The following is a 113,392-nucleotide window of genomic DNA, read 5'->3' on the forward strand; positions in this document are numbered from 1 at the left end:
GGCAATGGAGTTGCTGGCACCGCCCTTCCCCCGCTGCCCGCGCTGCCGTAACGGGTGAGGGGCTTCTATCTCCTTTTCCCGGCCGTACCAAATCCCGGAATCCGCAGACTCTTCTCCCCGCAGCCGCACCGACCCGAGGGGGCTGTCATGCCTGCGCATGCCCCGGTCCGGCGCGCCCGCGCGCCGCCGGCCGTACGACCGAAGGACCTTCTCCTTGAGCACCACCACCGCCTGCGGCCCTGCCCAGGACAGCGGATACCGCGCTGTCCTGGGCTCCCCGCACGTCGCCCGCCTGCTGGGCGGCACCCTGATCGGCCGCCTGCCCACCGGCATGGCACCGATCGCGATCCTGCTGCTGGTGCGCGCCGAGCACGGCCCGCTCGCCCTGGCCGGAGCCCTCGGCGCCCTCTACGGTCTCGCCTCCGCTCTCGGGCAGCCGCTGCTCGGGCGCCTGGTCGACCGCCACGGCCAGACCCAGGTCCTCGTCGCCGCCACGGCCACGGCGAGCACGGCGTTCCTGCTGCTGCCGTGCACCGGCCCGGTGCGCCACCCGGTGCTCGCCGCGCTCACCGTGCTGGTGGCGGGGCTGGCGACGCCGCCGCTGGAGGCAGGTCTTCGGGCGCTGTGGCCGGTGCTGCTGCCCGACGCCGAACGCCAGCGCACCGCGCTCTCGCTGGACAGCAGCACCCAGGGCCTGGTGTTCGTCGCGGGTCCGCTGCTGGCCACCGGCTTCGCGGCCGGTGCCGGAGCGACCACCGCGCTGGTGGCGACCGCGGCGCTCGGCCTGCTCGGCACCGGCCTGGTCGTCACCGCCCGCCCCTCCCGCGCCTGGACGCCGGCGGAGTTCACCGAGGCGGTGCACTGGACGGGGCCGCTGCGGGTGCCGGGTCTTCGGGTGCTGTTCGCCGCGCTGATCGGCACCGGTGTCGCGCTCGGCGCGGTCAACGTCCTGGCGCTGTCCGCCGCCGAGCGCCACCACGCCGGGTGGCTGGCCGGGGTGATGCCAGCCGCGCTGTCCATCGGCAGCATGCTCGGCGGCCTCGCCTACGGCCGCCACGCCTGGCCCGGCGCCCCCGCCAAGCACCTGGTCGCAGCCTCGATCGGCTTCGCGGCTGGCTGGCTGCCGCTGCTGCCCGACCCCGCGCCCGCCGTCGCCGTCTTGGGCGCCGTGCTGCCCGGCACCTTCCTCGCGCCGCTGCTGACCGCCGCGTTCCTCACCGTCGACCGGCTCGCCCCCGAGGGGGAAGCGACCGAGGCGTTCGCCTGGCTGATCGCCTGCATCGGCGTCGGCCAGGCCGCCGGCACCGCCCTGGCCTCCCTCGCGGACACGGCCGGCCCGCTGCTCGTCGCCGCCGTCCCGCTCGCCGGGGCCGCCTTCGCGCTGTGGCTGCTGCGCCGCTTCAACGACCGCTTCTCCTCCTGACCTCCGCGCTCACCCCGAAGGACACTGCCGTGAACACCACCCTCTTCGCTGTCGCAACTCCCGCCACCCGCATGCACGTGGTCTGGGACTGGAACGGAACGGTCAAGGACGACCTCGATGACCACGTCTTCGCGTTGAACGAGACCCTGCCCGCCCTCGGCGGCGCCCCGGTCGACCGGGAGACCTACCGGGCCAAGCACACCGTGCCGATCCCCCGCTTCTACGCCCGCCTGCTCGGCCGCGAGATCACCGAGCAGGAGTGGGTCTCCAGCGACAGCGCCTTCCTGGAGCACCTGCGCGCCCAGCCGGTGCGCGTGCGCGAGGGTGCCGCCGAGCTGATGGCTGCCCTGAGTGAGGCCGGCCACACCCAGTCGCTCCTGTCGCTGTGCCCGCACGACACCCTCGTGCGCGAGGTCGAACAGGCCGACATCGGCCACTTCTTCATCCGGACCGACGGCCGCACCGGGCCCTCCGGCGGCACCAAGGCCGCCCCGCTCACCGCCCACCTCGAAGCCCTCGGCCTCGCCGAGCAGGCGCACCGGGTGCTGCTGGTCGGTGACGCCGTCGACGATGCCGACGCTGCCCACGCCAACGGCGCCCACGCGGTGCTGCACACCGGCGGGCTGCACCACCCCGCCAAGCTCGCCGCCACCGGCCACCCGCTCACCGACACCCTTGCCGACGCCGCCGTCCTCGGCCTGCGCCTCGTACAGGGCCGTGGCATGCAACTGGCCTGCGCCTAGCACCGATCGGCGGCCGGACCAAGCCGCCGTTCCTGCGGACCATCTCCCTCAACGACCGCATCACCGGAGCCCTGCCGTGACCCGAAGAAGACCTTCCGACCCCGACCTCCCCGTCCGTCCGAACCTCCTGGATGTGCCATGTCCGAGTCCGATCCGCTGCCGGGCGCCTCCGAGCCCGAGCCGATCCGCATCCCCGACGAGGACCTCGACGACCTCGTCAGCGCCCTGAACCGCACCATGGCCGAGGTCCGCCAGCACGGCGTGATCCTTGACCGTCTCGGCTCCGAACCCGACGACGAGCCGGGGTCCGGCTCCATCGAGCCGGACCCCGGCAGCAAGGACGCGCCCGAGGCCGCTCCGCCGCTGTTCATCCTCGCGATGGGCGGCGCCCAGTACGCCGCCGAGCTGGCCGAGCTCTCGTTCTGGGTCACCCACATCCTGCTGCCCGTCTACGGCCGGGAGATCGGCTCCACCCGCCCGTGGTGCGCGAGGTGGCCCGAGCACCCCGAAGCCGTCGCCCGCCTCCACGCGCTGTGGCTGGCCTGGCAGCAGCTCACCGCCGCCGAGGCCGGCCAGGGCGGCCCTTCGACGTGGCATCGCGACCACCTCGACCACGCCATCGCTCAACTCCGCTCCCCGGACGGCCCGTTCGCCGCGTGCACCACGAGCCCCTCCCGGCCGGCCCACCGCGTCCTGTCGACCCCCGACCAGCTGGGACTCGCCGCATGAAGGACACCGACTTCCGGCTCGACGACCTCGAACCCGCCGACGAGCACACCGCCGAACTGTACGACTCCACTTGGGTCAGCGACTTCAAGACGATCTCCCAGCACGATGTGGGCGACCGCAGTTTCATCGTCGCCTTCGATGCCTCGGCCACCTGGGGCTACCCCAACATGCCCAACATCGCCTCCTTCGATCTCGTGCGCGACAGCAGCCAGGCGACCTTCAGCATGCACAGGTCCAAGCACGCCACCTTCGCGTTCGCGCAGAACTGGCTCGTCAACCGCGGCTGCCCTCCGGACGCGCTCACGCCGACCATCGACGTCCCGAAGCCCGCCGACGAGCTGACCGTCCAGGTCGAGGACCGCATCCGGCGCTCGGGCGAGGGCCTTGCGGTCGTCGACTACCAGGTCATCGACGGGTCCGACGTCGAGGGCTGGAGCATCGCCGTCGACCGCCAGGACAAGGAGCTGCCCGTCCGGCTGTTCCTGGAAACGCTCCAGCCCGACCAGTACACCTACACGGTGCGCGAGGGGGCGTTCGCCGACCTCGCCGCCGCCGAGAGCTGGCTGGAGCAGCGCTCCACTCCGCTGCCCGACGCGCCGGAGTACCGCCTCGATGCGGCGGCCCTGCGTACCCGCGCCGCCCTCGCCCGCAGCACCACCTCCCCGGCCGCCGTCACCGCCGCCGACGTTCTGGCCGCCGCCCCCGCAGCCGCAGCCGTCGCCCGGCCCGATCGGGGGCGGTCGCTGTGAGCCGCGCCAAGTTCGCCTTCTCCGCCCATCCCGATGCCATCGCCGACCTTCGTCAACTCCCTGACGCCGTCCGCGACCAGGCCCTGCTGCACCTGCAGGACCTCGTCCGCGGCGAGCGCGTCGCCACGCGACTGGAGGGGCGGCTGGAGGGCTGCCACAAGATCTACCTCGGCGTCGGCAACGAATGGGCAAGCCACCGCCTGGTCGTGCAGTTCCGTGACGCCCCCACCGGCTCTGAGCACCGGCGCGAGGTTCACCTCGTCGCTGCGGGCCCCCGTGCCGACTACGCGGTCTACCGCACCGCCCAGAACCGCCTGGGCCGCACCGGCCTCAACCTCCCACAAGGCCTCAGCCCGGCCGAGGAAGCCCGCGTGCGAGCCGCCCGCGCCCGATCCATGCGCCCGGCACCGGTAGCCGCCGGGCCCGCCTACACCACCGCGTCCCCCGGCTTCACCACCGGCACGGCCGCCCGAAAGGCCCGATGATGACCGCCCCCACCCCCACCCACGCTGATCTCGCCGTGTGGCTCGCCGAGGCCGCCGAGGCCGTCTCCGGCATCGTCACCGCCCGGCACGCCACCCCGCCGTCGCACTCCCACCTCCACCCCGTCCTGGGGCCGCTCACCACCGGGCCCAAGGTGATCACCAGGCTCGCCGCCCGGCTGGAGGACCTGCTGGACGCGCGGCTGCCGACCACCCCCGCCGCCCTATTCACCCTGGCCTCCTACGCCTCCGCCCTGGGCTGGCTGACCGAGTCGCTCGCCGACCTCACCCAGGCCGTCGACCTCCTGATCGTCGAGGCCGGCCTGCCAGCCGCCACGGCCATCGCCCCCGGCGAGGCTACCGACTTGGACCTGTCGGCCTACGCCCCCCAGAACCGGCAAGCCCTCGCCTCCCTCGCCGCCGAGGCTGCCCTCCCACCCGGCCTCTACCTGCAGATCCTGGGCCAGGCCATGCTCGCCTCCACGGAGTTCACGGAGGCGTGCACGGAGATCATCGGTGCCCTGACCGAGGACGCCCACCGTCTCCTGGACGAGTCGGTCAGCTTCGTACGCCTCGGCGGCGAGGGCCCCGACAGCCTGCCCACCCTGGTCCGCTCCCTCCTCGCCCGGATGGAAAAGGCCCGGTGAACCCGCACAACCGGCTCACCCACCCAGGCGCCCACCTCGTCTACGAGCACCTCGGCGCCAGTGCTACGAACGCCTGGGAACTGAGCGCGGGCTACCCCGACTCCGACCCCCTCAGGCACCTTGCCGTCATGGTCGCTTCCTCCGCCCGCGAGGTCGACCAGCTCCACCAGGCTCTCACCGCCCACGCTCAGACGGTGATCGAGCGACTGGAGCCAATCGCCCGCGGCGACCACGCGAACATGCGCGGCATCAACGGCATCATCCAGTCCGCAGGACCCCAGGTTGAACTGCTCACCGCCCGCAGGGGAGCGGCCTACGCGCAGCTCACCAACGTCCTCAGCGCCTACGAGCGCTGCACCGGAACCGACCGGCCCACCACCGCGCCACGCCGCCGGCACGACTCCGCGCACACCAGCGTCACAGCGGCCCCAAGCTACGGGCAGACCCCTCAGTCCACGGCCGCCTGGGACGACGAACAGGGCTTCGCCCGCACGGCGTTGCAGGCTATGGAGCACGGGGACCTGTGGCTGCGCGAGAACGTGCACAGCGACAAGTACGTGATCTGGGGTTCCGGGCTCGACGCCCCCGTCGAGGCCGAGACCGTCGAGCGGCTGATCGACGCCGGCCTCGTGTCCGCCGACACCAGCACCTCCGCCTCCCGGATGGGCCACATGCTCTCCCTCACCCCGGAGGGCGCAGCGGCCAACGCCGCCGCCCGCACCGAGCGGCTTCGCCGGGTCGCCGCCCTCTACCGCGGCATCACCCCCACCACGGAGGGCCCCGCCCCGGCAGCGCCCTCGGCAGCAGCGGCCCGGCCCTCCCTCTCGTCCCGCACCCGTTGAACAAGGAACTGCCCGCCGTGTCCTCCCAGCTGACCACCCCGATGAGCGCCGCCGACGCGCAGCGCGCCGAGAGCGGGCTGCGCCGGCTCGCCCCGAAGTGGACCACCCACGTCGTCCACGCGATTGCCAAGTACGGCCCGGAGATGCGGGTTGCCGATGTCGCCCAGCAGCTCCCGGCGCTGTCCCAGCAGTACGTCGGCAAGCGTCTTGCCGCGATGTCCACCGCCGGCCTGGTGATGCGCGACGGCGAGTTCGACCGGACGGCGCCCTACCGGCTCTCCGCCTCCGCCCGCACGCTCGGCCCCCTCTACCGCACGCTCGCCCAGTGGTCCGGCGACCACATCGACCGCACCCCACAGGGGAGGTACGACCGGATCGAGGACGCCCTGCACCGCCTGCAGCTGGCAGACACCACCGAGACGATCCGCCTGCTCTCGGAGCACGGGAGCCTGCGCCTGACCCACCTGGCCGAACGCCTCGACGCCCCCGCGCAGTTCGCCGCAACCCGGCTCAATCGCATGCAGGCGGACGGCCTCGTCGCCCGCACCGGCAACCAGCACGGCGCCCCCTACATCCTCACCGACGCCGGACGGGCCTTGGGCCCCGTCTACGCCGCCCTCCAGCAGTGGGACCACCGGCACACCACCGCCGCGCCCCCGGCCCTGCGGGCCGCCGACCAGGCTCTGGGCGCCCGCGTGCCGTCCGCGCGCACCGCTGCTGCGCTGCGCCGAAGCGCCGCCCCGTCCGCCCTGTTCAGCCACGCCCCGGTGCCGCAGCCGCGGGTGCCCGCCGCCGCCACAGCGGCCTCCCGCCCCTTCATCGGGCGGTGACCACCGTGAACACCCGGCGCAGAACGGCTCCCTGCCCTCAGCATTCCGGGGCCGCGCACCGCCTCGCCGCCCGTGGCGGTGTGCGGGCCCGCTCCCCGCCACGTTCAGGAGCCCCGTGTCCTCCGCCGCCCCTCGGCTCGTTCAGCCGCTGCGTCTCGCCGGCCCCGGTGACCAGCGGCTCATCACCGGCCTGCTGGCCGAATCGCCCGGCTGGAGCCGCGCCCGTACGCCGGACGGCGGCGTGCGCTTCACCAGTTCCTGCCGAACCGCCGTCATCACCGGCTCCGGCCCGCCCGGCAGCCCGGTGACCTGGAGCATCCACGGCTACACCTCCGCCGGCGCGGAGCCGCTGTGGCGTGCGGTGTTCAGCTCCGGCACGCCCGCCGAGATCACCGCCGCCTTCACCACCGTCCTCGTCGACGGCCTGCGCAGCGGACACCGCGACTACCTGCACGGCGGGCCGCACCACCTGCCCTGCACGCCTGCGTCCGTCCTCGCCGACCGCGGCTGGCAACCCGCCCAAGGCCCGAAGGGCTTCCACGACCAGGTCGCGCCGGACGGTAGCGCCGTCTACCGGCACCGCGTCGGCCACCAGCCGGCCGACGCCGAGGTCGCCGGCCTGTCCCCGCCGGCCTGGAGCATGCTCGCGGGAACCCCTCAACACCCTTTCTGGCGTGCGAACTTCACCATCGGCGTGCCGTTCTACCCGCTCGTGCGAGCCGCCCTCGCCTTCAGCTCCCCCGAGCCCGTGGAACGCCTGCCCGCCAGTCCCGCCCGCCTTCCCCCGGCCCCGGTTCGCCGGCCACACGCCTGCCCACCGCCGGGCCCCGCCGTCCCGGCCGCCGCGATGCCGACGACCGGTGGGGCCCGCCGGCGCTGACCCCCGAGGAGGATCCCCATGCCGTACACCCCCGAAAAGGCCCGGGAGTACCGCGTCTGGCCGCGCTACCTCGCGGGGACGAAGGCCGACGTCACCGAGGCCATCACCCCGTTGATCGAGGCCGGGTGGGCCGCCACCAACGACGACCTGGGCAACGCCTACGTCACCGCGCCGGACCTGACGGCCCGCCTGGCGTTCCTGCCCGAGGGCCGGGACTCGACGCTCTGGAAGATCAGCGCCGGTCCGGAGGCGACCGCGATGCCCAGGTGGCTGGTCACCTTCGACGACCGCGTGCCCACCGAGGTCGTCCAGGACTTCACCACCGCCCTCGCCGACGCCTACACGCGAGGCCCCGACGCCTACCTCGGCGCCGGCCAGCCCGCGCCACGCCGGGCGGCCGGACGGTGGGTGGACCCCATCGTCCTCCAGAGCCCCGATCAGCTCGTCACCCGCTCGACGCGCCCCGGCCTCCTGTCACACGCCGAGGAGATGGACGAAACCGCGGAACGGTGGCTCTTCGAATCGGGACCGCCGCAGCGCCGCTGGTACGCCAGCGCCTCCTCGCACGTGCCCGCGCCGTTGCTGGAGACGCTCACCGCCGCCGCCTTCGACCCGTCCCCGGTGCACCGGCATCTGCGGCGCGACGAGCTTGCGCGTCTGCCCGCGAGCGCCGTCGCGACGCCCACCGCGCCGAGCCCGCTGGAGGTCGCGCGCGTCCGCGCCGCGACCGCCCGCTCCGCCGCCGCGCCCCGCGCCCCCGCCGCGCTCGCCTACACCACCTCGACCCCGCCTCCGGCGCCCCCGCGGGTCGCCCTCGCCGGCCCCGCCCGCTGACACCCACAAGACCTTGGAGAACGCCGTGTCCGACGCCACCGCCCTCGACCACGCGGACGCGATGATCGAGAAAGCCTGGGGACGACCGATCGCCGAGCTGGAGGAGGCCGCGCCCCGTCTGCCCGTCGAGGACCCGATGCTGCGCTCGGCCATGCACCATCAGGCGCACCTCGTCGTCGTCTCCAACTCCACTGCCGTGCACCAGGATCGGCTGCACGCGCTCACCCGATCCGGCCACGTCCCCGCCTTCTACGACCTCGACCGGATCACCGCCTCGGCGAGCGCCCTGCGCACGGCCTACGCGGAGAGCAACACCGCCCTCCAGATGATCCGCCACGTCGTCGACGCCCGCGAACTCGCGCTCACGGCCGAAGGCGGCCCCAACGCCGAGCGCGTGCGGGCCGCCACCACCCGGACCTCGCAGGCAGCCCGCCCCCTCGGGCTTTCGAGCGACCAGCCAGCCCCGCCGGCCGCCGCCACTTCGGCCCACAACGTGGTGAACCGGCGCTAGCCGCCCGTCAGTTCACCTCGGAGTCGTGGTGGGCGCCGGGGTCGGTGGCGCCCACCACCCGGGCCAGCTCCTCCACGGTCAGCTCCATCCGCCGCCCGTCCGCCAGCCGCGTCTCCACCGCCTTGTCCTGCTCCCGCTCGGTCCGGCTCACGGTGTGCACGGCCCACTGGCCCTCGTCGATCACCACGACGTCGCCCATCGTCCACGCCCGACCCGCGCTGCGGACCTTGCGCTCCAGCGCCGCCATGTCCCGGCCTCTGCTCGCCGCCATCGCCTTCATCCCCCTTCGACCCGTACGGCCCGCCGCCGTAACCCTGCTTCAGCACCCCGGGGTCCTGATCCATTCCCTTCCAGTTCGCCCACGGCAGACCGTTGCACCCGGGGAAATGACTACGAACTTCGGGACGCTGCATGTTCAAGTACTCATGTCGCCGAAACCGCAGGTCAACGAAGGGACCCGGCCCCGTGAACACCCCCAGCAGCCTCCTGCCCGCCCCCGTCTGCCCCATCGCCGAAGACCGCTCCTGGCTCTCGTCCGACCACAGCGCGGAGCCGGTCCTCGCCCTGCTCGGCGATCTCGGCTGGCCGATGGTCGACACCCCCGAGGGCAACGTGCACTGCACCAGTCCGGACGGGCGCGTCTACATCGGCTGGCTGCCCGAAGACCCCGGCGCCTGGAAGCGCGGCATCGTCTGGCGCATCCAGGTCCAGCCCACCGGCGCCGCCGCGTGGACCCAGGAGTTCGGCGTCCACACCCCCGCCGAGGCCGTCGCCGGATTCCTCGCCGTCCTCATCGCCGACCCCACCTGCTGACCGAACCAACTCCCCTGATCGGAGCACTTGTTGTCCACATCCCGACTCGACCACGTCATCGCTCACGGCACACCACGCACCCCGCTCGGCCTCGCCGTGCAGGACAGCCACTTCGTCTGTGGTGACGGCTTCTGTCTCTCGGTGCTGGCCCCCGACCCCGCCGACGCCTTCCTGCTGCCCGCCCTGACCCTGGAGGTCGACTTCCCTACCCTCCGTCCAGAACCGTGGGCCCGCTGGCGCGAACACCTCGAACCCGGCACGGAGGAGGACGACCCCACCGAGTCCGTGCACCTGCACGTCCCCGTCGCCCTGGTGCGGGACCTGATCGAGGCCCATGGCGGCGAAGCCCCCTTCCTGCCGCGCCAGCGCACCTGACCGGGCACCGCCGTCACCGGCTTCAAGGAACAGACTTGACGACCACCGCTTTCCTCACCCGCGCCCCCGGCCCCGTCATCGCCGCGCTCGGCCTCACCAACGCCTGCTTCGTCCCGCCTGCCTCCACCACGTTCGTCCTCAGCCTCGCCCTCAGCGTGAGCGGCCTGCTGCTCGTCCTCGACGACGTCCACGAGAGCGACCTGCGCCGGGACACCCGCGTCCTCGCCGTGCTCGCCAGAACCCCCGGCGGCGCCCGGGTCCGCCGGATCGGCTGCGCCCTCGGCCTGCGCGACCGCACCGTCGCCCGGTCCCTCGGCCGCCTGACCGACGACGGCCTGGTCATCCCCGACGCCGGGAACCAGCCGCTGCCCCTGCGCACCTACCGCCTCGCCGACTGAAACCCCCCGGACCCGACACAAGCCCACCACCACGGGGGACAGCGCCACGAACACCCACCGCGTCACCTTCCACCCGGTCGTCGTCACCGCCGCCACCGGACACCGCGCCTCCCGCCGCGTCCTCGCCAGCCCGGCCCTTCGGATCGTCCGCGCCGACGAGGTCCGCACCGGGGACCTGATCGTCTCCGCCTTCCAACCCGCCGGCCCGGGGCGTTGCCTCCGCGCCGACTACTTCACCTCCGGCCCGTACCCGGCCGACCCCGGACTGTACGACCCGACCTGCGGATGCGGCGTCTGCGGCCTGCCCGAGGTCGAGGGCCCGCACGGCACCGTCGTCCTCGCCCGGGACTACCCGTGGGAGAGCTGCGACCCGTGGCCCGCCGACGAGCCCGTCCTCGTTCTCCCCCTGCGCCGGACACCACGCTCACCTGCATGAGGTTTCCGGCTCGACCCACAAAACCCCTCCGCCCCGCCCCCGAACGGCCACCACGCCGAGGAGACAACCGTGCCCCAGTACCTGACCGTCGCCCACCTGATCACCCAGCTCCAGGCCGTCGACCCGAACCTGCGCATCCGCATCGCCGTCAACCCGGACTGGGCCTTCGCCCACTACGTCGGCACGGACGTCGTCGTCCACGACGGCATCGCCTACCTCGCCGAGGACGGCCAGGACAGCTACCTGCCCGCCGCCGTCCGCGACGAACTCGCCTGGGCCTGACTGAACCACCGCCCGCCCCGAGGAGGCCCGCATCCCCACCACCCACCGCCCCGCCCACCCACAGCCGCTCGACCGCTTCGCACTGCACCCCATGCCGCCGTGGGCCAGCGGAGCGCTCGTCCACCGCGTCCCCACCGACCCCGGCCAGCCGATCGAGGTCCTCTGGATCCCGGCCACCGCGCCCAGACTCCCCTTCGGCCGCATCCTGCTGCGGTGGGAGAAGGCCCCAGAGGCCGGCTGGGACGTCACCGCCCGCCTCGGCCTCGCCGCCACCGACGTCCACCTCGCCACCTGGCCCGCCGCCCCCGACGACTGGCCCCGCCTGGTGCGCCCCACCCTGTACGAGGTCACCGGCCTGTGCTCAGCCCTCACCATCGCCACCGCCGCCCTCGAACTCGCCAACCGCCTCGCCGGCTCCTGAAGACCACCGCACAAGGCCGCCCCGCGCCGAAAAGGCCGGGGCGGCCTCGCCGTACGCCCACCCCCGCGACGGCGCGTACGCTCATCACCGAAGCACCGAGGAAGGACATGCACATGGCCGACGACCAGCAGCTATGGGGCTACGCCGAGGTCGCCGCGCACCTGGGCATCAGCGTCGGCGCCGCCCGCAACCGCCGAAACCGCGGCACCCTGCCCGCTCCCGACGACACCAGCATCGCGGACCGCCCCCGCTGGAAGCCCGCCACCTTCCAGAGCTGGAAGCCCCTCGGCCAGGGCCACCGCAGCGACCTGCACGGCAACCAGACCGAATGACCGGCTGGAGCCCGTCCCAGTACGGGCGCAGAGAGGACCACCTGCCGATGCCCAACCATCCAGTACGCCGTCCTGTCGCGCTGATCGCCTGGTGCTCCACCGCCGCGATCGGCGCCGCCACCGCGACCGGCGCCGCTGCGACCAGCACCTACGCGGTGTGCGCCGTAGGTCTGTTCGCCCTCGGCGGCGGAGCGCTGGCCGCCTATCGCACCGTCCGCGCCAGCGAAGACCAGACCGACCGCGCTGTCCTCGAACGCCTGCGGCGCGACCCCGGCCTCACCTCCGCGGGACTCGCCGCCGACCTCGGCCTGCGCCCGGCCGCCGTCCGGCTCAGCCTCCACCGGCTGGCCGCTGCCAGCCAACTCCCCGGCTCAGCAGCTCCTCCCGGCCCGGGACGCTGACCAGAAGCGAGAAGGACCGCCACCGGTGGCGGTCCTTCTCGCTTCCCGACCTAAGACATCGGCCGAGAGTACCTATTCCGGAATGTTGTATTCCTTCCGCGCTCTCGTTGGTCGGTGCCTCAGTCCTCGGTATCTGACTCTGCGTCGACGGTCCGTCTGTACTCCCAGTGGTCCTCGTCCATCTGGATGCCGAGGTGGATGGGTGCTGGGTAGCGGGTCCGGTAGTTCCAGTGCAGGGCGTGGTCGCACAAGCGGGCGGCTGCCACGGCGTAGGTGACGGGGTTGTGGCCGTCGGGGAGGTGGAGGACGCTGATCTCCGTGGCGGTGTGGCTGTACCAGGTCTCGGCCTGTTCCTCCGCCGAGGTGCTGACCCAGCGGGTGTACTTCTCCCCGGCGCGGGCGTGGCGGGAGCCTCCCTTGTACTGCTCGGGCACGTTGCACAGGATGAAGTTGTGGGTGGTGCCGTTCATTCGGAAGATGCCGGTGGAGAGCTTGCGCTCTTGGAATTCGGTGTCCCCCTCGTCTGTAATCACCAGCCGTTCGATGATGGCGGGTGTCGCGATGTGGTCGTTACCTGTGGTGACGCGGAGAACGGCGCGGGGGCGCTGGTCGATGGGGAGGGTGAAGCCCGGCAGGGCAGGGCGCTTGTCGAGAGTGCCGTCGAGTTCGGGTGTGCGGCCGTGGTGGCGGTTGGCCAGTAGTGGCCAGATGCTGCGGGCCTGGTCGCCGGAAATGTAGACGTTGTAGCCGGTGGCGGCGTGGGCGAAGAGGCCGAGTTCCCACAGTGCCCTGTCGATGGAGCGGGGAAGTTGCGCGTCCCTGCGGCGGCCCTCGGGTAGGCGGCGCGCGCGGTGGCGGGTGTTGGCGGTGGCGTAGTCGAGCCAGAGGCCGCCTGGGGAGTCCGCGTTCGGCAGGTAGGCGAGGGACTGCCACAGTCCGTCGGGACCAGGCACGAGTGCGACGAGGGTCCAGATGAGGCGCGGCTGCTCGGTAGCGGGGCCACGGCGGTCGCCGAGCTGTTGGCGCAGGTGCAGGCCGACGTGCACGAGAGGTTCCTTGATCCCGTTGGGGCCGAAGGTCAGGGCGTCGGTCAGGCGGGGGTGGATCAGGCCGGCGGAGCGGTGGAGGTCAGCGATGGCCATGTGGCCGCAGTGGTCGCCTTCGAGTTCGCGCCCGAGCCGGTCGAGATCGGTGGTGATCTCGCGTTCCTTCTTGCGGGGGTTGCGCCGTCCGGGCTTGTGGGGGGTGAGGAACTGGGTGAGGACTCCGAGGCTGGCTAGTTCGCGGACGGCGTGGGGCTTGGCGTCGAGCTCGTAGGGGTCGAGGACCGTGGAGTCGGTCTTGCGGGATTCGCGGCGCTGGCGGCCCCATGCCTTGGCGTCGTACTCGGTCTCGCACAGGGCGAGCAGCCTGGTGCCTTCGGGGGCATCGAGTCCTTGGAGTTGTCGGGCCAGGGTGGGGCGCTGCTTGTGGTGGTCACCGTGTCGGAGGAGGTCGTCTGCGGGTTGCAGGAACGCCTCGACGTGGTCGTTCAGCGGTACCGGCGTTCCCTCGGGCATGCCGGTGGCGGCGAGGTCGGGGCGGTTGTAGTGGTAGGCGAGCAGGCGCTGCATGCGGGTGCGCTCGTCCTGGTGGCGGTAGAGGACGAGGATCCGCAGTCGCTCGCGGCCGGCGGTGAGGAGGATCTCGCCCAGGCGGGGGTCGTCGAGCAGGACGCTGTCGCGGCCTTGGTCGGTGCTGCGGCGGCTGCCGAAGGCGCGCCCGGCAACCTGTTCGGCTTGCAGCAGTGGTTGACCCAGGGCGGCGCTGGCGTAGCGGGCGAGTTCGCGTCTGGAGTGCATGCCGTCGCCCTTGCCGATGGAGTACGTGCCGGAGAAGGGGATGAGGGCGCGCAGGTCGCCGGGTGGGCCGGTGAGGTCGCAGGCGCTGGGGGCGAGGAAGTCGGTTTCGCCGGCGGCGCGCGGGAAGACGTCTTCGCCGTGCAGGCGGGTCCAGGCGTCCAGGGCGAGGCGTGTGGTGTGATCGACGTGGGTGTGGTCGCGGCGGCCGCCGAAGGCGAGCTTGAGCAGGGGGCCGTCTGCGGCGCGGGGGGCGAACCAGCCGGTGCGGGCGCTGCGGAGGGTGTTGCTCAGGCGCGAGACGACCGGCTCGATGGCGGCAACCGGAACGTTCAGCCCGGGGTAGGACTTGGCGGCCACCTTCAATCGAAGGGTCGCGCAGTGGGTGCGGGTCTTCCACTCTGGGGCTTCCTCGCCAGGGCTGTCGGTGTCCTTGTCGCCGTATGCGGCGCCCCAGGTGTTCGTCCACAGCAGGTCGGTGTCCCAGACCAGGAGGTTGCCGTCCAGGTCGACGCGGAAGCGGACGGTCTTGCCGTCGATCTGCCAGGGCTCGGCGGCGAGCTTGCTGGCGACGGCCCAGCTGGCCGCCCTCCACGCCCAGCCTGGGGCGTCGATGCAGCCGTTGGTGGGGGTGAAGTGCCCCCACAGCGAGGTCTCTTCGGGGGCGGTGCCGGCGATCAGGTCGGCGATCTCGCTCTGGTAGGCGAAGGAGAAGCGGTCGCGTTCGGTCTGCAGGAGTGCCTGTTCCCACAGGACGATCGCGTCGTGGAGGTCGTCGCGGTCGATGGGGCGGCTGGTGGCCAGGTACTTCGGCGGGTGTTCCTTGCTCTGGGGGTACAGGGCCGCGCAGGTGTAGCCGGTGGCACGAAGGACGGTGAGCAGGCCCGCGTAGGGCAGGTTTCCCTTGGAGCCGGTGATTCCGCGGTACATCTGTCGAAGGGCCGGCCATGCTTTGTCGATCTTGTCGGGCAGCGGGTGGAGGTAGGTGGTTCCGAGGAGGTTCTCGTCGGTGTGGGGGGCAAGCAGGGACAGCCGGGTTTGGGTACTCATCGGGGTCTTTCGTATTCGGCCGTGGTGGCGCGGGGCAGGGGGACGTGGACCAGGTGGGGTTGGTCGGTGGAGTGGGCGAGGTCGAGCCAGGCGGTGAGGGTGGAGCCGTAGGTGCGGCGCAGTTGGTACTGCTGGTGCTTGGTGAGTTGGTCGTAGTAGGCGCGTAGCAGGGAGGGGTAGTCGGTGCCGAAGTGGGTGGCGAAGAAGGCGTTGTCGACGAGGTAGAGCTGTACGGGGGTGCCTCCGCGGCGGGCGCGCCCGGCGAGCTGGATCATGTCGACGAGAATCCCGGCGAGGACTTCGATCTTCAGGAACTTGGGGAGGCGGGAGAGCATCGGGCTGGCGCTGAGGAGTTGGTACAGGCGTTTGTGGGCGGCTCGGCTCTGCAGGGTGAGCATGTGGGCTGGGTCGGGGCCTGCGTGGCCGGCGGCGATGCCGGTGGCGCCGATGCTGGCGTACATCGCTGTCGGGGAGTGGAGGTCGGCGGGGGGCCGGGTGGCGACCCAGACCGAGGCGAGGGCGGAGCGGTCGGTGCCGGGGACGAGGATGTTCAGGGCGCGGGCGACCAGGCGCATCGGTGCGCAGATCACCTTGACGTTGGGGTGGGTGAAGGGGAGGTCTTCGAGCTGGTCGACGGTGATCATGACCACTCCCTGGGGCGGGGCGACCCCGCCGGGAGATGTGTTCTTCTTTTTGACCACCACGGCGATCCAGGAGGGATCGGGGATCACGGAGGCGATGCCGGCAGCGAGGACCATGGCCTGGCTGTAGGCGTTGGAGACCACCATCGCGCGGGCCCGGTCGCGTTCGTGGTTCTCCAGATACCTCAGGTGTTCGGAGAGGCGGTCCGTCCACAGACGGGCGCCGAGGTCGCGCAGCCGGGCGGGCTTGCTGGCCTGGTCCTGGCCGCCGATGGCGATGGGGTTCCAACCGTTGGGGGTGTCGGAGACGTTGCCGGGCCGGGCGGTGACCGACCCGGGTGTCGCGTCGGTCATCACGTAAGCGGGCAGCGTGTGCAGGTGCTCCTTGGCAGCGCCGGGGAAGTACGCGGTCGCGGACAAGGCCAAGACGCTGCGCTCCACGCCGGCGGCGGCCAGGGCGATGGTTCCACCGAGTTGGACGGTGCTCGTGTGAGGGTCGCCGCTGAGGGCCTGCACGGACAGGCGGCCTCCGCCGTACTGGTCTTTCTCGACCTTGAAACCGATCAGCTGGTAGCCCAGCGGCCCGAAAGGCAGTGCAGGATTGCGGTTGAAGGTCCCCAGGGCCTTGGCGAGGTCCCGGCCTGCTGTCATCTGCTCGCGGCGTCCCATGCCGGCCAGGACGGCCTTGAGGTGGCGCAGGGATTGACGAAGGCTGCCAAGCCAGGCACGCACCAGCAGGGCGTTGGTGATCTCGCGGCGTTCGTGCTCGGGGACGCCAAGTTTGCCCAGTGCCTTGTCGATTTGAGTCTTCACCAGGGGCAGGGCGTCGTGGCTTTCGTCGCGGCTGACGGCCTTCTCCAGCAGCGCGGCCAGGTCAGCGTAGCGGGGCGGAGGAGGGTTCCTCTTCTTTTTCTTCCGGTCGGGAAAGATCTTGCGGAAGTCGCGGTAGACATCGGGGTCGATCGGCTGGGTGATGTCCACGTGCAGCAACTTGTCGAGCAGCCACCGGTCCCACGCTCCGGGCACGTGCCAGCCGGAGTTCAGCCGGTCGTCGTCACCGTGCTCGGCGGGATCCAGCCACAAGTCGCCTTCCAGAACGTAGTTGAGGAACTGCTCGCCCAGGCTGCGGGCCTTGAACAGGACGGGGACCAGGCGCCGGTCGCTGGCCGCGTCCAGGACCTCGCGCTGCCGGTCGACCTCCACCAGCAGCGACGATCTGTGGGCTCCCCGGCTGGCCAGGGTGAACTCGTCCGCGCCCATCTCGCACCAGCTCTGCTGCATCCGGTCGGCTTCGTCAACCAGCAGCACCTGGCACCGGCGCATCACAAACTCCAGGAGACTGATGCGGTCCAGCACGCCCTTGTCCGTCTTCACCGGCACCGGCACCGACCCGCCCAGCAGGTTGTGATGGTTGGTGACGATCACGTCCGCGTCCACGGCCTCGCGGATCAACGCGTACTTGCCGCACACGCCCAATCGCGGGCAGGCGTGCGCAGGGCCCGGTCCCTCACGGTCGTCCGCGGCATCGGCCGGCCTCAGCGACAGGCACGGCTCAGCGCCGCGCCGCACCGGTTCCCCGTCCGTGAGCCACGTCGACAGGTCACAGCCGTAGGCCAGTTCCTCGAACCGCTGCTCACGGCCCTGGACCAAGGCCCGCCCGGCCTGCTCGGCCAGCCGGTAGCCGGAGACCAGCGGCACGACCTTCAGCGTGGGGTGGGCGAGGGCGAACTCGGCGGCGGTCTTGCGCACGAGGTCGTCGTCTTGCCCGATCTGTTCGTCGAGGGCATGCCGAGTGAGTTCGCCCTCGGCCTCGCGCATGTGCTCGGTGTTGCTCAGGCTCTCGTGGATCTGGCCGACGACGACCACGACCGGCCCGGCCCGGTTCTGGGCCAGCAGGGGCGCCGCAGCCCTGAGCAGGACGGTCTTCCCCACTCCGGTCGGCGCGTTGACGACCGTGACCTTGCCTGCGGGCATCCTCAGCCGGGTGACCTTGCGGTCATCCAGGTCCAGCAGCCGTCCGAAGAAGCGGCCCATCAATCCGGGCTTCCAGCTGTGGCGCGCGTCCGCGGCCGCCTGCCGGCCCACCGCCCGGAGCATCCGGCGGCGCGAGAGGACGACCTCGCCTCGGTACGGGGCAGTGCGTACCCGCAGTGGAGTGACTCCGTCCTCGCCCTCCCCATCCGGGATCGTGACGACGGAGTCCTTGCCGAAGGCCCACATTCCGGTGGTGGCCACGGGCTGCGGACCGCGGCTGCGGTAGTAGATCTCCTCCGCCTCGCGCAGCAGGCCCCTCGCGAGCTTCAGCGGTTGCTGCGCGTGGGCGACGAGCAGGTACTTCGCCTTGCTCGGCTCAGTGCCCTCCGGCATCCGGTACAGGCTGTCCGGCTGGCAAGCCCACCAGCACGCGAGCTGATGGAATTCCTTCCGGTCGGCCAGCTCCGGGGGCCGCACGTGCCAGTAGTCGCCGGCGATCTCCCGCACCCAGCGAGGAAGTTGAGGCCAGCGATCCCACAGGTCGGTGCGCGCGGCGGCGAAGACGTGTGCTTGGTCCAGCGGGACAATCCGCCGCCCCTTGGGGTCGACGAACCCGAAGTACTCGTCCGCCAGCGCCAGCGGAATGGCCAGCGCAAGCTTCCGCAACGCCCACTCGTCCTCGGCCTGGTCCCTCACTGCACACCCCTGGCAGCCCGCTTGATCTGCTCGACGAGGCGGGTGAGCGTGAGCACCTTTGTTCTCCGCCCGGTCAGCCGAGCCTTGAGATACGCCACCTCGTGAGCCTGGTGGTCCGGAACGACGATGAAGAGCGTGTAGGGCTTCGGCTCGCGTTCCAGCAGCGCCTTGGCGAGAGCGGCGGCCGACGCCCAGTCCTTGGCGTCCACCCGCCATGTACGGACCGGCCGTCCCGGCACCGCGACCGTGATCCTCAAGTCGTACTCGTCGGGACGCAGTTCGCCCGGCCACATCTCCACCCGTACGTGGGCCTGGTCTTTCAGCCGGTCACGCAGTTCGATCTCCAGCAGAGTGGGCAGCACCCCGTAGCGCCACACCGGACGGCTGAGCGCCAGATGATCCACGCTGGCGGGAAAACCAACTACCGGCTCCGACGCCCTGCCCGTTCCCACCAGGACCGGCGCCACCCCGCGCCCGCCCCGTTCCAGGGACAGGCGGTAGTGCACCCCCCTAGCTCGATGCGCCTCACAGCGAACCTCGACCTCCTGGCCGGTCTCCACCACCCGCATCGGCCAACGGCACTTCGGGCACGGATACCACCAGCCCTCCAACTGACACCACGGCCAGTCGCTGACCGACTCGAAGAAGTCGAAACGCATCCACAACCGATCCCACCGCTTGCGCAACACCCGCAGCGGCCCGGCCGGGCACTCCGCCAGAAGGGCCCGCGCCTGCCGGTACTCCTCCGGTTCCAGCCGGCGCATCACCTCGAACAGACGCCGCTCCTCCTGCTCCGCCCTCACCCGCGCCCAGGGCCAATGACGGTCCAGCGCCACCTGCGGAACAAGGTGCTCCCGGCACAGGTCCTCCAGCGCATCACGGACCAATCCGGCACCGTCCAACAGCCTCAACTCACCGAAGCGGTCATCAACGTCACCAGGAGGCGGTAGGAGCGGGGCGAGCGGGCCGCGTAGGCCCAGGCGGAACTCGTTCATCCCCAACTGCACTGCCCGACCAGGCGTGTGGGCAGCGCGCAGTGCGGCGAGGCAATCCATCAGTATGTCTGCCCGCCGTACTGTCTCCAGCCCGGCGTCCGTCTCAGCCGCTACTGCCAGGCAGCAGGCGGTCAATGCCTGCTCCCGGCGAATCCGCACATCATCACGTTCCGTCAGCGCCACACACGCAAAGATGGCCTACGAACAAGAAGCTCTGCGGCATAGGCTGCATTCGTGTACACACACATCACTCGCGCAGCCCATCGGCGCCCCCAAGTCCGCCCTTCGGCCATCACTGGTGACCCGTGGCTCTGGGCCACCGCCGGCGGCGAAGCCCTTCCGGGCGACAAGCCATCCACGACACCATACGGAAAGTGGCTCTGGTTCCTGCCAGTTCGCGCGCTCGACGCCGGCTGGCGACTGGTCGAAAATGCTGTACATGAAGACAAGTTGGGGCCAATCGCCAAGGTCGCAACGCTCGGAAATCCCTTCGACGGAGACCCCACCCGCCGACCTGTGATCGTCTTCACCGAAGACTGCAACGACGAAGAGGACATCCGTCGAGTGCTGGTTGCACTGCGAGACCTTGGCGTCAGCGACGCGCTCGCCTACAAGACGGACGAAGCCACCAGACTCGGCGAGTACGGCGGCAGGGTCAGCACCTACACCAGCCCCGCAGGTACCACCAAGCTCGTTTGCCGAACCCCGCGCTACGCTGCGCCTGCCTGATCCATCATGAACCAATCCAGCACCGAGCTTCAGGGCCCGGGACGCCCAGGACCGGTACGGCATATCCGCGTTGTATCCGATGCAACATCGTTGCGTCGGGGACGGCCGCCCAGGTCGGGGCACCGAACGGGGAACCAGTCTCGACTAATTCCCCGGAGAGCCACGGCTCAGGGCCGTGTGCAGCGCACGCGAGATGTTGCACCGGATGCAACACCGCTCGTTAATCCAGGTAGATGCCGGCGAAAGTGCCGTCGAAGCCGAGGGCCACCCGCGCGGCATCGGTGGTGGCGTGGCGGGTCCAGGTCGGGTTGGCGATCATCGCGTCGAAGTCCTTGCGGGTGATCTCCGGCTCCAGCCACTCGTTTCCGCAGCGGCAACGGACCCACACGTTGCGGCGGTGGTTGAGCAGCAGCCAGTCCCGGCGGGCGCGGCAGGCGGAGCACGTCACCGGAATGCCGCGCAGCGCGAGTTCGGCCGGGTGCACAAGACCGCGGACGGCCTCCGGGCCGCTGGGGGTCTGGGTCTCGTACTCCAGCTGCAGGAGCGGGTCGGAGGCGACCGGGACTGGGGTGGTGATCGGGGCCGGGGCGGTGGTGGTGTGCTCGGTGGTTCTGGTCACGGGCTCTCCATTCGTGGTGCTCGGGTACTTGCGTAACACCTGGTGGAACCGGGTGTCGAGGGGTTTCGGGAGGGCCGCTCGGCGGGTTGCTGGTTCAGCGGCGTGGTGTCGGGCGGCGCTGGTCTGCCGCCGTCGGCTGGGGCGGTGTTGGCTGCGCGGTGCGAGTGTGTTCCGGCCCGGTCCGGGCCTGGGTACCGGCGGCCGTGCGGGGGCGCTCGGGGTTGGCGGGCAGGTCGGCGAGGCGGCGGATGCGCCAGACGAGAACGTCGGCGGTGTCGCGGGCGGTTTCCAGCTCCCGCCGGTCGACAGCCTTCTCAAGGAGGGCCTTGGGGTCGTGGCCGGCCGTCTCGGCTTCCGCGAGGACGGCGGCCAGAGCGTCGTGCTCGCGGGCTGGGCCCCTCGGGTTCTCGGCAGAGCCGAGGACGGTGCGGATGGTGGCGTCGTGGCGCAGGCGCTCGCCCTCCGGGAGGGCGCGGCCGATCTCGCGCATCGTTCGCATGGGGGTGGCTGCGGCCTGCCGGTAGGCGGCGCGCAGGTGGTCGGTGGCCTGGCGGGAGGCGGCGGCCTGCTGGGCGTGGCCCCGGGCGGAGTGCCAGCGGGCGGCAGCCAGGGTGACCAGGACGAGGGTGGACAGGACCATAGCAGTGGCACCGCCGTCCTCTCCACGTCCGAGGGCGCTGCCGGCCTGGACGATTCCGCGGGCGGCCGAGCGCAGGGCACGGATATCGGCGTTCTCGGCGCGGACGTGGCTGCGGGTGGCGCGTTCGAAGGCTCGGGCGGCGTCTCGCAGTTCGGCGCGGGTGGCGGCCGGGGAGGTCTGGGCGAGGGCGTCGAGGATCTCACCGGCGCCGACGAGCTGGGCGGCGGCTTCGTCGTCGTCCTGGTGGAGAACGGCGGCGGCGCGCTCGGCGGGGCCGGCGGCGTCCCGGCGGCGGCGCGCGGGAGCGGAGCGGGCAGTGCGGGCCGGGTGGTTGTCCAGCTTCGGGGTGGCGGGTGCGGCGTCGAGGCGGAGGCGGATTCGGGGCAGGGAGAGGTCGGGGGCGAGCTTGGACCCGGGGAACCAGATGGGCTCGCCGGCGCGGTTTCGGTCGCCGGGTAGGGCGACGTTGTAGCCGATGAGGTCGCCGGACGGCAGATGGCGGAGCTTCACCCGCAGGCCGGCCTCGCGCAGCCGGGTGAAGAACTCCTCCTCGTTGTCGGCTCCGGCGAGGGCTTGGCGGACGGCTTCGCGCAGGGTTTCGCGCGGGGGCTCGGTGCGGCCGGTGCGTTCGGCCTTGAAGTGCTCCTGGCTGGTGGGGTTTTGGGCGGCGGTGCCGTCGCCGGGGTTGAGCTGGCGCAGGCCGTACTCCTTCTCGATGAGGCGTGCTTCGGCCTGGGCTTTGCGCTTGTCGTAGCTGAGGGCGGCCAGGCGGCCGTCCTGGCGGACGAGGGTGGCGGCGATGTGGATGTGGTCGGGGGCGTGGCGGACGGCGACCCAGCGGCAGGCGGTGGTGTCGCCTTCGGGGGCGATGCCGGTGGCGTGGACGATGCGCCGGGCGATGGTGGCCCACTCGGCGTCGTCGAGGTGCCGGTCACCGGGGGCGGTACGCAGTGAGCAGTGCCAGATCTTGTTGGCCGGTGCCTGCTTGCCGAGGGCTTTGACGGGCTGGTCGAGCTGGTTGGCGAGCTTGGCGACCTGGTGGCGCTGCGGGTTGGGGCCCGGGTCGGGTGCGAAGTTGTTCCATGAGGCGACGAGGTGCTGGTCGGTGTGCTCTTCGTGCTTGCCGGGGCCGAAGAGGTAGTCGATGAGGGGGAAGGCGCGGTCGGTGCCGGTGCGGATCTTGGGGATCACCGGCGGATGAGCCAGTCGACGGCGTCGTCGACCGCGTCGATGGAGGCTTGGACGCGGGCCAGGAGCTGGTGCAACTCGGTGCCTGGCTGGCTGCCGGCGTTCACGTAGTGGGCGAGCTGGTTGAGGTTGTTGCCCACGGCGCCGAGCTGGCGGTTGGACTCCATGAGTTCCTGGATGCCGCGACGGTAGTCAGCGACGGCGGCGCTGGGGTCGGTGCTGGCGGCGGCGGCCACGGCGGCGGCAGCGGCGTAGCCGCCAGGGGCGAGTTCGGCTCGGGCGGCGGCGCGCTGAAGGAGGGCCCACTCGGGGTCGCTGAATCGGGGGCAGATGCGGTTGGTGCGCGGCACGCTCTGGCGAAGGCGTCGGCGCGGGGCGGTGCGGACGGCGGTCGGCTGCTGCTCGTCCTCCTCCTTGGTCGGCACCCCTGGGCCGACTCCCCGGTCGTCGGCAGGCCCCCCTGGGTCTGCCGACGACCGGGGTGCCTGCGCCCCCTTCGGGGCGGGGGCGGGGTAAGGACTCCTTACCCCACAACTTGCTCCGCCAGGAGCCTCGTTGGGGTCACGCTTCGGTCCCTGCGTGGTGCCGTCCTGGGCGGAGTTGGTCATCGGCTGGCCTCGCTGTCGCGCTGGTGGATGTCGAGGAGGAGGTCCTCGATGAAGTCGAGGGCGAGGACGGGGTGGTGGAGGGTCCAGGGGCGGGAGTGTCGGCCGCGTTGGACGCTTCGGGTGCCGTCCGGGCCGGTTTCGACGTGGTGGAGGTGGCCGCGCTGGGTGAGGACGGCGAGCCAGGAGTCCGCCTCGGCCCAGGTGGCGGGGGTGGTGCGCATGGTGGGCTGCTCCCGTTCGGCGGTGGTTCGGGCGGGTGAGCGCCGGGGTGACCCGGTCGGTCACCCCGGCGCTCGGGTGTCGGTCAGTTCCGGTCGGCGGTGACCGCCTCGGGCTGGGGCCGGAGCTGGGCCATCAGCTCGGTCAGCGTGGCGCTGGACAGGGGGATCCTCTGACCGCGGATCGCCTCGGCGACCACCTTGCGGGTCAGCTTGTCCTCCTTGCTGACCGCCTGCCGTGCGATCTTCAGCAGGTCCTCGGTGTCCAGGTCAGGGCGGGGGTCACTGTCCCGGTCAGTGACCGGCGCTGCGGTGACCGGGGTCGTGACCGGCTGACCGGTGGCCTCGGTGCGGCTGACCGGCGGGGCGGTGACCGGCGGCCGGTCAGCCGGTCGGTCAGTGACCGGCCGGACCGGGTTCGGGTGACCGCGCAGGTCAGAGGGCTTGGTCAGGCTGACCGCATCGGCCGGGGTCAGCCGCGGCTTCGGTGTCGGGGCGGTGACCGGGCGGCTGACCGACTGACCGGGAGCGGGGCGACCGGCGCTGTCCTGGCTGGCGGTCAGCGCCGCCAACCGCTCGGTCAGCGCAACCTCCTCGGCGGTGACCGGCGCGGGGTCAGGGGTGACCTGACCCCGGTCGGCCGGGGCCGGTCGGTCAACGTGACCGTCCCGGTCAGCGGGATTGACCGGTCCGCGGGCGATGAGGATGTAGAGGTGGACGGCTCCGGCCAGGGCGAGCGGGGCGATGGTGGACAGCACCGCGACCACCGTGTCGCCCAGCCGCAGCCCACCGGCTGCGGAGTAGAGATCGTTGAGCCGGACGGCGTGCAGCGCGTTGGCCCACAGGCTCGCCCCGGTGGCCGCGCCGAAGAGCATCCACACGTAAGCGCGGGCCCTCAGCGGTGCGGTGCGCAGGACCAGCAGGGCGCGCACCCCGTAGGCGATGAAACCGTCGATCACGAAGGGGAATGCGAAGGTGAGCGGGCCCCTCACGTGGATGGCCACGGCCATCTGCTGCAGCGCGTCGTACGAGAGCGCGCAGCCCGCGCCGCCGAGGGCGATGACGACGGCCCGGTCCCAGCCGGTGACGTGCGCGGAGTGCGGGGCGGTCGCGGTGGTGGTGCTCATGCGGCCGTCCCGAAGGCGTCTCGGACCAGCTGCTCGGTGCCGCCGGCGCCGTGGGCGGTCGAGGCGGTGCGGGCGGCCTTTTCAGCGATCTGCCGGTGGCGGATCGCGCGGCGGGTCTCGCGGTAGAGCTTGAGGGCGTGCTCGGGGGTGATCTTGAGGAGCCAGGCGAGGCGTTCGACGGGGACGTCCTGGCGGTATCCGGCGAGGACGACGGCGCGGCGCTCGGCCTTGCTGAGGTGGATGTCGCGTCCGGTGAGGGTCGCGTTGACGCGGCTGTAGTCGAGGCGGTCGTTGATCTTGGCGTGCAGGGGTTCGCGTTCCTCCTCGGTGAGGCCGCCCCGGATGCCGTGGGTGTCGCCGGTTTCGAGGGCGGCGTCCAGGCAGGCGCGGGCGACAGGGCACTGGGCGCACAGGGCCTTGGCGGTGGTGATCCTGTCGGCGTCCTCCGGCCCGGGGAAGAAGGTCTCCGGGTCGACGGGGGTGTACTCGGTCGGGGTGCAGACGGCCTGGTCCTGCCAGGTCTGGTCGCCGAGGGCGCGGTGGCGGGCGGGACGGGTCGTGGTGGTCATGCGGGGTTGCTCCGATCGCTCTCCGCGCGCGAGGTCGGCGTCGGCGGAGAGGGCGCTGGGTCGGTGAAGGTCGGGCGGCTCGCCGTGGGGCGGCCGGGCGCGGCGGCGGCTCAGGCGGCGCGCTGGAGGCGTCTGTGGTCGACCGGCTCGAAGCTGACCCGGGTGGTCATCTGGGCGAGCCGGGAGGTGACGCGGTCACCGAGGCAGGTGCGGAGGTCCTTGATCGGCAGGTTGCTGGTGATCAGGGTCGGGAGCATGTGGTTGTAGCGGCGGTTGATCAGCCGGTAGGTCTGCTCTTCGACGAACTCGGAGCTCTTGGCGGCGCCGAGGTCGTCGAGGATCAGCAGCGGCACCCGGCTGTAGGCGGCGAGGACCCGCTCGGCGTCGGTGTCCGGGCCGGGGCGGAGTTCGGCGTAGAGATCGGCGGCGGTGGTGGCGCGCCAGCGCACGCCGATGCCGGCCTGGACAAGGGCGCGGACGGCGCCGTACGCCTCGTGGGTCTTGCCCGCGCCGACGACTCCGGCCATCAGCAGGCTGGGGCCGGTGGTGACCTGGCGGCGTGCGCCGAGGCTCGGGGCGGCGGCCTGGGTGGTGACCTGCCGGACCCAGGCCAGGACCTGCGGGTTCGTGGCGACCGCGTCGCGGTAGCGCGGCGGCAGCCCGGCCGATAGTGCCTCCTCCGCCGAGTACGGCTGCGGCTCGTCCAGGAGGGCGTCGACCGCGTGCTGGTCGATGCCCCGGGCGGCGAGGATGCGGGCTATCCGGTCGAGCACCGAGGGGGCGTCGGCGAGGGTCTGCGGGTCGCGGTGGGTGCGCATCACAGCTCCTCGGCGTAGGCGGCGACGGCGTCGACCGGGTTGGTCCACGCCTGGTGAGCGGGCACGTTAGGCCGGATTCCCGGCCGGGCCAAACCGGCGCCTCGTGCGTTCATGGCGTCGTTGACCAGGCTCGGCAGCCGGGAGGGGTGGCCCTGGATCTCGGCGAAGCGCCGCAGCCCGGTGCGGACGTGCTCGGCGGCGATGCCCTCGTCCAGCAGGGTCTTGACGACCTTGCCGAGGTGGCCGATCACGCTGCCCGGCGGGCGCTCGGCGCAGGCGGCGACGTACTCGCCGATCAGCTGGCCGGCCGAGGCGGTGTCCGCGTCGGGCGCCTGGCGCCCCGTAGGGAAAGAAGATCCAGGATCCAAGATCCTAGATCCAGGCGCCGAGGGCTCCGGGAGGCTTCGGCGAACCTTCGGGGAGGTTTCGCCGAATGCCGTCTGACCTGCGGTTTTCTGGGGAGCCGGAACCGGCTTGCGGTTGGCGTCGACCGCCCGGTCCGCCGCTTCGGCGGCGGGGGGAGCCGTCTGCGTGGCGGGCACCGGGAAGGGCTCGTTCGGCTGCGGGATCGCTATAGGAGTGTTCGCCGAGGATTCGGCGAACACTCGGGGAGCGCTCGTGGCGTCTGCGGCTTCGGTCCCCGGGGTGTCGGCGAGGGCGGCCCGCTGGATGCAGGGGCCCTTGCAGACGCCGCATCGCTCCGGCTCGCAGTGCGGGCACGCGGGCAGCCGGGACAGGCTCGGCTTGTCGATCTTCTGGTGGTTACGCCAGGTCGGGTAGTGGAAGTACCGGCGGCCGTCGCAGCCGGTGTAGCGGCAGATCGCGCCGACTGCGGCGAGCTGCTGAAGGTGCTCCTCGACGTCGGCCCGACCGATCTCCTCACGCATCGGCCAGATCAGGCCGTAGACGATCGCGGCGTTGTCACGGTGGCGTCCGTGGTCGTCGGCGTGGTTGGTCATGCCCAGGAAGGTCACCATCGCCGGGATGGACACCTCGGCCAGCGTCTCGGAAACCCAGGTCTCCGGCTTGACCGATCGAATGCGCGCCATGTCAGCGGCCCCGGACCGCAGTAACGGCGAGCCGCCCGGTGGCGAGGTCGAGGGTGTGCGGGCGCGTCCAGTCCGCCTCCGGCCAGGTCCGCAGCACCCAACGGGCAGCGGTCTTGGTGGTGTTGCGGCTCAGCGCGAGCTGCTCGCCGTACTCGTCCACGGCCACCGTGTAGGGGTGGGGCCACTGGCGGCTCGGGTCGGCGAGGCTGACGCAGATGGTGACCGCGCCGGGGATGATGTCCGCGAGTTGGACCCCGAGCCGCTGCTGGCTCGGGCTGGTCGCCGCGTAACCGGCTTCCCCCGAAAGGCTGGGCATGCGATACTCCGTGGTTCGTAGGAGCGCGCGCGGCGGCCTCTCGTGCAAAAGAAGTCCCGCCGCTCGCAAGGTAGTGAATCGGCACCCTTCGGGGTGCCCGGCCCGGCGCCCAGGAGCTGGTAACTCCAGGGCGCCGGTCTCATTTCCGGCCGTGTCCTACCGCATCAACTCCCCCTCTCTGCCCACCGGTCTTCGCGGCGGGAGCAGAACCATAGGGCGACCAGCCGGCATACATCCAGTCCGTTTAACTCCCTGACCAGGGAGGACCGTTGTGTATGCACTGTCCCCGTGGCCTACGCCGCGCAGGAGTGCCCGGCGCTCTCCAGATCGGGCCGCGCGATCCCGGCTCGCTCAGGCGCCGGCCACGGTCGTCGACGGCGGTCCAAGGCCGCAGGTCGCACGGCCCGAGAATCCTGGACTGCATGCACTCCGCAACATCGAAGAGACTTTATGATCGCCACTGGATTCTAGTCAAGAAATTCGAATACTCTACGCGAGTAGGAGCCCCATTTCCCGCCCAGCGGGAGACGATCTTGACTGGTAATAGCAAACGACCCCACCTGACACTTCGGAGCAATCGAAGGAGCCGCGCCCAGTGGAGTCAGATGGAGCCAGAGGCGGGTGACTGGGATACGGCCACGGAAATCTGCGATCAGAATTTTTGAACGCACTACCGCACATCCCGAAACCGCCGGATCGCATCAAAAGATGCTTACACTCCCGCTAACGAATCCCGACGCACCGCGACTGACCCATTCCGTCCAGCGGAGCTAGCCAGCCCGATGAAGCTCTGCCAGGAAAAGAATTGGCGGTCGACAAGATTTCCTGTCGACCGCCAATGTGTGAGAATAGTGGCATCAGTATGTCGAGTTATGCCGCCATTTGTCCGGCAGCAATCAAGCTCATGGCGCGCGCGGCATCGCATGTCTGCCTGATCGCTTCTCGCAGGTCGCCTGTCATCTCCTCGGCCGGCCTCGCCAGAAGAAGCGACCCCATCACCGTCGATCCCCACATGATGGGTGCCGCGATGCCGTCCCATCCAACCAGGGCTTCCTGGCGGCCGATGGCGTAGCCGCGTCGGCGAATGTCCGCAAGGGAGGCGAGCAGGGCGGTCTCGTCGCGGATCGCGCCCGGCGCTGGGGTCTGCGGCGAGTCCTCAGCGAGCACCGCTTCCTGCATGTGGGGCGGCAGGTGGGCGAGGATCACCCGCCCGGACGCACCGGCGCGCAGCGAGCGCGGCATGGAGCCGAACTGGTAGGTCAGGGCCCTGAGAGTCTCGGGGTCGCGGTCGCCGAATGTGTAGTCGGTGCACAGGCGGCGCAAGCCGCCGAAGCCGGTGACCGTGAACAGCAGGACGGCGCCGCCAGAATTCCGTTGGAGGTCGTCGAGCATCTGCTGGACGTTGTTCGCTGCGGGAGCGGAGGCCATAGCTTGCAGGGCCATCTCGATCATGGCTGGCCCCGGCCGGTAGCGGCCTCGGCCGACCTGATCGACGGTGCGGGTCTCCACGCCGGCCTGGAGGATGCGGTGGACCGTGGAGTCGGGGATGCCGGTGGACCTCGTGAGGTCGAGCACGCCTTGGACGCCGCTGTTCTGGGTGACCGCCCGGAGAACGGTCAGGACGCGAGCGTGTGTGCTGGCGGCCGGGGCCATCGGCCGGTGGGGCGTCGGCGGTGCTGGTGTTGTGGGAGAGGGCAAGGAAGTCTCGCAGGTGTGCAGCGGCGGGGACCGGCCGGCCGTGTCCGATCGCTGGTTACACGACCGGTCGGCGTGGGCGGGTAAGACCGATGGCCCCGCCTGGGCAGCGTGGTCCCGCAGCGGTCCAGTACGAGGTAGTCGCAGCTGGAGCCGCAGGCGCGCCGGGCTTGTGAGCAGTGGGGGGATGGTTCACCGGGCCTGGGCGTCCCCTCGCGCGCCCAGGTCCGATGAACACGTCAGTGGCCCATCCCGGCCCCGCCGTCAACGGGCAGGATCGCTCCGGTCACGTAGCTGGCGGCGTCGCTTGCGAGGAAGGACACGACGCTGGCGACTTCCTGCGGCTGGGCCATACGGCCAAGCGGTACGCGCTGGAGCAGCGCCTCCCGTTGCGCCTCGGTGAGTGCCGCCGTCATGTCGGTCTCGGTCAGACCGGGGGCGACCACGTTGCTGGTGATGCCGCGCGAGCCAAGTTCACGGGCCAGTGAGCGGGCGAAGCCCACCAGGCCGGCCTTGGAGGCGGCGTAGTTGGCCTGTCCGCTTTCGCCAGTCATGGCGACGGCGGAGGAGATGAAGATCAGCCGGCCTCCGCGCTTCGCCCTCAGCATCCCCCGGGCGGCGCGCTTGGTCGCCCGGTAGGCGCCGATCAGGTTGGTGTCCAGGGTCGCCCCGAAGTCGTCCTCCGACATGCGGAGCAGCAGCGTGTCCCGGGTGATGCCGGCGTTGACGACGAGGATCTCGACCGGCCCCTGGGCGGCCTCGACCGCGGTGAACGCAGCGTCGACGGACTCGGTGGAGGTCACGTCGCACTCGACGCCGAGGAGCCCCTCCGGCGCGAGCCCGCTGCGGGAGGCGACCGCCACGGTGGCACCGTCCGCGGCAAGCCGCTGCGCCACTGCGAGGCCGATGCCTCGGCTACCTCCGATAACCAGGGCCGAGCGGGACATGGGGACTCTCCTTCGCGGTGCGGGTCACCGAGCGGCCCGTCTGCGGCCCGGCGACTTCCACGATGCCAGGCCCCCACTGGAACTCTCACTTCCAGAAGTGCCAGTTCCGGAACTCCGAGTTCGCGAACTCAGAGTTCCAGGCTACGCGCGTAGATCACCCAGGGTGATTTGGTGGATATTTTCCGCAACGACCCGAGTATCGCCACCGCGGAAGCGGGAGATAGCTATTGACAGCTCGTCATAGAGCGACCTCGAACGCTTGGTCAAATGATGATTCATCATTCCAGAGCGGAGATTTGTTGAAGATCCAACGACAACGTCCCGATTGCGCTGATGTGGCTTTCCCCACACGCCTATCGGCGCCGACCCGCCAGTCGGCGATGCCTAGAATCGGATGCCATGAGCACCGACTTCGAGCGCCTTGCGGCTCGCGATCTGACGCTCGCCAGCATGGTCCAGTGCTGGCGCCAGCGGACAGATCCCAACTCCATCCCCGGTCTGGTCACGAGCCCCACCCGCCGAACACGGGAACTCTCCAAAACTGAGGTAGCCCGACTGGCTGGCATCAGCGTCAAGTGGTACTCGAAGCTGGAAGCCGGAGAATCCGCCCAATTCTCTGATGCAATTCTCGAGCGCCTGGCATTCACATTCCGACTCAATGATGCGGAACGCCTCGCTCTGTACCACCACGCCACTGGGCGCGCGCCCGCTCCACGAGACACGGAGCCCGACGCAATGGCGGCCATGGATGCAGACATGCAGCGCCTTCTGGACAAGATGCTCCCGCACCCCGCGTACATCTCGGACGTCGCCTGGAACGTGGTCGCGCACAACAACCCGTCCCGGGAGATGTACCCCTGGGTCTACGAGCGCAACATCATGCGATGGGCCTTCCTCTACCCCGGCGCCCGCGAGCAGTTGGTCAACTGGAAGGAGAGCTGGGCCGTCCCCTTCCTGGCCCAGATCCGCACCGCCGCTGCCCAGTACCCCGACAACGAGCAGTTGAAGAAGCTGGTCGCGGACATCCTGGAGGGCTGCCCCGAAGCCCAGGAACTGTGGGACCGGCATGATTTCTACGAGCACCCTGACGGCGACATCAGGCACATGCGGATTCCGCACGGCGGCGCCGGCGCGGTCCCCGTCAGGATCATGGCTCTGGCGCCACTGCGCAATCGCCAGCTTCGATTCATCGTCGCCTTCCACGGCGTATAGCGGCTTCGGCGCGATGCCACTGCCTGGACAAGGCTCTGGCTGAGCTGGCGTGAGCCGGGGCCGGCACGCCCTGGTGGTGGGTGTGAGGGCCTTGCTCGTCTTCCGACTGCTCAGCGCAGATCGACGAGGCGGTGTTCGGTTCCCTCCGTTGCCCTGTCGATCAAGCGTAGGAGCGCAGTTGAGATCAACTACAGGGTGTTCACTCGGAGGTGTCCCCGCCAGACGAGCTTGCCGGCCGCGGGCTTCCAGCGGATTCGTCAGGTACCCGACGCGATCTCCTCAGGCGCCACCCGCTCCTGGCTCCGGCTCTGCCCGAGCTGGCTTTGTACACCGTCGCGGCCGGCATGTGATGATCCAGGCGCGAAAAAGCTGTGGACCGGATCACGGTCGGTGCCTCTACGATTCCGGAAAGTTGACGACGGACTGCCCGTGCGCACCGGAGAGGGACACCCGTGACCGAGGTACTCGCAGCGTTCAGCCTTGTCGAGCGTGCAGTCTCGGCCGCCATGGCCCGGGCTCTGCCGCGTGAGCTGTCGAAGCGAGACCCTCTCGTCCGCCCCTCCGAGCACGCGGACTTCCAGTCGAACGTCGCCCTGTCGCTGGCCAAGGACGCCGGGATGCAGCCCCGGGAGCTGGCGCATGCGCTCCAGCGGGAACTGGGCAACAGTGCGGTGTCGTCGACCGTGTCCGGGCCGGGGTTCCTGAACCTGACGGTGGCCGACGCGCAGCTCTGGGGGCAGGTCGAGGCCCGACTCGCGGATCACCGGCTCGGCCTCGGCTTGCCGCTGGCCGGCACGCGGACCGTCGTCGACTACTCGGCGCCGAACATCGCCAAGGAGATGCACGTCGGTCACCTGCGCACGACCGTGATCGGTGACTCGCTGGTCCGGGTACTGACGTTCCTGGGCGGCGATGTCGTCCGGCAGAACCACCTCGGTGACTGGGGCACGCAGTTCGGCATGCTGATCCAGTACATCGACGAGCATCCCGAGGTGCAGTGGCGAGGCGGCGGGACGGGCTCCGGCGCGGGCGAGCAGGTCTCGGTTCTCGACAGCCTCTACCGGGCGGCACGGCAGACGTTCGACGCCGACCCCGCGTTCGTCGAGCGGGCGCGGCAGCGGGTGGTGGCGCTCCAGTCCGGCGACGAGGCAACTCTGACCATGTGGCGCGAGCTGGTCGAGGTGTCCACGAAAGCCTTCCAGCAGCTCTACGACCGGCTCGGAGTCCTGCTCTCCGAGCAGGACTCCGCCGGGGAGTCGACGTACAACCCGTTGCTCGACGAGGTCGTCGCGGAACTGGTCGAGGCCGGCATCGCGGTGGCCAGCGACGGCGCGCTGTGCGTGTTCTTCGACGACCTCATCGGTCCGGAGGGCGAGCCGGTGCCGCTGATCATCCGTAAGAAGGACGGCGGCTACGGGTACGCCGCCACCGACCTGGCCACCATCCGGTACCGCATCCAGAAGCTCGAAGCCGACCGGATCCTGTACGTCGTCGACGCTCGGCAGGCGCTGCACTTCCAGATGGTCTTCGCCACCGCTCGGCGGGCCGGGTGGCTCACCGACGCCGTCGAGGCCCTCCACGTGCCGTTCGGGACCGTGATGGGCCCCGGCGGCACCCCGTTCAAGACCCGCTCCGGCGGCACCGTGCGGCTCTCCGAACTGCTGGACGCCGCCGTCGAGGGCGCCCGCGAGGCGATGGCCGACAAGCCACACGACCTGACGGGCGACGCCCTCGAGCAAGTGATCCAGGCGGCCGGAATCGGCGCGGTCAAGTACGCCGACCTGTCCACCTCCCGGGCGAAGAACTACGTCTTCGACACCGCCCAGATGGTCTCACTTCAGGGCAACACCGGCGTCTACATGCAGTACGCCCACGCCCGGGTCCGCACCATCCTCAGCAAGGCCCCCAAGGAAACCCTGGAACAGCCGATCGACACCACGCTGCCGCCGCACCCTGCGGAGCGAGCGCTGATCCTGCTGCTGGACGGATACGACGCCACGATCCAAGAGGTCGCCCAGGAGCTGGAGCCGCACCGGCTGTGCGGGTACCTGTTCGCGCTGGCGAAGGCCCTCACCGACTTCTACGGGTCCTGCCCGGTTCTGAAGGCGGAGACGCCGGCCCGCCGGGCGAACCGGTTGGCACTGTGCCGGCTGACCGCGGAGACGCTGGCCCGGGGCCTCGATCTGCTCGGCCTCCAGGCGCCGGACCGGATGTAGTGACAACCATCGCCGCGTCAGCACAATGCCACCCGGATCCGCTTCCGCCGACGGCTGCTGACCAACTGCACGCCCGTGCCCACGCATTGCGGCCCGGGCTGGAGGTGTCCGATGTCCGAGGCTGATGAGCCGATTCACGCTCTCCTCGCAGACCTGTCGCAGCTGCCCGCAGACGGGACACTGGTCGATCTCGGCTGCGGCGCTGGACCGACGCTCACCGCGATGTCCCGCCGCCACCCGCGGGCGCGACTCGTCGGTCTGGACCGCTCAGCGGCGGCACTCTCGACCGCACGAACCCGCCTGACCGAACATGGTCGAGGCGTACAGCTCGTCCAGGCAGACCTGCGGCGGCCCCTCCCTCTGGCCGGTGGTTGCGCCGACGCGGTCGTGTCCTACAACGTACTCGAGTGCCTCACCGACCCTGCGGAGCTCGTTCGCAAGGCCGTTCGACTCCTCAAGGTCGAAGGCACCCTGGTGCTCGCGCACGTCGACTTCGACTCGATCATGGTGGCCGGTCCACCGGCTGACCGGGACCGGCGGGTGTGCCACGCCTTCACCGACGATCGCCAACCGTGGATGGACCACGCGAACGGCCGCATCGGTCGCGCACTGCCTGGCCTGGTCGCGGCCGCCGGGCTGACCCTGCAGCGCACCGAGACGCTCACGACGGCCTCGACGGTACTCACGGGCCACGCCGAACGTCGACTGGCCGACATGTGCAGAGCCCTGCTGGGCTCAGCTGCACGCGGCACGACGACGGTCACCGCAGCCGATGTGACGGACTGGCACGCGGCCGTGCAAGCCGCGGCCCGCGATGGGCGGTTCTTCTTCTCCGAGACGGTAGTGGTGACCGTGGGCCGGTTGACCTGAACTCTTCCGGCCCCCGGCCGGCGGTGCCTGGTCCCGGTGGTCAGGCGCTCGCCGAGCACCGGGGCCGCGCGTCGGTGCCGGCGGCGCTCGCCATCTACCTGCGATGTGACAACTCACTTGGGACGTAGGTCGAGTGTGTATCGCGGCGTGGGAATGGTGAACCCCGTGATGGGTCCCAAGACGTCCTTGTGAGTCCCGCCGCAGTCCGGTTGGATATCCGCTGTGAACGAGCGATTGCGCTCCGCACTCGCCCAGCGCGGTGTGCCCCCTGCGGCACTCGCAACGGTCTGCGAGGTGGACCCCAAGACCGTGACCCGCTGGTTAGGCGGTCGCGTACCCCATGCCCGTCACCGGTGGACTGTTGCGCATCACCTCCGGGTGGACGAGACCTTCCTCTGGCCGGATCCCCATCCTCGGGCCGCACAGGTCACCGGTCCCGGTGCCGGCCTCGTGGCCACCTACCCCGATCGTGCGAGCGTCCCGCGGGAGATGTGGCTCTCCCTGCTCCTCGAGGCAGATCAGGTCATCGACGTGCTGGTGTTCTCGGGGACGTTCTTCGCCCAGTCGAACCCGCGCATCGCCACGATGCTGGCGCAGCGCGCGGCGGCCGGGGTGACGGTCCGGCTGTGCTTCGGTGACCCGCAGGGCCGCGCAGTGGCGATCCGCGGACGTGAGGAGGGCATCGGTGACGCCCTCGCAGCGAAGATCGGCGCCTCGCTGACCTACTACCGGCCGCTGCTGGGCACGCACGGCTGCGAGATCCGCCTGCACGACACCACGTTGTACAACTCACTGTTCCGCTACGACGACGACCTGCTGGTCAACCCGCACGTCTGGGGCCAACCGGCGTCCGCGAACCCGCTGCTGCACCTTCAGAAGGGCGGCGGGCTGGGTTGGTTCGACAGCTATGCTTCGAGCTTCGACGCGGTCTGGGGCTCCGCCCGGCCGTGGACCGACGACGCACAGGGGAGCCAGTCTCATGGCCGGCAGGACTGAGTACTACGGCGATCCGGACGCACCGGCCGCGAACTCGCTGGTCCCCGCAAGCAACCTGCTCGTGCAGAACGAGGCCGGCGAGATCCTGCTGCAGCGCCGACGCGACACCGGACAGTGGGCGCTGCCCGGCGGGAAGCAGGACATCGGCGAGTCCGCCGCCGACTGCGCGGTGCGCGAGTGCGAGGAGGAGACCGGGATCAAGGCGGAGATCACGGGTCTGCTCGGGGTCTACTCCAATCCGGAGCACGTCGTCGTCTACAGCAGCAACGGTGAGGCTCGCCAGCAGTTCGAGGTGGCGTACATCGGCCGCCCGGTCGGTGGTACCCCGACGATCAACGATGAGGCCGACGGCGTGCGCTGGGTGCGGCCGGGCGACCTGGACGAGTACGACATCCACCCGAGCATGCGCCAGCAGATCGGCCACTACCTCAGCGGTCGGTACCCCTACCTCGGCTGACTCGCGCCAGCGAGCCGGTGTTCGGTGCGGGCTACCGCCGCCTCGATCTCGGGCTGTGCGAGCTGGATGAACCGTCCCACCAGCGTGCAGGCTCCATACCGGACGAGGATCTCCGTTACCCGGTCCCGGGCGCCGGTCGGCGTTCCATCGGGGGTGGTGGTCATGTCGCAGAAGATCAGGGCGTCGACCAGCACCTGGTCAGCGAGCATCGGGAACTCGTGCTCCAGGGCCTGGCGGAGCCCGCGTTCCTCAGCTTCCAGCAGGGCGAGCGAGTGGTTGGCCACCAGCCGCACGAGCCGCGCGTCTGCCCCGTGCTGGTCCCGCAGGAACCGTGCCCCGTCGAGGGGATGGAAGCCGGTCAGGGCCAGGCGAGGTGCGTAGCCGACATCGTGTAGCACCGCGGCGGCGACCAGCAGGCCAGCATCCGGCCCGGCGATCGCGGCCAGTTGCTCGGCTTGGTGAGCAACCCCCTGGGAGTGCGACCACCGCCTCGGCAGGGTGTCCGCCAGCTCCTGCTCAGCGATCCGCCGCGCCCACTGTGGCAAGGACTCCGTCACGCTGCCAGCCTCCCCGCCTGGCGCCTGGTCCATGCACGGCTACAAGAGGGCACGCACTGCCTGGGCCACGGCCAATAGCGGCGGCCCAGGCAGTGGCCTCTCCTGCGCGGCAGGCCCGGACGTGCTGCTCCAGGCCTGCCGCCGGTGCGACTACCTGGGTGCTGCTGGGGTCAAGGACTTGCAGCCGAGCCAGCGCTGCAGCACCGCCGGCACCGCGACGGTGCCGTCCGGCTGCTGGTGCTGTTCCAGCAGGGCCGGCACCAGGCGGCTGGTGGCCAGCCCTGAGCCGTTGAGGGTGTGCACGTAGGCGGCCTTTCCGGCCGCGGGGCGGTAGCGGATGTTGCCGCGCCGGGCCTGGTAGTCCCGGGCGTTCGATACCGAGCTCACCTCGACGTAGCCGTCGATGCTGGGCAACCAGACCTCGACGTCGAAGGTCTTGGCCATCGAGGCGCTGGTGTCCTCGGCGGCCAGCCGGGTGATTCGGTGGTGAAGGCCGAGGGCCTCGACCAAGTCGGCCGCCTTGGTCAGGAGTTCCTGGTGGGCGTCGTCGGAGTGGTCGGGGTGCGCGAACTGGAACATCTCGACCTTGTTGAACTGGTGGCCGCGAAGGGTTCCCCGGTCGGCGGCGCGGTAGCTGCCGGCCTCGCGCCGGTAGCAGGGCGAGTAGGCAACGTACTTGCGCGGAAGTTCGGCCTCCGTCAGGACCTCGTCGCGGTGGAGGTTGACCAAGGCGGTCTCCGAAGTCGGCAGCAGGAACCGCTGCGGCCCGGCCGGACCCTGTTCGAGGGCGAAGACGTCCTCGGCGAACTTGGGGAACTGGCCTGCGGTGTAGCCAGCCTGATAGGTCAGCAGGTGGGGCGGCAGGATCAGCTCGTAGCCGTCCTGAACGTGGGTCTCGATGAAGAAGTTGAGCAGCGCCCATTCGAGGAGCGCGCCGTTGCCGCGGTAGACCCAGTTTCCGGTGCCACCGAGCTTGACGCCGCGCTCGTAGTCGATCAGCCCGAGCCGGCGGGCCAGATCGACGTGGTTCTGCGGCTCGAAGTCGAAGTCCGGCCGGGCACCGTGCTCGCGGACGACCTGGTTCTGCTCCTTGCCGCCGGTCGGCACGTCCTCGTCGGGTAGGTTGGGCAGCTGGTCGAGGAACGCCTGGCGCTCGCCGGCCAGGGCGGTGAGCTGCTCCTCCAAGGCGGCAAGGCGGGTGCCGAGTTCGGTTGCCTCGGTGCGTTTGGCGACGGCGGCCGGGTCCGCCGGGTCGAGCCGCGCGATCTCGCGAGAGATCTGCTTGCGCTCGGCGCGTAGCGTCTCGACCTCGGTCGTGCCGTGCCGGTACTTCTCGTCCAGAGCGAGGAAGGCAGTGAGGTCGATGTGAACGGCTCGCTTCGCCAACGCGCGTTCGACGCGCTGGGGGTGCTCGCGGATCACGGTGATGTCCAGCATTTCAGGTCCCATCGATCAGTCGGAGTCCGACGTGATCCCTTGGGGGCGTGGGCGAGAAGGGAGCTCGCGGTGCCACCACGCCTTCGCCGTCACCCGGAGGTGACAACCTCGACAGCTCGATGACGGGAGCGAACCGGCGGGGCATTGGGCCGCAGCCAGCCGTTCCTCCCCGCACTCGGGAGGGGATTCACCACTGGACGCGAGGCTGCCTTCCCAGCTGCCGGCAGCTCTCTCGGCTCGCGTGCCCTGCGGCTACTTGTCTCCGTCAGCGCGTTGCCCAGAGGATAGAACGCCCGGGGCGCCGCGAGCAACGCAGAATCGCCGTCCAGATTCGGCCGATCACCCTGAGCGACGTCACGGTAATGGGTGCGGATCGCTGTCGTGCCAGCTCAGCAGCCCCCTGCCACCAGTTCTCGTGAGGGCCGGCTACCGAAGCGGATCAGCGCCGCTCGGCCAGCGCGATCAGCCCGCGCACCGCGTCCGAGACGTTCGGCAGGGTGTTCGGCCAGGCCCAGACGAAGTCGTCGTGCTCGCTCAGGATGATGGGCTCGGTGGTTGGCGCGGTGGCGGTGAAGGCGTACTGCCGGCCTCGCTGCCCCTTGCGGTTGGTGTAATCGACGGAGCCGAGGTAGCCGGTGATCGTCACCGCCAGGCCGCACTCCTCCAGGGTCTCCCGCAGAGCGGCCTCCTCCACGCTCTCACCGGGTTCCACGCCTCCGGACGGAAGCTCATACAGGCCCGCCATGCAGTCGCCCTGCTTCCGTCGAAGGAGCAGGATCCGGCCACGGTCGCGGATCAGGCACCCGGCGCCGAAGCGCTCGATGCCGTCACGAGCGGCATCCTCCACGGGGGCCAGGACGGACGGCGGGACGTTGCGGCACATGGGCTGCTCCTCAGGTCCGGACCGCTCAGGTTGAGCTGGGCCGTTATGAGCTTGAGGCTCATTCTCGTGCCGTGTTGGCCTGGGGCGGGGACCGCCGCAGGCCAACCGTCTGTCTACGGCGTGTCGCAGTGATCCGCCCAACTGCCGGCAGCGTGGGCGGCCCGGACGCGGTAGTCATACAGGGCGCCGGGCGGGTAGTGGTCGATGCGGCCACTCCAGTAGGTCGCCAGGACCCGGGCGACGATCGTGACAGCCTCGCCCGGCGCCTCCTTGAAGGCCGGGACGGTCTGGACGAGTGCTTCGGCGCCGCGGGGGCTGTGCCCGGCCACGATGAAGTGCGGCACCATGAACGCGGCCACCAGCCAGCCCACCCCCAAGCGGCTGGAGCCCCAGTCGATCACGTGAACCTCGCTGTTGATGATCAGGTTGTCCGGTCGCGGGGAGCAGTGGAGCAGCGTGTCACCGGCAAGGATTTCCGCCGGCACCGCCCGGTAGGCACGGTGGGCGCCGATAGGAGCGGCACCGGCGAACGGGCTCGGGGTCAGGACGTCGATCAGCATGCTGATCTTGTCCAGGACCATCGGGATGTCCGGTGAGCGCGGGCTCAGATCCGGGCGGCGCCCGTCGACGTGCTCGAAGACGAGTGCGAGCCAGCCGTCCACGGTGTCGGACCACAGCAACCGGGGTCCGAGGCCAGGTGGCAGGACGGAGTTGATCCCGGCCTCCAGCTGGTGGTCCTTCGAGAATGGGTGGCAGACGGCTATCGCCTTGAGGAAGACGCGTCGATGGGTCAGGGTGAGGGCGGCGCAGACGCCGGGGGTGTGGCCGCCTGGGCGCTCCTCGATGTGGAGGACGGGGCCGAACTCTCGTTCCACCGCTATGCGTAACGGGGCGGGGATGATGCCGCCGGGGTGGTTCACCGGGTGGTCTCCTCGATGACGTACGGGCCGGCCACGAGTGCGTCCAGGCCGCACCGCAGGAAGGTCGCGACCGCATCGCCCGGGGTGCAGACGATCGGCTCGTCCGCGCCGTTGAACGAGGTGTTCAGCACGACGGGTAGACCCGAAAGCTGGTGATAGGCATCAATGACGTTCCACAGCAGCGGGTTTGTGTCCCGATGCACTGTCTGGACGCGGGCGGAGCCGTCCACGTGGACCACGGCTGGAAGGCGATTCCGGTGTTGCTGGCGCACCGTGCCGGTCGCCAGCATGTACGGGTAGACGAGTGCGCCGGCCGACGGCAGGGCGAAGAAGTCGTCGGCGTGCTCTGCCAGTACGGCCGGTGCGAACGGTCGGAACGCCTCCCGCTGTTTGATCATGGCGTTGATCCGGGAAGCGGTCGCGGCGTGCCGGGGAGAGGCGAGGATGCTGCGGGCTCCCAGCGCCCGCGGGCCGAACTCCATGCGGCCCTGGAACCAGCCGATCACCTTCTCCGCCCTCAGCAGCCGGGCGGCTTCCCCGTGCGGCTCGGCCGTGCGCCACACCCGGTACCGTCCGGCAGGGATGCCGCCTAGGGCCGAGCGGATGGTCTCCTCGTCGTAAGAGGGCCCGAGGAAGGCGTGTCGCAGCGGGCGCCGGAACGGGCTGGCCGCGGTGGCCAGCGCCGCGCCGATGGAGGTGCCGGCGTCGCCTGCGGCGGGCTGGATGAAGATCCGGTCGAACCTGCCCGAGGCGATCACCGTGGCGTTGGCGACGCAGTTGAGTGCGACGCCGCCGGCCAGGCAGAGCGATCGCCGCGGTACGAGGGCCTGGGCAAAGGCGAGGTAGGAGCCGACCAGCTGTTCCAGGAGGTGCTGGAGAGCCCGGGCGATGTCGCGGTGCCGATCCGTGATCGCGTCCTCGGGACGCCGGGGCGGCCCGAGGAGTTCGACCAGAGCAGGGCTGAACAGGTTGCGCTGGGCGCTGGGCCGGCGGTGGTGGTCGAAGTAGCGAAGGTTCAGGTGCAGTCGGCCGGTGCGCGGGTCGAGCCAGGCGAGGCGCTGAATCTGGTCGAGGTACCGGGTGCCTCCGTAGGCTGCCAGGCCCATCACCTTGTACTCGTCGCTCTGCGGCCGGAAGCCGAGATATCGGGTCAGGGCGCTGTACAGGTATCCGAACGAGTGCGGGTAGACGATGTGATGGCGCCTCGTCATCCGGCCGTCGGTGCCGTCATGGATCGCGGCGGTCTCGTACTCGCCGCGGCCGTCGAGGGTGACGACCAGGGCGTCATCGAAGGGGGAGGTCAGGTAGGCGCTGGCGGCGTGCGCCCGGTGGTGCGGCACGGGTATGAGCGGCAGGTAGCCCGGTAGGAGGCCGCTGCGACGGACTACGTGGGGCAGCCGGCGGCGCGTGCGGTACTTGTCCAGGTCGGACAGCAGCGAGCCGATCGACGCTGGTGTGCCGTAGCGCAGGTTCGACGGTGCCAGGAGAAGGTGGAGCTTCGGGTCCACGAACAGCGCTGCCTGGTCGAGGTCCTGCGGGTGGGCGCCGGCCAGGTCCAGGCAGGCCCGGATCGCCTGCTCGGGGAACGCCTTCGTGTTCTTGATCCGATTCAGGCGCTCCTCTTCGACGGCGGCGACCACCGTCCCGTTGTGAACGATGGCCGCCGCCGCGTCGTGGGTACCGAAGTTCAGCCCCAGGGTCAGAGTCAACAGCGCCTGCCGATCCGCTCACGGCCTCCCGTACACGGGCGCAGGGTTCTGGGGGCGTAGATCACGCTGCCGGCCTGGACGTGGCTCTCGGGGGCCGTTCGTGGCAGGGCGAGGTCAATCACAGGACCGCCTCCTTGAGCCCGGTGCTGCCGGTGCGGGGACCGGAGTGCCTTGAGCGTTGCGAGTTCCGGACGGTGTCGATCACTTCGTTGACGTGCTCCGGTGAGGACATGGTGATGGCGATGGTCTCCACACGGGGATCACGTAGCGCCCAGGCGAGAGGGCGGAGTCTGCCGCTGGCGGTGCGGGCGAGCGGGTCGATCAGGGCACCGCGGTTGAGCGGCGACATCCCGACGAAGCCGCGGCCGGCCTGCGAGATCTGGGCCAGATGGGAGACCGGCCAGGGTGAAGCGAGGTGGTATTGGGCGGCGACGGCCGTGATCGGCTCCTCCCGCAGGGCTGCGCTGACGGCCGCGGGGCCATGGCAGTAGGCGTAGACCGCGTCGATCCGGCCGGAGGCGAACGCCACCTGGGCGCCGTACCGGTAGAACTCCCTCAACGCCGCCTGATCATTGAGCAGTCCGGTCCGCTCTGTGCGTTTGAGATCGACTTGCAGCACCACGGCGCCGATCCGGCCGATGCCCAGCTGGCCAGTGGACATCTCGATGGCCGTGTTGATGCGCGCTTCGAGATCCCCCCGCAGCGGGCACTCCGCCTTGACCAGGTGGCGGAGCCCGGCAACCGGGCCGACCTCATCCAGCACTTCCCGCACCGCCCACTGCGTGCCGAGGTGCGGGTTGGAGTGGATCGTGCGGACCCCGGCCTTCAGCGCGGTACGCAGCGCTTCCAGTCCGGGCCGGGAGTCCTTGCCGGGCAGCAGGCGGCCGGCCACGAACGTCGAGGTACCGAAGCACAGGCGTGCCAGGTCCGTCACATCTCACCCCGTGCTTCCAGCGCCTCACGGGTCAAGATAGTGCGGAAGTGCGCGATCGACTTCTGCTCGCCGACGACCTTGTCGAACCGCAGCTCGCCCAGCTGGTCGCGGTAGTGCTTGCGGTTCGGGTTGTCGATGTCGAACTGCTCGCTGTCGCGGTAGCCGGTCAGCCGCTTGAACGTCTCACGCTTCTCGTCCAGCGACATCCCCCACAGCACAGGAGGGTTCTTCTGGCTGATGCAGACCGTCGTCATCCCGTTCGGGCTGATCCGCAGCTTCCAGCAGCCGCCGCACGGGTAGTCCCAGGAGAACATCGCGAGCACCGCGACCTTCACCCCGGTGTCGCCGATCTCGTAGTAGTTGTAGCTCGGGTTGTCGCCCTCGATCGACTCCCGCCGTACCGGCCGCAGTTCACCTGCCTTTGCGAGCGCTTCGAGGATTGCCGGCTCCTCCACGAACTGGTTCTTCCAGAATGCCTCGCCCTCGGCACCGAGCTGGGCGGGGTTGGAGGGGAAGAACTGGTTCAGCTTGATCGCCAGCTGGCCCGCCCCTCCGCTGTTGTTCAGTTCACGGGCGTATTCGATGAAGGCGGGCAGCTCGTGAAGGGTGTCGCGCATCGTCACGCACGAGATCTTCGTCAGGGTCGGCAGCAGCTCGACCGAACGCTCGATGCTGCGCAGGGTGTCACTGTGAAAGCCCCGGCGGGTGATCAGCAGATTGCGCTGCTCGTCCAGGGTGTCGATGCTGACAATCGCCCGGGTCAGGCCGGCGTCGACCGCCTCCTCGATGAAGTGGTGCAGGCGGTAGCCGTTGGTCGTGACGATCTGCTGGTCGTAGCCGATCGCCTTGCCGGCGCGCAGCAGATCCACGAAGTCGCGCCTCACGGTCGGCTCTCCACCGGTGTAGTGGACCCGCCGGAAGCCGATGTCGTAGCCGGCCTGGAGGACCTCGATCGCCTCCTTCAACGACGGCTGGACGATGACTCCCTGCTTCCCCTCCGGCAGGCAGTACTGGCAGCGGATATTGCAGCGGGATGTAATGCCGAACCGGAGGTTCCATTTGCGCATACCGGGCGAGTACCGGTTGTCCATCACCTTCAGGGATGTCTGCTTGGCTTCGTGCTTCATGGGCACCTGCCTTTCAGGGGAATAACGTCCAGGAAGAGAGCTACGCGAATTGAACCGATCCCAGAAGTGGGCGCTGTTTTCCAGGCTCAGAGTCTCTTGCACCATCAGAACGGAGAATTCTCCCGATTCTGGCGGGTCTACTGGGTGCCTTCCAACCACGTTTCGGGACGCTCTGAGGACGTCCCGAAACGTATCCGGTGGGAGCTGCCTGGCGTGTCCCGCGCGGGTGGCAGCGCGGAGCCGGATCGCGCCGCACTGCGAGTGACGGCGGGACCGGATCGGGGGTCTACCGAGGGAGGTGCATGCTGCTCGTCCCGCTCATTGCTACGAGCCGCCAGGGCGCGTTGACGTTAGGCCCGAAGGCCCAACTGCCGTATTCACGAAGACGGCGAGCTCGACACCGACCTGGGCAAGGCTCTGGCCTCCGTGCCAGCGTTACACGCGGTGGCTGGCTGTTTGCCGACGTACCGGCCTGCCGAGAAGAGCACGCTGCCAATCAGGGCGCTGGAGGGCGCGTGCCCCAGCGCCGGCAACGAAGCGCTTGCTCAAGCGTTGGCCAGCCACAGACCCTTGTACTGGATCTTGGGGTGCCGGTGGTCTCTTGTGGTGGTACCGGCCGGGGTGTAGCCACAGGACCGCAGCAGGTCTGCCGTTGTGACTTGGTGCCGTTCCTCGTTGTAGACGCCGATGATCAATCGGCCGCCCGGGGCGACGACATGGTCCAGCAGATGGGCTACGTACGCTCCACGCAGGTCTGCCGGCACGTAGTCCACGCCGGTGCGGACGGCGTCGAAGCGATGCGGAGGCTTCCAGCCCATCGCGTTGGCGGTCCAGATCCGATGCGCCCACTGCGGGCAGCGGGATCGGGCGAGGTCGGCGAGGGCAGTGGAGATCTCCACTCCGTAGGGCTCGATGGTGATCCCTACCTCAGCCGCCCAGTTGGTCAGGCTCTCCATCAGGTGTCCGTTGGCGCACCCGACGTCGAGGAACGTCCCGCCGTGGAGCGGGAGAAGGTCCACGAGCAGGCCGCGGGCTTCTCGCCAGCGTTTCTCGTCGCCGCTGTGGCCGGACTGGGCCCGCGGATTGTCGCCGTTGAGGTAGGCCGGTTCGAGAACGTCCAGGACAGCCGCGTGCCACTCGGCGACCGTGATCTCGCCCGCCTGGTAGGCGTCGTCGATTGGCGCCAGATCGCGCCAGCCTCGCTCCTTCGCGCTCGCGATGTCCTCGGCGTCGTGGCCGCCCGGAGGGCGCGCGATGGAGTCCATGCGCACTCCTTCCCTGTTCGCTAACTTTGTTGCTGGTCCATGGTCTACCTGACGAAGCCGGGGTCCGTGACCTGCGGCGGGGTAACCCCAGTAAGCTCACATGCTCGGTCAGCGAGGAGAGGGGCAAGTTCTGGGTAGTACCCCCGATCAACAGCCTGGAGCATCTCTGCGAGAGCGATCAGCTGACCGACACGTCCGGCAGGAGTGTCGAGGATGTCGGCGAACTCCGCGCGGACGCGGTCCGCGACCTCGGGCACGAGGAGGCTGCTGACCCACAGGACTGCGGGGTCATAGCCGATCGGCACGAGGCCCCAGCGTTCCCAGTCGAGGATCTTGAGCGGCCCGGTGGTCAGGTTGGCCCACTGGAGGTCACCGTGCCCGGTGGTCCGCTCGACTTCGGCCGGGGCCGGGATGCCGAGGTACTTCGGGAAGACCTGTTCGACCCACGTCTGGCGCAGAGTGATCTTCGCGCTGGGTGCTTCCGCGATGCCGGCCAGAGCGTCCTTCAGTGCGCTCCACTAGCCGTCGTCCAGCCCAGGGTCGTCGCGAAGATCCGGCGTGGAGGAGACCGCGGGACCTACCAGGTCAAAGACGTCAGCCTGGTAGAACCAGCCGGTCTCGGTCCAGTCCGCGGTGTTGTGGAGCCGGGGTCGCGGGACGGAGGCGGGGATGAGCTGTTCCGCGCCGAGGGCTCCCTGACCGGTCGGTCGGGGCGCCCGGTGACGGCTGTTTCTGGAGACCCGGAGCCAGATGCTCTCGGCTCGCCGGCCGATGGTGGTTCCGGAGGTGCCGAAGACCGCCGGTCCGGTGCACACGAGGCCGAGGAAGGCCGCTGCCTTTTCGTGTGCTGCCATCAGGTTGCGCCCGGTGTCATCATCCGGCTGAAAGGACATCGAGCACCGTCCTGAGTCGCTTGTCGGGGACCGGTTCGGCGAGCGCCGCTCTCGCATCGTCCCAGTGCCGGCGGGTACTGGTCGAGGTGAGGACGACGTCCAGCGCCGGGCACGCTCCGATGACCTGGAACGCGGTGGCGTGCGGGGTCGATCCCGGCTGGAGAAGGTTCACCAGTTCGGGTGTCATCAGACCCGGCAGTTCACCGCCGTGCAGGGGCGCGGACGCGAACGTGGTGATCCCGGCGTCGCGTGCGTGAACGAGCGGGCCGGCCCCGTCGAGGGCCTTGGCGAGGGGTTCGGCCATGACGAGGCTGATCGGCATCTGCACGCCGGTGAGGCGGTGGTCCGCCGATCCGGCAGCGTCCTGGGCCAGTCCGACCAACTCGGCGATGGTGAACGCCCGCTCGGTGAAGCCGGACCAAGTGGCAACGCCATAACCCCCGATACGGCCGGCGTCCGCGAACTCCTCCAGCACGCCGAACGCAGCCCGGACGTTGAGGTGCAGTTGCTGCCGATCGCGGCTCGACCGTTCGGGGTTGTGGACGAAGACGATGTCGGCACGGCCGAGCACGGCGAGCGATTCCTCGGTCTGGGCGCGGACGTCCACGGGGGCGAGGCTGTGGCGGCCGCCCGGGTGGAAGCCGGTCTTCGTCGTCACCTTGGCGTGCGGGTGCTCGGCGAGGACGGGGGCGAGGTCACGGTGCGCCTGGCCGTGGGCGTAGTTGGGGGCGGTGTCGATCCATCGGGCTCCGGCCATGAGGGCAGTGCGCGCCGCGTCGCCGGCAGCGCGCACCCGGTAGGTCCCCAGGCCGAGAACGGGGCTCACCGGTCGGCCTTGACGACGGCGAGGACCTGGCCCTGGACCAGGGCGGTCAGGACGCCGGCCACGTCCTTGACCTCCAGGCCCGCAGCGTCAGCGAGTTCGGCGATGCTGGCGGTGTCCCCGGTCAACAGGATCTGCAAGGCGGGGCCGGCGCGCTCGGCGAAGTCCCACGCGGTGCCGGCAGTGGACAGGGTGACGGTTCCGGCCTCCGGGTTGCTGGTGAGTTCGGCGCGCGGGGCGGTGAGTCGCACTGCGATCTCCCTGCCCGCAGGAACAGCGTCCACGTATGGCAGGGACGGTGCCGGTCGGCCGAAGTGGGTGGTGTCGGTGGACCGTGCCCAGCGGTCGATCAGGTTGGGCTCGGACAGCGCGGTGAGCACCGCGGTCCGCAGGTCGTTCTGGTAGGCGGCCTTCGTGTCCGCCTCGACGTGGCGCGGGACGTCCATCCGCAGGACGGTGCTCTCGTGCAGCTCGTCCACCAACCACCCCACGAGGGAGGCGCCGGTCTGGGCGACGAGCCCGAACGTGAGGTGGAGCGACTCCGTGCCCTGGTCGGCAGTGACGCTGTGCCACCAACCGCGAGGCAGGTAGAGGACGTCGCCCGGGTGGAGGACGAAGTCCGCGATGGGCTCGCCTTCGGGCTCCTCCGGTGAGTCCACGTCGCGGAAGGTGGGTGCTTGCCGGGTCGGCTCCCACAACCGCCAGCGCTTCGCCCCGTACTGCTGGACCACGACGACATCATGGTCGTCCCAGTGCCGGCCGAAGCCCTCCTGCTCGGTCCAGGAGGCGTAGGCGTTGGTCTGCACGGTTGTGGCGACGAAGCGTTCCAGGTCCTCGGCTGCGCTTCGGATCGGCGGGTGGATCTCGTCGATCGCGTCCACGACGAGGGAGGCACCTTCGGCGAGCCTGGCGTGCAGCTGGGCGGGGTGCAGCCGGTTCCAGGTCACCCCGCGTCGGTTGGTGGTCGGCGTCGAGTACCGGCTGACGGGGACGGTCTGGCCGTCCTGCGAGAGCCGCAGCCGGGGCGGCTCGATGCGGTGGGTGGCGAGGATGGTGTTCAGATCGTCCCAGGACAGGAGGGGAGCGGTGTCGGCTCCATCTGCGGGGAACACGGCGTAGGAGCGGTGGAGCGCCTGGGTGAGGAACTGGTCCCCACCCAGGCACACCGCCCACGAGGCGGTCTCAGGCATCGTGGGCGTCCTGCTCAGGTGTCGTTCTGGTCGGATCGGCCGCCGGTGTTGTCGGACGGCACGTCGGCCCGGGAGCGGGCGGCTCGGATGTTGCGGACGGCGACCAGCAGGCCGCCCTCGTCGTCGTGAACGGCGGGCGTGGTGCTCTCCATGCCTTGTCCTTCCTTCCAGTGGTATCGCCGTGGTGTCCGGCGAGCTCTACGAAATCGCTGCGAACCGTCTTTGAACAGAGCAGAATTGCTGCATTGACGCTGCATCTGTGTGGCAAAGCGTCCGCTGGCCTGGCACCTTCTGGCGCAAGCGGGTTCCGGCATTCTTGGGGACGGGCGATGGGGGCACGGCGCGAGCGGTTCATCGCGTTGCGCATGAGCGCGGGGTACACGCAGGAGTCCCTCGCGATCGCGATGGGGGTCGACCGGACGACGGTCGGCCGGTGGGATCGCGGTCAGGCTGTGCCCCGTCCGTGGCAGATGCCGAAGCTCGCCGACCTGTTGAGAGTTGACCAGAAGGAACTCTCCGAAGCCCTGCTGGACGCTCCTGGGCGGACCGGTCCAACCGGCAACATGGGGCCGGTGCAGGGTACTTCTCTGCCGGACGGAGCTGGCCGGCAAACTGCGACACCGGAAATGGAAGCGGCCGGCGCCGAGGAGACCAGGGCCGGCGTGGCGTCCATGGCCGTCATGGACGGCGGCGTCCGGGTCGGTTGCCGAACGGCCGACGGGAGGATCGTCTTCGTGAGCCTGCCGCGTCGGCCCCTGTTGCGGGCCGGCACCGCTGTCCTGGGCGTCACACCCTCCGAGAGATCCGCAGCACCCGGCCCCCGGGCCGTCCCACCGGCGCTTTCCACTGAGATCCACCCGGTCGAGAACATGCGGTTGCTCCGCAGGTCGCTGGTCGAGTGCGACAACGTCCTGGGGCCTCGCGAGGTCGTCGCCACGGCCCAGGAGCACGTGCGCCTCATCCAACATCTTCGCCGCGAGGCCTCCGGCCGGGACCGGCACGACCTTCTGCAAGTGCAGGCCGAATACGCCGAGTTCTGCAGCTGGCTCTACCAGGACAGCGGCGATCACCGTGCCGCCCAGTACTGGGCGGACCGCGCCGTCGACTGGGCGAGCGCCTCCGGCGAGCAGGACCTGACCGCCTACATCATGGCGCGGAAGTCCCAGCTCGCTGGCGACATGCAGGACTCCATCGAGGCGATCGACCTCGCCGCCGCGGCCCAGCGCTTGGCCGGCGCGGGAACTCGGTTGAACGCCATGGGGGCGGTGTACGCGGCCCACGGACACGCACTGCTCGGCGACGAGAGGACAGCGCAGCGCGCCTTCGACCAAGCTCTCGCGCTGCTCGCCAAGCCGCCAGAGGCACCGGCCGGCCGAGGCCGGTGGCTCAACGAGCCCTACGTGGAGGCCCAGCGCGCCCGGTCGTTGTCGTCGCTGGGGCGCCACCGTGAGGCGGCATCCGGCTTCGAGAAGGCGATCCGGGCCCTGCCCGCGAGCTACCAGCGAGACCGCGGTGTTTACCTCGCCCGTTCGGCCATCGCCCAATTCCACACCGACGGCCCCGAGCACGCCGCGACAACGGCCGCCGCGGCGCTGTCGATTGCGGCAACGACCGGGTCGGCGCGGATCCTCTCCGAGCTGGCGCACCTCGACACCCTGCTGCAAGGGTGTGACGGCGTACCGGAAGTCGCCCACTTCCGGCAGGCGCTCGACAGCGTCCTGCTCCATGAAGTGTGATGACCAGAGCCCTGTTGTCCCGAGAGAACGGACCGCCGATGGCCTCCCGCCCCTTCGTCCTGCTGAGCGTCGCAACGTCCGTCGACGGTCACATCGACGACGCCTCCCCCGAGCGTCTGCTGCTGTCGAACGCCGAGGACTTCGACCGCGTCGACCATGTCCGAGCCGAATCCGACGCCATCCTCATCGGCGGAAACACCCTTCGCAGCGACAACCCCCGCCTGCTGGTCAACAGCGAGAAGCGCCGCGCCGACCGGATCGCGGCCGGCAAGCCCGAGTACCCCCTCAAGGTCACCATCTCCGCCAGCGGCGACCTCAGCCGGGACCTCAAGTTCTGGCACTTCGGCGACAAGAAGGTCGTCTACACCACCGACGCTGCCGCACCGAAGCTTCGGGAAACGCTCGACGGCCTCGCCGACGTCGTCAGCACCGGCCCCACCGTCGACTTCGGTGCGCTGCTCGACGACCTCGCCACCCGCGGGGTCGGCCGCCTCATGGTCGAGGGCGGCGGGCAGATCCACACCCAGTTCCTCTCCCAGGGGCTGGCCGACGAGATCCACCTCGCCATCGCCCCGCTGCTCGTCGGCGACGCCGCCGCACCGCGCTTCCTCCACCCGGCGGACTACCCCGGTGGAAGCAGCCGACGGATGGGACTTCTGGAAGCTCGGACGATCGGCGACGTCGTGCTGCTGCGGTACGCCCCCAAGCCTGCGTCCAACTGATCGTCGGGGGCGTCACGCCCGTCGTTGAGCTCCCGTACGGGAGAGCCACCGTTGTTTGGCCTCGAAGGCTTCCTCGGCCACTGCCGGGTACGGTGGCTCTCCAGGCGGGCGGATAGCCTACGAGCAGCCTGCAGCGCAGCTGAGAGGACCTCGACTGTATGACCGACGGCATCGGGCTCCCGCCCGAGTGGGTGGCCCGGAAAGTTGTGGCGTACGACGAGCTCCGGTCGGCGTCGGGCTCACTGTGGTGGTTGCAGTCGGATCCTGATCACGGCGGATGCCGACGAGTCATGCGCGCCGACCGGTCGGGCACGGCCGTCGCGGTGACGTCCCCCGACTTCTCAGTCGGAGGCCAGCTCCATGCCTACGGTGGCGGCGCCTTCGCGGTGACGTCGGGGGGAGTGTGGTTCGTCGGTGACGACGGTTCCCTCCTTCGGCAAGCGGCTGGCCGCGCGCCCGAGCGGATCGACTCTGTCGTTGGGTCCGTGCAGTACGGAGACCTCGCTCCGGCACCGGACGGTGGTCTGCTCGCGGTTCACGGGGACGGCACCGTGGACGAGATCATCTCTGTGTCCCGGGCCGGGCACACCCGGGTCCTGGTTCGCTCCCGCGGGTTCCTCGGCTCTCCTCGGCTGGCGGCAGGCACCCTGGCGTACGTGGAGTGGCAGCGCGACCAGATGCCGTGGGACAGCACTCGCCTCGTGCTGGCCGACATCCGATCGGACATCGTCGGGCCGAGCCGCGTTGTGGCAGGCGGCCTCGGAGAGTCGGCGGTGCAGCCCTCCTGGGGACCGGACGGCCTGCTGTACTTCATGTCGGACCGGACAGGGTGGTGGAACCTGTACCGGCTGCGCGACGGCGTGGTGGAGCCGGTCGCGCCGATCGAAGCGGACTGCGCGCCGGCGCCCTGGGAAGGCGGCTACCAGTCTTACGGATTCGCCGCCGACGGCACCATCGTGCTGACGGTGATGAACGGATTCACCACCGAGCTGCTCGCCGTCGACACCGACGGCGGTCGGCGACAAGTCGGCTCGAATCTCACGTCCGTGAAGCCGTACGTCACCGTCGATGGTGGTCTCCTGGCCGTGGTCGGCTCCACTGCGAGCAGCCCGCCGGCCATCTGGTCAGTCGACCTGGCAGCGCGGACGGACGCCCAGACCTTCCCGGTGGGCAAGGCTTCCGAGTTCCCTGTGCCCTGGACGCCGATTCCGCCCTCGGTCGAGACCATCGCGGGTCCGGGGGGGCCGGTGCGCTTCCTGCTGCACCTGCCGCCCGAAGACACGCGACCGGGGCTTCTCCTTGTGCGGGCCCATCCCGGTCCGACGGACGACGTCCCCCTCCGGCTGGACTGGGTCACTCAGTACTTCGTCAGCCACGGCTTCACCGTCGCCGAAGTTCTCTACCGAGGCAGTACGGGTCAGGGACGCGCCTTCCGGCAGTCGCTGCATGCCCACTGGGGCACCTACGACGTCGACGACTGCGCGGCCGTCGCAGAACACCTCCTGACGCTCGGCCAGGCGACTCCTGGAGCGGTGTTCATCAGTGGGGCGAGCGCGGGCGGGTACACGGCGCTCCAAGCAGCATGCCGTCCGGGACCGTTCGCTGCCGCCACAGCCATCTCGGCGATCATCGACCCCGCTCTATGGGAGCTGTCCGTTCCGGCATTTCAGCGGCCGCACGCAGCTGCGCTGCGAGGGCCGGCCGGCGCGGTGAAGCCCGAGCGGGTCCGCTGCCCTGTGCTGGTGATCCATGGCTCCGCCGACACGATCACGTCTGCGGAGGAGGCCATGCACTTCGCCAAGGAGCTGGCCGGCCGAGGCGGTGAGCATGGCAGCCTGCTATTGGAGGGCGGTGACCACTACCTGTCGGCGCCCTTGGCACGGGAGCAGGCGCTCCGCGCCGAACTCGACTTCTACCGGCGCATCATGAGCCGCCTGCCAGCGTGACCGCCAGCTTGTCGGCGTCCGGCAACACGGCCCTGGCGAACTCACGCAGTTCCCGGACCGCAACGTAGTCGGCGTGTGTCTGCAGGTCGGCCAGGATGCTGGCCACCCGCTCGACGCATCGTCCCGATCCTGTCCGGGCAGCGTAGACGACGGCATCGCGGCCGACCGCGCACGCCTGGTCGACGTCCCCGCTGCGCAGCCAGGTCGCGGCGAGCAGAGCAGCATCGATCGCGCGCCGACGGACTTTGTCCTTGCCGACGCCCCCGAGGGCGTCGGCAAGCTGGATCCTGGCGTCCGGCGCACGGCCGAGGTCGTGGAGGCAGTGGGCGGCCTCGTCCGCGAGGTAGGCGTGGGTGAAGTAACGGATCCAGGCGGGTTCGTCTTCCACGCTGGCTGCTTCGAGGAGCTTCTCGGCTTCGAGGATCAGCCGGGTCGCCTCGCTCTCCCTGAGCATTCTGGCGTTCGCTCGGGCGACGACAGCCGTGATGGCCGCGCGCGTGGCCGGGCTCGCGGCGGTACCGGCTGCGGCGCGGGCGGAGGAGGCCCACCGCAGGGCGGTCTCCGGATTCCCGCGGTGCAGGGCGAGGTGCCCGAGGTTCACGGCCACGAGGTAGGCACCGTACGCCTGATCGCCGGTTGCCGTCGTCAGGGCCAAGGCGCGCTGGTAGTACTCCAGGGCCCTGTCGGGGTTACCGATGTCGACGGCCTGGTACCCGGCAAGCTCGCAGAACCCGACGGTGAGCTGGGCACGTTGACGCGCGACCTGTTCGTCGACGGCAGGCCGGCGCAGAAGGCCTTCGAGTTCGGTGTCGATGTAGGAGCTGACCTGCTGCCAGTGCTGACGGGCCCCGTGCGTGTGGTCGAGCTGGCGGAACATGCCGAGCATCCCCTCCGCGACAACGACGTCCTCTTCCGTGACCCACAGCGACAGAGCGGGAGCTGGAGCTTTCGCGTTGACGGATGCCCAGTCGCCGATCAGGGCGTCTACCGTGGCGAGCCGCGGTCCCACGTTGCCAAGCTCGGAGGCGGCTCCTTTCCAGGTGGTTCCTGGTCCTGGCAGCGAAAGCGCGGCCGCCGCGGACTCGCCGCGCTCTACCTCTGCTCCCGATTGGGGAGCGCAATCAGCATCCGGGTTCCCGAAGACCGCGGAGCGCAACTCGTCCTGGGAGGCCTTCAGGAGTCTGGCGAGCCTCGGCATCTGCCATGGGCGCGGTGTTGCCTTGCCGTTCTCCCACCGGTGGATTGTCGTCCGGTCCACATCCATCGCCGTCGCCAGCTGTTCCTGGGTGTAGCCGGCGGCCCTGCGCAACACGGCGAGCCGTCCCCATCGCGTCATTGCGCTCCCTCAGAGAATTTTGGCCGTTGACTTCGCAGGTCATGGGCAGATTTTCAACATCAACGCCGCACGGTGCAACAAGTCTGCACTGTCACAGGGGCTTTGGCTGGTGGTTCCGTATGACCCGCCCAGATTCGGCAGCACCGGTCGGACCCGAGCATCGCACAGGCTCCGGCGACTCGACGGTTGCCTACTCTCCCGCCCATGTTTCGGGCGCGATCGGCATCGCCTCCAGAAAGGACCCGGCCGTGGACACAGCCTTCACCCTTGATCCAGGTCGGTTCGTCCAGCACCCTGGCGGCCACGACGGCGAGCTTCGTGGGGCTGTGGAGGAGTTGCAGCAGGGGCGCTGGATGGCTGCCCGCGCGGTGCTGGCGCAGTCGTGGGGCGACTGGCCGGTGTGGACGGCTCGTACCCAGGTCCTCGCCGCTGTCGCGTCGCGTACGGACGTCCTCAACCACTGGCGAGCCGAGGCCGCGGGCAGCGTCGGCCTGGTGACTCTCCTGGCGCGGGCGGCGGTGGACCGGGCTCTCATGGCAAGTGCTCAGCCGACGGATCCCCGGACTGTTGCCCGGCTGGAGCACTCGGCCCGGGAGCTGTGCTGGGATGCGGCGGCCACGCTCGCCGACGACCCGGTGCCGTGGATCTGCCTGCTCGCCCTGGCGCAGTTGGACCTCAGCCAGGCCCGTCCCGAACATCGGGTGCCGGCACCCGACCAGATGCTCCCGCCCGGACCGTGGGGGCTTCTCGCCCAGGCCCAACGGGCGGACCCCTGGAACCGGGAGGCGTTCCACCGGATGCTCCGCGTCTGGCTCGCCCGCGGTAGCTCCGGCACGGCGAGCGAGTTCCTGGCGGCGTTCCTGCCCGGCGCGCCGGCGGGTTCGCCCTTGCACGCCCTTCCGCTGTACGTGTTCGTCGATCGGTATCGCCGGGCGCCGCTCAGGAACGCGGCCGAGCTGCTGTGGACGAAGGACGAACGTGTCCGTGCCGCAGTGCTGCGGGCGTACGAGAACTGGCGGGTGGCACCCGGAGAGCAGGGTCGGTGGCCGGTGGTGGACGAGAGCCACCTGGCGCACGCGCTCTGGGCGGCCCGTCGTCCCGTCGATGCTGCCGAGGTGTTCGCGGTGATGTCGCCATTCGTCTCGTCCCAGCCGTGGGTGAGCGTCGGCGATCGGCCGGACGACCTCTTCCGGCAGGCCCTTGCCCAGTCGTGCGCCGCCGGCCGCTGACCTCTCCTCCTTCCCCGGTCAGCGAACCGGGATCCGACACCACCGACCTTCCTCGGAGGCTTCCTCATGCCGCTTTCTGAGCGCGTTCCCCTTCCCCACGGGGATGACGACCATCTGCAGCTACTCGGGATAGAGCCCGAACTGGTGCGTCGGATGAGCCTGTTCGGCAACTTCGCCGTCAGCTTCTCGGTCATCTCGGTCCTCAGCGGCTGCATGACGTTGTTCGGATTCGGTCTGATCAGTGGCGGCCCCGTCGTGATGATGTGGGGCTGGGTGGGTGTGGGTCTGGCCGTACTGCTGGTCGGCATGGCGTTGGCCGAGGTCACCTCCGCCTACCCGACCAGCGGCGGGCTCTACTACATGGCCCGGCAGTTGGGCGGCCCACGCTGGGGATGGGCGACGGGCTGGCTGAACCTGCTGGGCCTGCTGGGCGGGATCGCCGGGATCGATTACGGCGCCGCGAGCTTCATCGCAGCGTTCGCCGACCTGCAGTGGGGGGTGGAGGCGACCCCTGGCCTGATCCTCGCGATCTTCGCCGGTGTCCTGGTCCTGCACGCCCTGCTGAACGTCTTCGCCGTCCGGGCGGTCAGCCTGTTCAACAGCATCTCGGTCTGGTGGCACATCGGCGGCGTACTGGTGATCGTCGGTGTGCTCGCGGCCGTCCCTTCCCACCACCAGTCCCCTTCCTGGGTGTTCGGGCACTTCGCCAACGGCACCGGCTGGTCGAACCCGATCTATGTGTCGGCGGTCGGCCTGCTGCTGGCCGGCTACACCTTCTGCGGCTACGACGCGAGCGCCCACTTGAGCGAGGAGACGACGAACGCGCGGGTCGCCGCACCACAGGGCATCGTCCGCTCGATCTGGGTCTCCCTGATCGCCGGGTTCGTGCTGCTGGCCGGCCTCCTGTTCGCGGTGCAGGACTACGCGGGCACCGCTGCGGCGGACGTGCCGCCCGCGCAGGTCTTCCTGGACGCGCTCGGGACCACCGGGGCGAAGGCCCTGCTGCTGATCGTGATCGGTGCCCAGTTGTTCTGCGGATCCGCCGAGGTCACCGCGTGCTCGCGGATGGTCTACGCGTTCTCCCGGGACAACGCGCTGCCGGGCTCGGCGACTTGGCGCAGGGTGTCGCCACGCAGGGTTCCGGTGCCGGCGGTGTGGCTGTCGGTAGCGGTGGCGTTCGTCCTGGCGGTGCCGTCAATGTGGAACGCGGCGGCGTACGGGGCGGTCACCGCCGTCAACGTCATCGGGATGACGCCGTCGTACATCGTGCCCGTCTACCTGCGGCTGCGACAGCGGGACCATTTCGTCCCGGGGCCGTGGAACCTGGGCCGGTGGAGCCGGCCAGTCGGGATCGCCGCGGTGGCGTGGGTGGTCGTGCTCACGGTGCTGGTGTGCCTGCCGCAGCGCTACCCGGTGACCGTGGAGACGTTCAACTACGCCCCCGTCACCCTGCTGGTGGTCCTGGCGCTGGCGGCGCTGTGGTGGCGGCTGGCCGGCAAGCGGTTCTCCGTGCCGGTCGTCCAGGATCCGCAGCTGGCCGCGGTCGAGGAGCAGATCGTATGAGGCCCGCGATGCGCACCGCCCACCCGCCCGCGGCCCCGTCCGCCGACACCACCGAGCCGGTCGGCCGGCTGCCGGAGCTGGTGGAGGTCTTCGGCCTGGACACCGTGATGCTGGCCACCGTCGATCCGCAGGGGCGCCTCAAGGGCAAGGAGTTCGAGGCCGAGGTGCTGCTGGCGCGGCTGGCGTCGGGGCGGATCCGCCCGGAGGTGTGCGGGTACGTGATCGGCACGGACCTGGGTATGACGCCTCAGGTCACCGGCACGTTCTCCTGGGAGTCCGGCTTCGGCGACATCGCGCTGGTGCCGGATCTCAGCCGGGCCCGCCTGCTCCCGTGGGAGCCGGGCACCGCCGTGGTGTTCGCCCACCCTGTCGACGGTGACCGGCCGCATCCACTGGCCCCGGCGACCATCCTGGACGAGCAGCTCGACCAACTCCGCGGCCTGGGCTACGAGGTGCGGGTCGGGATCGAGACCGAGTTCGTCGTCTACGACTGCACGGCCGCCGACGCAGCTGCGGCCGACTGGCGGGGGCTGCGTCCGGTGACGTGGGACAACCGCGACTACGCCCTCGACCGGCCGACAGCGGCGGCCGGGTTCTCGCGGTCGCTACGGCAGGCCATGGCCGGGGCGGGGCTTCCCGTCGAGGCGGTCAAGCTGGAGAGCGCCGCCGGCCAGATCGAGGTCACCTTCCCCTACGGCCCGGCGCGGGAGGCCTGCGAGCAGCACGTGCTGTTCAAGCACGCCGCACGGGCGCTGGCGGACCGGCAGAACATGGCGGCGACGTTCATGGCCGCCCCGGCGCACGGGGTGGGCTCCGGGATGCACCTGCACCTGTCCCTGTGGGCCAGAGGCGAGCCGCTCCTCGCCCGCGCCGACGCCCCGCACGCCCTGTCGGAGCTGGGTGAGCGGGCCGTCGCCGGGCTGCTGGAGGTGCTGCCCGCCAGCGCACCGATGTGGGCGCCGTACGTGAACAGCTACAAGCGCCTCGGGGGCCCGTTCGCACCGTCCAGGATCGCGTGGGGACGGGACAACCGCTCCTGTGCGGTGCGGGTGGTCGGCCACGGACCGGGCCTGCACCTGGAGGTGCGCCTGCCAGGCGCGGACGCCAACCCCTACCTCGCACTCGCCGCAGCCGTCGCCGCCGTCCGCCACGGCGTCACCGCAGACCTCACCCCCGGTGAGCCCGTCACCGGCGACGCCGGCTGGGACGACGACCTGCCCGAGATGCCTCGCCACGCCTGGGACGCCATCAAGGCGTTCGAGACCAGCCCCCTCGCCTGCGCGCTGCTGGGCGAGCACGTCGTCGCCCACCTCGCCTCCCTCGCCCGCCTGGACGTCGACCACCACGCCGGCCGCGTCACCGACGCCGAGCTCGCGCGCGGCTTCGCCCAGGCCTGAGCCCCGGGACGGCCGCGGAGCCATACCCCCGAGCCCGCGGCCGTCCCGGTTCCACCCCCCTATTCCTGACCACGCCGGAGACCCTCATGGACACCACCGTCCGCCCCCAGAAGAAGAGCGCGAAGCCCGCCCCCACCGGGCCCGGCCTGCTGGCCAAGACCCACCTGGTCGGCGCCACCGAGTCCGGTATGGAGGGCCTGGCCCTGTGGCTGGCCTCCCGCGGCCTGGACGTCACCGGCAGCATCGACCCCGCACACCAGGACAGCCCCGCCGCCGACCGGCTGCGCGCGGCCGGCGTGGAACTCACGGTCGGCTCGGACGCCGGGCACGTCCGCAACGACCGAACCGCCGTGGTCTGGTCCGGGGTGGTCGTCGCCCCGCACCCCGAACTCGACCGGGCCCAGGCCCTGGGACTTCCGGTGCTCGCCCGCGCGCACGCGCTCGCCGTACTCTGTGAGGACTTCGGCCATCCGCTTATCGCCGTCGGTGGTAGCCACGGCACCACGACCGCGGCAGCCGTTCTGGCCGCAGCCCTGGCCGATGGCCGAACCGGCTGGATCCTCAACGCCCCCGGCCTCGGCAGCACCTCCGGCCAGGGCGGCGGCCGTCGCCTCGTCGTGGACCTGTGCCCGGACGCCGGCACGCACGAGGCCGCGCCCCCCGGTTCCTGGAACTACCGCCCGCACGGCCCGAACCTCTACCGACGGCCGTCCCCGTCCGTGGCGCTGATCGCCGCCGTCGCAGCCAACGCCCCGTACTTCGCGGACAACATCGACGCCCTGGACGCCGCCACCAGCCTCGCCCGCTCCGCCGGCACCGTGGTCCTGCCGACCTGGGACACCGGCGCCAGGATCGTGCACGAGAGGCTCACCGACCGTCCCGGCCCCAACCTGGTGACCGTCGGCCTCGACGAGAGCGCCGACGTCTGGGTTCTCAAGCCCCGCTGGCTCGGCACCGGTTACCTCCTCACCCTGCGCCATCAGGGCGAGCAGCACCAGCTCGTCGTGCCGATCACCGGCGACCACCACGCCCTGGCGGCCTGCGCCGCCATCGCCACCGCCCTTGTCGCGGGCGAAAACGCGAAGGCCGTCGCCGAACGCCTCGCCCATTTCGAAGGGGTGGAGCGCTCCCTGACCGAACTCGAGTCCACCCGGGCGCAGATCACCGTCCGCGACTCCCGTGCCCGACACCCCCAAGAGGTCAGGGCGGACGTCGCGGCCGCCCGGCTCCTGACCGAGGGCTCGGTCATCGCGGTGCTGGAGCCGGACGGCATCGCCCGCACCAGCGCCCACGCCGCCGAGCTCGGCGCTGCCCTCGCCAAGGCCGACCACGCCGTACTGCTGCCGGCCGCCACCCCGCTGACCACGCTGAACGTCTCCGACCCACTCGACGCCGTCGTCACCGCCGCCACCGCGGCCCTGAGCGCCGACCGGGTTCACCGGGCCCGCTCGGGCCCGTGCGAGCCCGGCGTCGAGCAGCTCGTCACCCAACTCGCCGAGCCCGGCGATCTGGTGCTCGTCATCGGTACCGGCGAAGCCGCCCGCCTCGGCCCACGCCTGCTGGAGCGCCTCGCGCCTGGTTCCCCCACCACTGACCGTCCGTGAACCGCCCGCCGACCACCGGAGGTGCCGCCATGGCCACCACCCTTCCCGCCCACAACCTGCCCGAACGCGACATCCGGCTCCTCGTCCACATTGCCACCGAGTCCCAGACCCGCACGATCGCGGCCGACCCCGCCCTCACGCTGGCCCCTTCCGATGTCGACGCCGCCGTCCGCGCGCTGTTCACGGCCACCGGCACGCGCACCGTGCTGCAGCTCGTCGCCTGGGGTGCCGCGTACGGCATCGTCACCGGCACCACCGAGCCCTGTACCGCGCTCACCACCGCAGTTCAGCTCCCTCGGCGCCTCCAGCGGGTCCTCACGGGCTGGGTCGGCGGGCGCACCGCCCCGGAGTTGGCGGCCGACTTCGGCGTCTCGACCGGCACGATGCGCGGCTACGGCCGGGACCTGCGCTCCTGGCTGGGGGTCCGCAACCAGGTGCAGGCGAGCATCGCCGCCGTCCTGGGCGGCCTGGTCCTGCTCAGCGACATCGACCCCACGTGGCCCGCCGAGCCACTCGCTCGTGCCATCACACCCCGCGGCCGAGCTGCGTGAACACCCGGCGAACCAGCGGCCGGGCCGCCATCGGGCTGGTCTGCTTCCTGCTGGGAGTCCAGGTCGGGGCTGCCGTCGTCTACCTCCTCCAGCACCGCACCAAGCTCGCCCAGCCGCTCTATCTGGCGATCTTCGCCCTCGTCGCCTTCGGCACCCTGGCCGTCGCCGACCGGCTGATCGCCTCACGCTCAGCGCCCAAGCGCCGTTCTGGCTCCTCCTCGCAGAAACCGCTCCCACCGGAACTGAGCACCCGCACGACCCATGGCGGCCGTTCGGGCCTAGGCCGCACCCCTTCAACCCCAGACGGAAGATGAGCACCTTACGACCACCTGTCGACGGGCTGGCGGCCCGCGACCTGGACCGCCACCTGATCAACCGCGCGGGTGTCCTCGTCGACGCCGAAGCGCTCGCCGAGCTGCCCGTCACCCGTCTGTCCGGGGCCGCGCCCGTGCTCCTGGCCGCAGGCGCCCCTGTGCCGGCCACCGTCCCCGCACCGTTGGTGCGGCTGCTGATGCGCGCCGGGTCCATGGCGATCCCGTGTGCCCTGGTCACCAGCCGCCTGGGCCTCGACGTGACCGGCATGCTCGCCACGCAGCGCGTCCCCAACGTGTGGTCCGCGTCCGTGTCTGCGGGTGAGTCCCGTGAGCATGGCCTCAACCCCTACCGCGCTGCGGCCCGTGCGCTAAGCCTTCCGGTCGGGAACTGCCTGGTCATCACCACCGAAGCGGCGGCACACGAGGCCCAAGCCGGTGGAGCACGCCGTGTACTCCTCAGCCACGCCGGAGCCCTCAGCGTGGCCGCCAAGGGCGTCACCGGACTGAGCGAGCGCGAGTACGGCGTTGCTCTGCACCTCGCCCTCGGGCACTCCTACGAAGGCGCCGCAGAGCAGCTCGGCTGCTCCGCCAGCTCAGCTGCCAACACGATGTCAAGGGTGATGCACCGCCGGGGCCTCACCGACCGTACCCGCGCCATCGCCGACCTCATCACCTCCGAGCAGCTCGACACCGCCGAGCTGCGCGCGGCCCTGCCCGGCGAACTCCCGGACCTCGCACCGCGCGACCACCAGGTGCTCACCCTGCTCGCCACCCACGAGGTGCGCGCCGTCGCTCGGATGACCGGCATCAACCAGGACACCATCGGCGGCGTCATCACCCGGGCCGCCACCGTCATCGGAGCCCGCAGTCGCACCCACGCGGTCGTCATGGTCCTCCTGCTCGGCCGGCCCCGCCTGGCCACCGCCTCCGTCTCCGGCGGTGCGCGGTGAGGCTGGTCGAGTACCCGCAGTACTACACCCCTGACGGCGTCCCATCCCTGTATCTGGCCGGTTCTGGCGCCGGCCGTCCCGGCTGGCAGGCTGACGCCGTCGCCCTCCTGGCCGCGGCCGGCTTCACCGGCACCGTCCTCAACCCCCAGCCCTGTTCCCGCCCCGGTTCCGGGACGGGAACACCGGCCGGCTGGCAGGAGCACAACCTGCGGCGCATCGGCGTCGTCCTTCTCTGGTGCCCGCACGGCGCGCAGCAGGTCCTCGATGTCCGGCAGCGGTTCCTCCACCGCTCGCGCACCGAGCTGGTCGTCGGCTGCGACGGCGAGGACCGCCTCCAGCGGTTCGTCCGCGCCGAACTGTTCGGCTCGATGCCCCGGTTGGCCGTCGCCACCGATCTCGCCGCCGCCGTGCGCGCCACTCTCGACCACCTCAGTGCCCCGGCCACCGCCCGCCGCTGAACGCCACCACCGCCGTCAGGAATCTCCATGCCCACGCTCTCAGCCCCACACCGCTCCCGGCCGCTCATCGAGGACCACGGCCTCATCGGCAGCACCGCCACCGGCGCCCTCGTCCACTCCGACGGCACCGTCAACTGGCTGTGCCTGCCCCGGTTCGACTCCCCGGCGGTCTTCGCCGCCCTGCTCGGCACCGAGGACCACGGCTTCTGGCGCATCGGTCCCGCCGCCGACGGGTTCCCCCTGACGGCCGACCGGCGCCGCTACCGCGACCACACCATGGTCTTGGAACACGAGTGGGACACCCCCGGCGGCAGCGTCCGGGTCATCGACTTCATGCCGCTGGGCACCACGGCGGCCCGGATCGTGCGGATCGTCGAAGGTCTCACCGGCACGGTCGAGATGACCTCGCTGTTCTGTGCCCGCCCCGGCTACGGCGCCACCACGCCGCTGATCACCCGCACCGAGCGCAAGGGCACCGCACGCCTGTGCGCGACCGTCCACCCCGACTCCTACTGGCTCGACGGCCTCCACCACACCGTCACCGAGGACGGCGCCAGCGCCGACTTCACGCTCACCGCGGGCGAGTCCGTCACCTTCTCCCTTACCTGGTGCACCTCGTCCAACCCGGCACCCGCCATGCGCAGCTCCCGCGCGGCACTCAACCGCACCGCGGCACACTGGCGTGAGTGGGCGTCCCGCTGCACGTATCAGGGCCGCTACCGCGAGGAGGTCCTGCGGTCGGCGCTCGCCCTCAAGAGCCTCTGCCATCCGGGCGGCGGGATCGTCGCCGCCCCCACCACCTCCCTGCCGGAGGACATCGGCGGCGAGCGAAACTGGGACTACCGCTACACCTGGCTGCGCGACGCAGCCCTGACCGTCACCACCCTCGCCCGCCTCGGCTACACCGAGGAGGCCGAGGCGTGGCGCGACTGGCTGCTCGGCACTCTCGGACGCGACGCCGACCGGCGACTGCAGATCATGTACGGTCTCGGCGGCGAACGTGACCTGGCCGAGGGCGAGTTGGGTCACCTTCCCGGCTACGAGGGCTCCCGCCCGGTCCGCATCGGCAACGGCGCTGCCAGCCAGCTTCAGCTCGACGTCCCCGGCGAGGTCGCCGACGCCCTGCTCGCCGCGGAGAACGCCGGACTGCACACCTCCCGCGACGCCGACGCGATGCTGCGTGCCCTCGCCCGCTGGACCGAAGACCACTGGCCCGAGCCCGACGAGGGCATCTGGGAGGTCCGCGGTCCGCGCCGCCACTTCGTCCACTCCAAGGTGATGGCCTGGGTCGCCGTCGACCGCACCATCGCCCTCCTGCGCCGCCGGCCATCCGCCACCGCCGACGAACTCGTGCACTGGGAGCGGCTGCGCGACCAGATTCATGCAGACGTCTGTGACAAGGGCTACGACCCGGAGCGCAACACCTTCACCCAGTACTACGGCGGCCAGGAGCTCGACGCCTCGCTGCTGCTCATCCCCCAGGTCGGCTTCCTCCCGCCGGACGACAAGCGGGTGATCGGCACCATCGAGGCGATCCAGCGCGAACTGTCCACCGAGGACGGCTTCGTACTGCGCTACCCCACCCACGACGAGAGCGGCAACAACGTCGACGGCCTGTCCGGCCACGAAGGCGCCTTCCTCGCCTGCTCGTTCTGGCTGGCCGACGCCCTCGCCATGATCGGCCGGATGCAGGAGGCCCGCGAGCTGTTCGACAAGCTGCTGTCGCTTCGCAACGACCTCGGGCTGCTCGCCGAGGAGTGGGACCCACGGCTCAAGCGCCAGGTCGGCAACTTCCCGCAGGCCTTCAGCCATCTCGCCCTGGCCAGCACCGCCCTGCGGCTGACCGCCTGCGACGCCGCCTACCTGCCGAGCCAACGCACCATGCCCGCCGGAGCGCCCCCCGAGCGGGAGTTGGGGACACGCACTGTAGCGGGCGTGCAATAGGTGGGACGGCTGGGGCGCTCACCGCCTCGGCGCCCGAACCGCCGTCCACGTGGTCACGTTCGTCTTCCCACTTGGCATCGTCCCCGCCAACGCCACCTCACGCCCCGGTCGGCAAGGGCACGGTCCGGCTAGCCCGGGATCGCCCCGCCCAGTGACCGCGCAGGAACCCCCCCTCCAACCCACAGAAAGACACCACGATGTTCACCATCCACAACGACGCCAACGCCAACGCCGATGACCAGTGCCGATACGAACGGCTGCTGGAGGCTGCCATCCCGCTGGCAGCTGAGCTCTCCCAACTGCCGCTGCCCGGCCGCATCACCGTGCGCCTCGCGACCGCGGAGCAGTTCGTCGCCTGGCAGATCGAGCACAATCAGCTACTCGTCGGCATGGCAGTCGATTCCCTTGAACTGGGCGCCGTCCAGAGCCGGCTGCTCAAGACGACGGCTAAGGCGGGCAACGTCAAGGGCCGGGCAATGGCGACCAAGTTCGCTCCCATGGTGCAGGGCGCCATCATCTGGCGCCCCGAGGGCCCGAACCTGGTGGTCATGCCCGCCTCCCACGCCGAGTCCGGCGGCACCGACCGATTCCTGACCTGCTGCCTTGCCCACGAGATCACCCACCTCGCCCAGTTCGAGCTGAATCCGGCCCTCGCCTATGCCCCGGCGCGCTGCGGCCTCCAGGACCAGAAGGTCCGCCGGTCCCATGACGAGCGCCGTGCGCCTCACGCAGTCACCGAGGGCCACGCCTCGTGGGTCCAGTCCAGGGCGTCCGAGCGGCTGTGCGGCGTCGCCACCCGCAAGCGTCTGGACGATGAACCCGAGCCGAGCGAGCTGTTCACCAGCCTCGCTTCCGAGTTCCCCATGTCCGGTGCCTACGACCTGGGCGAGCAGTTCGTCGCTGCGGTCTACACCTATGGCGGATTCCCGCTGATCGAGCGCCTCCTCAAGGACGAGGACCTCCTCCCGACCAACCGGGAGATCCAGGCCCCGGAGAGCTGGTTGAAGCGCCACCAGGCTGCCTGAGACCTCGACCAACACCGTGGCTGTGGCGACCGCGGACCACCCAGTCCATCACCGCGAGGAGTTGCGCTCGTGGGCACGATCACCGTCGGAAGTCTCAACCTCGACCACGACGGCTTCGCCAAGAACCGCAAGGGCGGATGCGGCTTGGACAAGTCGTACGCGGCCCACGGGGTGCTCGCTTCCTTCCTGTTCGATGTCACTGCCGGCAGGAGACGAGCCACTCCCGTGCCGGGGGCGGGCGGTTGCTTCACGAGGCCGGACGCTCAGGTCTCCTGGACGCCGCCCGCGGCTGGTACAGCGCGAGCCTGCGACAGTACGAGAACCTCGGAGGCGCCCGCGACACTGGGCGTCCCCAAAGCCGGATCACCTTCCTGGCGGGGGCGTGAACGCCCGCCTCCGGCCGAGCATGGCGCAATTGTCAGCGCCCCGTGGCACACTGCCCTGTTCGACCCGCAACCGCCGTCCCAGTATGACGAGTTGGGGCTGTTCACCGGATCGTGTGGCTTCTGCCGCGACACGCCGACGCGGCCCCGCCGAGACGCCTACGGTGGGACACCTACCTGCGCACTCACGTACGACGAACGATCACCAGTTTGATCGCAGCTTCGCCATGCTCTGAACCGGCCGCGCTCCCCGCGCTGGTTCCCTTACCCCCTGGGAAGGAGACGTCCCGTGCCGCACAACCTGGGTGTCGGAGTGCACCTGGTCCTGATCGAGAACGGCCGGGTGCTGCTCGGACAGCGCGCCAACACCACCTTCGCCTCCCAGCACTGGCACGCCCCGGCCGGCCACCTCGAAGCAGGCGAGTCCGTCCTGGCCGGCATGGCCCACGAGGCCGACGAGGAACTCGGCATCACCATCCGGGAGGAGGACCTCGACCTGGTGCACACCCTCCACCACCTCGACGCCGACGACGGCGCCGGACGCCTCCAACTGTTCTTCACCCCGCGCGCGTACACCGGCAAGGTCACCAACCGCGAACCGGACAAGTGCGCCGCCCTCCGCTTCTGGCCGCTGGACGGCCTTCCGGATCCGACCGTCGGCTACACCGCCGACGCGCTCGCCCAGATCACCGCCGGCCGCCCGCTGTCCGTCGTCGGATGGCCGGCATGAGCACCACGAGCCGCCCGGTGCTCCCGGCGGCCGGGACGCCTGCGGGGAGCGCGGAGACCCGGCTCGTGGTCGTTCGGGGAAACTCGGCGTCGGGCAAGTCGTCGGTGGCGGCGGGGATTCGGGACCAGTTCGGTCGGGGCCTGGCCGTGGTCGCGCAGGACAACCTCCGCCGCATCGTGCTGCGCGAGCGGGACCGGCCCGGCGGCGCGAACATCGGCCTGATCGACACCGTGGCACGGTACGCACTGGGCGCCGGCTATCACGTCGTCATCGAAGGCATCCTGTACGCCGATCACTACGGCGAGATGCTCACACGCCTGGTCGACGACCACCGCGGCGTCACCCGCTGCTACTACCTCGACATCCCGATCGACGAGACGCTGCTCCGGCACGCCTCGAAGGCCGATCACGAGTACCTGGCTGCTGTCACCGAGCGGGAACTGCGCGACTGGTACCGCGAACACGACGTCCTTCCCGGCGGGATCGAGACCGTCATCGCCAGCGACAGCACCCTCCACGACACGGTCGACCGCATCATGCGCGAGACCGCGCTCTCGGAGTTGACCCCGCGCGACACGTAGAAGCGCAGTTACTCGACCGTCGCCTCCCCTCCATCGCCCCCTCAACCTTCAACCAGGAGCCCCTGATGCACGAGACGAGCAGGCTGTCGGTCGGCGTCATCGCCCACGACCTGAGCGCCGACCGGATCGCCACCGTCCACTACGCCCAACGCAGTTGGACCCCCGGCCCCGCGTGGACGATCCCGGGTGGAAAGGTCGACCCCGGGGAGGAGATCCCCGACGCCGCCGCCCGGGAACTGCGTGAGGAAGCCGGGCTCATCGCCAAGCCGTCCGACCTGCGCCTGGTCCACACCATCCAGGCCAAGGAGGGCTGGGACGGGCGCGGCGGGTTCATGCTGTTCGTCTTCGCCACCAGCGAGTTCACGGGCGAGCTGGTCAACGTCGAGCCGGACAAGCACCTGGAGGTGCGCTGGCACCCCGCCGCCGACGTCCTGCCCAGCCCGATGTTCCCGACCTCCAAGGCCGCGGTGGAGGCGTACCTGGCCGGCGGGCCCGCATTCTCCACCCACGGATTCGACCCCGCCTCCGGACAGCGGGAGCTCGTCGAGACGTGACCGGCGCCCGTCTGCACCGTGCCGGGCGAGTGCGCCCGCCCGGCACGGTGCAGACCGGTCCAACCCTGCCCGGTCCGTACCGGTCGCCCCACGGCTACGCCGGACCCTGACGGCACTGGCGCCCGACCACTGCGTTCCCCTCTGCGAAAGGGAGTATGTGACCAGCACGCCCAAGACCTCGATGGACTCCGTGCCGGACAGCGAGCAGCTGCTGTTCGGCGGGCCGATGCGCTACGACTACGGCTGGGCCAAGCACGAGATGGCCAGCGGCGAGGTGACGTTCTGGGCGGTCGCCCGGCAGATGCCGCGCTTCCTGCGCCTAGCTGGAGGTATGGCGTGGCAGGCCGACCGCGCGGCGCTGCTGACCCTGGTCGGCGCCGAGATGATGCGCGGCCTGGCCGCCGCTTTCGCGCTGATCGCCACCAACCACGCCCTGGCCGCACTGCTCGCCCCCGGCCATGTCGCCGACGTGCTGCGAGCCGCCTCGCCGGCGATCGTGATGGTCGGATTGGTAGCGGGCCTGTCCTCGGTGCTGTCCGCCGCCTCCGGCTGGGCCGGAGGCAGGCTGGAACCAGCGGTCTTCCGCCAGGCCACGATGGAGTTCCTGGGCATCGTCGGCCGCTCCGAGCTGGAGGCGATCGAAGACTCCGAGTTCCTCGCCGAGGTGGACAGCGCCCGCTGGGGTGCGATGTCGCTGCAGCGCATCATCGGCCAGGCCACCTCCGTCCTCACCGCCACCTTCGGCCTCGTCTCCGCCGCCGGTGTCCTGTCCGTCCTCCACCCCGCCCTGCTGCCCATGCTGCTGCTGATCACCGCCCCGCGCGGCTGGGGAGCTGTCCGCACCGCCCGCCGCCACTACGCTTCCAGGCGGGCCTGGCTCCAGCACTCCCGGGCCAGCAGCGCTCTGGCGGACATGCTGATCCGCCCGTACTCCGCGGCCGAGCTTCGGGTGCACGCCTGCGGGCCGTTCATCCTCCACCACTACGAGCAGATGGCCCGCGCGGCCGAGCAGGAGCAGGGCCGCCTCGCCGGAGCACGGGCCCGTACCGACCTGCTTTCCGCGGCGCTTGCCGGCGCCGCCACCGTCTGCGCCTTCGCCTTGCTGGGCTCGCTCGTCATGAACGGAGCGATCCCGCTGGCCGCCGCCGGGACCGCCGTGATGGCCATCCGCACCGGCTCGGCCAGCATCGGCGGCCTCGTCTCCCAGATCAACCAGCTGTACGAGGAGTCGCTGTTCGTCCGCGACCTCGACCAGCTGCGCCGCGAAGGCCACCGCCGGGCCATCCCCAGCGGCGGTACACCGCTGCCCGAGCGCCCCGAGACGATCACCGTCGAGGACGTGTCCTTCACCTACGACGGCCGCGACACCCCCGCGCTGGACAAGGTCACCCTCACAATTCCCCGGGGCAAGGTCATCGCCCTGGTGGGAGCCAACGGTTCGGGCAAGTCCACCCTGGCCAACATCCTCTGCGGGGTCTACCAGCCACACCACGGCCGCGTCCGGTGGGACGGCATCGACACCGCGACCGCCGACCGCGACCAGCTCTTCAGCAGCGTCGCCCTGCTCGCCCAGAGTTTCCAGCGCTGGTCCTTCACCCTCCGCGCCAACCTGCTCCTCGGCCGCCCCGAAGTTGCCTGCGAGCAGCGGCAGCTGGAGGCCGCCGCCGACTACGCCGACCTTCACCCGGTGGTTGAGGAGCTGCCGCGCGGCTGGGACACCCTCGTCGCCAAGGGCTTCGAGGGCGGTGTCGGCCTCTCGGGCGGCCAGTGGCAGAAGGTCGCCCTCGCCCGAACTCGCCTGCGTCTGACCACGCCGGATGCCCACGGCCGGCTTCCCGCCCTCGTGGTGGTCGACGAGCCGACGTCGGCGATGGACCCGGAAACCGAGGTCGAGGCGTTCGAGCAGATCCGGCAGCTCACGGCCCTCGGCGTCACCGTCGTCCTCATCACCCACCGCCTCGGCGCCACCGCCAAGGCCGACCACATCTTCGTCCTCGACCACGGCCGCCTCGTAGAACAGGGAAGCCACTCCGAGCTCATGGCCCAGGAACCGGCCACGCGCTACCGCGAGAGCTATCTCCTCCAAGCCGCCCAGTACGACCTCGGCGACCGCCTGCCCCACCAGACCGCCGCCAGTGCCTGACACGCTCACTCGGTAGTCCCCGATCCGAGCCGATCCGACCAGCAGGGAGAAGCCAGTGAGCGCACCGAGCAAACGCCGCAGCCGTCCGACGCCACCTCGTGGGACGACCTGCTGGCCCAGGCACCGAGCACATCCAGCGCGCCTTCCACGAACTCACCGCCGCCACCAGCGACTACGCCGGGCACAGCCCTGACCTCATCTGGGGAAACCTGCAGACTCCCGCGTACGCTCAGGAGGTCCTACGCATGGTCGCCCGTCTGCACCAGCTCCCCGACGACTCGCACGCCGGCGCGGCCGAACGCACCGCCCGCGCCCGCTACCTCGGGCAGGACGGCCGGACCTACCACGTACTGCTCGGCGACCAGGCCCTGCTGACCGGCATCGGCGGCCCCGAGGTGATGCGCGCGCCCAACTGCAGCACCTGCTGGCCGCCCTCGACACGCCGGGCCTACGCCTGGGGATCATCCCGGCCCGAGCCCGCCTGCACGTCTACCCCGGCGACGGCTTCGGCATCCACGACGGCACCCGCGTGGAGGTGGAGGGCTACCGCGGATGCGAGACCATCACCGACCCCAAGCGCGTCGGCCTCTTCCACCGGGCCTTCCGGCTGCTCCAGGAATCCGCCGTCTACGGGCAGGACGCCCGCGCCGTGATCACCGAGGCTCTGCACGGCTGGTAATCCCCACCTGGCCTCGCCCGTCAAGGACCTTGGGCTGCCAGCCCGCTGGCCCAACCGCGCCGCAGCACTGATACTCGCCCAACCTGACCAGATCAGACCGGAGTTCTTCATGCAGACCAGTCCCGGTACCACTCCTCGTGCGGCCATGCTGGGTGGCGCCACTGTCCGGATCGGCGAACTCGCCGGCCACGGACGCCCCAGCGAGGACCGTGTGGTCACCACCGCCGACGCCGTGATCGTCCTGGACGGCGTCTCGACCGTCACCGACAACCAGCCCCGCGGCGGCTGGTACGCCGACACCCTGGGCCAGGCCATCGCCGAACTCCTGTGCCGGGAGCCAGGCATGGACCTGCGCCAGGTGCTCGCCGCGGCGATCCGGTCAGTGGCCAGCGGCCACGAGCTCGTCCCCGGTTCATCGCCAGCCTCCACCGTGGCGGTCGTGCGACGGCGAGCGGATCGGATCGAGGCGGCCGTCCTGGGCGACAGCCCCGTCGTCGCCATCGGCCGCGACGGCACGATGCACGCGGTGCGCGACGACCGGCTCGCCCGGCTGGTCGACGCCCAGTCGCCGGCGCAGGAGTACCGCGATCTCCTGCACGCCGGGCACGGCTTCGGCGACCGACACCGCCAGATCCTCCAGGAACTGCGCGACTTCCAGGGCAGCGTGGTCAACCGCCCGGACGGGTACTGGATCGCCGAGGCCGTGCCCGAGGCAGGTCTCAACGCGGTCACCGCCTCATGGCCGGCCAGCGACCTGGCCGAGGTCGTGATCGCCACCGACGGCATCGCGGCCGGCGTCGAGGAGTACGGGCTGTACTCGTGGCAGGAACTCGCCCGGGCATGCCGGGAAGACGGGCCGCACGCGGTCGCCGACGCCATTGCCCGAGCCGAGCACCAAGACCCCGCCGGACAGCGGTGGCCCCGCTACAAGGTCAGCGACGACAAGGCCCTGGTCTGGTGGCCCCTCACCAGCAGCGAGACGCCCGGCAGCGAGCGGGTGAGCAAGTGAGCGAGCAGCAGACCGCTGGCACGCCGGACGCCGACGATCTCGTCACCGTCGCGAACCTCAACGCCTACAAGCTGCATCCCCGCGATGTCGGCACCGAGGGGTTCAGGGCCCGGGTCACCGCGATCCGCGAGGTCGGCCCGGACGTCCTGTGTCTGCAGGAGGTCCTGGTCGACGAGGACGCGCCCGAGGACGCCGACGAGAACGGGATCATCGACGAGGCGAAGCGGCACCACCGCTGGGACACGCAGGCCGCGGCCGTCATCGAGCGACTGGCCCGCGAGTGCGGACTCACCGCCACCACCGTGCGCCCCGATGGCAGCCCCGGGCCGGTCGCGATGGCCCGCAACGGCGACCGCCCCTGGTTCACCGCGGTGCTGTGGAACCCCGCCACGGTCACCCCGGTGCCCGGCGGGTTCCGGCCGTACGGGTCGCCCGACTACTGGCACGGCTTCACCACGATCCAGCTCGACGTCGGCGGACAGGCCCCGCTCTTGATTGCGAGCTACCACGGCGACCCTTTCCGCCCCGACTTCCGCGCGGACGAGGCCCGCCGACTCAAGGGCGCCTTCCGCCGCACCGGAGGCGCCAAGCCGGGCTTGGTCCTCGGCGACTTCAACTCGATCTCCGCGGCCACCGTCACCGTCGACGGCACGCAGCAGCCCTACGACTCCGAGCCCTACACAGGCCAGGACCACGACGACCTCGAATACCAGTGCGCCCCCGAGACGGTCGGCGACACCAACCTCGCCGACCGCCGACCCACCGCCATGCTGCTACGCCGCGGCTTCATGGTCGACGCCGCTGCCCACCTCGGCGCGCCGTGGGAGCCAACGGTGGGGCACTGGGAGGACGGCAAAGGCGACCCGGACCCGTGGGGGCCGCGCAGAATCGACCTCGCCCTGGCGACCAGGCCCGTGGCCCCCGCACTGGTCGGCTACCGCGTCCACCGAAGCCCGGCCGCCCTCGCCGCAGCCGACCACCTGGTGGTCGTGGTCGACCCCGCCCCGTCCAAGATCCTGCCCTGACCGGAGAGCACCGTGAAGAACTTCTTCGACCCGCAGCGGATCTGGCCGAACGGCTCCTACCCGCACTTCCTGATTCTGCTCGACCGGTACCCACAGTACGTCGAGTACGCGCGGCAGCACGCCGAACTCCTCGGCCACTTCGGCCACCTGGAGGCGGTACCGGCCCAGTGGCTGCACATCACCGTGCAGCGCGTCCACCACCCGGCCGGCGCGCAGCAGCTGGAGCAACTGGCTGCGGAGGCCCGCACGGAACTCGCCGACGTCGTTCCGTTCGAGGTCCAGCTCGGCCCGACGTGGCCGGGCGTCACCGCCATCACCGTCGCCCCGTACCCGGAGGAGCCGATGGCCGTGCTCAACCGCAAGGTGCGGGCGGCGGCCGGCCGGGTGGAGGGCATCGAACTGCGTGCGGAAGAGAAGCGGTTCTGGCCGCACACCTCGCTCGCCTACGCCAACCCTCGGCAGCGTCAGGAGTCGATAGATTCGACCGACTCCTGTTTCGCCAATCTGCCCCGCAGCCTCTTCGCGGCAGGCTTCACCTTGTTGTCCCAGAAGGGCTTGACATGAGGATAGATAAGAAGAGCAGCACCTACTACGGCTCCGCCGATTGCCAGCTCTTTCCAGCTGAGCCGAGGGTCGCTGCTATCGCCACTACTGCCAGGGTCCGCGAGAGGATCGTAATAGAGAGCACCCTCTTCTGTGGTGGGCGAATCTCCTATGTCGAAGCCTCCGGGGTTGGCTTCCATGTCAGCCTTAAGCGCCGCCTCCGTCTCACCGCTCCAGGTGCGAGTTTCCCAGCTTGGATTGTATTGTGCGGAACCTCCCGTGCCGCGAGAGTGGTACCTCTCCTCTGCGTATAGCTGCCCCTTCTCGGTGAGCCCATAAGCGCCGGGAGTTCCGTACAAGTAGCCGTGTTTCTTGAGAAGCTCGTTCATTTCACGAGCCGTTAGGCCAAATTCCCAGCCCAGCACTCGTGCCGATTTTCCCATGGGCTAGTGTCCTATCTTCCACTGAGGAGCAGCCTACGTGAGGATTTCATCTGACGGGACCTAGCATTCGTGGGCGAATCCCAAGAATCGTTTGTGGGGTGTACGCCGCTCGTCCCACCTCTTGACTCCTTCGGGTTGATCGCGGTGCTTGGCGTGGGTCAGCACGAGGTGGTGCTTCGCGCGGGATACCGCGACGAAGAATTCGGAGATCGCTGCTGTGGGGGCGCCCCAGAAGAGCTCTTCCTCGACTCCGAGGACCACGACCTTGTCGAACTCCAGGCCCTTGCACTTGTGGATGGTCAGGAATCGGACAGCGTCTGCCTCGGACAGCCGCCGGAGCGCTTGGACGGGGTCTCCGTCCAAGGTGAGTTCCCTGCTGAAAGCGTCCAGTGCGTTATCGATCACGTCGTCGAGCCGGGTGCCCTGCTGGTATCCGGTCGACATGGCGGTCAGTACGGGCCGTGACACGAGGTTCAGGAACTCGTGGACGAGGGTCCTCCATGCGGCGGGGTCTTCCGACCTGAACTGTGGGCCGCGCACGGTCGCTCGGGCGTTGCCGACCATCCGTTTCAACCTGCCGCCATGGCGTGTTGCCTCGTCCTCGGGCGCACTGGGTCGAGCGGCGGTCCTCATGAGTTCGGTGTAGGCCTCGGGTTGTCTGTCATCGGCGATCACACGGATGAAGCTGAGTACGAGCGCCGCTGCCGGCTCTGCGGTCAGGTCCTGGCTTTCCTGTTCGTTGCGAAAGGCGATGCCGCGGTCCGTGAGTGCGCTGCCGAGCGCCGCTGCGACGAGGTGCGGCTGCTGGCGTATGAGGACGGCGATCTCGCTCGGTGGCGTGCCGTCGCGGAGCCAGCCGTCGATGAGCTCCGCCAGGGCCTGCGCCTCATCATGCTCGGTGTCGAAGTCGAGCACCTCGATGACACCGTCGTCACCGGTCAGGTCCGCGTCGGGGCTGACTGCCGCAGGGTCCATCCGGGCGATCATCCGGTTCTGCATCCGCCGCAGCCGGGGCGCGGAGCGGAAGTTCTGGTACAGGGGCAGGGCGCGGGCCGAGAAGTCGACGGCGAAAGCGCGCATGACCCCATCGAGAGCGCCAGCCCAGGCCATGATGCGCTGCTTGGTGTCGCCAACCGCGGTCAGGACAGCCGTCGTACCGCCGAATGTCGCCTTGATCAGTCGGTATTGCTGCCGGGTGCAGTCCTGGACCTCATCGAGGAAGATATGGCTGTATGTCTGGCGGATGCCTCCTTGGGCGTAGGCGTTGTTCTCGATGATCTCGAGCGCCAGGGGCACGAGGTCATCGAATGTGATCTGTTCACCCTGGACCCGGTTGCGGGGATCGATCCGGTAGTCCGGTCCCAGGGCGTTGTATCCGGTCAGTGCGGGCCGGTAGTTGTCGATCAGGCGCTTGGCGAATGCGTGGAAGGTAAAGCTGTCGAACCGGGACGCGAGCCGCGAACCGGAGCGCCTGCGGACTCGCTCCCGTAGATTGCGGGCCGCGTCGACCTTGAAGGAGACGGCCAGGATCCTGCGCGGGTAGGGGCACTGTCCGGTGCGCAGCAGGAAGTCCGCCCGTTGGGCGAGCAGTTCGGTCTTCCCGGCACCGGGGCCGGCGGCGACGACCATGTTCTCGTTCGTCATGGTGGCTGCGGCCCTCGCGTTCCTCTCGAGGATGAGGCCGCCGACCGGGTGCCACTGATCGGGGTCGATCATTCCGGCAGCTCCGCCAGGTGCGCGCGAACGTACTCAACCAGGCGGGTAAGGACGTCGGGGAGGCCCTCCAGCAGCTGCTGGTCGTCCAGAGCGGCGAGGGCGGCCAGGTGCGCGGCAGGTTTGCTGCCGAGATCGAATATGTCGTGGTAGGCGTCGAAGAGCGCGCGGACATGCGCGGGGAGGCGTTGTTCGTGGACGTGGCTCTTGCCGAGCACGGCCACTACGGTGGCGTCGTCCGGCTCGGCCGCCGTGCCCAGGCCAACAAGGCTGACGCCGTACGCGTCGGGGTAGGCCTCCAGCAGCATCAGGTCGAGGTCGACCGGGTGGGAGAAGAAGACTCCTTCCCGTTCGAGGGCCTCGACGGGGCCGTGCCCAGGTGTGAAGGCGGGGTCGACCAGTGTGGGGAAGTCACGGTCGTCGTCCCACTTGGGGAGTGCGCCGATCTGCGCCTTCGTGTAGGGGCCTGAGCGAACCGCGTTGATCTGGTTCAGCGCGTTGCGCACCCGCCCCCAGCCTGCTTGGTAGCGGCCGGCGTCGAGGTCGAGCAGTGTCGCGTGCGGGATCTGCAGCTCGTTGAGCAGGCGCCAGAAGTGGTTGACGTGTCGGCCGCCCAGGGGAACTACCGACACGGATGCGTCGTCCGCCGTGATTCCGGCCGCCGCCAGGACACGGGGCAGGACGACCTGCTCGCTGTCGCCCTCGCCGAGCACGACGAACCGCGAGAAGTACAGCTCGGGGTAGGCCTGCACCGCCTCCCGCACGTACTTGGCGGCCAGTTCTTCGTCCTTGGGCAGGACTATGCGGTGGACGGTTGTCTCCCGAGCAGCGTTCAGTCTCAGGAAGCGGATCGTGTGGGGGTCGACCCGGCGCAGGAGAGCGGGCGCGTGCGTGGCGATGAGGGATTGCGCATCGCCGTGTTCGCATGCCTCACGCAGCTGGCGAATGATCCGGCCGAGGTACTGCGGCGCCAGGCTGTTCTCGGGCTCCTCGAGCGCGATGACGGTGTGCACGGGCGGGCGCAGGCGGTCGGCGTCGAGGGAGGTCTCTTCGCCGGCGAGGACGCGCCGTGCCAGGGACTGCCAGGCGAGCACGAGCGAGATGTAGAGCAGGGACTTCTGTCCGTCACTCAGTCGTTCGTAGGGAAGAGGCGCACCGTCGTGCGTGGGTGAGAACGTCACGGTGAGCAGTCGCAGCACGCCCTCCAGTTCGCCCCGGCCGAAGGCGATCGAGGGGTCTTTGAAGTAAGCGCCGCGGTGAAGGCTGTGCCACTCCGTGGTCAGCCGGACACCGAGGCTCGCCACGGTGGGGTTCGCGACGAGCGAGGCGGTGATTTGGCCGGTCAGGTCGCTCAGGGTCTCGCGTTCCGTCGTCCAGTCGGCGGCTCGAAAAGTACGACCGATGAGCGATGCCGTCGTGAACGAGAGATGGTCGGCCGGGTCCCGACGGGCCGGCAGGTAGTGCACCTCGATGTAGCCGCGGTCGTACCGTGACATGTCGGCACGGCGTGTGGGTTCCCCCGCCGCATCCGCCTCCAGGACGTACTCGATCTTCTCGTCGACGACGCCGTCCGGGGCCAGCGACGCCGTCAGCCGGACACGGATCCGCGGAACCCCGTCCGCGGTGTCGATCGCCATGTGGGCGAAACCCGGCGGGACCGACGCATGCTGCCCGTCCGCGCTCGCTTCCGGGAACTCGACGTCCACCTCCAGCCACAGCGTCGGCTCTCCGGCCAGCGGCTCGCCGGCGGGTTGGTCGACGCGCACGTGGAAGTCCTCGACGCGGATCTTGCGCTGGCCCTCCAGCGGACTGAACAGCCGCGACAGTGCCTCGAGGACCGTGGTCTTGCCCGAGCCGTTCGGACCGAGGACATATGTCAGATCGTCGAGATCGATTGCCGTCGGATTCGCGCCGAAGGACTGGAAGTTGCTCAGCCTCAACGTCGTGATCTTCACTCGTGCTCCCCACACTCACCGCACCGTCCACCCGTAGGGTATCGGCGGTCGCACTCGGCGTCCGACAATCGTCCAACGACGTTGGGCAGGCAGCACGCGGTGGCGTCGGGCCGTGTCCGGAAACACGCTCATCCCGTAGGATGCCCAGCCACCCAACTCGCCTCGTAGATAACGGACAAGAGCGGCTCGATGCGGTCCAAGCTATTCGGGAACTTCCGATACCCGACTGCACCATTACGCGCCGACTCCGGCCAGGCGGATGACTACCTCCTGAACCAGGCCTTGCGGCAGCTGCGGCCGAAACGGGTCATCCTCACCGTCGATGTGGCGCATCTGGTGCTGCAGGTCCAGGACCCGGACGCCGGCTTCTACCGCTGGGATCCGGTGGCCGAACTCCCGCTCCGCGGTGCCGCGTGAGCACCACCGGTGCCCCGCGAACCGCGCGGGGCACCGGTAACGTGCCGAGCATAAGACCGGCTGGCTGACCAGACAGCTGGAGGCGATCGGCCGCATCGATCCGCTGCCGGGGGCTGCCCGCACCACCTCCCACCTTCTGCTCGCCACCGGCCTGACTCCAGGCCAGATCAACCGGGAGCCCACCGAGGCGGGGATCACGATGCGCTGGGTGCCCGCCACGGAGGCCGTCCGTCTCGCCCGTACCGGAGGAATCCGGGAAGCGGGCAGCCTCGCGGCGATCCTGCGTGCCCGACCCCGGCTGCTCTCGGACCAGCTACCGTAAATCGGGACGCGCCACGGGCTGCGCCTTGTACTCGTCGCCCTGCGCCGCATGGACATCACCGACCGCGCCGTCGACAGGACCAGCGGCCGGGTGGGCCGCCCAGGTGGCAGACCCAACTGCCCCAGCTGGTCGAGGCATTCCGATTCGACGCGGTCCTGGCCGCCGTCAGGGCCACCTGCGGTGACCCCGAGCGGTGCGCGCCGCCAGCGGCGACGACGACCGCCAGGTCATCGACAGGAGCAAGATCGAGGCCCAGCTCGCCGCCTTCGTGGGAGCCTGGCTGAGGACGGCGAGTCGATCGAGGCGGAAGGAGAGGGTGATGAACCAGTACGGGACACTGGCGTGGTCGCACTGGGAGAAGTTCCGGCCGCGGGAGCTGTCGCAGATGAGCGACCCGCCGCGGTTCTTCACGAACCTTGGGCAGCAGATCGAGCAGCGAATCGTGGAGCTGGAGGAGAGCCTGGAGCAGGCGTATCCAGCGCAGGAGGACTACGAGGCGAGGATCGGTCAGCTGAATCAGATCCGGGCCGACGCGAAGGACCAGGCGCTGCGGGAGACACTGCCGGAGGCGGAGGACGAGCAGGAGACGGAGGAGATCGACCCGCGGATGGCGCGACTGGAGGAGCTCTGGGAGGAGCACGACCAGCTGTAGACGGCCGGTTCGGCCCCGGCGGCATTACCCGATCGAACCTAAGGTAGGGCAGCGTGACCTGGAGTTTCACCACGAGCCACATCGGCCACGACGGCGCTGGCAACCTGACGCTGGAGGTCTGCCACCGTCGCGCGGACTACGGCAACCGGTTTGGCGGGGTGTTCTGGCTCGGCACCCCGCCGCTGCCGGACGGGACACCCGAGCTGGACGTCTGCTGCCCTGTTTGCATGGCGGACCGCGGCCTGACCGTCTTCGGGGTCTGGGGCGGCCCCGCCCGGCTGACCTGCATGTGCGCTCACTCCTGGACTCCCCGGCTGCCCGGCCTCTCACCTGAGGATCTTCTGCGGAAGCTCGTGCGCCTGGCCCTCACATCGGATCCAGGTCCCGGGATGCCGTTGTGCCGGATGCGGGCGGACCACGACGCCGAGCCTCCCACGCCGCTCCAGCAGGCCGTCCACCTGTACGTCGCCGACGCCTCTCGCGCACTCAACCGCCGGGAGTGGCAGTTCAGCGACCGCGAGTGCTCCGTGGCCTCCGACCTGCTAACGCGGGCCGGCTGCCGGGTGTACTGGAGCCCCGAGGCACTTGAGGCCCTGGTGAAGCAGAAGCGGACCGACGAGGACCACCTCAGGTGGGTCCATGAAAACCTCCACGCGCTGGAGGATCGCGGCAGGACGACCCGCGGCCGTCTCGGTCAGTTCCTGTCGGACTGCGCCGCTGCGCTGCGACCGGCCGCCCTACTGACCATGGACGACCTGGAGCCCGGGAAGACGTTGTCCCGCATGCCGCCCGTGCTCGATGACGCCCGCGGAGCGCTCGGCAGCGTCCACGTCGTACTGACCGCGGGCGCCACCGGCGAGGTCGATCACTGACGCCGACCACGACCTCCCGCATCACCCCTTGCCCCACGAGGTGTTTGGTCGGTCCTCGGCGACCCTCCGCTGGCCCTGTTCACGAGTTTGTTCATCGGTCCGGTAGTCAGAGGCAGCCGCGCTGAAGATCGAACCGCTCATGAGACTCGGCAGCGCCGTGGGTTGTTAGGACCTGAAGGTTGCCGCCACCGGGGACCAGTACCCTCACTCTGCGAGGCGGCCTTCGCCGCGCATGAAGGGGGACGTCATGGGAGATCCGAGCAGCATCGACCAGCCGGCCTGGTCGGTCAGACTGTGGCGCTACCTCGACGACTCGCACCGCGGCTGGGTAAATCTGCTCTACTCCGACGCTCAGATCGCCGGCATCGACGGGACGCAGACCATCGGCCCCTACCGATTCACCCTGGTCGACGAAGCTGCTGGCCAGCGCTCGGGGCGGCTGCGTCCAGTGCTGGAGCTGGCTAGTTGGTTCCGTCAGCCAAATCAGCAGCCCGCCGCCTCGGGCAGCGCAGGCTGGACGGGGTTGTCGATCCACCAGGAGGTCGCCGCGCTGGCGTCGCTGGTCCTGGGGGTCAGGCTGCGCGGCGATGACCCGCGCCCCCGCTACCGGCAGCAGGACGGCTCAGTCACCATCCACGAGGTGGCCGCGCAGGTCATACCGAGCGCGCCGTCCTCGCCTTGGTCCTCGCCGATCCTGCCGGGTCTGGCGGGCAGGATGGCCGACTTCGGGTCGCTGCGGCCCTACCTGGAGTCGCTGCCCCGCCTCGCCCCGCACCACACCGTCCAGCTGGTGCGGGCCGCCAGGCAGTACGCCGATGCCCTGTGGATGGCTGAGGGCGAGCCGGAGCTGGCCTGGCTGATGCTAGTGAGCGCCGTCGAGGTCGCCGCGACCGCTCACCAGGCCGCCACCGAGGACTACGCGCTGCTGGTGAAGAAATCCTTCCCCCGCTCCGCCGAGGCCCTGATCGCCACGGGAGGGGAGAGCCTGCTCGCCGAGGCCGCCGCCAACGAGTTCTACAGGCTCCTTCGGGCCACTGGCCGCTTCCTCGCCTTCGCCAAGAAGTTCCTCCCCGACCCGCCGGACGAGCGCACGACCGACCCGGCTGGCCAGCTGCCGTGGTCCAAGACGAAGATGGAGGCGGTCCTGCGCCAGGTGTACGAGCTGCGCTCCGTCCGCCTGCATGCCGGGACGGCCTTCCCCTGGCCGTTGCTGATCCCGCCACCCACCGCGGGCGATGGTCTGCCCTCTGAGGTGTTCACCCAGGACACCTACGGGTCGGGGGACACCACGTGGCCGGCAACGGAGCTGCCGATGACTCTGGCGGTCTTCGCGCACTTGGTGCGCGGCATGCTGCTGCGCTGGTGGGACACACTCGCCGGAGAGGCGACTGGTCCGGATTCGTCTGGGTAGCCAGCGCCGATCCGCCGCCCACGAGCAGTGATCCGGACTCAGCGCGTGATCCGATGCAGATGCCTCAAGCTGGGCCGCCCGGCGGGGACATGATTCGCACTGCGGCATGAAGCCGGACCGGCAGGCGTCCTGCCGAAGCACGTGCACATCGAACACCGTGTTGGCCGGGTACCTCCCCGAGTTATGGACCAGCGCTGAAACTCGCGAACAGAGCCACGCCGTCTAGGATCGACGCATGGTCAGCAACGGTGGGCGAGGTTGGAAGGACGCCCGGGCCAAGGCCCGCGAGTTCCAGCGCTTTGATCACAATGTCCGGGATGTTCTCGCGCTGATCTACTACCTGATCGCGGCTCAAGACGGCGGCGCCGTGGACCAGATCTCCCTGCGGTCCGTCCGCTACCGCCTGGCCGATCCGCAGCACCTGCACCGAGACCTCGCCGAACTGCTGCCCGGCCCAGCACGTGAGGAGGACGGGACCAGGTCTGTCGAGACCGGCTTGGTCGACCTGACGCAGGCACGGCTGGCCGAGCACGGCCAGGACTACGGCCCGTTCACCGGCCCGCCCCCCGTGGAGGGGACGATCTGGAGGCTCTGGCACGCGCTGAACGCCCAGCACGGCGTGCCGCTGGAGGACACTCTGCCGTCCGACATGGTTACCGAGGACGCGTCCGGCAGGTACCGGTCGAGCGGGATGTCGGTCTTCGAGCACGCCGTACGCGAGCTGACCGGCCAAGTCGACCAGCTTCTCCTGCCGGCCAGCGGAGCGTTGAACCTGCGGGCCCACGTCAAGGTCACCGGCGGCCTCCACGCCGGACGGACCGGCCGCCTGCGCGCGGTCACCTGGGGCACTAACGACGAGCAGCGCACCTGCACCGACACCCCCGCCCTCCTCCGGGTCGACTTCGACGACCGCCACGAGAGTGCCAACATCGCCCCCGGAGACGTGGAGAAGCTGCCCGAGTGGGACCGCCGGTTCGTCGTCGTCCACGCGGGCGAGCCGCTGCCCACCGAGTGGGCTGCCGCCGTGCTTCTGGCCGCCGCCGGTCCGTCCACAGACTGGCACGACGAAGCGACGGAACGCCTTCGACAGTGGCAGGGCGACGGACGCATGGTCGCCCTCCTCGCCCGGCCTCGCCACGGCCAAGCGCTGAGCGCCGAGGAAGAGCGGTGGGTTGAGTCGGTCGCTGGCTGGGCCGACGAGATCATCGCCCTCGAACCCGACGACCGTTCCTCCCTGCCTCGGCTCACGCCCGACCAGCCAGCCGACGCCCTCCACCACCCTGCGTGCTTGACCCTCGCCGCCGCCCCCGGACGCGCGCCGGCTCACGAGGATGCACCCTCCTGGGCCCGGACCCACCGCGTCGCCGTTGCGCCCACGATCGCCGGGGCGGTCGAGGCCGCGCTGAGCCGGATCGGCCGAGGACACCAACGGGCCGCCGGGCATCGCCAGGTGCCGCTTCTCGTCGCCCGCTCCGCGGCGTTCATCGGCTGGTCCGTGGAACAGCTGACGGCCGGCACGGTGCTGGAGGACGCCCGGGTGGAGTGGGTGTCCCGCGAGGAGGATGCCCGTGAGCCGATTTCCTGGTGGATCCTGCGCGCCCTCCTCCGGCACCAGGACCTCTCTCGCAGCGAGGAGACCGTGCTCGCGCACCCGGGCCTGCTGAGCGTGGTCGTCTATCACCCGCGGGAGCCGTGGACGGACACCGAGGTCGTCCTCCTCCCCAGCCCCGCCGCCGCACGGGGGAAAACGCGCGAGTTCCTGCGCCTTCCCACCGTCATCAACAACCTGCGCGCCGGCGGAGGCAACACCGACCGCGCCTGGTCGTTCCTCGTGGAAGGGCTCAACCTGTTCTTCGACTCCGATCGCCTACACAGGAGCGCGTTGCGCAACGACAGCCAGCTCACCTCGGCCCACCGCAGCGTCGTCCCCGTCGCGTTGACCGACGGGGAGTTCGACGACCTCCAGGACCGACTGGAGCTGAGCCCACCCGGCGCGCCCGAGGTGCACCGGGTGGCTGACCTCATGGCGAACCCGGTCTGCGACTGGGCGACCCTGGGCGCCATCACCACCGCTGTGCAGCCCAACCCGCCGGCCGCGTCCCTTGACCCGTGGGCTGCACGTCAGAGGATGCTGCAGTGGCGCGAGGCCGTTCGCCGGACCGCCACCCTCGCTCTCCACCACGAGGGATCGGACGATGCCGCGGACTCTTCCGGCGTCCGGGACGTCATCACGCTGATCCTCTATGCCCTCCACCTGCGCGAACGACAGCCGGTTGCCGATGTGTCGTGGTGGACCGCGCTGTTCCACCTCCAGGACGACCAGCACGTTATCGACTTGGTGGAGCAAACGCTCCAGGACACCGGCCACGACGTGATCCCACGACTCAGCTTCAGGTCGCCCGACCAGAGAAGAGCCGACCCCATCGCCCGGCGGTGGGAGCGGCTGAACCGCACACGGAACACGAGCCACCCGCAGGACCCGCCTGCGGCCGGACCACACGACGGCCCCACTCACAGGCCCGATTCCGGACCCGACGTGCAGGGCAGCCGCCACGGCAACCGGCCCGGCCCGATCATCAAGGCCTGCGTCCCTCGCGCCGCCGCCGCCGTCCACGCCGTCCTGGAGGGCGGTTTCACCGAACATCAGCGCATCCGCGTCACGGCCGGCCCGTACGAAGGCCGGGCCGGCTTCGTACGGCGCCCCGCCTGGAGGCTGGACCGCGAGACCTTTCAGATCGTGGTGCCCCCCGCCGCATACGTCATCGACCTCGACGGCCTCGACGGCGCGGTGGAGATCGACGCCGGCCAGCTCACCGGACACGGCCGACCCGGCTCCCCACCTGCAACCCCGAACGCCCCGGATGCCGACCCGACGACGCGATAGGGTCAGGCTTCGGCGTTGGCCCCAACCTGGCCCGCCGGACGCCGCTCTCCAAGGTCGCCGGCTCCCAGCAGCTCGGCCGGACATCACGGCGCCACCGAAGGGGTACGGGAGGGAAACTCGGTGAACGATCTGATGGGCAAGCTGCCCCGTCCGCTGGTTGAGCGGATGGGCCGGATGAGCGGCATGGCGCTGCGCGGCATCATCGCCCTGGTCGACGAGCAGCCCGACACCTTCGCCGCTCTGGTGGAGCGGATCGGCACCTGGGACGACGATCCGGGGCGCACGGCGTACCCGCGGCCCCGTTACCAGTTCGCTGTCACGGAGGTGCTGCGGATCGTCAACGACGCCTTCACCGCCATCGAGGAGGTCGGCCCGCTGCCCAACGAGGCCGTGGTGGATGGCGCCCGCCCGTTGATCGAACGGTTCGCCCCTGCGGAGTACCGCGACGCCGCTCTGGAGAAGCTGGCGGCCTTGCCGCCAGGCAGTGAGCCGATGAACCTCTCCGGCGGCGAGGAAGCCGGGGCCATCGACTACGTCATCGCCGCGACGGCAGCCGCGTGGCTGATTGGTGGCGCCAGCGGGCGCATGGCGATGCAGCAGTCTGTGCGGCTGACCCTGCTCAAGCAGGTGCGCTACGCCGAGAGCACGGCCTCCGGCGCCCCGGAGCGCGAGCAGGTCAACGAGATCAGCGACGCCGACGCGTTTGCCCTGCTCGCGGACCTGTACGACGAGGAGTACATCCGGCTGATCCCCGGCCCCCGTGATCGGGGCCCCTGGGAGTGGGACATGCTGGCCGTACTCAAGACGCACCTGTTGGAGACGCCCGCCGACGCCACTACCCCGGAGCAGGCCGAAGAACTCAAGGCCAAGCTCCTCACTGTGCTGCAGGCTGCCACGGCCACGCTCACCAAGGCGACAAAGCCCTCGGTACGCACGGTCGGCAAGCGAGCCCAGCCCAAGCGCCAGCCGAAGCGCCAGCGGAAGGGCAAGTAGTAGGCGGCGGCTCCGGGTTGGCCGGACGCCGGCGGCAGGGCCTCCGCCCGCCGTAGCGGGTGGCCCATCTCATTGGGCCCTCGGGCGGGCGGCGGAAATCCCGTTGCCCGCTCGGGCCTGCTACCGCTTCCATGACCCAATGGAGACGACAACTCCCTTGGCCGTCAGCGCCTTTTGCCGTGACGGCTACTGCGTTCTGCCCGATGTCCTCACCGCCGAGCAGGTGAACCACTGGCGTTCGGCACTCGCGCGGCACATTACGGCCCAGCCGCCCGAGCCCGGCCGCACCGGCCCGTACTTCCTGTGGCAAGCCCTCGCCGACCACGCCGACCTGCGCGTCCTCTACGAGGAGAGCGGTATCGGCGACACCGTCCGCGCGTTTCTGCGGCCCGACCTCGCCTTGCCGACCCCGGAGGTCGCGCAGCTGGCGCTCACCCTGCCACCGCACCTGCACCGCCCCGGCGCCCCGCACATCGACGGCCTCACCCCCACCGAGGACGACGGCCGCCCCGGCACCTTCACTGTCCTGGCCGGCCTCCTACTCACTGACCAGCGCCAGCACGACCGCGGCAACCTCTGGGTGTGGCCGGGTACGCACCTGACCACTGCAGCGTGGCTACGCCGCCACGGCGCGGACGCACTGCGCGACGCCGCTCCCTACCCGCCCGTGGACCTGCCGGCCCCGCTCCAGGTGACCGGCGCGGCCGGGAGCCTGGTCCTCGTCCACTACCTGCTCGCCCACAACATCGGCGGCCACTTCGGCACCGCCGATGACGAACGCCGCGAGACCGTGTACTTCCGGCTGCGCACCGACAGTCACCGCGGACGGTGGCGCGAGGCCGTCACCAACCCACTGCTGGAATTCACCCAGGACGTACCGGTCCTTGGCAGCTGACTTTCAGCAGCGCTCAGCGGTGAAGCCATCAACCACGTGCGGACGGCGGCCTGGCCGCCGTCCGCATACGGCTTCCACGGCCGTAGGCCGGCGCCATCGCCTTGATCACGTACGTGCCGCTACGCGACCAAGTCTCCCGGGCGGTGGACGCAGCCCAGCGCCGCGCACCGGGCGCCCCAGGCTCCCGCATTCCGGTGGCAGCCATCTGCCGGCGTAGGTCCCAGCAGGCGTTGAGACTCGGGAAGACAGCTGGCGGTGGACGCAGCGCTGGGGATATTGGTCAAGACCAGTTGACTGACTCGACGTCAGATAAGTCAGCAACAGGTCAGCATCGATCCGATTAGACCCTGCCAAACGTGGCCAAACACGAGAATCGGCGAGCCCTCATTTCGAACCCCCCGAGCCGCCGGCACGACGCTGGGGCGCGCCTCACGCCAGGGCCTGAGGCGCGCCCGGAGTGCACCGGCCAGCAAGCACCAGACACAATCCCGCAAGCGACGTTTCCACAGGTCAGCGCATTCGTCCGCGCGCCTTCAGCGGGATCGACGGGAGCTCTGGGGCCCGCAGCCGGGCGCCGTCGTAGCCATGAACTTCACCGAATCGCGAGCTCTTCTCCCAGTCGTTTCGTGCCTGTACGATCTCCTCACCGGATCGGCCGATGAAGTTCCACCACATGAGGATCTGCTCGTCGAAGGGTTCGCCGCCGAGGAGGAGGACGGCGGCGTCGGTGCGGGCGTGGAGGGGGAGTTCGGGGCGGCCGCAGCCGAGGTAGAGCATGGAGCCGGGTTCGACGCGGACGCCGTCGACGTCGACGCTGCCGGACATGGAGAGGACGGCGTACTCGAAGTCGGGGACGAGCGGGAGCTTGAGGTCGGCGCCCTCGGTGAGGGCGAGGTCGGCGCCGACGAGGGGGGTGTAGGCGGTGCCGGGCGAGGTGGCGGTGTCGAGGGTGCCGAGGATGACGGTGCCGTGCAGGCCGGGGGCGGTGACGACGGGCAGGTCGGCGTGGTGCTCGAAGGTGGGGGCGGTGTGCCGGTGGGCGTCCGGGAGGGCGACCCAGAGCTGGGCGCCGTGCAGGTAGCGGGCGTGCGGGCGCGGGGATTCCTCGGAGTGGGAGATCGCCCGGCCGGAGGTCATCAGGCCCAGTTCGTACGGGCGGACGGTCTGGAGGCTGCCGAGGCTGTCGCGGTGCAGCACTTCGCCCTGGTGGAGCCAGCTGACCGTCTGGAGGCCCATGTGGGGGTGGGGCGGGACCTGCATGCCGGGTTCGTCGGCGATGTCATCGGGTCCGTAGTGGTCGACGAAGCACCAGGCGCCGACCATCCGGCGGCCCAGGCTGGGGAGCAGGCGGCGGACCATCGTGCTCTCGCCGAGCTGGACCTGACGTCCGGTCAGCAGGTCCTTGACCGGTCCGGTGTCGGCCTCGCGGCCACAGGTGGTCGGGGAGGGCTTGCGGTCGAGGTTGCTCATGTGCGGTTCCACCACCGTGCGGAGAGGGGCCGGGCGAGGGGCGTTCGCCAACGATCATCCCTGACGGCCGGTGGATCCTCCACCCCTCCCCGGGCCGGGCCCCGGAACGCCGCCCCTGGACGACGGCTGGCCCGGGCCCCTGAACACCGCTCCGCCCGGACTCAGGGCTCAGTGCCCGCAGGCCCACCAGGCGTCCGCCGAGGCCTTGGTCGCGAGCTCCCGCAGCTTGCGCACGGCCTCGGCCGGGTCCTCGGCCCCGTACACCGCCGAGCCGGCCACGAACACGTCGGCGCCGGCCTCGGCGCAGCGCTCGATGGTGCCGGCGGAGACGCCGCCGTCGACCTGGAGCCACAGTTCCAGGTCGTGCTTGGCGATCAGCTCCCGGGTGCGGCGGATCTTCGGCAGCATGATGTCGAGGAACGCCTGGCCGCCGAAGCCGGGCTCGACGGTCATGATCAGCAGCATGTCGAGTTCGGGCAGCAGGTCCTCGTACGGCTCGATGGGCGTGCCCGGCTTGAGGGCCATGGAGGCGCGGGCGCCCTTGGCGCGGATCTCACGGGCGAGGCGGACGGGCGCGGCGGCGGCCTCGACGTGGAAGGTGACGGAGCCGGCGCCGGCCTCGACGAACTGGGGGGCCCAGCGGTCCGGGTCCTCGATCATCAGGTGGCAGTCGAGCGGGGTGTCGGTGGCGCGGGCGAGCGACTCGACGATCGGGACGCCCAGGGTGAGGTTGGGGACGAAGTGGTTGTCCATCACGTCGACGTGCAGCCAGTCCGAGCCCCTGACGGCCTCGGCCTCGTCGGCGAGCCGGGCGAAGTCCGCGGACAGGATGCTGGGGTTGATCTGCGCCATTACCGACTACCTTCACACGAGGGTTCACACGAGGGCTGCGGCGTCCCGGGAGCGGGCACCTCGTCCCATCATCTCGCGCCGACGCCCGGCCGGGTGCACACCGGGACCTCCCCGTGACCGTCATCACACCCGGTCCGGGATTACCGTGGCCGCCGCCGTGGTCATCAGCACTGAAGCGGCCCGCGCGCGCCCGGTCCGTCGGCGCCCGCCGAGCCGCCCCGTCCGGCCGGGTTCGCCCCGCCCCTCTCCGAGGAAGGTCCTTCGATGGCCGATCTCGTCCACCCCGCCCGTGCACTGTGGTGGCTCTTCGAACCGGTGCACGCCGTCACCTACTTCCTGCCCGAGAGCCGCGAGGCCTACGAGGCGGCCGGGCTGCACGGCGGCTGGCGCGGCTACTTCGCCAGCCGGTCGGCGCCGCTGGGCGCGGTGGACGCGCCGCCGGTGATCGCCGCGTTCTTCAGCTTCTCCCCGGCGATGGTCGAGCGCGCGCTGCCGGAGGTGTGGACGCACGCCAGCCCGGAGGAGGCGCTGGCCGCCCGGTTGAAGGGCTCGGCGGCGGCGCTGGCCCGGCTGCTGGAGCACGTGGACCCGGCGCAGGTCGAACTGGCGGTGGAGGCCCTGGAGCGGGCCGCGGGCCGGCTCGACTGCGTCGGCCGGGTGCTGGCCGCCGCCAATGCCGCGCTGCCCCGCCCCTCCGGCCTGTACGAACGGCTGTGGCAGGCCGCCACGGTGATGCGCGAGCACCGCGGGGACGGCCACGTGGCGGCGCTGGTGGCGGCCGGACTGGACGGGTGCGAGGCGCTGGTGGTCCGGTGCGCGATGGACGTCCGGCGCGAGATGCTCCAGCCGATGCGCGGCTGGACGGACGAGGAGTGGGACGCGGCCGCGGCGCGCCTGGTCGATCGGGGCTGGCTGACCACGGCGGGCTCGGTGACCGAACTCGGCCGGATCCGGCACCAGTCCCTGGAGGCCGCCACCGACCTGGCCGCCGCGCGGGTCTGGGAGGACTACCCGCGCGCCGAACTCGACCGACTGGCCGCCGCGTTGAAGCCGATATCGGCGCTCTGTCGCAGCCAACTCCCGGTCAACCCGGCCGGGCTGCCGGACAACCCCTGATCAACCCCTGATCAGCCCCTGATCAGCCCCTGATCAGCCCCTCGTGAGGTCCCGATCAGCAGCCGGTCAGCTCCCGACCGGTTGCTGGTCGGGAACCGATCGGGCGCCACCCGTGCCCGGCGGGCCGAGGACGATCCCCCGCCCGGCGTAGAAGCGCTCGAACGACCGCCACGGCACGTGCGCGAAGGACTGCGACTCTCCCGGGAATCCGGACGGGTTGTGGATCACCACCGCTGTGTCCGTGGCGCCCACCACCAGCACCAGGTGTCCGCCCCGCCGCACCGGCGCCGGACCGGCCGGCTCCCGGATCGCGGGATGCACCGACACCATCACCAGCCGCCCGCCGGCCACCTCGGCCGCCAGCTCCGCGGGCGCCAACTCCCGCGCCTGCGCGGCCAGTCCCCACCGCCGCCGGACGTAGTCGGCGAACGGCGTGTGGATCAGTCCGCGCAGGCTCTCGCCGTCCCGGACGTACGCCCCCGCCGCCACGCACTCCCCGGCCAGCGTGAGCGCCGGGGGCGCCAGGCCCCACCAGTGGTCGAGCGCCATCCGCAGGCAGGCCACCCCGCACAGCCGCCACGACCACCACGCGTACTCCTCCGGGGTGGCCGCACCGGACTGCCCCCACCGGGGGTCCTCGGCCGCGTCGACCTGTCCGTCGATGATCACCCGCACCAACTCGGCCGATTCCCACTGCGCGTGGTACGGCACCTCGTGCACCACCGGCCCGCCCGCCGGTGCGCCCGTCGCTGCGCCCGCGTGTGCTCCGGCCGATGCGCCGGTCGGCGCGCCCGCCCGTACACCTCTCGGCGCGCCCGTCGGCATCCCGCCCTGCTCCTCCGCCATCCCCCGACGCTCTCACGCCGCGGCACCCGGGCCGACCCGCGACACTCCCTGAGCGCCCGGTGAGCACCCCTACTCGGGCACGCGCTCCCCCGAGGCTTCCTTCGAGCCCTCCTTCAGGCCTTCCGTCGAACCCTCCGACCGGTAGGCCAGTCGCTGCGACGCGCGGCGCCCACGCGCCTCGAGCGGCAGGGAGCCGGTAGCGCCCGCGAGACCGAACGGCGGCATGTCGAAGTAGATCGACTCGTACCCGCCCTCCGGCACCACGTACGTCTCGTGCCACAGCCCGACGTGCCGACGGGCCTTCCCCTCCCGCAGTTTGCGGTTGACGATGCCCCAGACGCTGTGGTGGAAGCCGTCCGGCGCGCTCGCGTAGCCGTACAGCTTCTCCTTCGACTCCCAGTACTGGACGACGTAGTACGTGCGCGGCGAGGCGGTGAGCAGGATCCGCCCGCGCAGGCCGCGTTCGGGGCTGCGCCCCAGTTCGTACAGCATCCGGAACATCGCGAACATCACCGGGCCCCAGTGGTGGACGGCCCAGAAGCGGTTGATCCGCATGCCGATCAGCAGCACCACGGTGTCGCCGGTGGCGCCCGCGGTGGTGTAGCCCGGCGTCGGCTTGGCGAACATCGATCGGACGAACGTCGTTCCCATGGACATCTCGGCCTCCCGCACCCCATGTAATCGGTGATTACATCAGGGCCGGGAAACCCGGTCAAGGCTCACTGCACGCACAAATCGGTTACTGCGAAGGATGGTTGGCGATTCCCTGACCGAAGGTGTCGAGCACCTTCCCGGCCAGCTCCTCCGCCTCCTCCCCCGGCAGGTAGCCGTCCACGATCATCTGCGCCAGCCCGAACACCAGCGCCTGCCCGGCCAGCCCCATCAGCCCCGGATCCCCCGGACGCAACCGGCCCGCCTCCTGGTCCGCCACGATCAGACCGGTGAACGCCCGCTCCATGCCGTCCAGTTGATCCCGCAGCTCCGGGTCCCGCGAGGCCACGAACACCCGCGAACGCACCAGGTCGAACCGGTGCGGATGGTGCAGCGCGTACCGGACGAACCCGAGCCCGACCGCCCGCATCACCGACCCCCCGGCCGACCCCCCGGCCGGATCCACCGCCGCCACCGCCGCCACCTCGGCCTCCTGGCACCGTACGAAGTCCGCCAGCACCCGGTCCGCCAGCGCCGTCAACAACGCCTGCCGGTCCGCGAAGTGGCGAAACGGCGCCCCCGCCGACACCCCGGCCCGCCGCGCCACCTCCCGCATGCTCACCTTCTCCTGCCCGTACTCGTCCAGCAGCTCGAACGCCGCGGCGACCAGCGCCTCCGGCAGCGATCCGTGGTGGTACGAGCTGCGCCCGCCAGGCCGTTCCGTCATGCCTGCCTTGCTACCACAGCAGGCCGCCCCACCAGGAAACCATCACCCCACCGATCGGAGCCCCATGCCCATGCCCACGCACATGCCCACACCCATGCCCACGCCCACGCCCACGCCCACGCCGACCGCCCCCCAACCCGCCTCCCGCGCCGCCGCCTTCGCCGCCGCCTACGCCCTCCTCCGCGCCTCCGCCACCCTCGCCGACCACTGGATCCAGACCGACCACCAGGCCGGCACCAAGGGCCGGCCCACCCCGGCCGGCCGCCGCGCCTGCGCCGCACACGTCGCCGCCTACACCGCCACCCAGGCCGCCGCCCTCCTCCTCGGCACCCGCGCCCTCGGCCTCCGCCCCAAACCCCGCCGCCTCCTCGTCGCCCTCGCCCTGTCCGCCACCACCCACTACCTCGCCGACCGCCGCGAACCCCTCCGCCGGGCAGCCGACTTCACCCGGCGGGGAGGCTTCGTCCGCCTCGCCGAGCACGGCATGAACGGCGCCTACCTCCTGGACCAGGCCTGGCACCACGTGTTCGAGACCGGCGCCGCCCTGATCGCCGCGACGTGACAGCATCCGTCCACCGCTCACGGCAGCCCCCCGAGCCGCGCCGCGGCCGCGAGCAGGCCCTCGGGGTCCGTCACGAGGGTCAGCTTGCGACGCCCCTCCGGCATCCCGCCGAACGGCGGCAGCGCCGTGAGCTGCCGCAGCAGTTTGGGGCCGATGGCCAAGCAGTCCGCGAGGTCCTTCTGAGCGACCCGCAGGTGAACGCCGTCGGGCCCGCTCACCGCGAGTTCCTCGTTGTCGAGCAGCGGCGCCAGGAGCCACGCGAGCCGCGCCACGTTGTCGCCGGACCGCGACAGGACCTGGGTCTCCAGCTGCCGGCCGATGACGTACGACCAGATCGCCGCCCCGTACGCGTCCTGGAACGCGCGGCTCCTGAACAGCTCCGCTCCGAGGGTGACCACTTCGCAGTCCGTGTACGCCGTCACGGTGGCCGTCCGCGGCCGGCGGCCGTACACGGCCATGTCCCCGAGGAGGTCGCCAGGGTGCCGGAGGACGATCAGCTTCCCGTCCTGGTCGATCCGGACGGCGCCCTTCTTCAGGAAGGACACCGAGTGACCCTCGGCGCCCTGCCGCATCAACTGTTCGCCTTTCCGAATCCACCTCACTTTGGCGGAACCGAGGATTCCCTCCCAATCGGTGTCGGACAGGTGATCTCGAAATGTTCGATTCAGCCCGAACGCCTGCTCCGCCGTCGAATTTCCCCACAAGGTCATGGCGAGAGATTAGAGGCACCGCACCCCAATCAGGCTGCACGTCAGGCAAGTTGCCGCACACCCGGACACCTTCCCCATATCGGGTGCTACCCTGCCGCACCTTTGGATCGTCTACGAATGAACCTGTGGCGCACCCCACATCGTTAAGAGGCCTCAGGCCCCCTAATTTTCGCCGCCGGGCCGCAGACTCCTGGTCATCAGCTCGACCGCCCGGTCGACGCGCCCGGACCGTACGTTCCAGGAGGCCGCCATGCCCGAACCCCCGTCACTTCCCGGCGACTCCAGCCAGCCCCTGCCGCCGCTCTCCGGCCTGCTCTGTGTGGACGTGAAAGGCTTCACCGAGCTGCCCGGCGCGGTCCACGCTCCGGTCAGCGCCCACCTTGAGCCCGTCATCGACGCCGCCCTCACCGCGGCCGGCCTCGACGGCCTCCGGACCGCGAAGAGGTTCCCCGCCAACTCCGGCGACGGGCTCGCGTTCGGCTTCGACCCCGTGCTGCTGGGGTACGTCGTCCACCCGTTCCTCGACCGCCTCGACGAGCAACTCGCCAAGCACAACGCCGATCCGGGCCGCGTCCGGCTCCGGATGCGGGTGAGTGTCCACTCCGGTCACGTCGCGCCCGAGGGCGTGCCCGGCGAGGGGAACGGGCCGGCGAGGAACGAACTGCACCGGCTGCTCGACTCCCGAGAGGTCAAGGCCGTTCTGGCCAGGGCCAGCCCGGAGACGACGCACCTGGTGGCGATCGTCTCCGACCGGGTGTACGAGGACGCGGTCGTCTCCCGGCACTCCGGCCTGCACCCGGACCGGTTCCAGAGCATCCTGGCGACCGTTCCCGGCAAGGCGTTCGCCCGGCGGGCGTGGCTGTACGTCCCCACCCCGTCCGGGAACCTCCTCGCCCTGCCGGAGAGCTCCTCGTTCCATCCGCCCCGCTCGCTCCGGCGGCTCTTCAGCGCGTTGCGCCGTCTGAGTTCGAAAATCTGGCCCATTCTCGATCCGCACCGTCCGTCGGGAGGAACCGACCCATGGCTCTGATCACGTACAGCAGCCTGCTCGACGTCATCCACGCCCGGGTGACCAGCGCCGCCCACCTGCGACCGGAGGTCCTGCCGGTCGAGGTCGGCGGGGAGACCGTCCACCTCGACCTGCCGCAGGCCCGGGCGGCACTGTACGAGCGGCCGGTGGACGAGGTGCTGCGCCGCGAGGTGTGGCGTCGGGCCGTCGCGCTGGGCCAGCACGACGCGCTGGCGTCGGCCATCGGCTCGACGGAGGTCACCGGCTGGGTCGAGGCCGTCGTCTGGCTGGCGCTGCCGCACCTCAGGCGGGTGGCCCGCCAGGCGGCGGGCCGCCTGGGGGCGGACCGGAGGGACGTCGAGTCGGAGGTCGTGCTCGCGGTCGTCGAGCGGCTGGCCGAGGTCTCGGTGGACGATCCCGACGTCGGGCCGGACCTGCTCCGGGCGGCGGGCCGCCGGGGGTGGGAGTTCGCCCGCCGGTCGGCCTCCGGCGGGCGGCCGGTGGAGGACATCGTCGCCGTGGCCGACGCCCGCACCGCCGCGTCCACCGAGGACCTCTGGGAACTGGCGATCTCTCGACCGGACCGGCCCGACGGCCTGGCCGCGCCGCTGCGCCTCACCTCGCGCTCGGCGGTCGAGGGCGCGCGGCTCGGTGAACTCGCGGACCACCTCGGCCTGCGCGAGGTGGTCCACCGGACCCACCGGCCGCACCGTGGCCCGCGGCTCGGGTCGGTCTCGCTCCGCTCGACGGCGGTCGGCCGGTGATCGCCCCCGCCGAAGGCCCGCTGACCTTCCCCGAGTTGTTCGACCTCCCGCTGTCCGTCGACCTGCGCACGGCGGCCCGGGCGTTCGGTATCTGTCTGGCCACCGCCTACAACCTCGTCCACCGCGACGCCTTTCCCTGCCCCGTCATCCGCACCGGGTACCGCTACCGGGTGCCCACCGTCGGCCTGCTCAGCGCCCTGGGCATCGAGGAACTCCCCGTCTACGCGTCCGATCTGGCCCCCTGGGTCAGCGCCCCGCCGCTGCCCGGTCTCGAATGGAAGGACCTCGCGTGATCGCGATGACCACGACCGCCCACCCTGAGCCGCTCCGCCCGGAGCCGTCCGGACCGGAGGCAACCCTCCCGGAGGCGCCGGCGCAGCTGCCGACCTGCTTCGTGATCGGCCCGATCGGGGACCGGCACGCCGAGGTCGGCAGTCCGGCCCGCCAGGCGTACGAGACGTCCCTGGAGACCTTCGAGGAGGTCATCGGCCCGGCCTGCGCCGCCTTCCGGATCCAGCCGCTGCGCGCGGACCAGATCCAGCAGGCCGGGGAGATCACCGAGCAGATCTGCCGCCACGTGCTGCAGTCGGACATCGTCATCGCCGATGTGACGGGCGGGAACGCCAATGTGATGTACGAACTCGGCCTTCGGCACACGACCGGCCGCCTCACCATCCACATCGGCGAACACGGGCTGCTGCCGTTCGACATCTCGCCGATCCGGACGATCCTGTTCAAGCGGTCGCGCAGTGGACTGGTGAGCGCGCGCAACGAGTTGCAGGAGGCACTGAACCGGGGGATCCGGGAGGGGTTCGCCCCGCTGACCCCGGCCAGGATCCTGCTCGGCCTCCGCTCCCGGGACGAGGCCGAGGCCGGTCCGCCCGCGCAGCAGCGGGCGGACGGGGAGGACGCGCCCGGCCTGATCGACCTCTTCGCCACGGTGGAGTCCGAGATGGACCTGCTGACCGAGGGCATCGAGACCATGACCGGGCTGGTGAACGCCATCGCCGCCCTGGCCGAGGAGTTCGGGCCTGACATGAAACGCGCCGCCGCGAAGGGTGCGCCGCCGTCCGCCACACTCGCGGCGACCAGGCGCTTCGGCACCGCCCTCGGCGGGCCGGCGGCCGAACTCAAGGTGTGCGCCGAGGAATTCACCGCCCGAATGTCGAACATCGACGCGACCGTGCACGCCTCGCTGGACATGTTCCAGCAGCTGCCGCAGACCGGGGAGGCCCAGGAGACCCACAGCTTCCTGCACCAGCTCATCGACATGTCCCAGGCCTCGCGCGAGGGCCTGGAGACGCTCCGGCTCTTCCGGACGATGATGGAGTGGCTCACCAACGTGAGCCGCGATCTGCGGGCCCCGGCCAAGGACATCATGGCCGCACTCGACCTCGTCACCGCCGCCATGGCGCGGGTCGAGACGTGGGACCAGCGGGCCCGCGCCCTGGTCTGACCGCAGGGGCGGGCGCGGGGACGGCCGCAGGGCGGGCGCCGGGGGGCAGTGGGCCTCCCGGCGCCCGTGCGCGGCTACCAGGCGTAGTCCTCCGGGGCGGGCTGGTGGCCGGGGAAGAGTTCGTCGAGGCGGTCGAGGGTCTTCTGGTCGAGCTTCAGGTCGAGGGCGGCGACGGCGGCGTCGAGGTGGGCGGGGGTGCGGGGGCCGATGATGGGGGCGGTGACGGCGGGGCGGGTGAGGAGCCAGGCGAGGCCGAGGTCGGCGGGTTCGGTGCCGAGGTCGGCGGCGAGGTCCTCGTAGGCCTGGAGGCGGTCGCGGTGGGTGGCGAGGAGTCCGTCGGCCTGGGGCAGGGCGCCGCGGACGCGGGTGCCTTCGCGTTCCTTGCGGAGGATGCCGCCGAGGAGGCCGCTGCGCAGCGGGGACCAGGGCAGCAGGCCGAGGCCGTAGTGCTGGAGGGCGGGGATGACCTCCAGTTCGATGGTGCGGTCGAGGAGGTTGTAGAGGGACTGTTCGCTCACCAGGCCGAGGAAGTGGCGGGAGCGAGCGGCCTCCTGGGCCTGGGCGAGGTGCCAGCCGGCGAAGTTGCTGGAGCCGACGTAGATGATCTTGCCCTGGGTGACCAGGACCTCCATCGCCTGCCAGATCTCCTCCCAGGGCGTGTCCCGGTCGATGTGGTGCATCTGGTAGAGGTCGATGTGGTCGGTGTTCAGGCGCCGCAGGCTGGCCTCGACGGCGCGGCGGATGCCGAGGGCGGAGAGCTTGCCCTCGTTGGGCCAGTCGCCCATCGGCCCGTACACCTTGGTGGCGAGGACGGTGCGTTCGCGGCGGCCGCCGCCCTGGGCGAACCAGCGGCCGATGATCTCCTCGGTCCGGCCCCTGAGGTTGCCCTCGCTGTCGCGGCCGTAGGCGTTGGCGGTGTCGAAGAAGTTGATGCCCCGCTCGTGGGCGGTGTCCATGATGCGGTGGGCCTCGGACTCCTCGGTGTGGGGGCCGAAGTTCATGGTGCCCAGGCAGAGTCGGGAGACGGTCAGGCCGGTGCGGCCGAGGTGGGTGTACTCCATGGCGCCCACCTTCGGCCGTACCGGCAGCGGTGTCCAGCACATTCCGTCAGACGAAACAGACGGAACAGACGAGCGGACGGACGAGCAGGCTGACGACCAGCCGACCGCCCCCCTCAGCGCCCGTGCGTGGCGAACTTCCGTACGGCGAGCGGCACGCAGAGCGCGAGCAGCAGCCCGCTCCAGAGCAGCGAGGCGAGGACGGCGTGCTGCATGGGCCAGGCGCCGCCGGCCGCGGAGGGGTTGCCGAAGAGTTCGCGGCAGGCCTGGACGACGGCGCTGACCGGGTTCCAGTCGGCGACGACCCGCAGCCACCCGGGCATGCCGCCGGTGGGGACGTACGCGTTGGTGACCATCGCGATCGGGAAGACCGCTACGGAGAGTTGGCCGGCGGCCTCCTCCTTGCCGATGGTCAGGCCGAGGCAGGTGCCGACCCAGGTCATCACGAAGCGGAAGAGCAGCAGCAGGGCGAACGCGCCCGCCGCGTCCCCGGCGCCCTCGCGGACGCGCCAGCCGGCGGCGAGGCCGACGAGCGCGAGGAGGGTCAGGACGACGAAACTGACGAGCAGGTCGGCGAGGGTCTGTCCGAGCAGCAGTCCGGTGCGGGAGACGGGCATGGAGCGCAGCCGGTCGGTGATGCCGCGGCCGACGTCGCGGGCGGCGCCGACCATGGTCACCATGATGCCGTTGGTGGCGACCATGGCGAACAGGCCGGGCATCAGGAACTCGCGGTAGTCGCCGCCGCCCGGGATCCGCATGGCGCTGCCGAAGACGTACCCGAAGACCACCACCATGATCACGGGGACGCCCAGCGAGGCGGCCAACAGGCCGGGCGAGTGGCGGTAGTTGAGGAGGATGCGGAGCATCGACGTCCAGGTGTCGACGGCCAGCCGGGCGGGGCGGGACGGTGTCGGCGCGGGGCGGGACGGCATCGGCGCGGGGGCGTGCACGGCGGCCATCAGGCGGCCCTCCTCAGGGTTTCGGCGGATTCGCGGGTGAGCGCGAGGAACACGTCGTCCAGCGAGGGGGCCCGTACGGCGGCGTCCTCGGCGGTGATCCCGACGGTGTCCAACTCCCGTACCAGCGAGGGCAGCAGGACGGACACGCCGGGCTGGGTCAGTACCGTCACGGTCCGTTCGGCCGCGTCGACCTGCGCGTCGCCGCCCGAGAGGGTGGACAGCACCACGGCGGCGGCGGCGAGTTGGGCCGGGTCGGCGAGGGTGACGGACAGCTGGCTGCCGATCGCGGCCTTGAGCCTGGCTGGTGGGCCGGTGGCGATGGCGGCGCCGTGATCGACGACGACGATGTCGTCGGCGAGCCGGTCGGCCTCCTCCAGGTACTGGGTGGTGAGCAGCACGGTGGTGCCGCCGGCGGCCAACTCCTTGACGGTGTTCCAGATTTCCTGGCGGCTGCGCGGGTCGAGCCCGGTGGTGGGCTCGTCGAGGAAGAGCACCGGGGGGCTGGTGACCAGGCTGGCGATGAGGTCGAGGCGTCGGCGCATGCCGCCGGAGTAGGTGCGGACGAGCCGGTCGCCGGCCTCGGTGAGGTCGAAGCGTTCGAGCAGTTCGTCGGCGCGGGCGCGGGCGCGGCGGGCGCCGAGGCGGTGCAGCCGGCCGAACAGGTGGAGGTTGTCGCGCCCGGTGATGCCCTCGTCGACGGCGGCGTACTGCCCGGCGAGGCCGATGGCCCGGCGGACGTCCTCGGCGGCGCGGGCGACGTCGTGGCCGGCGACGCGGGCGGTGCCCCGGTCGGGGGCGACGAGGGTGGCGAGGACGCGGACGGCGGTGGTCTTGCCGGCGCCGTTGGGGCCGAGCAATCCGCAGACGGTGCCGGCGGGAACGGTGAGGTCGAGGCCGCGGAGGGCCTCGGTGGTCCCGAATCGTTTCTCCACGCCTGCCATCTCGATGGCGGGTCGGGCGGTGTCGGACATGGCTCTGCCCCTTCTCTAGGTACAGCGTACGTAGAAGCGTGAGCCAAATGCTACTACGTACGTCGTACGTATCTAAGATGGGGGGCGAGGTGATCACCCAGTGCCGTCCAACGAACCCCCCAGCAACAGCGAGCGCCCAGCCACCCCCGAGGCGCCCGAACTGATCTGGCTACGCCCCGAACGCACCGGCCGCGGGCCGAAACCCGCCCACAGCCGGACGTCCATCGCCGCCGCAGCCGTCGAGATCGCCGACGCGGAGGGCCTGGACGCCGCCTCCATGCGCCGGGTCGCGGCCGCCCTCGGGGCGGGCACCATGTCGCTCTACAACTACGTGCCGAAGAAGGAGCACCTGCTCGACCTCATGCTCGACGCCGTCACCGCCGAGTACGAGCTGCCGGCCGCGCCGAGCGGCGACGTCCGCACCGACCTCGCGGCGCTCGCCCGCCAGCAACTCGCCATCTTCCGCCGCCACCCCTGGCTGCCGACCCTGGTGCTCGCCCGCCCGGGCATCGGCCCCAACGCCCTGCGCTACACCGACCACTTCCTCGCCGTCACCGCCTCCACCGGCCTGGGCGGCGGCGCCCGGATGGAGGCCATGGCCCTGTTCAACGGCTTCGTCTGCCAGTACGCCCAGTACGAGCAGACGGCGGCTGCGGGCGCCAAGTGGCAGGCGGAGCTGGTCGGTTACCTCAGCCGGGCCGCCATGAGCGGCGAATACCCGCACCTGGCCCAGGCGTTCGCGACGACCGGACCGCCCTCCGATCCGGACGCCGCCTTCGACCGCTCGCTGGACCGGGTGATCACGGCCATCCTGGCCCCGCCGACGCCCCGCTGAGCCCGCCGACCGGCCCCGCCCTCAAGCCCCGCCCTCAGACCCCGCCCTCAAGCCGGGGCCGCGACAGCACCGCCACCGCCCGCCCGTCGACCAGCACCAACACGGCCTCGTGCGCGCCCCCCAGCGCCGCCCGCGCCTCGGCCGGCGACTGCCCGACGCCCACCGCCGGCAGCGCCGGCCCGAGCAGCGCGCCCAGCGGACCACCCGGCGAATCACCCGGCGAACCACCCACCGGGTCGTCCGGCTTGGCGCCGCCGTCCGCGATCGCCGCCGCCAGCACCGCCCGCGACACCGAGCCGACCACCTCCGTCGCGCTCACCCCGTACGGCCTCGCCGCCCGCGCCAGCACCACCGGCGCCACCCCGCCGGGCACGGCGCGCAGCGCCTCCAGCGCCTCGCCGACCGTCGCACCGGCGTCGACCGCGACCAGCGGGCCGGCCCCGGCGAGCAGCGGCCGAAGGCCGCCCGCCGACTCCGACTCCTCCTCCAGGAAGCCCCACTGCCGCATCCAGTCGTCGCTGTGCACCTTGGACAGGTACGAGCGCCCGGAGTCCGGCAGCAGCACCACGACCAGGTCGTCCGGCCCGAGCCGCCGCGCGACCCGCAGCGCCGCCGCCACCGCCGTGCCCGAGGAAGGACCGGCCAGGATGCCCTCCTCCCGGGCGAGCCGACGGGCCGTCAGCAGCGACTCGCGGTCGGGGATGCGCTCGAAGGCGTCCACCACCTCCGAGCGGTAGGCCTGCGGCCAGCGGTCCTCGACGGTGCCGGGGTGGAGGAAGTGCCCGATGCTCTCGACGAACCACGGGCTGCCGTCCCCGCCCCCGTACATCGAGGACTCCGGGTCCGCGCCGACCACGGTCACGGAACCGCCGGACACCTGCTGGAGGTACCCGCCGGTGCCGGTGACGGTCCCGCCGGTGCCGACGCCCGCGACGAAGTGGGTGACCCGGCCGCCGGTCTGCTCCCAGATCTCGGGGCCAGTGGTGCGCACATGGGCGTCCGGATTGGCCAGGTTGTCGTACTGGTTGGCGAGCCAGGCGCCGGGGATCTCCTCCACCAGCCGCTGCACGACGTTGAACAGGTGCGCCGGGTCCTCGGCGGGCACGGCCGTCGGGGCGAGCACCACCTCGGCGCCGTACGCCCGCAGGATGTCGGACTTCTCGGGCGCCGACTTGTCGGACACCCCGGCGATCACCCGGTAGCCGCGCTGCCGCCCGACGATGGTCAGCCCGATGCCGGTGTTGCCGGAGGTCGCCTCGACGATCGTCCCGCCCGGCCGCAGCAGGCCGTCCCGCTCGGCGGCCAGCACCATGGACAGCGCGGCGCGGTCCTTGACGCTGCCGCCGATGTTGAGGAACTCGGCCTTGGCGTAGATCGGCGCGGGCAGCCCGGCGCCGAGCCGGGCGAGGCGGAACAGGGGCGTCCCGCCGATCGCGTCGAGTACGGATTCGTGCACTGCGGCCATCACGGCCCCTTTCACTGGCTGTCCGCCCGAGCCTGCCCGAACGCGCGGTCAGATAGTCGCTGGTGCTGTGACCACGTGACTGACCGCGAACCGCAGCCCCGGAGTGCCGAAAGGGACAAGTTCACGAGAAGGACAGCGACAGAAGGACGACTCAGGAGGCGAACGGCTCGATCTCCCCCGCAAAGACGATGACCTGGTCGATGAGGCTCCGCCGCAGATGGACGACGTCCGTTCCCGCCAGGCGGGGGCCTCCATCCGGCGTGGTGAAGACCCACTGGTACCGGGCCCACTCGTCAGGCATGTCCACCGCTGAGCAGCGCGCCATCGTGCCGGTCCCCGCCGGGTGGTGCCGGATGTCCAGCACGAACTGCTCGACCGCCGCGATTCCTTCGCTGCGACCCAACGGCCCCCAGAAGACCACGTCTGAGGTCAGGGCCTGGGAGAGCAGGGCAGTCACATAGCTGTCGTCCGAGGCGTTGAACGCGGAGATGAAGGTGTCGATCGCGGAGCGTGCCGTCTCTTCCTGCATGCCCCAGTAATACCAGCCGTTGCTCGTGCGCTCGTCCCGCGAGCCGCCTTCCGATCACGGTGGGCCATCCCGGTCGCAGCAAGGCAGCCCCGGATCGTCGAGGCCGAGTCGGCGAGGGTTCTCGACCGTAAGGGGGCGCGGACAAAGGCGCGTGGCGCCTTTTGCGCGCCCCTCAGATTTGCCGCGCTCCAAAGTGCGCAACGGTGCGGCCCGCGCCCGCCCCGCCGATCGGGTGTGTGCGGAGAGTGATCGGCGCGCGATCAGATCAGCGGGTCGAAGAGGTCGCGCCCCCAGTGGCCGAGCCAGGACGCGGTGGCGGACCACCGGGCCTGACCTTCCGCACCTTCCGCACCTTCCGTGGACTCGTCGTACGGCAGCACGGCGGTCGGGGCGAGCCAGCCCTCCCCCGGGTCGATGCGGACCCGCAGCACCTTGAGCGGTCTGCGCAGGGCGACGAACATCCGCAGGTCGTCGGTGTGCGGGCAGTGGGTCTCGTAACGGTCGTGGACGGTACGGCAGATGGACTTGATGTCGGTGTCCGCGAGCAGGAGGTGACGGCTGCCGGGGCCGAGGTTGACGCAGAGGCGGCGGCGGGCGGTGTCACGGTCCGGGTACGGCAGGTTCTGGTGGTTGTCGACGTGCAGGCCGAGGCACAGGCCGCTCTCGGGCAACCGGTGAGTGACCAGCTCACCGGGCGGGTCCTCGGCCGGTTCGAGGGCGACGTGCAGCGGATCACCGAGGAGGCCGACGAGCGCGGCGACGGTGTGGACGTCGGTGACGGTCCCGGGGAGGCGGAAGAACTCGACCAGGCCGCTGTCCTTGGTGAAGAGGCCCGGCGCGTAGCGCTCGGGGTGCTCCTCGGGGAGCGGGGCCCAGTCGCCGGCGGGGACGACGGCTCCGTTCTCGTAGTCGGGCTCGCCATGGACTCTGCGGACGTTGCCGATGTCGCAGCGGGCGCGGAGGGCCGCCGGGTCGCGGAAGGCGATGGCGGCGGGGTGCATGGTCGTCATGAGGGGGGCTCCTCGGTTCAGTCGTTGTCGTCGTCGGAGTTGTCGCTGTGACGGTTGATGCCGGTCATCAGGGCGGCGGCCAGGGTGGTCCACCAGACGACGTCGGCGGTGGCCGGCTCGCGCGGCGGGACGAGGTTCGAGGCGAAGCAGGCGAGGGCGAGGCTGGCGGCGGTGATCGCAGCCGTGGTGGCGAGCTTGATGGTGCTCAACTTTCGGGCGAGGGAACGTTGCTGTCCGCGGTACGGAGGACGCGCGCCCAGACGCGCTTGCCCGCGCCGCACCGCGCGATCACCCCGAAGTCGACGGCGAGCCGACGGGCGAGTTCGATCCCACGGCCGCACTCGTTCAAACGGCCCGGACGCCGCTCCAGGAGCGGGAGGTCACTGCGGGGGTCCCAGACTTCGAGGCGGCAGCCGCCGTCGAACTCCTGGAGGTAGAGCCGGACTTCGCCGTCGCCGTGACAGGCGTGGACGACGGCGTTGGTCACGAACTCGGAGGCGATGAGGACGAGGTCGTCGACCGGGTCACCGTCCCAGCCCCAGGAAGTGAGCTGGTCACGGACCAGGCGGCGGGCGGTACGGACCGAGGTTTCGTGCTCGGTGAGGGTGGTCTCCCAGGATCGGAGGACCGGGTTACGCAAGGTGGACATGAGTCACCCCACACCTTCAGTGGCGTGTTCGTGCGGTCACAGTGAGTGTGGAGCCTCGGAATTCGAAAACGCAACCTCAATGCCAGATAAATTAATTGATCATGGTTTGGACTTGAGCCCAGGCCTACGAACTGGCGAGACTGGACCCCACACATCGCAGGGAGGGGCGCCACTTGAGCAAGGACCTATCGGCCATCAGGCAGATCCGCCTTGGCGACGAACTGCGCGCCTGGCGGCTGGAGAACAACAGAACGCTCACCGACATGACGGCCGGCCTGAAGGGGTGGAGTGCCGGTCGGCTCAGCAGAATCGAACGAGCCCTACAGCCGATCAGTGCGGCCGACCTGGCCACGCTGCTTGACCACGCCGGGGCTACTGGTCAGGAGCGGGAGGATCTCGAAGCGCTCCTCGGTTCCGGACCTCCGAAGCAGTGGTGGCGCGACCTTGACTACTCCGAGACGATCACGCCGGCGTTCGCCGAGTACATCGCCCTCGAAGCCGACGCTTCACGCATGCTGAACTACTTCCCCTCAGCGTTCCCCGGTTTGGTCCAGACAATGGACTATGCCAAGGAGATGATCGCCGCTGGAGTTGACGCTCCGAACGAGGAGTTGATCGAGGCCGGAGCCGAGGTCCGTGTGCTCCGCCAACAGCGCCTGACAGACGAGCCGACTCTCGACTACGACGCCTACTTCGGCGAAGTCGCACTGCTCGTTGCTGGAGACCCAGAAGTGCTGATCGGCCAGATCAAGCACGCCATCAAGGTAGCCAAATACCCGAACGTCTCACTGCGCATGGTGCCGTTGAGCGCAGGACGACCCGGAATCCTGGCGTCAGGCGTCACGGTGATGCGATTCCCGGACGATCCCGACAACGGCTTCGTCTTCGTTGAAGCCGTCGGCGGTATGCTCCCGCGTAGAGCGGGACGCGAAGTGCGCCGAGCCGAAAGGGCGTTTGCCCGAGTCAAGCGGTGCTCGCTGTCTCCGGAAGACACCATCGCTGCCCTTGAACGCAAGTTGGAAGAGTTGACGTGAGCAACAGGCACGACCCCTACGACCACAACCCCGCCGACGCCGACTGGGCCAAGTCCCCCTTCTCCGCAGAAGGCAACGGCGACTGCGTGATCATCGCTCGTTTCGACAACGGCGACGTCTGGCTCGGCGACGACAAGAACCCCGGCCGCCCCCACCTCGCCTTCGACCAGGCCGAATGGACCGCCTTCGTCCAAGCCATCGAAGCCCGCAACCCCCGCTTCACCGCCTAACCGCCCACCGCCCGGGCCGGGACCGCCGGGAAGCCCTGAGTGGCTGTTGCCGGCACCGGGCCGGTTCACGCTCGCGAAGGCCGTGGCTGGGCAAGGCGCCGGGTCATGAGCATCGTCGCCGACCAGTAGACCCTCGCCTCCGCGCTGGTGGTGGAGCGTTCGAAGTCCCGCACGAGGCGACGGCTTCGCATCAGGTGGGCGAAGAACCGCTCACCCGATCGAGAAAGGTGGGGCGTGACGTGGTTACGGGATCGCTGATCCCGGCCGTATGGCCTCTCGGGCACGAAATTGTGGAGCGTCGCCGAGCTGCCCGAGGCTAGGTTGGCGCGGTGCATCCGATCCGTTTCGAGGCCGCCACGACAGACGGCGTCCATCGCTTCCACTACCTCCCCGGCAATGACCTGGCGGTGACTCGGCACTGGCCTGGCCTGTGGCAGGAATGGCCTGAGGAGGGGACGCCGTACACCGAGTGGGCGGTGAACAACAACAACATGGAGGAAGTCGCCGTCTATGTGGGCCTGGTGTGGCGTCTGACGGCCGGCCTGGACCGCTATGTGATCCCGACGTACTACTGCGACGACGCCGAGCGTTTCCTGAAGCAAACGCCGATGCCGGTGAGCTGGGAGTACGAGGTCGACGCCAAAGCGCCGACCGCCACCACACGGGACAAGGGCTTCGTACCTGGTCGTACGGCGAAGCCCCTTCGGGTGGAGCCGACCGCCGCGGAGCTGGACCATGCCGGTCGTGCGGGCTTGTTCCGGTTGTCGACGCCTCGCGACCTGGTATCCGCGCTGCATGCGGTGATCTTCGACGCCTCGTCGGAGACCACGGTGTTCGCAGTCGCCCCCGGGCCGGAGCGTCGCCAGCGTCTGGTGAGCGCGTTGAGCGGCCCGACTCCCCCTACTTTGGCCGAAGTCCTTGAGGGAGAAGGGGTGTTCCTGGACCTGACGATCGGCTCGGATTTCGACTACTACGACTCGGTCATGGTGGCGTCGCGCGCCGATCTGCGGCACCGGGTCGATGGCCTGGCTGCCGACTATGCGCGCAGGATCTCGGCATATGAACTGCGCCTGGACGAACTCGCAAGTGTTCCGGACTTCCTCCGGGCGATGCCGGAGCTTGCCGGTGTGGACTTGGACGTTCCCTGAGTCCTCGATCACTCGATCGAGACCCTCGTTCGATCGGCAAGCCGCTTGATCGGTACGACAACAGCTTCCGAGTGCCGTCGAGCAGCTGGCGGTGGACCGCAGGGACGGCGGTGACGCGCAGGGTGTAGCCCTGGCCGCGCCGCACCCTGACGCCCTGATCGAGGGCGGTGGGCCGGCGGACTCCAGCCGAAGCCGTCCTCAAACTCCGCGCACTGCTCGCCAACGGCGCCCTCGATGCGAACCACTGACCGAGGGCCGGGACCTGGAGCCGATACGGCGCCGGCGATCACAGCCGGTCACCAGCAGGCTGGTTCCACTGATCCCCGAGGCCGCACCCGGCGCCGCTCACCGCATGCCCCGCGGCGAGCGGCGTCTGCATTACCGCTCATCTGATCGACCGTCAACCAGTTCATCCGAACTGCCCCACGCGCACAGCTCCCGCCATTACGCTCCCAAGCGTGATCACGCCCGGCGTCGATCCGGGCGCATTCCGTCATCACCACCACAGGGAGCGCATGCCATGAGCGAGCTGGTGTACCCGTCCGACCCCGGCCTCAACGGCCACGCCGTGGACGCGGCCGAACGCACGTACAAGATGAACGGCTTCGACCCGGCACGGGAGGACTCGAAGCTCTCCTACACCCCCTGCCGGGTCGCCAAGCCCGCCTTCAACACCTACCGCCGCAGCGGCGAGCAGACCGTGTCCGGCTTCCTGGACACCACCTGGGCCTACGACAGCCGTCTGACCGACGACAGCGGCGGCCCCACCGGCGGGCCGGGCGCCGACCTGACCCGGCTGGAGGCCGCGAACGGCGCCTTCGACGAGATCGTCCTCGGCCTGGTCGGCCTCGTCGGCGGCCAGGGCAGCCTGGCGGCCGCCACCTCCCAGGCCGCCCAGGACTTCGGCATCGCCTCCTCCGAGCGCGGCGCCGTGACCTTCATCGACGCCTGGAGCGCGGCGGCCGCCTACCTCGGCTACGGGTTCGACGGCTGGGTCTCCAACGACTACCAGGACCTGTTCACCCAGCCGAAGGCCCAGGGCCTGCTGGGCGCCGCCCGGCGCCTCACGCAGCGCAACCCGGACCTCTCGGTCGGCCTGCACATCGGCGGCTGGGACCTGAGCGAGGCCTTCCACTCCATCGCCCAGGAGCCCGCCTCGCGGCGGCGGTTCGCCCAGTCCGTCGTACGGATCTTCCGCGTCTTCCCGATGTTCTCCACCCTCCACCTGGACTGGCGCTGGCCCGGCTCGGCCGGCGCCCCGGAGGCCGGGTACGGCCCGGAGGACGCCGGGAACTACGCCGAGCTCATCCGCGAGACCAGGGCCGCGCTGTCCGCCGCCGCCGACCTGAGGGCGACGATCGCCGTCGCGGTGCCGGCCTCCGCCGCCCAACTGGACGCGATGAACGTCCCGCTCCTCATCGAGGCCGGCGCCGACCGGCTGGACCTGATGTCCTTCGACTTCTTCGGCAGCCCCTGGTCCGAGAAGCTCGGGCACCACACCTCGCTGCGCCGCGATCAGAACAGCAGCCAGACGGACTGCGTCGACAACGCCGTCACCCACCTCATCGAGCAGGCCGGCGTGGCTCCTCACCGCATCCACCTCGGCTACGCCACCACCACCCGCAACGCCAAGCACGCACACATCACCGGCATTTCGCCCCTGCGCGGCAGGTACGACAACGGCTCGGGCGAGACGGTCGGCTCCTTCGCGCCCGGCACGAGCACCTGCGCCGACGTGCTGCGCAACTACCTCGACCTGGAGCAGGGCAAGGGCCGCAACGGCTTCGAGCTGTACACGGACGTCGTCGCCGACGCCGACTACCTCCACAACCCCAGCACCGGCGTCTTCCTCTCCCTCGACACCCCGCGCTCCGTCCGTGCCAAGGCCGAGTACGCCCGCGCCCGGGGCCTCGGCGGCCTGTTCGCCGAGCACGCCGAGGCCGACCCCGGTGTGCTCACCAACGCCGCCCGCGAGGGCCTGGGGCACACCGTCACCGCGACGGTCGTCGACATGAAGCCCCTCTACGTCACCGGCCGCAGCTGACGGCGGGCGGCGCCGTCCGCACCGCGGGCATCACGGGAGGTCCCGTGATGCCCGTCGTCGGCCCCCTAGATTCTGTCCGCGCGATCACGAGCGGAGCCAGATGACCAGTGCGGCGACAGTGACCGTGCCGAGGAAGATGTACACGCGCTTGTCATACCTGGTCGCGACGGCGTGGTGCGACCGCCTCGGGACCGTCCGAGGGCCTCGCCGGCCGCCCGGGCGGCCGGGCGGCCGGCGAGCCGGGGCTCGGCCCGTGGGCGATGCTCGGCACGACCTTCAAGGGACTGACCGACCGGACGCTCGTTTGGCAGACCGCCGAGTTGCTCGCCCGGGAGACCGGGCGGGACGCCCGGACGGTGCCGGTCCGGCCGGAACTGGTCGTCGAGGTCGCCTCCGGCGCAGCCCCCGCTACCCCGCCGGGCTGGCCCTGCGGTTCGCCCGGGTGGTGCGCTACCGGTCGGACAAGAGCGCCGCCGAGGCCGACACGGTGGCCTCTGTACGGGAGTTGGCCACCGCCGAAGGGCCTGTGAGGCCGTCCGCGCGGCCGGGTCCGCCGACCCGTCCGGCGAAGTACCGCGGGCTGAAACGCATAGCGCCGCAATGGGGGTTCACACACAGGGGCCGAATCAGCCATTCTCGATCCGGCCACCGTACCCCTCCGTGAACGGACCAGCGATGGCTAGGTTGACCGTGACAACGAGAGGCGGCCGCCTGGCAGTCGGCGCCGCCCTGGCGAAAGGTGCCCGACATGCAGGTGAGCGTCGACCGGGACCGTTGCTGCAGCTCCGGCATGTGCGTGATGAACGCCCCCGCGGTCTTCGACCAGGACGACCGGGACAGTCTCGTGAGGCTCCGTCAGACCGTCGTGCCGCCCGAGCAGTTCGACGACGTCAGACTCGCCTCCGAGCTCTGCCCGGGCCGGGCGATCACCGTCACCGGGGACGAGCCCGCGCGGACCGGGGCCTGACGGACCCCCGCCGTCGGCCCCGCAGGCCGCCGGGAACCTTCCCGGGCCCCGAACCCCACGAGAACACCCGCGACGTGAGGAGACCCCCGCCTTGACCACCGCACCCACCACCCCCGTCCTCCCACTGCCGGCCCGGCACTCCGGCGGCTGCCCCTTCGGCCCGCCGCCCGCGTACCCCGAGGCCGCCGCCACCGGGCCGGTGACCAGGGCCGAGCTGCCCGACGGCGACCTCTGCTGGCTGGTCACCGGCTTCGCCGAGGTCCGCACCGTGCTGTCCGACCGCCGGTTCAGTGCCGACATACGCCACCCGTCCTTCCCGCTGCTGGTCGCCGGCGCTCGCGAGCTGATCACCGACAATCCGGACTTCCTGCGGCTCGACGACCCCGAGCACGCCCGCCAGCGCCGCATGCTCACCGGGGAATTCCTGGTCAAGCGGGTGGAGGCGCTGCGCCCGGAGATCCAGCGGATCGTGGACGAGGCACTGGACCGGATGACCGCGGGCCGGACCACGGCCGACCTGGTCACCGACTTCGCGCTGCCGGTGCCCTCGCTGGTGATCTGCCTGCTGCTCGGCGTGCCGTACGAGGACCACGACCGCTTCCAGAACCTGAGCCGCACGATGCTCAGCCAGGAGAGCACCGTGGAGCAGCTCCGGGAGGCCCAGGAGGAAATCCTGCACTACCTGCGCGACCTGACGGCCCGCAAGCGCGCACAGCCGCAGGACGACGTCCTCAGCCGACTCGCGGCGCGGGACGACCTGACCTCGGACGACGCGGCCGCCATGAGCGTGCTGCTGCTGGTCGCCGGGCACGAGACGACCGCGAACATGATCGCGCTGTCGACCGCGCTGCTGCTGGAGCACCCCGAGCAGATCCCCGGCCTGGCCGACCCGGCCACCCTGCCGGGCGCGGTGGAGGAGCTGTTGCGGCTGCTGACCATCGTGCACACCGGCCTGCCCCGGGTGGCACTGGAGGACGTGGAGCTGGGCGGCGTCACCGTCCGGGCCGGGGAGGGCGTGATGGCGATGCTCTCCACCGCCAACCGGGACGAGGCGGTGTTCGGCGGCGCCGGCCATCGGGCGACGGACGAGCTGGACCTGTACCGGGACGCCCGGCGGCAGCTGGCGTTCGGCTTCGGCGTGCACCAGTGCCTGGGCCAGCCGCTGGCCCGCGCCGAACTCCAGATCGCCCTGGAGACGCTGTTCCGCCGGCTGCCGGGGCTGCGGCTGGCCGGCGAGCGCGAGTTCCGTACCGAGTCGTTCATCTACGGGATGCGGTCACTGCCCGTGACCTGGTGAGCGGGGCCCGATGGAGAACTCTCACCGGAGTACCAGGCGGAGCTGTCCGGGCGATCATGTGCGGAGCCGGATGACGAGAGCGGCTGCGGTGACGGTGCCGAGGTAGACGTATCCGCGCTTGTCGTATCGGGTTGCGACCGCTCGGGCGTGCTTGAGCTTGTCGATGGCCCGTTCGACGGTGTTGCGCTTCTTGTACCGCTTCTCATCGAAGGCCGGTGGGCACCCGCCGCGTGAGCCTTTGCGCAGGCGGGCGGCCTGACCGTCCGCCTTCTCCGGAATCGCGTGCCGGATGCCGCGCCTGCGCAGGTAGGCGCGGCACGGGCCGTTGCTGTAGGCCTTGTCGGCGGCCACGCTGTCGGGCGTCTTCCGGGGCCTGCCCGGCCCTGTCCGCGGGACACGGATCTTCTCCAGTACCGGCTCGAACTGCTTGCAGTCCGCCCGCTGCCCCGGCGTGACGACCGGGGACGGACAGCTCCTAGCCGGGCGATCCCCCGGCCGGAGCTCACCACCCCTGCGGGTGCCGGGACAGCCAGTCGGCGTGACGCGCCCTCAGCCGGTCCCGCTCCTCGGAGGAAGCGAGGAAGACGTCGGCGCCGCCGTCGTACGGGTGGTACAGGCGCCGCAAGGCGGTGTCGGCGACGATGACGCCGGCCACCTCCTCGTCGGCGACGCAGCGCAGCAGGTCGTCGAGGCAGCCGGGCCGCCACGTCCGGCGGTCGACGAAGACGTGGCAGTAGGTGCGGAACTCCGGGTCCGGGTCGTCCGTCTGCAGCCAGGTCTGCCAGTGCGCGCCGGCCGGGCGCTCGATGGGGACGTCCGGCCCGTCCGTCCACACCGGCGTGATCACGTGGACGTCCGAACCGGCGAACAGCCCGTCCAGGACGGTGTTGTGGCGCTCCAGCACGACGGCGTACTCGCCCTCGTCCTCGGGATAGCGCTTGGACTCCGGCAGACCGTGGAAGCGCACCCACACGTCCCGATGCTCGCCGCCGATCTCATGGCCGACCGGGGGGCCGCCGGGCCACCGCTGGGACCACAGCGCGGTCAGCGCGTCCAGTGCTTCGCGATCCACTCCGAGCCCTCCCCAGTCGTCTACCATCATGCCCGACGACGGCTCCCCGCCCGACGAGGGCCGCCCCGACCGCTGGTCGGGAAACCGGTCGTGCCGAGCGGCCCGACCCCGTACCGTGGTTCGGTCGACGATCTTGGGGCAGCGGCCCCACGAGGACCAGAGGACGGGGCGGAACACCATGCAGCAGTACCAGGGCTGGGCCGACGAACGGTTCGGCGCCGTGGCGGACGTGTTCGCCCGCAACTTCGCGGAATTCCCCGAACTCGGCGCCGCCGTCACGGTGTTCGCCGGCGGCCGCAAGGTCGTCGAGCTGTGGGGCGGGACGGCCGACGACCGCACCGGCCGGGCCTGGACGCAGGACACCGTCGTCCCGGTCTTCTCCTGTGCCAAGGGCGCGGTGAGCATCAGCACCCACCTGCTCGCCCAGCAGGGCCGCCTCGACCTCGACGCGCCGATCGCCCGCTACTGGCCCGAGTTCGCCCGCCACGGCAAGCAGGACATCACCACCCGCATGATCCTCGGCCACCGCGCGGGCATCCCGGCCCTGGACGCGGTGCTCTCCTTCGAGGAGATCGCCGCCTGGGCTCCCGTCGTCCGCGCGATCGAGGAGCAGGAGCCGCTCTGGGAGCCCGGCACCGCCTACGAGTACCACGGCCACGTCCTGGGCTTCGCGGTCGGCGAGGTGATCCGCCGGATCACCGGGCTAACCCCTGGCGCGTTCCTCCGCAAGGAGATCGCCGAGCCGCTCGGCCTGCCGGTCTGGATCGGCCTGCCGGAGAGCGAACTCCCGCGCCTGGCCCGGCTGGTGGAGGCGGAGGGCCGCCGCCCGATGCCCGGCCCGGAGCACTTGCTGACCCGGATCGTGACGATGAACGGCGCCCTGGTCTTCCCCGGTCTGGACGTGCCGCACGGCTGGAACGACCCTGCCCTGCACGCGATCGAGCTGCCCGGCGCGGGCGCGGTCGCCTCCGCCACCGGGCTGGCGGGGCTGTACGCGGCGGCCGCGACCGACCTGGACGGCGGCCCGCGCCTGCTCTCGCACGAGACCGTCACCGACGCGGTGCGCGAAGTCTCCTCCGGCGTGGGCTTCCTGGGCTTCGACATGGGCGCCCGCTGGGGTTCCGGCCTGCTGCTCGACTCCCCCGCCTTCCGCCCGCTGCTGGGCGAGCGCAGCTTCGGCAACGACGGCGCGGGCGGCCAGTTCGCCTTCGGGGACGACGAGTTCGGCGTCGGCTTCGGCTACGTCGCCAACCGGATGATCGGCCACGGCGACGCCCGCGCCAACCGGCTGATCGAGGCGGTGCGCGGGTGCCTGGGGTGACGGACTTCCTCGCGCGACTCACCGCGCTGGCGGCCACCGGCGGCCTGGACGGCCCGGACGGGCTGCGCTACAACGCCTCGCTGCCCGAACTCGCCGCCCACTACGGCGACCCCTGGGACGGCGGGCGGATCCACCGCGAGTCCCGCTGGCCGCACGGCTTCAGCTGGGGCGACGTGCAGACGGTGTTCTGCCGCTGCCGCCGGCTCCAGTCGCTGTCCCTGCCCGTGTGGCACGGCGAACTCGAACTCCCGCTGGCCGGCGGCGGGTTGATGACGCTCGACACGCACGTCACCGAGTCGGCCCTGATCGCCGCGCTGACCGCCGCCGGCTGCCGCTGGGAGACCGTGACGTACGAGAACGTCCCCGACCAGCGCACCCTGGAGGTGGCGGTGGCCGAGGAGGTCCGGGTGGCGTTCGTCCTCACCGATCGCGACGGTCACCAGGCCCGCGACGGCCACGCGGACCGCGAGGGCGGTGACGCGCCGCCGCCCGAGGACTGGCTGCTGAACAAGGCCCTGCTGTGGGGCTACGACCACACCGACTGCCCCGAGCCGGACCGCACCCTCCCGGACGACGGCTGGGGCGCCTCGCCCAACTGACGTGCACGCCCGGCCCGTTGCGCTCGACCCGCTGCGCTCAGCTCGTTGCGCCCCCGCGCGCAACGGGCCGGGCGCGCGCCCGGAGTGACGGCTCACGCCAGGGCGCGCGGCAGCACCACCCGCACCCACTCCTCCGGCTGCGACAGGTGCGGTGCGTGGCCGGCACCGGGGTACAGGTGCCGTTCCACCTTCGCCAGGGTGAGGTCGATGATGTCCAGCACCTCGCCGTACATCGGCGGGCTGTTGTCACTCTGCGTGAGCAGGGCCGGTTCCGTGAAGCGGGCCAGCGCGGTCAGGTCGAGGTCCAGTGCGTCCGGGTCCCGCAGCTCGTCCAGGTAGGTCGGCGCGTTGCGCACGTACGTGTGCCGCACCGGCGCGGGCAGCTGCGCCCAGGCCCCCGGCCCGAAGGTGACCGTCTCCACGAACAGCTCCGCCGCCGCGGCCGACTCGGCCTGCTCCAGCAGCTCCCGGACGGCGGTGATCCGGTCGGCGAGCGCGGTGGCGACCGGCCGCAGCTCGGGGTCGGCGAGCAGGATGCCGGCGCCGGGCGGCTCGTGCACGGCGATCCCCCGCAGCAGGTCGGGCCGGGCGGCGGCGAGCCGCAGCGTGATCAGCGAACCGTACGAGTTCCCGCAGACGAACGCCGGCGCGAGTCCGAGCCCGTCGATCAGTCCGGCCAGGTCGGCCGCGTCCTCGTAGACCGAACCCTGGGTGAGCGGGTCCTCACTGCGGCTGTGGCCCCGCCGGTCGTAGGCGACGACGGTGGTCGACTCGGCCAGGCCCGGCATCACGCGGGCCCAGCTGTCGGCGTCGCTCCACGAGCCGTGCACCAGGACGACGCCGGGCCCCTCGCCACGGGCCTCGTAGTGCAGCGACACCCCGTTCACCCTGATCTCGGCCATCATGAGCCTCCCGATCTCGGCGGTGCTCCCCCACCAGCCTGACACAGCCGCTCGGGGCGGCACCCCCGGGCCGAGTCCGTCACCGAGCGTGACGAACAGCGGGCGGCCAAGGGCCCCGAACGGGCTCGGCTCAGGCCCCCGGCGGACTCAGCTCAGACCCCGAACCGGCTCAGCCCATGCCCCGGGCCGGCGGCTCGTCCCGTGTGCCGTCCTCCGCCACCACCGTGAACCGGCCGGGCCCGGAGACCGACAGGTCCACCGGGTGGACGGACTTCGAGTCGTTGACGTCCAGTTGGCTGCTCTGTCGCCCGGTCGCGGCGTCGACCCGGGTCAGCTTGTCCCGGGTCAGCGCCCACACCGACGCGCCGTCCACCAGCAGCCCCGTCACCTGGTCGTCCAGCCCGGACGTCCAGCGCTTCCCGCCGTCGGCGAGCGAGTAGGCGACCAGGCGCCCGGTGGCGATGCGGCTGGGGTTCTTCCCCCCGCTGATCCGGACGTCGTCCGGCTTCTCGCCGGGGACGATCAGCTGGTCGCCGACGACCACCCCGCCGAACAGCGGACGGGCGGCGAACGCGTCGTACGCGTGGGCTCCGCCCAGCATGACGTCGAGGTCGTACTCGTCCCCCGCGACCGGGATCGACGCCCGCTGCCGCCCCGCCCCGTCGAAGCTGAGGACGGCGTGCGTCCCGCGCTCGCCCTGCGCGTCGACCCAGACCGCGAGGGGCTCGGTGGAGACCACCGCGACGTCCTTCAGCCCGCCCGTGACCGGCAGGGCGACCCGGGTCCGCTCCTGCCCGTCCGCCGGGGCCAGCGACCGCAGCACCGG

Annotated in this window: 114 protein-coding genes and 3 pseudogenes (2 of these 117 cut by a window edge); 69 read left to right on the top strand and 48 right to left on the bottom strand. The window is 70.8% G+C overall.

Annotation, left to right across the window (positions count from 1 at the left end; genetic code table 11):
* From A6F73_RS42870 to A6F73_RS05050, 12 genes are all read left to right on the top strand, one after another.
* Nucleotides 1–58: the 3' portion of a hypothetical protein gene (locus A6F73_RS42870; protein WP_244293750.1), read on the top strand. 434 nt of this gene lie to the left of the window's left edge; only the last 58 of its 492 coding nucleotides appear in the window; its start codon lies beyond the left edge, outside the window; it ends in the stop codon at nt 56–58.
* Nucleotides 59–214: 156 nt separating this feature from the next.
* Nucleotides 215–1,423, top strand: a complete 1,209-nt coding sequence (locus A6F73_RS05000; RefSeq protein WP_063346646.1) for an MFS transporter — start codon at nt 215–217, stop codon at nt 1,421–1,423.
* A 29-nt stretch (nt 1,424–1,452) separates the two neighbouring features.
* A complete protein-coding gene (locus A6F73_RS05005; protein ID WP_079135444.1) occupies nt 1,453–2,166 on the top strand; it encodes an HAD family hydrolase in 714 nt (237 codons plus the stop codon).
* Nucleotides 2,167–2,304: 138 nt separating this feature from the next.
* The gene (locus A6F73_RS05010; RefSeq protein WP_063346647.1) at nt 2,305–2,895 is read left to right on the top strand and encodes a DUF4913 domain-containing protein; all 591 of its coding nucleotides are present in this window, start codon (nt 2,305–2,307) and stop codon (nt 2,893–2,895) included.
* Nucleotides 2,892–3,644: a hypothetical protein gene (locus tag A6F73_RS05015; protein ID WP_063346648.1), complete on the top strand. Its 753-nt coding sequence runs from the start codon at nt 2,892–2,894 to the stop codon at nt 3,642–3,644. The genes A6F73_RS05010 and A6F73_RS05015 overlap by 4 nt, the downstream gene beginning before the upstream one ends.
* Nucleotides 3,641–4,129: a hypothetical protein gene (locus A6F73_RS05020; RefSeq protein WP_244293295.1), complete on the top strand. Its 489-nt coding sequence runs from the start codon at nt 3,641–3,643 to the stop codon at nt 4,127–4,129. The genes A6F73_RS05015 and A6F73_RS05020 overlap by 4 nt, the downstream gene beginning before the upstream one ends.
* Nucleotides 4,129–4,773: a hypothetical protein gene (locus A6F73_RS05025; RefSeq protein WP_244293296.1), complete on the top strand. Its 645-nt coding sequence runs from the start codon at nt 4,129–4,131 to the stop codon at nt 4,771–4,773. The genes A6F73_RS05020 and A6F73_RS05025 overlap by 1 nt, the downstream gene beginning before the upstream one ends.
* Complete coding sequence (locus A6F73_RS05030) at nt 4,770–5,615, top strand: hypothetical protein (RefSeq protein WP_063346650.1); 846 nt, start codon at nt 4,770–4,772, stop codon at nt 5,613–5,615. The genes A6F73_RS05025 and A6F73_RS05030 overlap by 4 nt, the downstream gene beginning before the upstream one ends.
* Before the next feature lie 17 nt (nt 5,616–5,632).
* The gene (locus A6F73_RS05035; RefSeq protein WP_244293297.1) at nt 5,633–6,445 is read left to right on the top strand and encodes a winged helix-turn-helix transcriptional regulator; all 813 of its coding nucleotides are present in this window, start codon (nt 5,633–5,635) and stop codon (nt 6,443–6,445) included.
* A 115-nt stretch (nt 6,446–6,560) separates the two neighbouring features.
* Complete coding sequence (locus A6F73_RS05040) at nt 6,561–7,325, top strand: DUF317 domain-containing protein (protein ID WP_063346651.1); 765 nt, start codon at nt 6,561–6,563, stop codon at nt 7,323–7,325.
* 18 nt (nt 7,326–7,343) lie between these two features.
* Nucleotides 7,344–8,159: a DUF317 domain-containing protein gene (locus A6F73_RS05045; RefSeq protein WP_063346652.1), complete on the top strand. Its 816-nt coding sequence runs from the start codon at nt 7,344–7,346 to the stop codon at nt 8,157–8,159.
* A 25-nt stretch (nt 8,160–8,184) separates the two neighbouring features.
* Nucleotides 8,185–8,670 carry a hypothetical protein gene (locus tag A6F73_RS05050; protein ID WP_063346653.1) on the top strand — a complete coding sequence of 162 codons (486 nt, stop codon included), beginning with the start codon at nt 8,185–8,187 and terminating at the stop codon, nt 8,668–8,670.
* 7 nt (nt 8,671–8,677) lie between these two features.
* Here the strand turns inward: A6F73_RS05050 and A6F73_RS05055 are convergent, their stop codons facing one another.
* On the bottom strand, nt 8,678–8,941 hold the full coding sequence (locus tag A6F73_RS05055) for a hypothetical protein (RefSeq protein WP_063350957.1): 264 nt from the start codon (nt 8,939–8,941) through the stop codon (nt 8,678–8,680).
* 194 nt (nt 8,942–9,135) lie between these two features.
* On the opposite strand from A6F73_RS05055, the gene A6F73_RS05060 reads away from it, so the two are divergent.
* The 7 genes from A6F73_RS05060 (at nt 9,136) to A6F73_RS05090 (ending at nt 12,128) form a co-directional block, all read left to right on the top strand.
* Entirely contained in the window at nt 9,136–9,483 is a 348-nt protein-coding gene (locus A6F73_RS05060) for a DUF317 domain-containing protein (protein ID WP_063346654.1), read from the top strand.
* A gap of 30 nt (nt 9,484–9,513) precedes the next feature.
* Nucleotides 9,514–9,858: a hypothetical protein gene (locus tag A6F73_RS05065; RefSeq protein ID WP_063346655.1), complete on the top strand. Its 345-nt coding sequence runs from the start codon at nt 9,514–9,516 to the stop codon at nt 9,856–9,858.
* Nucleotides 9,859–9,893: 35 nt separating this feature from the next.
* Nucleotides 9,894–10,256: a MarR family transcriptional regulator gene (locus tag A6F73_RS05070; RefSeq protein WP_063346656.1), complete on the top strand. Its 363-nt coding sequence runs from the start codon at nt 9,894–9,896 to the stop codon at nt 10,254–10,256.
* 505 nt (nt 10,257–10,761) lie between these two features.
* Nucleotides 10,762–10,974, top strand: coding sequence for a hypothetical protein (locus A6F73_RS05075; RefSeq protein ID WP_063346657.1), 213 nt, complete (start codon nt 10,762–10,764; stop codon nt 10,972–10,974).
* Between the two features lie 91 nt (nt 10,975–11,065).
* Nucleotides 11,066–11,395, top strand: coding sequence for a hypothetical protein (locus A6F73_RS05080; RefSeq protein WP_063346658.1), 330 nt, complete (start codon nt 11,066–11,068; stop codon nt 11,393–11,395).
* Nucleotides 11,396–11,508: 113 nt separating this feature from the next.
* A complete protein-coding gene (locus tag A6F73_RS05085; protein WP_063346659.1) occupies nt 11,509–11,727 on the top strand; it encodes a hypothetical protein in 219 nt (72 codons plus the stop codon).
* Nucleotides 11,728–11,774: 47 nt separating this feature from the next.
* Nucleotides 11,775–12,128 carry an AsnC family protein gene (locus tag A6F73_RS05090; protein WP_063346660.1) on the top strand — a complete coding sequence of 118 codons (354 nt, stop codon included), beginning with the start codon at nt 11,775–11,777 and terminating at the stop codon, nt 12,126–12,128.
* A gap of 119 nt (nt 12,129–12,247) precedes the next feature.
* Here A6F73_RS05090 and A6F73_RS05095 read toward each other — a convergent pair whose 3' ends face one another.
* Genes A6F73_RS05095 through A6F73_RS43910 form a run of 3 tightly spaced genes read right to left on the bottom strand, consistent with a single transcriptional unit; the run spans nt 12,248 to nt 19,505 of the window.
* The gene (locus tag A6F73_RS05095; protein WP_063346661.1) at nt 12,248–15,016 is read right to left on the bottom strand and encodes an RNaseH domain-containing protein; all 2,769 of its coding nucleotides are present in this window, start codon (nt 15,014–15,016) and stop codon (nt 12,248–12,250) included.
* Entirely contained in the window at nt 15,013–18,327 is a 3,315-nt protein-coding gene (locus tag A6F73_RS05100; protein WP_063346662.1) for a hypothetical protein, read from the bottom strand. The genes A6F73_RS05095 and A6F73_RS05100 overlap by 4 nt, the downstream gene beginning before the upstream one ends.
* Nucleotides 18,324–19,505, bottom strand: coding sequence for a hypothetical protein (locus A6F73_RS43910; RefSeq protein WP_159398366.1), 1,182 nt, complete (start codon nt 19,503–19,505; stop codon nt 18,324–18,326). Before A6F73_RS43910 ends, A6F73_RS05100 begins: the two co-directional genes overlap by 4 nt.
* Before the next feature lie 51 nt (nt 19,506–19,556).
* Between A6F73_RS43910 and A6F73_RS39070 the strand changes: the two genes are divergently transcribed.
* Nucleotides 19,557–20,051, top strand: coding sequence for a putative phosphothreonine lyase domain-containg protein (locus A6F73_RS39070; RefSeq protein WP_079135447.1), 495 nt, complete (start codon nt 19,557–19,559; stop codon nt 20,049–20,051).
* Between the two features lie 220 nt (nt 20,052–20,271).
* Here the strand turns inward: A6F73_RS39070 and A6F73_RS05115 are convergent, their stop codons facing one another.
* The 11 genes from A6F73_RS05115 to fabG form a co-directional block, all read right to left on the bottom strand.
* Nucleotides 20,272–20,670 carry a hypothetical protein gene (locus A6F73_RS05115; RefSeq protein WP_063346664.1) on the bottom strand — a complete coding sequence of 133 codons (399 nt, stop codon included), beginning with the start codon at nt 20,668–20,670 and terminating at the stop codon, nt 20,272–20,274.
* A gap of 94 nt (nt 20,671–20,764) precedes the next feature.
* Nucleotides 20,765–22,501 (bottom strand): hypothetical protein, encoded by a 1,737-nt coding sequence (locus A6F73_RS05120; protein ID WP_063346665.1) that lies wholly within the window; start codon nt 22,499–22,501, stop codon nt 20,765–20,767.
* Complete coding sequence (locus A6F73_RS39075; protein ID WP_244293298.1) at nt 22,498–22,923, bottom strand: MobC family plasmid mobilization relaxosome protein; 426 nt, start codon at nt 22,921–22,923, stop codon at nt 22,498–22,500. Before A6F73_RS39075 ends, A6F73_RS05120 begins: the two co-directional genes overlap by 4 nt.
* A gap of 179 nt (nt 22,924–23,102) precedes the next feature.
* Entirely contained in the window at nt 23,103–23,327 is a 225-nt protein-coding gene (locus tag A6F73_RS05130; RefSeq protein ID WP_063346666.1) for a hypothetical protein, read from the bottom strand.
* Nucleotides 23,328–23,410: 83 nt separating this feature from the next.
* Nucleotides 23,411–24,451 carry a DUF2637 domain-containing protein gene (locus A6F73_RS05135; protein WP_063346667.1) on the bottom strand — a complete coding sequence of 347 codons (1,041 nt, stop codon included), beginning with the start codon at nt 24,449–24,451 and terminating at the stop codon, nt 23,411–23,413.
* Nucleotides 24,448–25,020: a WhiB family transcriptional regulator gene (locus A6F73_RS05140; protein WP_063346668.1), complete on the bottom strand. Its 573-nt coding sequence runs from the start codon at nt 25,018–25,020 to the stop codon at nt 24,448–24,450. The genes A6F73_RS05135 and A6F73_RS05140 overlap by 4 nt, the downstream gene beginning before the upstream one ends.
* Nucleotides 25,021–25,130: 110 nt before the next feature.
* Nucleotides 25,131–25,838 (bottom strand): ATP-binding protein, encoded by a 708-nt coding sequence (locus tag A6F73_RS05145; RefSeq protein WP_063346669.1) that lies wholly within the window; start codon nt 25,836–25,838, stop codon nt 25,131–25,133.
* Nucleotides 25,838–26,887 carry a hypothetical protein gene (locus A6F73_RS05150; protein ID WP_063346670.1) on the bottom strand — a complete coding sequence of 350 codons (1,050 nt, stop codon included), beginning with the start codon at nt 26,885–26,887 and terminating at the stop codon, nt 25,838–25,840. Before A6F73_RS05150 ends, A6F73_RS05145 begins: the two co-directional genes overlap by 1 nt.
* Before the next feature lies 1 nt (nt 26,888).
* Nucleotides 26,889–27,203 (bottom strand): hypothetical protein, encoded by a 315-nt coding sequence (locus A6F73_RS05155; RefSeq protein WP_063346671.1) that lies wholly within the window; start codon nt 27,201–27,203, stop codon nt 26,889–26,891.
* 870 nt (nt 27,204–28,073) lie between these two features.
* Nucleotides 28,074–28,856, bottom strand: coding sequence for an IclR family transcriptional regulator C-terminal domain-containing protein (locus A6F73_RS05160; protein WP_063346672.1), 783 nt, complete (start codon nt 28,854–28,856; stop codon nt 28,074–28,076).
* Nucleotides 28,857–29,137: 281 nt separating this feature from the next.
* A complete protein-coding gene (gene fabG, locus A6F73_RS05165; protein ID WP_063346673.1) occupies nt 29,138–29,845 on the bottom strand; it encodes a 3-oxoacyl-ACP reductase FabG in 708 nt (235 codons plus the stop codon).
* A 399-nt stretch (nt 29,846–30,244) separates the two neighbouring features.
* Between fabG and A6F73_RS39080 the strand changes: the two genes are divergently transcribed.
* The 5 genes from A6F73_RS39080 to A6F73_RS05190 all read left to right on the top strand — a co-directional run bounded on the left by A6F73_RS39080 (nt 30,245) and on the right by A6F73_RS05190 (nt 35,596).
* Nucleotides 30,245–31,057 (top strand): helix-turn-helix transcriptional regulator, encoded by an 813-nt coding sequence (locus A6F73_RS39080; RefSeq protein WP_159398367.1) that lies wholly within the window; start codon nt 30,245–30,247, stop codon nt 31,055–31,057.
* A gap of 452 nt (nt 31,058–31,509) precedes the next feature.
* Entirely contained in the window at nt 31,510–33,273 is a 1,764-nt protein-coding gene (gene argS, locus A6F73_RS05175) for an arginine--tRNA ligase (protein ID WP_063346675.1), read from the top strand.
* Between the two features lie 111 nt (nt 33,274–33,384).
* Nucleotides 33,385–34,143 carry a methyltransferase domain-containing protein gene (locus A6F73_RS05180; protein ID WP_079135450.1) on the top strand — a complete coding sequence of 253 codons (759 nt, stop codon included), beginning with the start codon at nt 33,385–33,387 and terminating at the stop codon, nt 34,141–34,143.
* 222 nt (nt 34,144–34,365) lie between these two features.
* Complete coding sequence (locus A6F73_RS05185; protein ID WP_063346676.1) at nt 34,366–35,139, top strand: hypothetical protein; 774 nt, start codon at nt 34,366–34,368, stop codon at nt 35,137–35,139.
* Nucleotides 35,123–35,596, top strand: a complete 474-nt coding sequence (locus tag A6F73_RS05190; RefSeq protein WP_063346677.1) for an NUDIX domain-containing protein — start codon at nt 35,123–35,125, stop codon at nt 35,594–35,596. Before A6F73_RS05185 ends, A6F73_RS05190 begins: the two co-directional genes overlap by 17 nt.
* Here A6F73_RS05190 and A6F73_RS05195 read toward each other — a convergent pair.
* The 12 genes from A6F73_RS05195 to A6F73_RS42140 form a co-directional block, all read right to left on the bottom strand.
* A complete protein-coding gene (locus tag A6F73_RS05195; protein ID WP_244293300.1) occupies nt 35,584–36,153 on the bottom strand; it encodes an HD domain-containing protein in 570 nt (189 codons plus the stop codon). The two genes, A6F73_RS05190 and A6F73_RS05195, sit on opposite strands and share 13 nt — an antisense overlap.
* Nucleotides 36,154–36,303: 150 nt before the next feature.
* Nucleotides 36,304–37,590: a serine--tRNA ligase gene (gene serS / locus A6F73_RS05200; RefSeq protein ID WP_063346679.1), complete on the bottom strand. Its 1,287-nt coding sequence runs from the start codon at nt 37,588–37,590 to the stop codon at nt 36,304–36,306.
* A 439-nt stretch (nt 37,591–38,029) separates the two neighbouring features.
* Entirely contained in the window at nt 38,030–38,473 is a 444-nt protein-coding gene (locus A6F73_RS05205; RefSeq protein ID WP_063346680.1) for an NUDIX hydrolase, read from the bottom strand.
* 113 nt (nt 38,474–38,586) lie between these two features.
* Nucleotides 38,587–39,393: a hypothetical protein gene (locus tag A6F73_RS05210; RefSeq protein WP_063346681.1), complete on the bottom strand. Its 807-nt coding sequence runs from the start codon at nt 39,391–39,393 to the stop codon at nt 38,587–38,589.
* Entirely contained in the window at nt 39,390–41,102 is a 1,713-nt protein-coding gene (locus A6F73_RS05215) for a carbamoyltransferase C-terminal domain-containing protein (RefSeq protein ID WP_079135451.1), read from the bottom strand. The genes A6F73_RS05210 and A6F73_RS05215 overlap by 4 nt, the downstream gene beginning before the upstream one ends.
* 118 nt (nt 41,103–41,220) lie before the next feature.
* Nucleotides 41,221–42,036 (bottom strand): hypothetical protein, encoded by an 816-nt coding sequence (locus A6F73_RS05220; protein ID WP_063346682.1) that lies wholly within the window; start codon nt 42,034–42,036, stop codon nt 41,221–41,223.
* Nucleotides 42,033–43,163, bottom strand: a complete 1,131-nt coding sequence (locus A6F73_RS05225) for a radical SAM protein (protein WP_159398368.1) — start codon at nt 43,161–43,163, stop codon at nt 42,033–42,035. Before A6F73_RS05225 ends, A6F73_RS05220 begins: the two co-directional genes overlap by 4 nt.
* Nucleotides 43,164–43,708: 545 nt before the next feature.
* Entirely contained in the window at nt 43,709–44,428 is a 720-nt protein-coding gene (locus A6F73_RS05230) for a class I SAM-dependent methyltransferase (RefSeq protein ID WP_063346684.1), read from the bottom strand.
* A 518-nt stretch (nt 44,429–44,946) separates the two neighbouring features.
* Nucleotides 44,947–45,321 carry a hypothetical protein gene (locus A6F73_RS42880; protein ID WP_244293301.1) on the bottom strand — a complete coding sequence of 125 codons (375 nt, stop codon included), beginning with the start codon at nt 45,319–45,321 and terminating at the stop codon, nt 44,947–44,949.
* A complete protein-coding gene (locus tag A6F73_RS05240; protein ID WP_063346685.1) occupies nt 45,302–46,147 on the bottom strand; it encodes an aldo/keto reductase in 846 nt (281 codons plus the stop codon). Before A6F73_RS05240 ends, A6F73_RS42880 begins: the two co-directional genes overlap by 20 nt.
* Nucleotides 46,144–47,334: a cupin domain-containing protein gene (locus A6F73_RS05245; RefSeq protein WP_063346686.1), complete on the bottom strand. Its 1,191-nt coding sequence runs from the start codon at nt 47,332–47,334 to the stop codon at nt 46,144–46,146. The genes A6F73_RS05240 and A6F73_RS05245 overlap by 4 nt, the downstream gene beginning before the upstream one ends.
* Before the next feature lie 14 nt (nt 47,335–47,348).
* Complete coding sequence (locus tag A6F73_RS42140; protein WP_167745851.1) at nt 47,349–47,486, bottom strand: hypothetical protein; 138 nt, start codon at nt 47,484–47,486, stop codon at nt 47,349–47,351.
* A 93-nt stretch (nt 47,487–47,579) separates the two neighbouring features.
* On the opposite strand from A6F73_RS42140, the gene A6F73_RS39085 reads away from it, so the two are divergent.
* From A6F73_RS39085 to A6F73_RS39090, 3 genes are all read left to right on the top strand, one after another.
* Entirely contained in the window at nt 47,580–49,070 is a 1,491-nt protein-coding gene (locus A6F73_RS39085) for a helix-turn-helix transcriptional regulator (RefSeq protein WP_159398369.1), read from the top strand.
* 38 nt (nt 49,071–49,108) lie between these two features.
* Entirely contained in the window at nt 49,109–49,792 is a 684-nt protein-coding gene (locus A6F73_RS05255; RefSeq protein ID WP_063346687.1) for a dihydrofolate reductase family protein, read from the top strand.
* A gap of 158 nt (nt 49,793–49,950) precedes the next feature.
* Entirely contained in the window at nt 49,951–51,738 is a 1,788-nt protein-coding gene (locus tag A6F73_RS39090) for a prolyl oligopeptidase family serine peptidase (protein ID WP_079135454.1), read from the top strand.
* Here A6F73_RS39090 and A6F73_RS05265 read toward each other — a convergent pair.
* Entirely contained in the window at nt 51,716–53,074 is a 1,359-nt protein-coding gene (locus A6F73_RS05265; protein WP_079135455.1) for a helix-turn-helix transcriptional regulator, read from the bottom strand. The two genes, A6F73_RS39090 and A6F73_RS05265, sit on opposite strands and share 23 nt — an antisense overlap.
* Before the next feature lie 119 nt (nt 53,075–53,193).
* Between A6F73_RS05265 and A6F73_RS05270 the strand changes: the two genes are divergently transcribed.
* The 18 genes and pseudogenes from A6F73_RS05270 (at nt 53,194) to A6F73_RS05350 (ending at nt 71,777) form a co-directional block, all read left to right on the top strand.
* Nucleotides 53,194–54,303: a hypothetical protein gene (locus A6F73_RS05270; RefSeq protein ID WP_159398370.1), complete on the top strand. Its 1,110-nt coding sequence runs from the start codon at nt 53,194–53,196 to the stop codon at nt 54,301–54,303.
* Between the two features lie 66 nt (nt 54,304–54,369).
* On the top strand, nt 54,370–55,866 hold the full coding sequence (locus tag A6F73_RS05275) for an amino acid permease (protein WP_063346690.1): 1,497 nt from the start codon (nt 54,370–54,372) through the stop codon (nt 55,864–55,866).
* Entirely contained in the window at nt 55,863–57,263 is a 1,401-nt protein-coding gene (locus A6F73_RS05280) for a glutamine synthetase family protein (protein WP_107452823.1), read from the top strand. The genes A6F73_RS05275 and A6F73_RS05280 overlap by 4 nt, the downstream gene beginning before the upstream one ends.
* An 86-nt stretch (nt 57,264–57,349) precedes the next feature.
* A complete protein-coding gene (locus A6F73_RS05285) occupies nt 57,350–58,867 on the top strand; it encodes a Mur ligase domain-containing protein (protein WP_063346692.1) in 1,518 nt (505 codons plus the stop codon).
* Between the two features lie 29 nt (nt 58,868–58,896).
* Nucleotides 58,897–59,418, top strand: coding sequence for a hypothetical protein (locus A6F73_RS05290; protein ID WP_063346693.1), 522 nt, complete (start codon nt 58,897–58,899; stop codon nt 59,416–59,418).
* Complete coding sequence (locus A6F73_RS05295) at nt 59,415–59,732, top strand: hypothetical protein (protein ID WP_063346694.1); 318 nt, start codon at nt 59,415–59,417, stop codon at nt 59,730–59,732. Before A6F73_RS05290 ends, A6F73_RS05295 begins: the two co-directional genes overlap by 4 nt.
* On the top strand, nt 59,729–60,682 hold the full coding sequence (locus A6F73_RS05300) for a hypothetical protein (RefSeq protein WP_063346695.1): 954 nt from the start codon (nt 59,729–59,731) through the stop codon (nt 60,680–60,682). The genes A6F73_RS05295 and A6F73_RS05300 overlap by 4 nt, the downstream gene beginning before the upstream one ends.
* A complete protein-coding gene (locus A6F73_RS05305; RefSeq protein WP_063346696.1) occupies nt 60,679–61,140 on the top strand; it encodes a hypothetical protein in 462 nt (153 codons plus the stop codon). The genes A6F73_RS05300 and A6F73_RS05305 overlap by 4 nt, the downstream gene beginning before the upstream one ends.
* 27 nt (nt 61,141–61,167) lie before the next feature.
* Nucleotides 61,168–62,988: pseudogene (locus A6F73_RS05310) on the top strand (glycoside hydrolase family 15 protein); the annotation flags it as partial.
* A gap of 293 nt (nt 62,989–63,281) precedes the next feature.
* Entirely contained in the window at nt 63,282–64,109 is an 828-nt protein-coding gene (locus tag A6F73_RS05315; protein ID WP_063346698.1) for a hypothetical protein, read from the top strand.
* 672 nt (nt 64,110–64,781) lie between these two features.
* Nucleotides 64,782–65,222, top strand: a complete 441-nt coding sequence (locus tag A6F73_RS05320; RefSeq protein WP_159398371.1) for an NUDIX domain-containing protein — start codon at nt 64,782–64,784, stop codon at nt 65,220–65,222.
* Entirely contained in the window at nt 65,219–65,803 is a 585-nt protein-coding gene (locus A6F73_RS05325) for an AAA family ATPase (RefSeq protein WP_063346700.1), read from the top strand. Before A6F73_RS05320 ends, A6F73_RS05325 begins: the two co-directional genes overlap by 4 nt.
* A gap of 65 nt (nt 65,804–65,868) precedes the next feature.
* A complete protein-coding gene (locus tag A6F73_RS05330) occupies nt 65,869–66,357 on the top strand; it encodes an NUDIX domain-containing protein (RefSeq protein WP_063346701.1) in 489 nt (162 codons plus the stop codon).
* A 157-nt stretch (nt 66,358–66,514) separates the two neighbouring features.
* Entirely contained in the window at nt 66,515–68,500 is a 1,986-nt protein-coding gene (locus tag A6F73_RS05335; RefSeq protein ID WP_244293302.1) for an ABC transporter ATP-binding protein, read from the top strand.
* Nucleotides 68,501–68,699: 199 nt separating this feature from the next.
* A complete protein-coding gene (locus A6F73_RS42885; RefSeq protein WP_279634951.1) occupies nt 68,700–69,179 on the top strand; it encodes a Scr1 family TA system antitoxin-like transcriptional regulator in 480 nt (159 codons plus the stop codon).
* Between the two features lie 109 nt (nt 69,180–69,288).
* Entirely contained in the window at nt 69,289–70,188 is a 900-nt protein-coding gene (locus A6F73_RS05340; protein ID WP_244293303.1) for a protein phosphatase 2C domain-containing protein, read from the top strand.
* Nucleotides 70,185–71,213 carry an endonuclease/exonuclease/phosphatase family protein gene (locus A6F73_RS05345; RefSeq protein WP_063346703.1) on the top strand — a complete coding sequence of 343 codons (1,029 nt, stop codon included), beginning with the start codon at nt 70,185–70,187 and terminating at the stop codon, nt 71,211–71,213. The genes A6F73_RS05340 and A6F73_RS05345 overlap by 4 nt, the downstream gene beginning before the upstream one ends.
* Nucleotides 71,214–71,225: 12 nt before the next feature.
* Nucleotides 71,226–71,777 (top strand): 2'-5' RNA ligase family protein, encoded by a 552-nt coding sequence (locus A6F73_RS05350; RefSeq protein ID WP_063346704.1) that lies wholly within the window; start codon nt 71,226–71,228, stop codon nt 71,775–71,777.
* Between the two features lie 482 nt (nt 71,778–72,259).
* Here A6F73_RS05350 and A6F73_RS05355 read toward each other — a convergent pair whose 3' ends face one another.
* Entirely contained in the window at nt 72,260–73,915 is a 1,656-nt protein-coding gene (locus tag A6F73_RS05355) for an ATP-dependent helicase (protein WP_063346705.1), read from the bottom strand.
* A complete protein-coding gene (locus tag A6F73_RS05360; RefSeq protein WP_063346706.1) occupies nt 73,912–75,867 on the bottom strand; it encodes an AAA family ATPase in 1,956 nt (651 codons plus the stop codon). The genes A6F73_RS05355 and A6F73_RS05360 overlap by 4 nt, the downstream gene beginning before the upstream one ends.
* Nucleotides 75,868–76,056: 189 nt before the next feature.
* Here A6F73_RS05360 and A6F73_RS41305 point away from each other — a divergent pair, with 189 nt between their 5' ends.
* From A6F73_RS41305 to A6F73_RS05390, 7 genes are all read left to right on the top strand, one after another.
* Nucleotides 76,057–76,284, top strand: a complete 228-nt coding sequence (locus tag A6F73_RS41305) for a hypothetical protein (protein ID WP_159398374.1) — start codon at nt 76,057–76,059, stop codon at nt 76,282–76,284.
* Between the two features lie 515 nt (nt 76,285–76,799).
* Nucleotides 76,800–77,258 carry a hypothetical protein gene (locus A6F73_RS05365; RefSeq protein ID WP_063346707.1) on the top strand — a complete coding sequence of 153 codons (459 nt, stop codon included), beginning with the start codon at nt 76,800–76,802 and terminating at the stop codon, nt 77,256–77,258.
* A 53-nt stretch (nt 77,259–77,311) separates the two neighbouring features.
* Nucleotides 77,312–78,130 (top strand): hypothetical protein, encoded by an 819-nt coding sequence (locus tag A6F73_RS05370; RefSeq protein WP_063346708.1) that lies wholly within the window; start codon nt 77,312–77,314, stop codon nt 78,128–78,130.
* Nucleotides 78,131–78,377: 247 nt separating this feature from the next.
* On the top strand, nt 78,378–79,541 hold the full coding sequence (locus tag A6F73_RS05375) for a hypothetical protein (RefSeq protein WP_063346709.1): 1,164 nt from the start codon (nt 78,378–78,380) through the stop codon (nt 79,539–79,541).
* A 235-nt stretch (nt 79,542–79,776) separates the two neighbouring features.
* Nucleotides 79,777–82,425 (top strand): hypothetical protein, encoded by a 2,649-nt coding sequence (locus A6F73_RS05380; protein ID WP_063346710.1) that lies wholly within the window; start codon nt 79,777–79,779, stop codon nt 82,423–82,425.
* A 120-nt stretch (nt 82,426–82,545) separates the two neighbouring features.
* The gene (locus A6F73_RS05385; RefSeq protein ID WP_063346711.1) at nt 82,546–83,418 is read left to right on the top strand and encodes a hypothetical protein; all 873 of its coding nucleotides are present in this window, start codon (nt 82,546–82,548) and stop codon (nt 83,416–83,418) included.
* A 139-nt stretch (nt 83,419–83,557) separates the two neighbouring features.
* The gene (locus A6F73_RS05390; protein WP_079135457.1) at nt 83,558–84,313 is read left to right on the top strand and encodes a phytanoyl-CoA dioxygenase family protein; all 756 of its coding nucleotides are present in this window, start codon (nt 83,558–83,560) and stop codon (nt 84,311–84,313) included.
* Between the two features lie 510 nt (nt 84,314–84,823).
* Here the strand turns inward: A6F73_RS05390 and A6F73_RS05395 are convergent.
* Nucleotides 84,824–85,783, bottom strand: coding sequence for a pirin family protein (locus tag A6F73_RS05395; RefSeq protein ID WP_063346713.1), 960 nt, complete (start codon nt 85,781–85,783; stop codon nt 84,824–84,826).
* Nucleotides 85,784–85,951: 168 nt separating this feature from the next.
* Complete coding sequence (gene rpe, locus A6F73_RS05400) at nt 85,952–86,635, bottom strand: ribulose-phosphate 3-epimerase (protein ID WP_063346714.1); 684 nt, start codon at nt 86,633–86,635, stop codon at nt 85,952–85,954.
* Nucleotides 86,636–86,899: 264 nt separating this feature from the next.
* On the opposite strand from rpe, the gene A6F73_RS05405 reads away from it, so the two are divergent.
* Complete coding sequence (locus A6F73_RS05405; protein ID WP_063346715.1) at nt 86,900–87,751, top strand: hypothetical protein; 852 nt, start codon at nt 86,900–86,902, stop codon at nt 87,749–87,751.
* 66 nt (nt 87,752–87,817) lie between these two features.
* On the opposite strand, the gene A6F73_RS05410 is transcribed toward A6F73_RS05405, so the two are convergent.
* From A6F73_RS05410 to A6F73_RS05420, 3 genes are all read right to left on the bottom strand, one after another.
* The gene (locus A6F73_RS05410; protein ID WP_347878514.1) at nt 87,818–88,597 is read right to left on the bottom strand and encodes a C39 family peptidase; all 780 of its coding nucleotides are present in this window, start codon (nt 88,595–88,597) and stop codon (nt 87,818–87,820) included.
* A 69-nt stretch (nt 88,598–88,666) separates the two neighbouring features.
* The gene (locus A6F73_RS05415; RefSeq protein WP_063346717.1) at nt 88,667–89,224 is read right to left on the bottom strand and encodes a DUF4188 domain-containing protein; all 558 of its coding nucleotides are present in this window, start codon (nt 89,222–89,224) and stop codon (nt 88,667–88,669) included.
* Between the two features lie 112 nt (nt 89,225–89,336).
* Nucleotides 89,337–89,975 (bottom strand): TetR/AcrR family transcriptional regulator, encoded by a 639-nt coding sequence (locus A6F73_RS05420; protein WP_063346718.1) that lies wholly within the window; start codon nt 89,973–89,975, stop codon nt 89,337–89,339.
* A gap of 94 nt (nt 89,976–90,069) precedes the next feature.
* Between A6F73_RS05420 and A6F73_RS05425 the strand changes: the two genes are divergently transcribed.
* Nucleotides 90,070–90,537: a hypothetical protein gene (locus A6F73_RS05425; protein WP_063346719.1), complete on the top strand. Its 468-nt coding sequence runs from the start codon at nt 90,070–90,072 to the stop codon at nt 90,535–90,537.
* Between the two features lie 17 nt (nt 90,538–90,554).
* On the opposite strand, the gene A6F73_RS05430 is transcribed toward A6F73_RS05425, so the two are convergent.
* Nucleotides 90,555–91,247, bottom strand: coding sequence for a cyclic nucleotide-binding domain-containing protein (locus tag A6F73_RS05430; protein ID WP_079135459.1), 693 nt, complete (start codon nt 91,245–91,247; stop codon nt 90,555–90,557).
* Nucleotides 91,248–91,497: 250 nt separating this feature from the next.
* On the opposite strand from A6F73_RS05430, the gene A6F73_RS05435 reads away from it, so the two are divergent.
* From A6F73_RS05435 to A6F73_RS05450, 4 genes are read left to right on the top strand one after another with little or no spacing between them, the layout of a single operon-like run.
* Complete coding sequence (locus A6F73_RS05435) at nt 91,498–92,277, top strand: hypothetical protein (protein WP_063346721.1); 780 nt, start codon at nt 91,498–91,500, stop codon at nt 92,275–92,277.
* Entirely contained in the window at nt 92,268–93,020 is a 753-nt protein-coding gene (locus tag A6F73_RS05440) for a hypothetical protein (RefSeq protein ID WP_063346722.1), read from the top strand. The genes A6F73_RS05435 and A6F73_RS05440 overlap by 10 nt, the downstream gene beginning before the upstream one ends.
* The gene (locus A6F73_RS05445) at nt 93,017–93,313 is read left to right on the top strand and encodes a hypothetical protein (protein ID WP_063346723.1); all 297 of its coding nucleotides are present in this window, start codon (nt 93,017–93,019) and stop codon (nt 93,311–93,313) included. Before A6F73_RS05440 ends, A6F73_RS05445 begins: the two co-directional genes overlap by 4 nt.
* A 5-nt stretch (nt 93,314–93,318) precedes the next feature.
* On the top strand, nt 93,319–94,476 hold the full coding sequence (locus tag A6F73_RS05450; RefSeq protein ID WP_244293589.1) for a hypothetical protein: 1,158 nt from the start codon (nt 93,319–93,321) through the stop codon (nt 94,474–94,476).
* Nucleotides 94,477–94,550: 74 nt separating this feature from the next.
* Here A6F73_RS05450 and A6F73_RS05455 read toward each other — a convergent pair whose 3' ends face one another.
* The 3 genes from A6F73_RS05455 to A6F73_RS05465 form a co-directional block, all read right to left on the bottom strand.
* Nucleotides 94,551–95,537, bottom strand: coding sequence for an aldo/keto reductase (locus A6F73_RS05455; protein ID WP_063346724.1), 987 nt, complete (start codon nt 95,535–95,537; stop codon nt 94,551–94,553).
* A gap of 113 nt (nt 95,538–95,650) precedes the next feature.
* Complete coding sequence (locus A6F73_RS05460; protein WP_244293305.1) at nt 95,651–96,493, bottom strand: ABC transporter permease; 843 nt, start codon at nt 96,491–96,493, stop codon at nt 95,651–95,653.
* The gene (locus A6F73_RS05465) at nt 96,493–97,464 is read right to left on the bottom strand and encodes an ATP-binding cassette domain-containing protein (RefSeq protein WP_063346725.1); all 972 of its coding nucleotides are present in this window, start codon (nt 97,462–97,464) and stop codon (nt 96,493–96,495) included. Before A6F73_RS05465 ends, A6F73_RS05460 begins: the two co-directional genes overlap by 1 nt.
* 100 nt (nt 97,465–97,564) lie before the next feature.
* On the opposite strand from A6F73_RS05465, the gene A6F73_RS05470 reads away from it, so the two are divergent.
* Entirely contained in the window at nt 97,565–98,299 is a 735-nt protein-coding gene (locus A6F73_RS05470) for a TetR/AcrR family transcriptional regulator C-terminal domain-containing protein (RefSeq protein ID WP_063346726.1), read from the top strand.
* A 34-nt stretch (nt 98,300–98,333) separates the two neighbouring features.
* Here the strand turns inward: A6F73_RS05470 and A6F73_RS05475 are convergent, their stop codons facing one another.
* The 5 genes from A6F73_RS05475 to A6F73_RS05495 form a co-directional block, all read right to left on the bottom strand.
* Nucleotides 98,334–99,764: a pyridoxal-phosphate dependent enzyme gene (locus A6F73_RS05475; protein WP_063346727.1), complete on the bottom strand. Its 1,431-nt coding sequence runs from the start codon at nt 99,762–99,764 to the stop codon at nt 98,334–98,336.
* Between the two features lie 151 nt (nt 99,765–99,915).
* Nucleotides 99,916–100,293 (bottom strand): hypothetical protein, encoded by a 378-nt coding sequence (locus A6F73_RS05480; protein WP_063346728.1) that lies wholly within the window; start codon nt 100,291–100,293, stop codon nt 99,916–99,918.
* Between the two features lie 260 nt (nt 100,294–100,553).
* A complete protein-coding gene (locus tag A6F73_RS05485) occupies nt 100,554–101,303 on the bottom strand; it encodes a hypothetical protein (RefSeq protein WP_063346729.1) in 750 nt (249 codons plus the stop codon).
* Nucleotides 101,304–101,320: 17 nt separating this feature from the next.
* Nucleotides 101,321–101,512, bottom strand: coding sequence for a hypothetical protein (locus tag A6F73_RS05490; RefSeq protein WP_063346730.1), 192 nt, complete (start codon nt 101,510–101,512; stop codon nt 101,321–101,323).
* Nucleotides 101,509–101,952: an ATP-binding protein gene (locus A6F73_RS05495; RefSeq protein WP_079135460.1), complete on the bottom strand. Its 444-nt coding sequence runs from the start codon at nt 101,950–101,952 to the stop codon at nt 101,509–101,511. Before A6F73_RS05495 ends, A6F73_RS05490 begins: the two co-directional genes overlap by 4 nt.
* Before the next feature lie 173 nt (nt 101,953–102,125).
* Here A6F73_RS05495 and A6F73_RS05500 point away from each other — a divergent pair, with 173 nt between their 5' ends.
* The 7 genes and pseudogenes from A6F73_RS05500 (at nt 102,126) to A6F73_RS05525 (ending at nt 108,672) form a co-directional block, all read left to right on the top strand.
* A complete protein-coding gene (locus A6F73_RS05500) occupies nt 102,126–102,986 on the top strand; it encodes a helix-turn-helix transcriptional regulator (RefSeq protein WP_063346731.1) in 861 nt (286 codons plus the stop codon).
* Complete coding sequence (locus A6F73_RS05505; protein WP_063346732.1) at nt 102,983–103,216, top strand: DUF397 domain-containing protein; 234 nt, start codon at nt 102,983–102,985, stop codon at nt 103,214–103,216. Before A6F73_RS05500 ends, A6F73_RS05505 begins: the two co-directional genes overlap by 4 nt.
* Before the next feature lie 329 nt (nt 103,217–103,545).
* Complete coding sequence (locus tag A6F73_RS41310; RefSeq protein ID WP_063346733.1) at nt 103,546–104,364, top strand: hypothetical protein; 819 nt, start codon at nt 103,546–103,548, stop codon at nt 104,362–104,364.
* Nucleotides 104,365–104,884: 520 nt separating this feature from the next.
* Nucleotides 104,885–106,408: a glycosyl hydrolase family 18 protein gene (locus A6F73_RS05515; protein WP_063346734.1), complete on the top strand. Its 1,524-nt coding sequence runs from the start codon at nt 104,885–104,887 to the stop codon at nt 106,406–106,408.
* Nucleotides 106,409–106,656: 248 nt separating this feature from the next.
* A pseudogene (locus tag A6F73_RS42890) lies at nt 106,657–107,072 on the top strand (hypothetical protein); the annotation flags it as partial.
* An 84-nt stretch (nt 107,073–107,156) separates the two neighbouring features.
* Nucleotides 107,157–107,375, top strand: coding sequence for a ferredoxin (locus A6F73_RS05520; protein WP_063346735.1), 219 nt, complete (start codon nt 107,157–107,159; stop codon nt 107,373–107,375).
* 91 nt (nt 107,376–107,466) lie between these two features.
* Entirely contained in the window at nt 107,467–108,672 is a 1,206-nt protein-coding gene (locus A6F73_RS05525) for a cytochrome P450 (protein ID WP_063346736.1), read from the top strand.
* Between the two features lie 54 nt (nt 108,673–108,726).
* Here the strand turns inward: A6F73_RS05525 and A6F73_RS05530 are convergent.
* Together A6F73_RS05530 and A6F73_RS05535 are read right to left on the bottom strand one after the other, a co-directional pair.
* Nucleotides 108,727–109,119, bottom strand: a pseudogene (locus A6F73_RS05530) (transposase); the annotation flags it as partial.
* A 55-nt stretch (nt 109,120–109,174) separates the two neighbouring features.
* Nucleotides 109,175–109,744: a hypothetical protein gene (locus tag A6F73_RS05535; RefSeq protein WP_244293306.1), complete on the bottom strand. Its 570-nt coding sequence runs from the start codon at nt 109,742–109,744 to the stop codon at nt 109,175–109,177.
* A 178-nt stretch (nt 109,745–109,922) separates the two neighbouring features.
* Between A6F73_RS05535 and A6F73_RS05540 the strand changes: the two genes are divergently transcribed.
* Together A6F73_RS05540 and A6F73_RS05545 are read left to right on the top strand one after the other, a co-directional pair.
* The gene (locus A6F73_RS05540) at nt 109,923–111,065 is read left to right on the top strand and encodes a serine hydrolase domain-containing protein (protein WP_063346738.1); all 1,143 of its coding nucleotides are present in this window, start codon (nt 109,923–109,925) and stop codon (nt 111,063–111,065) included.
* Nucleotides 111,062–111,664, top strand: a complete 603-nt coding sequence (locus tag A6F73_RS05545; RefSeq protein ID WP_063346739.1) for a hypothetical protein — start codon at nt 111,062–111,064, stop codon at nt 111,662–111,664. The genes A6F73_RS05540 and A6F73_RS05545 overlap by 4 nt, the downstream gene beginning before the upstream one ends.
* A 92-nt stretch (nt 111,665–111,756) precedes the next feature.
* On the opposite strand, the gene A6F73_RS05550 is transcribed toward A6F73_RS05545, so the two are convergent.
* Nucleotides 111,757–112,566: an alpha/beta hydrolase gene (locus A6F73_RS05550; RefSeq protein WP_063346740.1), complete on the bottom strand. Its 810-nt coding sequence runs from the start codon at nt 112,564–112,566 to the stop codon at nt 111,757–111,759.
* A gap of 169 nt (nt 112,567–112,735) precedes the next feature.
* Nucleotides 112,736–113,392, bottom strand: the final stretch of a protein-coding gene (locus A6F73_RS05555) for a PQQ-binding-like beta-propeller repeat protein (protein ID WP_063346741.1). The gene runs 858 nt beyond the window's last position; 657 of the gene's 1,515 nt are visible here — the last part of the coding sequence; its start codon lies off the right edge, out of view — the gene reads right to left on this strand; it ends in the stop codon at nt 112,736–112,738.

It is taken from the genome of Streptomyces sp. MJM8645, assembly GCF_001625365.1.
Classification (GTDB): Bacteria; Actinomycetota; Actinomycetes; order Streptomycetales; family Streptomycetaceae; genus Kitasatospora.

Bases quoted from the DNA above. Each gene is read 5' to 3' on its own strand.
- A6F73_RS05300 (WP_063346695.1), top strand. From the start codon at position 59,729: ATGAGCACCTTACGACCACCTGTCGACGGGCTGGCGGCCCGCGACCTG.
- A6F73_RS05230 (WP_063346684.1), bottom strand. From the start codon at position 44,428: ATGGACTCCATCGCGCGCCCTCCGGGCGGCCACGACGCCGAGGACATC.
- A6F73_RS05420 (WP_063346718.1), bottom strand. From the start codon at position 89,975: ATGACGGAACGGCCTGGCGGGCGCAGCTCGTACCACCACGGATCGCTG.
- A6F73_RS05390 (WP_079135457.1), top strand. From the start codon at position 83,558: ATGGAGACGACAACTCCCTTGGCCGTCAGCGCCTTTTGCCGTGACGGC.
- A6F73_RS05045 (WP_063346652.1), top strand. From the start codon at position 7,344: ATGCCGTACACCCCCGAAAAGGCCCGGGAGTACCGCGTCTGGCCGCGC.
- A6F73_RS05080 (WP_063346658.1), top strand. From the start codon at position 11,066: ATGCCGCCGTGGGCCAGCGGAGCGCTCGTCCACCGCGTCCCCACCGAC.
- A6F73_RS42140 (WP_167745851.1), bottom strand. From the start codon at position 47,486: ATGGAGAGCACCACGCCCGCCGTTCACGACGACGAGGGCGGCCTGCTG.
- A6F73_RS41305 (WP_159398374.1), top strand. From the start codon at position 76,057: ATGCGGTCCAAGCTATTCGGGAACTTCCGATACCCGACTGCACCATTA.
- A6F73_RS05095 (WP_063346661.1), bottom strand. From the start codon at position 15,016: ATGAGTACCCAAACCCGGCTGTCCCTGCTTGCCCCCCACACCGACGAG.
- A6F73_RS39080 (WP_159398367.1), top strand. From the start codon at position 30,245: ATGAGCACCGACTTCGAGCGCCTTGCGGCTCGCGATCTGACGCTCGCC.
- A6F73_RS05145 (WP_063346669.1), bottom strand. From the start codon at position 25,838: ATGCGCACCCACCGCGACCCGCAGACCCTCGCCGACGCCCCCTCGGTG.
- A6F73_RS42880 (WP_244293301.1), bottom strand. From the start codon at position 45,321: ATGTCCTTTCAGCCGGATGATGACACCGGGCGCAACCTGATGGCAGCA.
- A6F73_RS05550 (WP_063346740.1), bottom strand. From the start codon at position 112,566: ATGGCCGAGATCAGGGTGAACGGGGTGTCGCTGCACTACGAGGCCCGT.
- A6F73_RS05540 (WP_063346738.1), top strand. From the start codon at position 109,923: ATGCAGCAGTACCAGGGCTGGGCCGACGAACGGTTCGGCGCCGTGGCG.
- A6F73_RS05340 (WP_244293303.1), top strand. From the start codon at position 69,289: ATGCAGACCAGTCCCGGTACCACTCCTCGTGCGGCCATGCTGGGTGGC.
- A6F73_RS05275 (WP_063346690.1), top strand. From the start codon at position 54,370: ATGCCGCTTTCTGAGCGCGTTCCCCTTCCCCACGGGGATGACGACCAT.
- A6F73_RS05475 (WP_063346727.1), bottom strand. From the start codon at position 99,764: ATGGCCGCAGTGCACGAATCCGTACTCGACGCGATCGGCGGGACGCCC.
- A6F73_RS05330 (WP_063346701.1), top strand. From the start codon at position 65,869: ATGCACGAGACGAGCAGGCTGTCGGTCGGCGTCATCGCCCACGACCTG.
- serS (WP_063346679.1), bottom strand. From the start codon at position 37,590: ATGCTGGACATCACCGTGATCCGCGAGCACCCCCAGCGCGTCGAACGC.
- A6F73_RS05425 (WP_063346719.1), top strand. From the start codon at position 90,070: ATGCCCACGCCCACGCCCACGCCCACGCCGACCGCCCCCCAACCCGCC.
- A6F73_RS05450 (WP_244293589.1), top strand. From the start codon at position 93,319: ATGACCACGACCGCCCACCCTGAGCCGCTCCGCCCGGAGCCGTCCGGA.
- A6F73_RS05055 (WP_063350957.1), bottom strand. From the start codon at position 8,941: ATGGCGGCGAGCAGAGGCCGGGACATGGCGGCGCTGGAGCGCAAGGTC.
- A6F73_RS05180 (WP_079135450.1), top strand. From the start codon at position 33,385: ATGTCCGAGGCTGATGAGCCGATTCACGCTCTCCTCGCAGACCTGTCG.
- A6F73_RS05160 (WP_063346672.1), bottom strand. From the start codon at position 28,856: ATGGCCCCGGCCGCCAGCACACACGCTCGCGTCCTGACCGTTCTCCGG.
- A6F73_RS05085 (WP_063346659.1), top strand. From the start codon at position 11,509: ATGGCCGACGACCAGCAGCTATGGGGCTACGCCGAGGTCGCCGCGCAC.
- A6F73_RS05355 (WP_063346705.1), bottom strand. From the start codon at position 73,915: ATGATCGACCCCGATCAGTGGCACCCGGTCGGCGGCCTCATCCTCGAG.
- A6F73_RS05135 (WP_063346667.1), bottom strand. From the start codon at position 24,451: ATGAGCACCACCACCGCGACCGCCCCGCACTCCGCGCACGTCACCGGC.
- A6F73_RS05430 (WP_079135459.1), bottom strand. From the start codon at position 91,247: ATGACCTTGTGGGGAAATTCGACGGCGGAGCAGGCGTTCGGGCTGAAT.
- A6F73_RS05480 (WP_063346728.1), bottom strand. From the start codon at position 100,293: ATGCAGGAAGAGACGGCACGCTCCGCGATCGACACCTTCATCTCCGCG.
- A6F73_RS05225 (WP_159398368.1), bottom strand. From the start codon at position 43,163: ATGAAGCACGAAGCCAAGCAGACATCCCTGAAGGTGATGGACAACCGG.
- A6F73_RS05270 (WP_159398370.1), top strand. From the start codon at position 53,194: ATGACCCGCCCAGATTCGGCAGCACCGGTCGGACCCGAGCATCGCACA.
- A6F73_RS05265 (WP_079135455.1), bottom strand. From the start codon at position 53,074: ATGACGCGATGGGGACGGCTCGCCGTGTTGCGCAGGGCCGCCGGCTAC.
- A6F73_RS05205 (WP_063346680.1), bottom strand. From the start codon at position 38,473: ATGTGCCGCAACGTCCCGCCGTCCGTCCTGGCCCCCGTGGAGGATGCC.
- A6F73_RS05380 (WP_063346710.1), top strand. From the start codon at position 79,777: ATGGTCAGCAACGGTGGGCGAGGTTGGAAGGACGCCCGGGCCAAGGCC.
- A6F73_RS05140 (WP_063346668.1), bottom strand. From the start codon at position 25,020: ATGACCACCACGACCCGTCCCGCCCGCCACCGCGCCCTCGGCGACCAG.
- A6F73_RS05015 (WP_063346648.1), top strand. From the start codon at position 2,892: ATGAAGGACACCGACTTCCGGCTCGACGACCTCGAACCCGCCGACGAG.
- A6F73_RS05495 (WP_079135460.1), bottom strand. From the start codon at position 101,952: ATGTCCACCTTGCGTAACCCGGTCCTCCGATCCTGGGAGACCACCCTC.
- A6F73_RS05485 (WP_063346729.1), bottom strand. From the start codon at position 101,303: ATGACGACCATGCACCCCGCCGCCATCGCCTTCCGCGACCCGGCGGCC.
- A6F73_RS05455 (WP_063346724.1), bottom strand. From the start codon at position 95,537: ATGGAGTACACCCACCTCGGCCGCACCGGCCTGACCGTCTCCCGACTC.
- A6F73_RS05090 (WP_063346660.1), top strand. From the start codon at position 11,775: ATGCCCAACCATCCAGTACGCCGTCCTGTCGCGCTGATCGCCTGGTGC.
- A6F73_RS05325 (WP_063346700.1), top strand. From the start codon at position 65,219: ATGAGCACCACGAGCCGCCCGGTGCTCCCGGCGGCCGGGACGCCTGCG.
- fabG (WP_063346673.1), bottom strand. From the start codon at position 29,845: ATGTCCCGCTCGGCCCTGGTTATCGGAGGTAGCCGAGGCATCGGCCTC.
- A6F73_RS05245 (WP_063346686.1), bottom strand. From the start codon at position 47,334: ATGCCTGAGACCGCCTCGTGGGCGGTGTGCCTGGGTGGGGACCAGTTC.
- A6F73_RS05395 (WP_063346713.1), bottom strand. From the start codon at position 85,783: ATGAGCAACCTCGACCGCAAGCCCTCCCCGACCACCTGTGGCCGCGAG.
- A6F73_RS05190 (WP_063346677.1), top strand. From the start codon at position 35,123: ATGGCCGGCAGGACTGAGTACTACGGCGATCCGGACGCACCGGCCGCG.
- A6F73_RS05155 (WP_063346671.1), bottom strand. From the start codon at position 27,203: ATGCCCAGCCTTTCGGGGGAAGCCGGTTACGCGGCGACCAGCCCGAGC.
- A6F73_RS05460 (WP_244293305.1), bottom strand. From the start codon at position 96,493: ATGGCCGCCGTGCACGCCCCCGCGCCGATGCCGTCCCGCCCCGCGCCG.
- A6F73_RS05315 (WP_063346698.1), top strand. From the start codon at position 63,282: ATGTTCACCATCCACAACGACGCCAACGCCAACGCCGATGACCAGTGC.
- A6F73_RS05435 (WP_063346721.1), top strand. From the start codon at position 91,498: ATGCCCGAACCCCCGTCACTTCCCGGCGACTCCAGCCAGCCCCTGCCG.
- A6F73_RS05465 (WP_063346725.1), bottom strand. From the start codon at position 97,464: ATGTCCGACACCGCCCGACCCGCCATCGAGATGGCAGGCGTGGAGAAA.
- A6F73_RS05150 (WP_063346670.1), bottom strand. From the start codon at position 26,887: ATGGCGCGCATTCGATCGGTCAAGCCGGAGACCTGGGTTTCCGAGACG.
- A6F73_RS05520 (WP_063346735.1), top strand. From the start codon at position 107,157: ATGCAGGTGAGCGTCGACCGGGACCGTTGCTGCAGCTCCGGCATGTGC.
- A6F73_RS05515 (WP_063346734.1), top strand. From the start codon at position 104,885: ATGAGCGAGCTGGTGTACCCGTCCGACCCCGGCCTCAACGGCCACGCC.
- A6F73_RS05440 (WP_063346722.1), top strand. From the start codon at position 92,268: ATGGCTCTGATCACGTACAGCAGCCTGCTCGACGTCATCCACGCCCGG.
- A6F73_RS05010 (WP_063346647.1), top strand. From the start codon at position 2,305: ATGTCCGAGTCCGATCCGCTGCCGGGCGCCTCCGAGCCCGAGCCGATC.
- A6F73_RS05290 (WP_063346693.1), top strand. From the start codon at position 58,897: ATGGCCACCACCCTTCCCGCCCACAACCTGCCCGAACGCGACATCCGG.
- A6F73_RS05415 (WP_063346717.1), bottom strand. From the start codon at position 89,224: ATGTTCGCCAAGCCGACGCCGGGCTACACCACCGCGGGCGCCACCGGC.
- A6F73_RS05280 (WP_107452823.1), top strand. From the start codon at position 55,863: ATGAGGCCCGCGATGCGCACCGCCCACCCGCCCGCGGCCCCGTCCGCC.
- A6F73_RS05255 (WP_063346687.1), top strand. From the start codon at position 49,109: ATGGCCTCCCGCCCCTTCGTCCTGCTGAGCGTCGCAACGTCCGTCGAC.
- A6F73_RS05410 (WP_347878514.1), bottom strand. From the start codon at position 88,597: ATGGCGGAGGAGCAGGGCGGGATGCCGACGGGCGCGCCGAGAGGTGTA.
- A6F73_RS05285 (WP_063346692.1), top strand. From the start codon at position 57,350: ATGGACACCACCGTCCGCCCCCAGAAGAAGAGCGCGAAGCCCGCCCCC.
- A6F73_RS05130 (WP_063346666.1), bottom strand. From the start codon at position 23,327: ATGCGCACCACCCCCGCCACCTGGGCCGAGGCGGACTCCTGGCTCGCC.
- A6F73_RS39090 (WP_079135454.1), top strand. From the start codon at position 49,951: ATGACCGACGGCATCGGGCTCCCGCCCGAGTGGGTGGCCCGGAAAGTT.
- A6F73_RS05405 (WP_063346715.1), top strand. From the start codon at position 86,900: ATGGCCGATCTCGTCCACCCCGCCCGTGCACTGTGGTGGCTCTTCGAA.
- rpe (WP_063346714.1), bottom strand. From the start codon at position 86,635: ATGGCGCAGATCAACCCCAGCATCCTGTCCGCGGACTTCGCCCGGCTC.
- A6F73_RS05375 (WP_063346709.1), top strand. From the start codon at position 78,378: ATGGGAGATCCGAGCAGCATCGACCAGCCGGCCTGGTCGGTCAGACTG.
- A6F73_RS05025 (WP_244293296.1), top strand. From the start codon at position 4,129: ATGACCGCCCCCACCCCCACCCACGCTGATCTCGCCGTGTGGCTCGCC.